The organism is Mesorhizobium sp. LjRoot246 (genome assembly GCF_964254115.1).
Lineage (GTDB): Bacteria > Pseudomonadota > Alphaproteobacteria > Rhizobiales > Rhizobiaceae > Mesorhizobium.
In genome coordinates this window covers 4621531-4730594 of record NZ_CAXUSN020000001.1, presented here as the reverse complement: position 1 = coordinate 4730594, position 109064 = coordinate 4621531, and the positions used below count along the sequence as shown (strand labels likewise).

114 protein-coding genes, 2 pseudogenes and 1 riboswitch (2 of these 117 only partly in view) are annotated in these 109064 nt (G+C 63.3%); of the genes and pseudogenes, 67 read left to right on the top strand and 49 right to left on the bottom strand.

Going from position 1 to position 109064, the window contains the following annotated elements:
- Positions 1-769 carry the 3' portion of a choline ABC transporter substrate-binding protein gene (gene choX / locus ACSQ3L_RS23245; protein WP_436162031.1) on the top strand. The gene continues 170 nt to the left of window position 1, outside the view, so 769 of the gene's 939 nt are visible here — the last part of the coding sequence; its start codon lies beyond the left edge, outside the window; it ends in the stop codon at positions 767-769.
- On the top strand, positions 766-1608 hold the full coding sequence (locus ACSQ3L_RS23240) for an alpha/beta fold hydrolase (RefSeq protein WP_436162030.1): 843 nt from the start codon (positions 766-768) through the stop codon (positions 1606-1608). Before choX ends, ACSQ3L_RS23240 begins: the two co-directional genes overlap by 4 nt.
- On the opposite strand, the gene ACSQ3L_RS23235 is transcribed toward ACSQ3L_RS23240, so the two are convergent.
- Positions 1605-2384, bottom strand: coding sequence for an NIPSNAP family protein (locus ACSQ3L_RS23235; RefSeq protein ID WP_436162029.1), 780 nt, complete (start codon positions 2382-2384; stop codon positions 1605-1607). The genes ACSQ3L_RS23240 and ACSQ3L_RS23235 overlap by 4 nt on opposite strands.
- A 240-nt stretch (positions 2385-2624) precedes the next feature.
- On the opposite strand from ACSQ3L_RS23235, the gene ACSQ3L_RS23230 reads away from it, so the two are divergent.
- A complete protein-coding gene (locus tag ACSQ3L_RS23230) occupies positions 2625-3290 on the top strand; it encodes a TetR/AcrR family transcriptional regulator (RefSeq protein ID WP_436162028.1) in 666 nt (221 codons plus the stop codon).
- A 109-nt stretch (positions 3291-3399) separates the two neighbouring features.
- Here the strand turns inward: ACSQ3L_RS23230 and ACSQ3L_RS23225 are convergent, their stop codons facing one another.
- A complete protein-coding gene (locus ACSQ3L_RS23225) occupies positions 3400-3993 on the bottom strand; it encodes a hypothetical protein (protein WP_436162027.1) in 594 nt (197 codons plus the stop codon).
- A 126-nt stretch (positions 3994-4119) separates the two neighbouring features.
- Between ACSQ3L_RS23225 and ACSQ3L_RS23220 the strand changes: the two genes are divergently transcribed.
- Positions 4120-5253, top strand: coding sequence for a metallophosphoesterase (locus ACSQ3L_RS23220; protein WP_436162026.1), 1134 nt, complete (start codon positions 4120-4122; stop codon positions 5251-5253).
- Between the two features lie 57 nt (positions 5254-5310).
- Here ACSQ3L_RS23220 and ACSQ3L_RS23215 read toward each other — a convergent pair whose 3' ends face one another.
- Positions 5311-5499 carry a CsbD family protein gene (locus ACSQ3L_RS23215; protein WP_436163509.1) on the bottom strand — a complete coding sequence of 63 codons (189 nt, stop codon included), beginning with the start codon at positions 5497-5499 and terminating at the stop codon, positions 5311-5313.
- 173 nt (positions 5500-5672) lie between these two features.
- On the opposite strand from ACSQ3L_RS23215, the pseudogene ACSQ3L_RS23210 reads away from it, so the two are divergent.
- From ACSQ3L_RS23210 to ACSQ3L_RS23180, 7 genes and pseudogenes are all read left to right on the top strand, one after another.
- Positions 5673-6325: pseudogene (locus ACSQ3L_RS23210) on the top strand (glutathione S-transferase family protein).
- Positions 6326-6740: 415 nt separating this feature from the next.
- On the top strand, positions 6741-6950 hold the full coding sequence (locus tag ACSQ3L_RS23205) for a cold-shock protein (protein ID WP_010915421.1): 210 nt from the start codon (positions 6741-6743) through the stop codon (positions 6948-6950).
- Between the two features lie 345 nt (positions 6951-7295).
- Complete coding sequence (locus ACSQ3L_RS23200; protein WP_436162025.1) at positions 7296-7520, top strand: hypothetical protein; 225 nt, start codon at positions 7296-7298, stop codon at positions 7518-7520.
- On the top strand, positions 7520-7927 hold the full coding sequence (locus ACSQ3L_RS23195) for a hypothetical protein (protein WP_436162024.1): 408 nt from the start codon (positions 7520-7522) through the stop codon (positions 7925-7927). Before ACSQ3L_RS23200 ends, ACSQ3L_RS23195 begins: the two co-directional genes overlap by 1 nt.
- Position 7928: 1 nt before the next feature.
- Positions 7929-8090, top strand: a complete 162-nt coding sequence (locus tag ACSQ3L_RS23190; protein ID WP_436162023.1) for a hypothetical protein — start codon at positions 7929-7931, stop codon at positions 8088-8090.
- Between the two features lie 52 nt (positions 8091-8142).
- Entirely contained in the window at positions 8143-8475 is a 333-nt protein-coding gene (locus ACSQ3L_RS23185) for a YkgJ family cysteine cluster protein (RefSeq protein ID WP_436163508.1), read from the top strand.
- Between the two features lie 342 nt (positions 8476-8817).
- Complete coding sequence (locus tag ACSQ3L_RS23180; RefSeq protein ID WP_109663387.1) at positions 8818-9429, top strand: LysE family translocator; 612 nt, start codon at positions 8818-8820, stop codon at positions 9427-9429.
- Between the two features lies 1 nt (position 9430).
- Here the strand turns inward: ACSQ3L_RS23180 and ACSQ3L_RS23175 are convergent, their stop codons facing one another.
- Positions 9431-10450, bottom strand: a complete 1020-nt coding sequence (locus tag ACSQ3L_RS23175) for an AraC family transcriptional regulator (RefSeq protein ID WP_436162022.1) — start codon at positions 10448-10450, stop codon at positions 9431-9433.
- 191 nt (positions 10451-10641) lie between these two features.
- Here ACSQ3L_RS23175 and ACSQ3L_RS23170 point away from each other — a divergent pair, with 191 nt between their 5' ends.
- Positions 10642-11067, top strand: coding sequence for a GFA family protein (locus tag ACSQ3L_RS23170; RefSeq protein ID WP_436162021.1), 426 nt, complete (start codon positions 10642-10644; stop codon positions 11065-11067).
- 55 nt (positions 11068-11122) lie between these two features.
- Positions 11123-11332 (top strand): annotated as a pseudogene (locus ACSQ3L_RS23165) (OsmC family protein); the annotation flags it as partial.
- Between the two features lie 69 nt (positions 11333-11401).
- Here ACSQ3L_RS23165 and ACSQ3L_RS23160 read toward each other — a convergent pair.
- Genes ACSQ3L_RS23160 through ACSQ3L_RS23150 form a run of 3 tightly spaced genes read right to left on the bottom strand, consistent with a single transcriptional unit; the run spans position 11402 to position 13287 of the window.
- On the bottom strand, positions 11402-11788 hold the full coding sequence (locus ACSQ3L_RS23160) for a nuclear transport factor 2 family protein (protein WP_436162020.1): 387 nt from the start codon (positions 11786-11788) through the stop codon (positions 11402-11404).
- A 19-nt stretch (positions 11789-11807) separates the two neighbouring features.
- Positions 11808-12242, bottom strand: coding sequence for an OsmC family protein (locus tag ACSQ3L_RS23155; protein WP_436162019.1), 435 nt, complete (start codon positions 12240-12242; stop codon positions 11808-11810).
- Positions 12243-12276: 34 nt separating this feature from the next.
- Positions 12277-13287: a zinc-dependent alcohol dehydrogenase family protein gene (locus ACSQ3L_RS23150; RefSeq protein ID WP_436162018.1), complete on the bottom strand. Its 1011-nt coding sequence runs from the start codon at positions 13285-13287 to the stop codon at positions 12277-12279.
- Between the two features lie 102 nt (positions 13288-13389).
- On the opposite strand from ACSQ3L_RS23150, the gene ACSQ3L_RS23145 reads away from it, so the two are divergent.
- Entirely contained in the window at positions 13390-14025 is a 636-nt protein-coding gene (locus ACSQ3L_RS23145) for a TetR/AcrR family transcriptional regulator (protein ID WP_436162017.1), read from the top strand.
- A 62-nt stretch (positions 14026-14087) separates the two neighbouring features.
- On the opposite strand, the gene ACSQ3L_RS23140 is transcribed toward ACSQ3L_RS23145, so the two are convergent.
- From ACSQ3L_RS23140 to ACSQ3L_RS23120, 5 genes are all read right to left on the bottom strand, one after another.
- Positions 14088-14489, bottom strand: coding sequence for a type II toxin-antitoxin system HicB family antitoxin (locus ACSQ3L_RS23140; RefSeq protein ID WP_436162016.1), 402 nt, complete (start codon positions 14487-14489; stop codon positions 14088-14090).
- Positions 14490-14494: 5 nt separating this feature from the next.
- A complete protein-coding gene (locus ACSQ3L_RS23135; protein WP_183453634.1) occupies positions 14495-14692 on the bottom strand; it encodes a type II toxin-antitoxin system HicA family toxin in 198 nt (65 codons plus the stop codon).
- Between the two features lie 164 nt (positions 14693-14856).
- The gene (gene groL / locus ACSQ3L_RS23130) at positions 14857-16512 is read right to left on the bottom strand and encodes a chaperonin GroEL (RefSeq protein ID WP_127289069.1); all 1656 of its coding nucleotides are present in this window, start codon (positions 16510-16512) and stop codon (positions 14857-14859) included.
- Positions 16513-16573: 61 nt separating this feature from the next.
- Positions 16574-16870 (bottom strand): co-chaperone GroES, encoded by a 297-nt coding sequence (gene groES, locus ACSQ3L_RS23125; RefSeq protein WP_006203049.1) that lies wholly within the window; start codon positions 16868-16870, stop codon positions 16574-16576.
- A gap of 175 nt (positions 16871-17045) precedes the next feature.
- Positions 17046-17672, bottom strand: a complete 627-nt coding sequence (locus tag ACSQ3L_RS23120; RefSeq protein WP_436162015.1) for a TetR family transcriptional regulator — start codon at positions 17670-17672, stop codon at positions 17046-17048.
- A gap of 125 nt (positions 17673-17797) precedes the next feature.
- Between ACSQ3L_RS23120 and ACSQ3L_RS23115 the strand changes: the two genes are divergently transcribed.
- From ACSQ3L_RS23115 to ACSQ3L_RS23105, 3 genes are read left to right on the top strand one after another with little or no spacing between them, the layout of a single operon-like run.
- Complete coding sequence (locus tag ACSQ3L_RS23115) at positions 17798-18985, top strand: MFS transporter (protein WP_436162014.1); 1188 nt, start codon at positions 17798-17800, stop codon at positions 18983-18985.
- Between the two features lie 8 nt (positions 18986-18993).
- Positions 18994-20295 carry a D-arabinono-1,4-lactone oxidase gene (locus tag ACSQ3L_RS23110; protein ID WP_436162013.1) on the top strand — a complete coding sequence of 434 codons (1302 nt, stop codon included), beginning with the start codon at positions 18994-18996 and terminating at the stop codon, positions 20293-20295.
- A complete protein-coding gene (locus tag ACSQ3L_RS23105; protein WP_436162012.1) occupies positions 20292-21431 on the top strand; it encodes a DSD1 family PLP-dependent enzyme in 1140 nt (379 codons plus the stop codon). The genes ACSQ3L_RS23110 and ACSQ3L_RS23105 overlap by 4 nt, the downstream gene beginning before the upstream one ends.
- Before the next feature lie 4 nt (positions 21432-21435).
- Here the strand turns inward: ACSQ3L_RS23105 and ACSQ3L_RS23100 are convergent, their stop codons facing one another.
- Positions 21436-22269, bottom strand: a complete 834-nt coding sequence (locus tag ACSQ3L_RS23100) for an AraC family transcriptional regulator (protein WP_436162011.1) — start codon at positions 22267-22269, stop codon at positions 21436-21438.
- Between the two features lie 291 nt (positions 22270-22560).
- Positions 22561-22767: riboswitch (cobalamin riboswitch) on the top strand.
- A gap of 167 nt (positions 22768-22934) precedes the next feature.
- Here ACSQ3L_RS23100 and ACSQ3L_RS23095 point away from each other — a divergent pair.
- The 3 genes from ACSQ3L_RS23095 to ACSQ3L_RS23085 are packed head-to-tail and all read left to right on the top strand — an operon-like array spanning position 22935 to position 25738.
- On the top strand, positions 22935-23723 hold the full coding sequence (locus ACSQ3L_RS23095; protein WP_436162010.1) for an ABC transporter ATP-binding protein: 789 nt from the start codon (positions 22935-22937) through the stop codon (positions 23721-23723).
- 51 nt (positions 23724-23774) lie between these two features.
- Positions 23775-24722, top strand: coding sequence for an ABC transporter substrate-binding protein (locus tag ACSQ3L_RS23090; protein WP_436162009.1), 948 nt, complete (start codon positions 23775-23777; stop codon positions 24720-24722).
- Between the two features lie 29 nt (positions 24723-24751).
- Complete coding sequence (locus tag ACSQ3L_RS23085) at positions 24752-25738, top strand: FecCD family ABC transporter permease (RefSeq protein WP_436163507.1); 987 nt, start codon at positions 24752-24754, stop codon at positions 25736-25738.
- A gap of 24 nt (positions 25739-25762) precedes the next feature.
- Here ACSQ3L_RS23085 and ACSQ3L_RS23080 read toward each other — a convergent pair whose 3' ends face one another.
- Genes ACSQ3L_RS23080 through ACSQ3L_RS23055 form a run of 6 tightly spaced genes read right to left on the bottom strand, consistent with a single transcriptional unit; the run spans position 25763 to position 31560 of the window.
- The gene (locus ACSQ3L_RS23080) at positions 25763-26698 is read right to left on the bottom strand and encodes a phosphatidate cytidylyltransferase (protein ID WP_436162008.1); all 936 of its coding nucleotides are present in this window, start codon (positions 26696-26698) and stop codon (positions 25763-25765) included.
- Positions 26698-27360 (bottom strand): lysophospholipid acyltransferase family protein, encoded by a 663-nt coding sequence (locus tag ACSQ3L_RS23075; protein ID WP_436162007.1) that lies wholly within the window; start codon positions 27358-27360, stop codon positions 26698-26700. The genes ACSQ3L_RS23080 and ACSQ3L_RS23075 overlap by 1 nt, the downstream gene beginning before the upstream one ends.
- Entirely contained in the window at positions 27357-27800 is a 444-nt protein-coding gene (locus ACSQ3L_RS23070; RefSeq protein ID WP_436162006.1) for a hypothetical protein, read from the bottom strand. The genes ACSQ3L_RS23075 and ACSQ3L_RS23070 overlap by 4 nt, the downstream gene beginning before the upstream one ends.
- Positions 27797-29122, bottom strand: coding sequence for a phosphatase PAP2/dual specificity phosphatase family protein (locus ACSQ3L_RS23065; RefSeq protein ID WP_436162005.1), 1326 nt, complete (start codon positions 29120-29122; stop codon positions 27797-27799). Before ACSQ3L_RS23065 ends, ACSQ3L_RS23070 begins: the two co-directional genes overlap by 4 nt.
- 5 nt (positions 29123-29127) lie before the next feature.
- Entirely contained in the window at positions 29128-30915 is a 1788-nt protein-coding gene (locus ACSQ3L_RS23060) for a bifunctional alpha/beta hydrolase/class I SAM-dependent methyltransferase (RefSeq protein ID WP_436162004.1), read from the bottom strand.
- Between the two features lie 36 nt (positions 30916-30951).
- Positions 30952-31560 (bottom strand): CDP-alcohol phosphatidyltransferase family protein, encoded by a 609-nt coding sequence (locus ACSQ3L_RS23055; RefSeq protein WP_436162003.1) that lies wholly within the window; start codon positions 31558-31560, stop codon positions 30952-30954.
- 195 nt (positions 31561-31755) lie between these two features.
- Here ACSQ3L_RS23055 and ACSQ3L_RS23050 point away from each other — a divergent pair, with 195 nt between their 5' ends.
- From ACSQ3L_RS23050 to ACSQ3L_RS23040, 3 genes are all read left to right on the top strand, one after another.
- Positions 31756-32235, top strand: a complete 480-nt coding sequence (locus ACSQ3L_RS23050; protein ID WP_436162002.1) for a MarR family winged helix-turn-helix transcriptional regulator — start codon at positions 31756-31758, stop codon at positions 32233-32235.
- Positions 32232-33413, top strand: a complete 1182-nt coding sequence (locus ACSQ3L_RS23045; protein WP_436162001.1) for an HlyD family secretion protein — start codon at positions 32232-32234, stop codon at positions 33411-33413. Before ACSQ3L_RS23050 ends, ACSQ3L_RS23045 begins: the two co-directional genes overlap by 4 nt.
- A gap of 304 nt (positions 33414-33717) precedes the next feature.
- Positions 33718-35250 (top strand): DHA2 family efflux MFS transporter permease subunit, encoded by a 1533-nt coding sequence (locus ACSQ3L_RS23040; RefSeq protein WP_436162000.1) that lies wholly within the window; start codon positions 33718-33720, stop codon positions 35248-35250.
- A 47-nt stretch (positions 35251-35297) separates the two neighbouring features.
- Here ACSQ3L_RS23040 and ACSQ3L_RS23035 read toward each other — a convergent pair whose 3' ends face one another.
- Positions 35298-35813: a CAP domain-containing protein gene (locus tag ACSQ3L_RS23035; protein ID WP_436161999.1), complete on the bottom strand. Its 516-nt coding sequence runs from the start codon at positions 35811-35813 to the stop codon at positions 35298-35300.
- Positions 35814-35886: 73 nt separating this feature from the next.
- The gene (locus ACSQ3L_RS23030; protein WP_436161998.1) at positions 35887-36243 is read right to left on the bottom strand and encodes a winged helix-turn-helix transcriptional regulator; all 357 of its coding nucleotides are present in this window, start codon (positions 36241-36243) and stop codon (positions 35887-35889) included.
- A 106-nt stretch (positions 36244-36349) separates the two neighbouring features.
- On the opposite strand from ACSQ3L_RS23030, the gene ACSQ3L_RS23025 reads away from it, so the two are divergent.
- The gene (locus ACSQ3L_RS23025) at positions 36350-37066 is read left to right on the top strand and encodes a glutathione S-transferase family protein (protein WP_436161997.1); all 717 of its coding nucleotides are present in this window, start codon (positions 36350-36352) and stop codon (positions 37064-37066) included.
- 132 nt (positions 37067-37198) lie between these two features.
- Here the strand turns inward: ACSQ3L_RS23025 and ACSQ3L_RS23020 are convergent, their stop codons facing one another.
- Positions 37199-38422: a TadE/TadG family type IV pilus assembly protein gene (locus ACSQ3L_RS23020; protein ID WP_436161996.1), complete on the bottom strand. Its 1224-nt coding sequence runs from the start codon at positions 38420-38422 to the stop codon at positions 37199-37201.
- Between the two features lie 299 nt (positions 38423-38721).
- Here ACSQ3L_RS23020 and ACSQ3L_RS23015 point away from each other — a divergent pair, with 299 nt between their 5' ends.
- Positions 38722-39546: a DUF2189 domain-containing protein gene (locus tag ACSQ3L_RS23015; RefSeq protein ID WP_436161995.1), complete on the top strand. Its 825-nt coding sequence runs from the start codon at positions 38722-38724 to the stop codon at positions 39544-39546.
- An 8-nt stretch (positions 39547-39554) separates the two neighbouring features.
- Here the strand turns inward: ACSQ3L_RS23015 and ACSQ3L_RS23010 are convergent, their stop codons facing one another.
- Both ACSQ3L_RS23010 and ACSQ3L_RS23005 read right to left on the bottom strand, forming a co-directional pair.
- Positions 39555-40187 carry a LysE family translocator gene (locus ACSQ3L_RS23010; RefSeq protein WP_436161994.1) on the bottom strand — a complete coding sequence of 211 codons (633 nt, stop codon included), beginning with the start codon at positions 40185-40187 and terminating at the stop codon, positions 39555-39557.
- 133 nt (positions 40188-40320) lie between these two features.
- Entirely contained in the window at positions 40321-42306 is a 1986-nt protein-coding gene (locus tag ACSQ3L_RS23005; RefSeq protein WP_436161993.1) for a pilus assembly protein TadG-related protein, read from the bottom strand.
- Positions 42307-42560: 254 nt separating this feature from the next.
- Here ACSQ3L_RS23005 and ACSQ3L_RS23000 point away from each other — a divergent pair, with 254 nt between their 5' ends.
- On the top strand, positions 42561-43421 hold the full coding sequence (locus ACSQ3L_RS23000; protein ID WP_436161992.1) for a TIGR01459 family HAD-type hydrolase: 861 nt from the start codon (positions 42561-42563) through the stop codon (positions 43419-43421).
- Positions 43422-43427: 6 nt separating this feature from the next.
- Complete coding sequence (locus tag ACSQ3L_RS22995) at positions 43428-44408, top strand: bifunctional riboflavin kinase/FAD synthetase (protein WP_436161991.1); 981 nt, start codon at positions 43428-43430, stop codon at positions 44406-44408.
- 153 nt (positions 44409-44561) lie between these two features.
- On the opposite strand, the gene ACSQ3L_RS22990 is transcribed toward ACSQ3L_RS22995, so the two are convergent.
- On the bottom strand, positions 44562-45116 hold the full coding sequence (locus ACSQ3L_RS22990) for an HdeD family acid-resistance protein (protein ID WP_436161990.1): 555 nt from the start codon (positions 45114-45116) through the stop codon (positions 44562-44564).
- Positions 45117-45311: 195 nt separating this feature from the next.
- Here ACSQ3L_RS22990 and ACSQ3L_RS22985 point away from each other — a divergent pair, with 195 nt between their 5' ends.
- On the top strand, positions 45312-46121 hold the full coding sequence (locus ACSQ3L_RS22985; protein WP_436161989.1) for a MipA/OmpV family protein: 810 nt from the start codon (positions 45312-45314) through the stop codon (positions 46119-46121).
- Here ACSQ3L_RS22985 and ACSQ3L_RS22980 read toward each other — a convergent pair.
- Entirely contained in the window at positions 46097-46366 is a 270-nt protein-coding gene (locus ACSQ3L_RS22980) for a hypothetical protein (protein ID WP_436161988.1), read from the bottom strand. The two genes, ACSQ3L_RS22985 and ACSQ3L_RS22980, sit on opposite strands and share 25 nt — an antisense overlap.
- A gap of 43 nt (positions 46367-46409) precedes the next feature.
- Between ACSQ3L_RS22980 and ileS the strand changes: the two genes are divergently transcribed.
- Positions 46410-49367, top strand: a complete 2958-nt coding sequence (ileS, locus tag ACSQ3L_RS22975) for an isoleucine--tRNA ligase (protein WP_436161987.1) — start codon at positions 46410-46412, stop codon at positions 49365-49367.
- Positions 49368-49568: 201 nt separating this feature from the next.
- Complete coding sequence (locus ACSQ3L_RS22970; RefSeq protein ID WP_436161986.1) at positions 49569-50249, top strand: hypothetical protein; 681 nt, start codon at positions 49569-49571, stop codon at positions 50247-50249.
- A 36-nt stretch (positions 50250-50285) separates the two neighbouring features.
- Here ACSQ3L_RS22970 and ACSQ3L_RS22965 read toward each other — a convergent pair whose 3' ends face one another.
- Positions 50286-50735 (bottom strand): nucleoside deaminase, encoded by a 450-nt coding sequence (locus tag ACSQ3L_RS22965; protein ID WP_436161985.1) that lies wholly within the window; start codon positions 50733-50735, stop codon positions 50286-50288.
- A gap of 235 nt (positions 50736-50970) precedes the next feature.
- Between ACSQ3L_RS22965 and ACSQ3L_RS22960 the strand changes: the two genes are divergently transcribed.
- The 5 genes from ACSQ3L_RS22960 to ACSQ3L_RS22940 all read left to right on the top strand — a co-directional run bounded on the left by ACSQ3L_RS22960 (position 50971) and on the right by ACSQ3L_RS22940 (position 57692).
- Positions 50971-53064 (top strand): pseudouridine synthase, encoded by a 2094-nt coding sequence (locus tag ACSQ3L_RS22960; RefSeq protein ID WP_436161984.1) that lies wholly within the window; start codon positions 50971-50973, stop codon positions 53062-53064.
- The gene (gene rsmD / locus ACSQ3L_RS22955; RefSeq protein ID WP_436161983.1) at positions 53061-53615 is read left to right on the top strand and encodes a 16S rRNA (guanine(966)-N(2))-methyltransferase RsmD; all 555 of its coding nucleotides are present in this window, start codon (positions 53061-53063) and stop codon (positions 53613-53615) included. The genes ACSQ3L_RS22960 and rsmD overlap by 4 nt, the downstream gene beginning before the upstream one ends.
- Before the next feature lie 302 nt (positions 53616-53917).
- Entirely contained in the window at positions 53918-55306 is a 1389-nt protein-coding gene (locus tag ACSQ3L_RS22950; RefSeq protein WP_436161982.1) for a M16 family metallopeptidase, read from the top strand.
- Positions 55307-55455: 149 nt separating this feature from the next.
- Positions 55456-56826, top strand: coding sequence for a M16 family metallopeptidase (locus ACSQ3L_RS22945; protein WP_436161981.1), 1371 nt, complete (start codon positions 55456-55458; stop codon positions 56824-56826).
- Positions 56823-57692: a patatin-like phospholipase family protein gene (locus ACSQ3L_RS22940; RefSeq protein WP_436161980.1), complete on the top strand. Its 870-nt coding sequence runs from the start codon at positions 56823-56825 to the stop codon at positions 57690-57692. Before ACSQ3L_RS22945 ends, ACSQ3L_RS22940 begins: the two co-directional genes overlap by 4 nt.
- Positions 57693-57738: 46 nt before the next feature.
- Here the strand turns inward: ACSQ3L_RS22940 and ACSQ3L_RS22935 are convergent, their stop codons facing one another.
- Positions 57739-58281 carry a dihydrofolate reductase family protein gene (locus tag ACSQ3L_RS22935; protein WP_436161979.1) on the bottom strand — a complete coding sequence of 181 codons (543 nt, stop codon included), beginning with the start codon at positions 58279-58281 and terminating at the stop codon, positions 57739-57741.
- Between the two features lie 291 nt (positions 58282-58572).
- Between ACSQ3L_RS22935 and ACSQ3L_RS22930 the strand changes: the two genes are divergently transcribed.
- Positions 58573-59530, top strand: a protein-coding gene (locus tag ACSQ3L_RS22930; RefSeq protein WP_436161484.1) for an IS630 family transposase whose coding sequence is annotated in 2 segments (ribosomal slippage) — positions 58573-58923 and positions 58925-59530 — 957 coding nt in all. Because the reading frame shifts where the segments join, the coding sequence is not laid out codon by codon here.
- Between the two features lie 85 nt (positions 59531-59615).
- Here ACSQ3L_RS22930 and efp read toward each other — a convergent pair.
- Entirely contained in the window at positions 59616-60185 is a 570-nt protein-coding gene (efp, locus tag ACSQ3L_RS22925; RefSeq protein ID WP_027038615.1) for an elongation factor P, read from the bottom strand.
- Between the two features lie 114 nt (positions 60186-60299).
- Between efp and epmA the strand changes: the two genes are divergently transcribed.
- Positions 60300-61346 carry an EF-P lysine aminoacylase EpmA gene (epmA, locus tag ACSQ3L_RS22920; protein WP_436161978.1) on the top strand — a complete coding sequence of 349 codons (1047 nt, stop codon included), beginning with the start codon at positions 60300-60302 and terminating at the stop codon, positions 61344-61346.
- A 36-nt stretch (positions 61347-61382) separates the two neighbouring features.
- Here the strand turns inward: epmA and ACSQ3L_RS22915 are convergent, their stop codons facing one another.
- Positions 61383-61799: a VOC family protein gene (locus ACSQ3L_RS22915; protein ID WP_352442459.1), complete on the bottom strand. Its 417-nt coding sequence runs from the start codon at positions 61797-61799 to the stop codon at positions 61383-61385.
- Between the two features lie 167 nt (positions 61800-61966).
- Between ACSQ3L_RS22915 and ACSQ3L_RS22910 the strand changes: the two genes are divergently transcribed.
- The 6 genes from ACSQ3L_RS22910 (at position 61967) to lpxK (ending at position 67585) form a co-directional block, all read left to right on the top strand.
- Positions 61967-63310 carry a TldD/PmbA family protein gene (locus ACSQ3L_RS22910; RefSeq protein WP_436161977.1) on the top strand — a complete coding sequence of 448 codons (1344 nt, stop codon included), beginning with the start codon at positions 61967-61969 and terminating at the stop codon, positions 63308-63310.
- Positions 63297-64100 carry a 3'(2'),5'-bisphosphate nucleotidase CysQ gene (locus tag ACSQ3L_RS22905; RefSeq protein ID WP_436161976.1) on the top strand — a complete coding sequence of 268 codons (804 nt, stop codon included), beginning with the start codon at positions 63297-63299 and terminating at the stop codon, positions 64098-64100. Before ACSQ3L_RS22910 ends, ACSQ3L_RS22905 begins: the two co-directional genes overlap by 14 nt.
- A 102-nt stretch (positions 64101-64202) precedes the next feature.
- Positions 64203-64448 (top strand): DUF4170 domain-containing protein, encoded by a 246-nt coding sequence (locus ACSQ3L_RS22900; protein WP_436161975.1) that lies wholly within the window; start codon positions 64203-64205, stop codon positions 64446-64448.
- 5 nt (positions 64449-64453) lie between these two features.
- Positions 64454-65245: a lysophospholipid acyltransferase family protein gene (locus tag ACSQ3L_RS22895; protein ID WP_436161974.1), complete on the top strand. Its 792-nt coding sequence runs from the start codon at positions 64454-64456 to the stop codon at positions 65243-65245.
- Positions 65242-66558: a lipid IV(A) 3-deoxy-D-manno-octulosonic acid transferase gene (waaA, locus tag ACSQ3L_RS22890; protein WP_436161973.1), complete on the top strand. Its 1317-nt coding sequence runs from the start codon at positions 65242-65244 to the stop codon at positions 66556-66558. Before ACSQ3L_RS22895 ends, waaA begins: the two co-directional genes overlap by 4 nt.
- A 1-nt stretch (position 66559) precedes the next feature.
- Positions 66560-67585 (top strand): tetraacyldisaccharide 4'-kinase, encoded by a 1026-nt coding sequence (gene lpxK, locus ACSQ3L_RS22885; RefSeq protein WP_436161972.1) that lies wholly within the window; start codon positions 66560-66562, stop codon positions 67583-67585.
- Positions 67586-67659: 74 nt separating this feature from the next.
- On the opposite strand, the gene ACSQ3L_RS22880 is transcribed toward lpxK, so the two are convergent.
- Positions 67660-67899, bottom strand: a complete 240-nt coding sequence (locus tag ACSQ3L_RS22880) for a DUF2093 domain-containing protein (RefSeq protein WP_436161971.1) — start codon at positions 67897-67899, stop codon at positions 67660-67662.
- Between the two features lie 124 nt (positions 67900-68023).
- Here ACSQ3L_RS22880 and ACSQ3L_RS22875 point away from each other — a divergent pair, with 124 nt between their 5' ends.
- Entirely contained in the window at positions 68024-68626 is a 603-nt protein-coding gene (locus ACSQ3L_RS22875; RefSeq protein ID WP_436161970.1) for a hypothetical protein, read from the top strand.
- On the opposite strand, the gene ACSQ3L_RS22870 is transcribed toward ACSQ3L_RS22875, so the two are convergent.
- Positions 68623-69549: a LysR family transcriptional regulator gene (locus ACSQ3L_RS22870; protein WP_436161969.1), complete on the bottom strand. Its 927-nt coding sequence runs from the start codon at positions 69547-69549 to the stop codon at positions 68623-68625. The genes ACSQ3L_RS22875 and ACSQ3L_RS22870 overlap by 4 nt on opposite strands.
- 91 nt (positions 69550-69640) lie before the next feature.
- On the opposite strand from ACSQ3L_RS22870, the gene ACSQ3L_RS22865 reads away from it, so the two are divergent.
- Both ACSQ3L_RS22865 and ACSQ3L_RS22860 read left to right on the top strand, forming a co-directional pair.
- On the top strand, positions 69641-70534 hold the full coding sequence (locus ACSQ3L_RS22865; RefSeq protein WP_436161968.1) for a DMT family transporter: 894 nt from the start codon (positions 69641-69643) through the stop codon (positions 70532-70534).
- A 108-nt stretch (positions 70535-70642) separates the two neighbouring features.
- A complete protein-coding gene (locus ACSQ3L_RS22860; RefSeq protein ID WP_436161967.1) occupies positions 70643-71401 on the top strand; it encodes a hypothetical protein in 759 nt (252 codons plus the stop codon).
- A gap of 39 nt (positions 71402-71440) precedes the next feature.
- Here ACSQ3L_RS22860 and mutL read toward each other — a convergent pair whose 3' ends face one another.
- Together mutL and ACSQ3L_RS22850 are read right to left on the bottom strand one after the other, a co-directional pair.
- Positions 71441-73330: a DNA mismatch repair endonuclease MutL gene (gene mutL, locus ACSQ3L_RS22855; RefSeq protein WP_436161966.1), complete on the bottom strand. Its 1890-nt coding sequence runs from the start codon at positions 73328-73330 to the stop codon at positions 71441-71443.
- Between the two features lie 251 nt (positions 73331-73581).
- Positions 73582-74484, bottom strand: coding sequence for a LysR substrate-binding domain-containing protein (locus ACSQ3L_RS22850; protein ID WP_436161965.1), 903 nt, complete (start codon positions 74482-74484; stop codon positions 73582-73584).
- Positions 74485-74576: 92 nt separating this feature from the next.
- Here ACSQ3L_RS22850 and ACSQ3L_RS22845 point away from each other — a divergent pair, with 92 nt between their 5' ends.
- The 4 genes from ACSQ3L_RS22845 (at position 74577) to ACSQ3L_RS22830 (ending at position 79004) form a co-directional block, all read left to right on the top strand.
- Entirely contained in the window at positions 74577-76127 is a 1551-nt protein-coding gene (locus ACSQ3L_RS22845) for a trimethylamine methyltransferase family protein (protein ID WP_436161964.1), read from the top strand.
- Between the two features lie 38 nt (positions 76128-76165).
- The gene (locus ACSQ3L_RS22840) at positions 76166-77815 is read left to right on the top strand and encodes an ABC transporter substrate-binding protein (protein ID WP_436161963.1); all 1650 of its coding nucleotides are present in this window, start codon (positions 76166-76168) and stop codon (positions 77813-77815) included.
- A 96-nt stretch (positions 77816-77911) separates the two neighbouring features.
- A complete protein-coding gene (locus ACSQ3L_RS22835) occupies positions 77912-78391 on the top strand; it encodes a DUF3828 domain-containing protein (protein ID WP_436161962.1) in 480 nt (159 codons plus the stop codon).
- A gap of 4 nt (positions 78392-78395) precedes the next feature.
- Complete coding sequence (locus tag ACSQ3L_RS22830; protein ID WP_436161961.1) at positions 78396-79004, top strand: hypothetical protein; 609 nt, start codon at positions 78396-78398, stop codon at positions 79002-79004.
- Positions 79005-79012: 8 nt separating this feature from the next.
- On the opposite strand, the gene queF is transcribed toward ACSQ3L_RS22830, so the two are convergent.
- On the bottom strand, positions 79013-79474 hold the full coding sequence (gene queF, locus ACSQ3L_RS22825) for a preQ(1) synthase (protein WP_436161960.1): 462 nt from the start codon (positions 79472-79474) through the stop codon (positions 79013-79015).
- A 104-nt stretch (positions 79475-79578) separates the two neighbouring features.
- Here queF and ACSQ3L_RS22820 point away from each other — a divergent pair, with 104 nt between their 5' ends.
- Positions 79579-81624 carry an FAD-dependent oxidoreductase gene (locus tag ACSQ3L_RS22820; protein ID WP_436161959.1) on the top strand — a complete coding sequence of 682 codons (2046 nt, stop codon included), beginning with the start codon at positions 79579-79581 and terminating at the stop codon, positions 81622-81624.
- A gap of 141 nt (positions 81625-81765) precedes the next feature.
- On the opposite strand, the gene ACSQ3L_RS22815 is transcribed toward ACSQ3L_RS22820, so the two are convergent.
- The gene (locus ACSQ3L_RS22815; RefSeq protein ID WP_127258021.1) at positions 81766-82173 is read right to left on the bottom strand and encodes a hypothetical protein; all 408 of its coding nucleotides are present in this window, start codon (positions 82171-82173) and stop codon (positions 81766-81768) included.
- A 116-nt stretch (positions 82174-82289) separates the two neighbouring features.
- Between ACSQ3L_RS22815 and ACSQ3L_RS22810 the strand changes: the two genes are divergently transcribed.
- Positions 82290-82808: a MarR family winged helix-turn-helix transcriptional regulator gene (locus ACSQ3L_RS22810; protein WP_436161958.1), complete on the top strand. Its 519-nt coding sequence runs from the start codon at positions 82290-82292 to the stop codon at positions 82806-82808.
- Between the two features lie 7 nt (positions 82809-82815).
- Here the strand turns inward: ACSQ3L_RS22810 and ACSQ3L_RS22805 are convergent, their stop codons facing one another.
- Positions 82816-83556 (bottom strand): polysaccharide deacetylase family protein, encoded by a 741-nt coding sequence (locus ACSQ3L_RS22805; RefSeq protein WP_436161957.1) that lies wholly within the window; start codon positions 83554-83556, stop codon positions 82816-82818.
- Between the two features lie 74 nt (positions 83557-83630).
- On the bottom strand, positions 83631-85697 hold the full coding sequence (locus tag ACSQ3L_RS22800; RefSeq protein WP_436161956.1) for a putative bifunctional diguanylate cyclase/phosphodiesterase: 2067 nt from the start codon (positions 85695-85697) through the stop codon (positions 83631-83633).
- A gap of 35 nt (positions 85698-85732) precedes the next feature.
- Between ACSQ3L_RS22800 and ACSQ3L_RS22795 the strand changes: the two genes are divergently transcribed.
- The 3 genes from ACSQ3L_RS22795 to tdh all read left to right on the top strand — a co-directional run bounded on the left by ACSQ3L_RS22795 (position 85733) and on the right by tdh (position 88389).
- The gene (locus ACSQ3L_RS22795) at positions 85733-86008 is read left to right on the top strand and encodes a hypothetical protein (protein WP_436161955.1); all 276 of its coding nucleotides are present in this window, start codon (positions 85733-85735) and stop codon (positions 86006-86008) included.
- Positions 86005-87192, top strand: coding sequence for a glycine C-acetyltransferase (locus ACSQ3L_RS22790; RefSeq protein ID WP_436161954.1), 1188 nt, complete (start codon positions 86005-86007; stop codon positions 87190-87192). The genes ACSQ3L_RS22795 and ACSQ3L_RS22790 overlap by 4 nt, the downstream gene beginning before the upstream one ends.
- A 162-nt stretch (positions 87193-87354) precedes the next feature.
- Positions 87355-88389 carry an L-threonine 3-dehydrogenase gene (gene tdh, locus ACSQ3L_RS22785; RefSeq protein ID WP_436161953.1) on the top strand — a complete coding sequence of 345 codons (1035 nt, stop codon included), beginning with the start codon at positions 87355-87357 and terminating at the stop codon, positions 88387-88389.
- Between the two features lie 9 nt (positions 88390-88398).
- Here the strand turns inward: tdh and ACSQ3L_RS22780 are convergent, their stop codons facing one another.
- Both ACSQ3L_RS22780 and ACSQ3L_RS22775 read right to left on the bottom strand, forming a co-directional pair.
- Complete coding sequence (locus tag ACSQ3L_RS22780; RefSeq protein WP_436161952.1) at positions 88399-88905, bottom strand: DUF2380 domain-containing protein; 507 nt, start codon at positions 88903-88905, stop codon at positions 88399-88401.
- Positions 88906-89007: 102 nt separating this feature from the next.
- Positions 89008-89529, bottom strand: coding sequence for a MarR family winged helix-turn-helix transcriptional regulator (locus tag ACSQ3L_RS22775; RefSeq protein ID WP_436161951.1), 522 nt, complete (start codon positions 89527-89529; stop codon positions 89008-89010).
- Positions 89530-89616: 87 nt separating this feature from the next.
- On the opposite strand from ACSQ3L_RS22775, the gene hmgA reads away from it, so the two are divergent.
- From hmgA to ACSQ3L_RS22755, 4 genes are all read left to right on the top strand, one after another.
- Positions 89617-90930 carry a homogentisate 1,2-dioxygenase gene (gene hmgA / locus ACSQ3L_RS22770; RefSeq protein ID WP_436161950.1) on the top strand — a complete coding sequence of 438 codons (1314 nt, stop codon included), beginning with the start codon at positions 89617-89619 and terminating at the stop codon, positions 90928-90930.
- Positions 90931-90941: 11 nt separating this feature from the next.
- Positions 90942-91796 carry an MBL fold metallo-hydrolase gene (locus ACSQ3L_RS22765; protein WP_436163506.1) on the top strand — a complete coding sequence of 285 codons (855 nt, stop codon included), beginning with the start codon at positions 90942-90944 and terminating at the stop codon, positions 91794-91796.
- A 133-nt stretch (positions 91797-91929) separates the two neighbouring features.
- Positions 91930-92943, top strand: coding sequence for a fumarylacetoacetate hydrolase family protein (locus tag ACSQ3L_RS22760; protein ID WP_436161949.1), 1014 nt, complete (start codon positions 91930-91932; stop codon positions 92941-92943).
- Between the two features lie 4 nt (positions 92944-92947).
- Entirely contained in the window at positions 92948-93235 is a 288-nt protein-coding gene (locus ACSQ3L_RS22755; protein WP_436161948.1) for a hypothetical protein, read from the top strand.
- Between the two features lie 60 nt (positions 93236-93295).
- Here ACSQ3L_RS22755 and ACSQ3L_RS22750 read toward each other — a convergent pair whose 3' ends face one another.
- The 3 genes from ACSQ3L_RS22750 to hppD form a co-directional block, all read right to left on the bottom strand.
- Positions 93296-93673, bottom strand: a complete 378-nt coding sequence (locus ACSQ3L_RS22750; protein WP_436161947.1) for a type II toxin-antitoxin system VapC family toxin — start codon at positions 93671-93673, stop codon at positions 93296-93298.
- On the bottom strand, positions 93670-93894 hold the full coding sequence (locus ACSQ3L_RS22745) for a type II toxin-antitoxin system Phd/YefM family antitoxin (RefSeq protein ID WP_023813589.1): 225 nt from the start codon (positions 93892-93894) through the stop codon (positions 93670-93672). Before ACSQ3L_RS22745 ends, ACSQ3L_RS22750 begins: the two co-directional genes overlap by 4 nt.
- 72 nt (positions 93895-93966) lie before the next feature.
- On the bottom strand, positions 93967-95079 hold the full coding sequence (gene hppD, locus ACSQ3L_RS22740; protein ID WP_436161946.1) for a 4-hydroxyphenylpyruvate dioxygenase: 1113 nt from the start codon (positions 95077-95079) through the stop codon (positions 93967-93969).
- A 137-nt stretch (positions 95080-95216) separates the two neighbouring features.
- Here hppD and ACSQ3L_RS22735 point away from each other — a divergent pair, with 137 nt between their 5' ends.
- Positions 95217-95684, top strand: coding sequence for an Lrp/AsnC family transcriptional regulator (locus tag ACSQ3L_RS22735; protein WP_436161945.1), 468 nt, complete (start codon positions 95217-95219; stop codon positions 95682-95684).
- Between the two features lie 218 nt (positions 95685-95902).
- Here ACSQ3L_RS22735 and ACSQ3L_RS22730 read toward each other — a convergent pair whose 3' ends face one another.
- From ACSQ3L_RS22730 to aztA, 4 genes are all read right to left on the bottom strand, one after another.
- Positions 95903-96241 (bottom strand): TIGR01244 family sulfur transferase, encoded by a 339-nt coding sequence (locus tag ACSQ3L_RS22730; RefSeq protein WP_436161944.1) that lies wholly within the window; start codon positions 96239-96241, stop codon positions 95903-95905.
- Positions 96242-96391: 150 nt separating this feature from the next.
- On the bottom strand, positions 96392-97333 hold the full coding sequence (gene aztC / locus ACSQ3L_RS22725) for a zinc ABC transporter substrate-binding protein AztC (protein WP_436161943.1): 942 nt from the start codon (positions 97331-97333) through the stop codon (positions 96392-96394).
- A gap of 28 nt (positions 97334-97361) precedes the next feature.
- The gene (aztB, locus tag ACSQ3L_RS22720) at positions 97362-98237 is read right to left on the bottom strand and encodes a zinc ABC transporter permease AztB (protein WP_436161942.1); all 876 of its coding nucleotides are present in this window, start codon (positions 98235-98237) and stop codon (positions 97362-97364) included.
- A complete protein-coding gene (aztA, locus tag ACSQ3L_RS22715) occupies positions 98237-99052 on the bottom strand; it encodes a zinc ABC transporter ATP-binding protein AztA (RefSeq protein WP_436161941.1) in 816 nt (271 codons plus the stop codon). The genes aztB and aztA overlap by 1 nt, the downstream gene beginning before the upstream one ends.
- Before the next feature lie 240 nt (positions 99053-99292).
- Here aztA and ACSQ3L_RS22710 point away from each other — a divergent pair, with 240 nt between their 5' ends.
- Entirely contained in the window at positions 99293-99637 is a 345-nt protein-coding gene (locus ACSQ3L_RS22710) for a RidA family protein (RefSeq protein ID WP_292188541.1), read from the top strand.
- Positions 99638-99763: 126 nt separating this feature from the next.
- On the opposite strand, the gene hutC is transcribed toward ACSQ3L_RS22710, so the two are convergent.
- The gene (gene hutC / locus ACSQ3L_RS22705; RefSeq protein ID WP_436161940.1) at positions 99764-100504 is read right to left on the bottom strand and encodes a histidine utilization repressor; all 741 of its coding nucleotides are present in this window, start codon (positions 100502-100504) and stop codon (positions 99764-99766) included.
- Entirely contained in the window at positions 100501-101853 is a 1353-nt protein-coding gene (locus tag ACSQ3L_RS22700; RefSeq protein ID WP_436161939.1) for a formimidoylglutamate deiminase, read from the bottom strand. The genes hutC and ACSQ3L_RS22700 overlap by 4 nt, the downstream gene beginning before the upstream one ends.
- 98 nt (positions 101854-101951) lie before the next feature.
- On the opposite strand from ACSQ3L_RS22700, the gene hutI reads away from it, so the two are divergent.
- From hutI to ACSQ3L_RS22670, 6 genes are all read left to right on the top strand, one after another.
- Positions 101952-103187: an imidazolonepropionase gene (hutI, locus tag ACSQ3L_RS22695; RefSeq protein ID WP_436161938.1), complete on the top strand. Its 1236-nt coding sequence runs from the start codon at positions 101952-101954 to the stop codon at positions 103185-103187.
- Entirely contained in the window at positions 103184-104719 is a 1536-nt protein-coding gene (gene hutH, locus ACSQ3L_RS22690; RefSeq protein ID WP_436161937.1) for a histidine ammonia-lyase, read from the top strand. Before hutI ends, hutH begins: the two co-directional genes overlap by 4 nt.
- A gap of 220 nt (positions 104720-104939) precedes the next feature.
- Positions 104940-105758, top strand: a complete 819-nt coding sequence (gene hutG / locus ACSQ3L_RS22685) for an N-formylglutamate deformylase (protein WP_436161936.1) — start codon at positions 104940-104942, stop codon at positions 105756-105758.
- Between the two features lie 27 nt (positions 105759-105785).
- Positions 105786-107456, top strand: a complete 1671-nt coding sequence (hutU, locus tag ACSQ3L_RS22680) for a urocanate hydratase (RefSeq protein WP_436161935.1) — start codon at positions 105786-105788, stop codon at positions 107454-107456.
- A 6-nt stretch (positions 107457-107462) separates the two neighbouring features.
- Positions 107463-108050: a HutD/Ves family protein gene (locus ACSQ3L_RS22675; RefSeq protein WP_436161934.1), complete on the top strand. Its 588-nt coding sequence runs from the start codon at positions 107463-107465 to the stop codon at positions 108048-108050.
- Between the two features lie 267 nt (positions 108051-108317).
- On the top strand, positions 108318-109064 hold the 5' end (the start) of the coding sequence (locus tag ACSQ3L_RS22670; RefSeq protein WP_436161933.1) for a GH36-type glycosyl hydrolase domain-containing protein. The gene runs 7830 nt beyond the window's last position; the window shows 747 of its 8577 coding nt (coding positions 1-747); its start codon is at positions 108318-108320; its stop codon lies off the right edge, out of view.

The window sequence follows — 109064 nt, the reverse complement described above, 5'->3', positions numbered from 1 at the left end:
CTACCAGCCGCAAAGCCAGGTTCTCGGCATCAACGTCATCTACGAAGGCATGAAGAACAGGGATCTCGACCTGTTCCTGGGCTACTGGGACCCGGCCATGGTCACCTATTACGAGCCCTACAAGAAGGACGGCTCCGTCGAGAATGTGCGCGTCAATCTCGAAGGCGCCAAATACACCTTCGCCGTCCCGACCTACGTCTGGGACGCCGGCGTCAAGGATATTTCCGACCTGCACAAGTTCGCCGACAAGTTCGGCAAGAAAATGTACGGCATCGAGCCCGGCTCCAACCAGTTGATGATGGACGCCATCGCCGATCCGGCCTTTGGCCTGGACGGCTGGCAAGTCGTCGAGTCGAGTGAAGCCGGCATGCTGTCGGAGGTCGGCTACGAGATCAAGGAGAAGCAGTTCATCGTCTTCCAGGGCTGGGCACCGCATCCGATGAACACGATGTACGACTTCAAGTACCTGACCGGCGGCGACAAGTTCTTCGGCCCGAATTTTGGCGCCGCGACGGTGACGACGCAGGTGCGCAAGGGCTATCTCGAGCAATGCCCGAATGTCGCGCAATTCCTCGGGAATCTCGCCTTCGACATCGATTTCGAGAATGTCGGCATGGGCTATCTGATTAATGACGGCATGAAGCCGGAGGGCGGCGCGCTGAAGGCAATCACGGCGAACAAGAACCGCCTCGACACCTGGCTCGCCGGTGTCACCACCTTCGACGGCCAGCCCGGCCTTGCCGCGGTCAAGGAAAAGCTCGGCCTGTGAGACCGGCAGCGCTGGATGCCTTGCCGGAGCAGGATGTGATCGCGGAACAGGACGCCTGGGCCGGCCGCAAGCAATTCATCACTATCGGCGACATCGACATCGCCTATGTCGAGATATCAGGCGCCGAGCCGGCGCTGCTGTTGGTGCACGGCTTCACCGACACCAGCCGCAGCTTTTCGCTCCTGGCGCCGCATCTGGCCGGCCGCCGGCTGATCATGCCGGATTTGCGCGGCCACGGCGCTTCGCAAGCGGGCAAGGGCTGCGGCATCGCCGACTTCGCCGACGATATCGCCGGGCTGATCCTACGCTTGCGGCTCGACCGGCCGGTTGTCGTCGGCCATTCGCTGGGCGCCATGGTGGCCATCGCATTGGCCGGACGACACAGGGAGCTGATTGGCGGCCTGGTGGCCCTGGCCGGCACGTTGAGCCCCGATTTCGCGCCGGATCATCCGCTGGTCGCCGGCGTCCAGGTTCTGCGCGACCCGATATCGCCGGCCGATCCGTTCTATGCCTGGTGGCATGCGTGCCGGCCCGGCGTGCCCGCAGCCTTTTTGGCCGGCCTGGCGAATGACGCCTCGGCCATGCCGTCGTCGCGCTGGCGGACGATCCTGGAGGAAATCCGCGGCGCCGATCTGACCGACGCGGCGCGAACCGTGCAGGCCCGAACGCTGATTATCGCCGGCGCGTGCGACCCGCTGTTCGGCGAGGCGCACCAGCAGGCGTTGCAGTCCGCTCTTGCCGAAGCCGTCTTGGTCCGGGCCGAGGACTGCGGCCACAACCCGCATTGGGAAGATCCGGGCCTCGTCGCAAAGGCCATCATCAAGGCATTTGAAGTCTAACGCCCGACCAGCGATTGCGAAGTGGGCGACAGCCGCAAAGTCTCCGTTGGTTTGGTCATGCCGGGCTGCGCGGCCCGCCAAAAAGCCTGCCATGCCGGCGAGGCGGCGAGGGCGGCCTTGTGGCGGGCATGCGCCTCGGCGCTGGCGAAGCCGGTGACGGAGATGAAGACGTTTTCATCGGCCCGCACCGGCAGGCGCGGAAAGCTGTTTTCGGCATGCTCGGTAACGAACGCGGCGAGCAGGCGTGCGTCGGCTGTCATCAGGCACGCCGTCTCAATCTCGAAGCGATTGGCGAAATCAGCCTCTGTGCCGGGCTGCAAATGCTGAATCTCGATGACAACGATGCCAGCCAACGGCTTGTCTTGAATGGGCTTTTCGTCGATGGCCAGACCTGGCCGCCGCGCGCCCGCGAGGTCGAAGCCGGCGCCCGGCCACGCCGGCTTGAGCAGCAGCACGTCGTCGGAATCGATCATCGTCGCATTGGCCGCAGGGCCGTGCGCGGCCCAGACCGGCCCGCCATAGAATTCGGCGAGAGCATTTTTCCGCGCGACCATGCCATTGAAGCCGCGCATCCAGACGAACATGTCAGGCCGATCGATATCCCGGAATTGGCCGATAATGGTCATTCCGGCGTCCTCCTGGCCCTCGATCAGTCTCCCGTCGAAGATGTCGATGAGCGTGTCGCGCCGGCCGGGTTTCAGCGTGTATTGCCGCAACTCGACGACAGGCGAGGCGAGCGCCGTGGGTTTCGTCGCGACGTTCCGGGGCAGGTTCATCCGACATTCTCCAAAACAGGGTGATCATCCTGTTTGTAAAACAGACCGGTTGTCCTGTTTTGTCAATATGCTATCTTCTTTTACCTTCTCCCCTTGTGGGAGAAGGTGGATTGGCGCGCAGCGCCAAGACGGATGAGGGGTGCTCGACGATGCGCCGTTGGTGCCAAGCTGGAGCACCCCTCATCCGCCTTCACTTCGTTCAGGCACCTTCTCCCACAAGGGGAGAAGGGGGAGATCCGCATGGCACGCCCGGGAAAACGCATCAACGACCCTGAAGGCATGCGCAAAAAGGTGCTCGATGTCGCCGAGGACGCGTTCCAGGCGCGCGGCTATCACGCCTCCAGCATCGGTGACCTGATGGCGGCGGCTGATGTCAGCGGCGGCGCGCTGCATCACCATTTCCCGACCAAGAAGGCGTTGGCGCTGGCGGTGATCGACGAGCGCGTGGCGGCGGCGGTCGAAGAGACATGGATCGCGCCGGTGCTGGCGGCGGCGTCAGCGCGCGAAGGCGTGCGCGCGGTGTTCGAGGCCGTGGCGGCGGAACTGGAGCAACAGGGTTTCGTGCGCGGCTGCCCGCTCAACAATCTGGCGCACGAACTGTCGCTTGCCGATCCGGATTTCCGCATTGCCCTTGCCAGTATTTTTGCCGGGTGGCGGCGGGCGATTTCCGACAAGGTGCGAGCCGACCAGCAGGCGGGCAGGGACGAGGGCACGGATCCCGAACGCTTCGCCGCGCTGGTGGTCGCCGCCTATTCCGGGGCGATGTCGATGGCCAAGGCGGCGCAGGATGCGAGCCTGCTGCGGGATTGTCTGGCGGGACTGGAGCGGAGCGCGTTGTCGCCATCGCAAGGCGGATTGGTTGCCAGGCGACGCAACAGGATACTGCCACGGCCGAGAACTATTTGATGTCGGCAGGCCAGAGGGGGGTGCGAAGGATCGCGACGCAGCCGCTTCTCTCGACCTTGCGGCTTCGCTCTGGCTGACGCGAGGGCGAAGCGAAGAAGCCGGATCCTACCTACTCAGCCAGCGGCTTGATCGTCTCGTAGCCATTGACCGATTCCGAGCTGGTGCCTTCATCGTAGCGCCGCGCGAGCGCGGCTTGCAGGTCGGGCGCATAGAGGGCGGTGAATGTATCCAGCGTCTCGCCGGCGCCGTTCGTGAAGGTCTCCTTGACCGCCAGAACATTGTATTTGCAGTCGCCCAGGCTGAATGTTTCCTTGCCCTTGACGGCCAGGGTCAGCGTCTTGGTGCTCTTCGGCTGCTTTTTCGGCGACAACTCGACGAACTCTATCGTGGCTTTTGCCCCTGCCTTCAACGGAAACAGTTTTCGCAGATCGGAAAACGGGATCATCGCCTGCCGACCGGTGTCGCTGTCGCGAAACACTTCGATCAGGCCGGCGAAAAGATATTGCGTCTGGGGCGATTGCGACTCGTAGGTGTTGGCGACCGACATCATCCCGCCTGCCACGGGCCGAAATTCGCTCTTGATCCCGGGTCTCGCCAGAACGAAACCCTTCTTGGCGGAGTTGGCGTCGATACAACCGGCGGCATGCGCGGGGCTCGCGGACAGCATCGCTGCCAAAATCATACAGATAGGTGCAGCTTTCATTTTTCTTCCTCCTCCGCTCGCGCAAGTTGAAAGAGGAGACATGCCAGGCCGGTGGCATCATGTCGATGGATGGCGGCATCGAGAGGCGCTGGACGGCTGGCCGCTCTCCATGCTGAAATTCAGCGCATGATGAATCGCCGTTCCACCGGATTGTTTTCCCGGCGCAGTCTGCTGAAGCAGATGGCGGGTTTTGCCGCGGCCGGCGCCTTGTCGCGCCCGGCCTTCAGCCAGACCGGCCAACGCGTCCAGTCCATCGACGCCACCTTCCTGTTCATCGCCGATGTCCATGCCTGCCGCATGGCGAACGGCTTGAGCCCCAATTGCCTGCAGGAAGGCAAGACCGACGCGGCGCTGCTGCGTAACGTGGCAGCACTGAACGGTCTCGGCGACAAGGACTGGCCGGCCGAGATCAACGGTGTCGCCACCGGCTTGCGTTCGGCCGGCAGCCACATCGGCGCGCCGCTCGGCCTCGTCGTCGGCGGCGACATGACCGACGACGGCGGCGGCCAGATCACCCAGCCGAGCGAAGGCACCCAACTGCTCCAGTTCAGCCAGCGCTACCAGCAAGGCGTCGGTCCCGATCGCGTGCACATGCCGGTCTATGTCGGGCTCGGCAACCATGATCTCGACCAGAACGGGCCACCGCACCATGTCGACTGGTACCGGCGCGAATTGCGCGACTATGTCGAGGTCAATCATCGCGCCGGCGTCTTCTTCAAGCCGCCGGCGCCGGCGACCGATTATGATCTCGACACCGACTGCTATTCCTGGGACTGGGGTGGCCTGCATCTCGTCCAGACGCATCGTTTCGCCGGCGACACCGGCCACGGTGCCGAGAGCAGCCTGCCATGGCTGAAGCAGGATCTGGCGACCTATGCGGCGGACGGCCGTCCGGTCATCCTGTTCCAGCACTATGGCTGGGACATTTTCTCGATAGAACGATGGGACGCCGCCAAAAAGAGCTACGACGATGACGGCGCCGGCGCACCGCATTGGTGGAGCGAGGCCGACCGGCAGGCGTTGCTGGCGGCGCTGAAGGGCTACAATGTCGTCGGCATCTTCCATGGCCATCAGCACGAAACGCCGCTGATCTACCGCAGGGACGGGCTCGATCTGTTCAAGCCGAAGGCCGCCTATATGGGCGGTTTCGCACTGGCCAGGGTGACCAGCGACGGCATGGACGTGGTGCTGGGCGAGGCGACCGGCGATCATGGCGAGGTCGCCTTCACCAACGCCTTCTCCAAGGGCTGGAGCACATGAAAAAGGCGGCCCTCGCGACCGCCTCTTCCCGATAAAAGAGCGGTTCTCGCTGCCGGATCAGAGCGCCTTCTTGACCTTGTCCTTCACGTCGCCATAAGCCTTCTGCACCTTGCCAGCGATCTTGTCGGCCGTGCCTTCAGCCTGGACCCGCCTGTTGCCGGTTGCCTTGCCGGCGGCTTCCTTGACCGAACCCTTGACCTGTTTGGCAACGCCCGCGACCTGATCCTTGTTCACCATTTTCCGCATCTCCTGAGAATTCATCCGCCGGAATCTAACGAGCCGGCGGTCGGTTAGGTTCCAGGCGTCGCCCGGACGGCAGATCAGGTCGCGCGGCCGCACCCTGAGGCAAGGCTGGCGGATTAGGCTGCGAACACGCGCCGCCTTAAGGATTCTGGGTGATCGTGCGTTGGGGGAGAAAAATGGCTGAATTCACGCTCTTCATCGGCAACAAGTGCTTTTCGTCATGGTCGCTGCGACCGTGGGTGGCGATGAGGCATCTGGAGATTCCGTTCGAGGAGGGTTTTGTGCGGCTGCGCACGCCCGAAACCTTTGCCAACCTGGCGAAAGTGTCGCCGACCGGCCAGGTGCCGGTGCTGAATCACAATGGCAAGATCATCTGGGAAACCCTTGCGATCCTTGAGTATCTTGCAGACCTGTTTCCCGGGAAAAGCTCTGGCCGGCCGACATCGACACCCGTGCGCTGGCGCGCTCGGTGGCGACCGAGATGCATTCAGGCTTTCGCGAGGTCCGCTATGGCTGGCCGATGAATTTGCGTCGGCCGAAGGGCCACAAGCCGCTCGACGCCGAAGGCGAGGCGCAGCGGGCGCGCATCGAGGCGCTGTGGCGCGAGTGTCGCGAAAAATACGGCAAGGGCGGTCCGTTCCTGTTCGGACATTTCACCGCGGCCGACGCCATGTATGCGCCTGTTGTCACCCGTTTCGACACGTATGGCGGCACGCTTGCGCCGGATACGCGCGCCTATGTTGACGCCATGCTGGCAACGCCGGCGATGCGTCACTGGTATGCCGAGGCCGCCAAGGAGACGTGGCCGGAACCCGGCCCGGACGAATAGCTGGATCCAACGAAAACGCCCCTCGCACCTTTTATCGTGCGGGGGGCGTCTTTGCCATCAACCGTTCTTTCGATTGCTCTCATGAACTGCTGATGACAGGGAATAAATGCGCGTTTGCGCAGATGGTTCCCTGACGCAGTGAATTTTTTCGAATTGCCGGCCGCGCGCTGTTTGGCGTCCAGTTTGCCGTCATTCCAGCCGGAGGTTTTGGAGAATTCCGCAGGTGTGGCTTTATGCAAATTTGACAGCGCGCCAAAAGAAGCCTAAAAGAAATTCGTCGATATTTGTTTGACCGACTTTTGTTATCCGCGCACGAATGCGCGCCTTTGACGAACTTCCCCATCAAAAATCGAGACAAAAATCGTTGTGCGTTCGCACGACGATTAACGAATATTTGCCATGGAAAGGGTTCGTTATGAGCACCGGCACAGTTAAATGGTTCAACGCCACCAAAGGTTTTGGTTTTATTCAGCCTGACGACGGCTCGGCCGACGTTTTTGTCCACATCTCGGCCGTAGAGCGCGCCGGCATGCGCGACATCGTCGAAGGCCAGAAGCTCGGCTACGAGATGGTCCGCGACAACAAGTCGGGCAAGATGTCCGCCGACCAGTTGAAGGCGGCCTGAAAAACGAATTCAGCTCTCCCGGTGACCACGGATGTACTGGCACCGGTGAGTGGCGAGTTCGGGCGCATGGCCGCGGAAGCGTGAGTTTCCGCTGGATTTCATGCGCATGAGAGGAGCGTGCCTTGCGCATCCATCTGGATGCGCGGCGCCCCCACGGAAGGTCAGGCGGTGCCTGGCCTTTTTTCATTTTACGCTTGTTGCCGCCAAAAAAGCGCTGCGCATGGGGCCGAACGTGCTAAGGGACGCTCCAGCAACTTGAATGCGCTGCGGATTGCTTTGTGCGTCGTCCTGACCGAACACCCGGTCTCGCTCCATCGGCACCAAGCTCCTGACAGGAGAAAGATCTTGACCGCTCAATCGAAGACAGTCGAACAGGCCGTGTCCCTGTTCAGCAAGACGCAAACCCAGTCGATGTCGCTCAACCGGATCAATTCCGAGCGCGATGCCGTCAGCCAGGCGCGGGAAGCCAAGACGGCGCGCCTGCGCGAACTGCGCCTGGAAAAGGAGGCCGACGAGATGGCCGCCGCCGCCGCGCTAGCCGCTTTGCCGAAGCGGGCCGGAAAACGCTGATGGCTACCAAGCGCGTACCGCCAACGCCGATCGCCGCCGACGCGACCATCGCAGATATGGTCGAAGGGCTCGACAAGCCGGTCGAATTCGTCAGGCGCGTGCTTGAAAAGCTCGAGCGCTGCAAGCGTGCACATGGCGATGCCCAGGTACGCGTCGGTGTGCGTGGCCGCGCCGAATGCCCGAACTACCTGATCGAATATGTCCGCGAAGACGCCAAAACCCATGAGCTTGTGACTTATCAGGATGCCGCCTACAGCGGCAGCACGCATCGCGAACTGGCGCCCCACCACATCGAGGCGGTGAAAAACTGGTCGCCCGAGGAAATGAACATCACGGCGGTTTCGGCGCTGATCGGCCGCCTGCGCAATCCGCGCGCACCATCATCGCGTTTCGCCGACGAGGATTGACATGGCCATAAAATTCTCCGCCAAGGATCAGCCGACAGCCTCGGCTGCCGCAAAACCGGCCAAGCCGCTTGCCGCGCCGAAGGCCGGCGCCGCCGAGGCCGCGACCGATCTGTTCAAGTCACCGGCGGATTCACCGAAGGGCAAGACAGGCAAGAAGAAATAGCGCCTTGCCGCAGGACGCCGATCGCAATCCTGCAGCACCAGGGCTGTTCGCCCTGGCGGCCGCCGCAAGCCTTTTGTCGTCGCAACACGGCACCACCGCTCTGTTCGACTGCCAGAGCTGCGGCGCCTGCTGTTCCTATTCGGCCGATTGGCCGCGCTTTTCCACCGAGGACGACGCCCAGCTCGACCGCATCCCGGAAAAACATGTAGCACCTGATCTGTCGGGGATGCGCTGCGAAGGCGTGCGCTGTTCAGCCCTGTCCGGCGAAGTCGGCAAGTCGACCGGTTGCCGCATCTACGACCTACGCCCGGATGTCTGCCGTGCCTGCATGCCCGGTAACGAGGAGTGCCTGATGGCACGCCGGGCGCACGGATTGCCGGTGTAACTGCCAATCTCACCCACAAGTTGGCAGGGCTATCGCCTATGGAATTTCCAGAGATGTCTGCCCGGCACGGACCCCCACCCCTAACCCCTCCCCACAAGGGGGAGGGAGACTTCCGTTGGCGCTGACCTAGGCGAATCGCCTGTCTTTCAGCGCCAAAGAAGAATTAAAGGCACGCGGCAGCTTCCCTCCCCCTTGTGGGGAGGGTTAGGGTGGGGGTCCCTCTTCGCAAGAATCCATATGCGATAGGCTTGCCCCTCGTGGGAGATCACGCCAATCGCCGCCGCTTGTGCGCAGACCCGCCGCCCGATACCTTCCACGCCGGGCAGGGCAGTGGAGGATTTCATGAGCATCGAATTTCTGTTGACGTCGCTGATCGTCGTGGCTTCGCCCGGCACCGGCGTTCTCTACACGCTGAGCGCCGGCCTTTCGCGCGGTGCGCGGGCCTCGATCATCGCAGCCTTCGGCTGTACGCTCGGCATTATCCCGCATATGGCCGCCGCTATCACCGGCCTGGCGGCGCTGCTGCACACCAGCGCGGTCGCCTTCGAGACGCTGAAATATCTCGGCGTCGCCTACCTGCTCTACATGGCCTGGAACACGCTGAAGGAAAAGGGCGGCTTGAGCGTCGAACAGGATGTGACGCCGCGCTCGGCCGGCAAGGTGATTGCCACCGGCATCCTCGTCAATGTGCTCAATCCGAAACTGTCGATCTTCTTCTTCGCCTTCCTGCCGCAATTCGTCAGCACCACCGAGCCAAATGCGCTGTCGAAGATGCTGGAGCTCAGCTCCGTCTTCATGCTCCTGACCTTTGTGGTTTTCGTCGGCTACGGTATCTTCGCCGCCTCGATCCGCAGCCATGTCGTGTCGCGGCCGATGGTGCTGACCTGGATGCGCCGAACCTTCGCCGGCGCCTTCGTCATGCTCGGTGCGAAGCTGGCGCTGGCGGATCGGTAGCCTAATCCGCCCTTGCGGTTTCGGAAGCCCCCTCGCTTCCGGAACCGGGCGCAGCCCGGATACCCAGCCGCCAGGCGGAGGGCGGGACGCCGATCATCTTCTTGAAGGCGCGGCTGAACGCTGCCTCCGACTCGTAGCCGATCTCCGCCGCGATGTTCGCGACGTTGCTGTTGCCGGCACTGAGCAATTCCGAGGCGATCTGCATCCGCCACTTGGCGAGATAGTGCATTGGCGGCATGCCGACGGTTTTCGTGAAGCGCTCGGCGAGCACCGTGCGCGACAGCGCGGCCTCCTTCGCCAGCGCCTCCACCGTCCAATTGTGCGCCGGCCGGTCGTGGATCAGCGCCAGCGCCTTGCTCAGATGCGGATCGCGCAGGCCCGCCAGCCAGCCGGTTTGCTGCGGTGGCAGCGACTCCACATAGCGGCGCAACACGTCGACGAACATCAATTCGCTGAGCTTGGTGAGCACCGTCTCGCTGCCCGCCCGCTTTTCCGCGACCTCCGACACGGCCAGCTTGATGAACTGGCCGAGCCAGCCGCCATCGCCTCTCACGTCTCCGGCCTTGATGACCGGCGGCAGCGCTTCGAGCAGCGGATTGAAGGGCAGGGCATCGCAAGCGAGATAGCCGCATACCAGCCGGGCCGACATCGATCCGTCCTTGACGTAGTTGATGGGGAATGGCGTCTGGCTGGCGGCCGCGATCTCCAGCACATCCGCGGTCGGCGGATCCGCACGCAGGTCCGGATTGCTCGACATGATATGCGGATCGCTCCTGGTGAAGACCACGACTTCGCCGGCCTCCACGGGCATCGCCTCCTTGCCGATGATGCGGGCGAAGCACCGGCCGGCCGTGAGCACGTGGTAGGAAATCAGGTGATCCGCGCCCGGCAGTATCCTCGGCAGTATCGAAGCCGGGGAGGGCGAGCAGACCGCCCATGGATCCTGGGCCGCGATATCGAAAAACGTCGCGCCGGTGAGGCGCACCGTTTTCAACAGGTCAGACAGAGCGTCCCCGGCCATTCACCCATGTCCCGTAAGTCGCGCGGCAACTCGGCGCGTCATCCCTTTCGAGTTCCGGACGCGCTGTCAAGTAAGGCGGACGCCCCGTCATTCCGTTCGTTGCCGGAAGCTTTAAACCCCGCCAGGCGCTGAGCCTCGCCCCAGATCGGACGCTCGAAGCGCGGTCGAACTCAACGATAAGGACGTAAGTCATGACGGTACATAAGGGCGGGTGCTTTTGCGGCGCCGTGGAAATCGAAGTGCGCGGATCGGCCGAGGCCATGGGCTATTGCCATTGCAGTTCGTGTCGGTCGTGGTCGGCGTCTCCCGTCAACGCCTTCACGCTGTGGAAGCCGGAAAACGTCAAGGTCACCAAGGGCGCGGAGTTCCTGTCCGGCTTCGAGAAGTCGAAGATGAGCGACCGCCAGTTCTGCACCAAATGCGGCGGCCACCTGATGACGGGTCATCCGCCGCTCGGACTGGTCGACGTCTATGCGGCCACGATACCGACGTTGGAATTCAAGCCGGGGGTCCACGTCAACTATTCCGAGACGGTGCTGCCGATGAAGGACGGCTTGCCGAAGCTGAAGGATTTTCCGGCCGAGCTGGGCGGCTCCGGCGTGGGCGTGCCGGAGTAATCCCGCCGATGACGCAAGATTTCCGACAACCATATTTCACGACAGGAGAATACGCATGGACATCGCGACTTTTCGCGCCACGCAGGAGCCGATCAAGGATCTATATCGCAAGGATGCGCGGGCGGCGCTTCTCACGCTGAGGGCCAAGGGCAGCGCCGACGACTCCAGGGTGACCTGCAAGGTCGAAACTGGCCGCGGGCTTGCGCTGGCCGGCATCCATTCGAAAGCCGGCGGCAGCGGGCAGGAGCTTTGCTCCGGCGACATGCAACCTTGACGGGGATTCCGGGGTGGGTCCGAGCGCAGCCTGAACGAATGCAACTCGTCGCGCCAGGCTCTATCCCTTCACGTAGCCCATCGCTTCGACAATTCGGCCGTTCGCGACGCGCATCAGGTTGACACCGCGCAGCGAACTGCCGTCGGACATCCAGAAACGCCAGCGGATCGTTGCGCGGTCGCCGGCGACGAAGGTTTCCTCGATGTCGAAGCGCGTGCCGGGTGCGGTGGCGATCGCCGACCACAGCTCGACGCAGGCGGCCTTGCCCGCGCGGCGGGCGCCGTCCGGCGCCGGCGTCGTATTCTCGATCATGCAGTCATCCGCCACCAACTCGTCCAGAGCGGAGGGGTCATGGCGCTGGAAGACGTTGTTGTAACGCCGCATGATCTCGGCCGTTTCGGCGGAGCGTTTGGCCGTGGCGATGTCGATGATGAGTTCCTGGGTCATTGGGATGCTCCTTCCGTTTTCAGTCATCGATGAGGCTCGCCTTGAGCGTGATCGAGGCGACGCCGGCAAGCGCCCGCGAGACCAGGCAAGTCGCCTTGGCGGATTGCGCCAGCCGCTCGAAATCCTCCGCCGCCAGCCCGGCGACGCCGGCCTCTGTCTCCAACTCGATGCGGGTGATGGTCGGCCCGGCCGCGGTGGCGCCGAGATGCACCTTCGCCACCGTGTGGATGCTGTCTGGAACATGGCCTTCGCGGCCGAGTATGGCACTCAGCGCCATCGAGAAGCAGCCGGCATGCGCTGCTGCGATCAACTCTTCCGGGTTGGTGCCCGGCCCGTTCTCGAAACGCGACGGAAAGGAATAAGCGCCTTCGAACACGCCGCTGCCGAGCCGCAAGCGGCCCGAACCTTCCTTCAGCGTCCCTTGCCACTTGGCCGAGGCTTCACGAATAGTCATTGTCGTTCTCCCTTGGGTTTGAGGACTCGATGGATCAGGCGCCGTCGATGATCACCTTCCCGAAGACGTCGCCCTGCTGGAAATAGCGGTATGCATCGCTGGCCTCGGCGAAGGCGAAGACCTTGTCGATGACGGGCCGCAGGCGGTGCTGCGAGACGGCGCGCAGCATGGCTTCGAGGTTGGTCCGGTTGCCGACGAAGAGGCGGCTGATGGTGGCGAGGCTGCGCTGGTAGAGCGCCGCCGGTATCTCGATCGACCCGCCTTTCGCATCCTGCAGCGTCAGCAGCACGATGTGGCCGTAAAGCGTGCTGGCGATCAGCGACTGCGCGAAGGTTGCCGGGCCGCCGGTCTCGACGACGAGATCGATGCCGCCGGTGTGGTCGCGAACGGTCGCACCCCATTGCGGCATGTCCGGTGTCGAAATCGCCAGGTCGGCGCCCAGCGCCCGCAGCCTGTCGGCTTTCTCGCCGCGCGAGGTGACGGCGACGACGCGGCAGCCGAGCAGCTTGGCGAACTGCAGTGCAAAGAGCGAGACGCCGCCCGAGCCGATGACCAGAACCCATTGGCCGGGCTTCGGAATTCCGGCGCCCGTTACCGCGTTCCAGGCTGTTAAGCCGGCGCAGGTCAACGTTGCCGCCTCATGCCAGTCGAGATGATCGGGCAGCCGCACCGCCCATTGTTCGTCGAGAACGGCGTATTCGGTCAGCATGCCGTCCAGCGTGCAGCCGAGCTGGTCGATCAGCCCTGCATGGATGCGGCCGTCGATCCAGCGGGCAAAATAGCTACCTGTCACGCGATCGCCGACGGCAAAGCGGGTGACGGCGTCGCCGATGGCGACAATGTCACCGGCCCCGTCGCTCAGCGGAACGACGCCTTGGCGCGGCGGCAGCGGATAGGTCCCGTTGAGGATCATTGTGTCGCGCCGGTTGAGCGAGGTGGCGCGAACGCGCACCACGATCTCATGCGGTGTCGGCTCCGGCTGCGCCGCGTCGCGCATCACCAGGGATTCGGTCCCACGGGACCCTTCGAGACGGTAGTTGCGCATGTCGATCCCCTCGAGAAATATATAGACTGATCTACATATTATGTAGACCGATTGTCATATTCTGCGCAAGGCCTATAATGATTCCTGCTGACAGAGGTTGACATGGCCAACGACACCCGCACCCGCATACTCGAGACGACAGGGCTGCTGCTCAGGCAGCGCGGCTATCACGGCACTTCGCTCAACGACATATTGAGCGCCAGCGGCGCGCCGCGCGGCTCGCTCTATTTCCATTTCCCCGGCGGCAAGGACCAACTGGTCATCGAGGTGACGCGCGCCAGCGTTGCCGACGTGACGGAGAGGCTGGGCGAAGCGCTGGCTGCCGAAAAGGATCCGGCGGTGGCCGTCCATCATATCTACCAGTCGGTGGGGCGCATGCTGGAGGACAACCAGTTTTCGCTGGGCTGTCCGATCGCGCCTGTCGTGCTGGACTCGCCGATCGACGTGCCGGAACTGGCGGAATTGTGCCGCTCGGCCTTCGAACAGTGGATAGGCCTGCTGCGGGACGCCTTCGTCAGAGCAGGGGTGCCCGAGCGCCGCGCGCATGCATTGGCGCTGCTGGTCGAATCGTCGCTGGAAGGGCTGATGGTGATCGCCCGCGCCACCCGCGACCGCGCCCCGGTACAGGCCGTGGCCGATGAGGTGGCGGCGCTGATCGAAGCCGCGGTGCTTGCTGGAGGAGGCCGCAATCGCGACACGGCGATTTCCGCGGCCGAGATCCCATCGCCGGGGTATTGATATCGCCAGGCGCCTTGTGCGGTCACGCAGGTCGCAGGAGGCAGCGGGCTTTCTTTGCTTAGCTAATCTACAATGTCTTTGCGAGCGGCTGAGGCGAGGAAGGCCGAGCGTGTCTGTCCGCGTTCACGAGCCGTCGCATCGATAGCTTCGAGCAGGCCCAGATCGAACGATACGTTGATCCGCGTCGTCGATCCGCGATCACGTATCAGCGGAATGACAGTCGTCATGGCGCCGTCGCGATCCTCCGCGAGTTCGGGATCGCTCATGATGGCGTCAAAGTCGCGCGGCGGGGGAACTGGATCGTCGTCCGCTTCCAGCATGCGGACATGACCGGAGAGCGCCTCTACGGCGTTGCGCACGGCTTCGTCGATCGTATCTCCTGCCGAGATGCAGCCAGGCATGTCGGGGAAGCTCACGCCGTAGATACTGTCCGGGTCTTTGTGGATGAAGGCGATGTAACGCAAGCTTCTCACTTTTGGTTCAGGAGGCCCGCCTGCTTCAACAAAGCGCGAACAGTTCCTGTAGGCATGTCCTTGCGTGGATGCGGAATTGTAACCTTGCCCGGCTTCGTGGGGTGTTTGAAATGGTGGTGAGAACCAGTCACGCCGATTCTGAACCAGCCATCAGCCTCCAACAATTTGATCAGGGCGCGGCTATCGCGTTCCACAGCTGCATTCTCCGTGTAAGATAATACACACGCCCACTGAAATCAACATTCACGAGTGCCGTGCCCTGTAGACATCGGCCAACACCCATTCTGACGCATCCTGAAAGAATAAAAAGGGCGGCATCGCTGCCGCCCTTTCCATAAGCTTAGCCAGATTGGCTGGATTAGAAATCCATGCCGCCCATGCCGCCCATGCCGCCGCCCATGCCGCCAGGCATGCCGCCGCCGCCAGCCGACTCCTTCTTCGGAGCCTCCGCGATCATGGCTTCGGTGGTGACCAGCAGGCCGGCGACCGAAGCCGCGTCCTGGAGAGCGGTGCGAACGACCTTGACCGGATCGACGATACCCATGGCGATCATGTCACCATATTCGCCGGTCTGGGCGTTGTAGCCGAAGGTCAAGCCCTTGTTCTCAAGGATCTTGCCGGCAACGATCGATGCTTCCGCACCGGCGTTGGCCGCGATCTGGCGGGCCGGAGCCTGTAGCGCACGACGAACGATGTTGATGCCGGCGGCCTGGTCGGCGTTGACGCCGGTGGCCTTGATGTTGGCCGAAGCGCGCAGCAGGGCGACGCCGCCGCCTGCAACGATGCCTTCTTCCACGGCCGCGCGGGTCGCGTTGAGGGCGTCATCGACGCGGTCCTTCTTTTCCTTGACTTCGACTTCCGTCGCACCGCCGACGCGGATCACCGCAACGCCGCCGGCCAGCTTGGCCAGACGTTCCTGCAGCTTCTCCTTGTCGTAGTCCGAAGTGGTCTCTTCGATCTGCTGCTTGATCTGGGCAACGCGGCCCTGGATCTCGGCCTTCTTGCCGGCGCCGTCGACGATGGTGGTGTTCTCCTTGGAGATCGACACCTTCTTGGCGCGGCCGAGCATGTTGAGGCCGACGTTCTCGAGCTTGATGCCGAGGTCTTCCGAGATGACCTGGCCACCGGTGAGGATGGCGATGTCTTCCAGCATGGCCTTGCGGCGATCACCGAAGCCCGGCGCCTTGACGGCGGCGATCTTCAGGCCGCCACGCAGCTTGTTGACGACCAGCGTGGCCAGAGCCTCGCCTTCGACGTCTTCCGAGATGATGAGCAGCGGCTTCGAGGTCTGCACGACGGCTTCGAGAACCGGCAGCATGGCCTGGAGGTTGGAGAGCTTCTTCTCGTGCAGGAGGATGTAGACGTCCTCGAGCTCGGCAACCATCTTGTCGGCGTTGGTGACGAAGTAGGGCGAGAGGTAGCCGCGGTCGAACTGCATGCCTTCGACGACTTCGAGCTCGGTCTCCGCGGTCTTGGCTTCCTCAACCGTGATGACGCCTTCGTTGCCGACCTTCTGCATCGCTTCCGCGATCATCTTGCCGACCGACTCGTCGCCATTGGCCGAGATCGTGCCGACCTGGGCAACTTCCTCGGAGGTCTTGATCTTCTTGGCGGCCTTGCCGAGCGCCGCGACGACTTCGGTCACGGCCAGATCGATGCCGCGCTTCAGGTCCATCGGGTTCATGCCGGCGGCAACGGCCTTGTGGCCTTCCTGGACGATCGACTGCGCCAGAACGGTCGCGGTCGTGGTGCCGTCGCCGGCGATGTCGTTGGTCTTCGAAGCAACTTCGCGGACCATCTGCGCGCCCATGTTCTCGAACTTGTCTTCAAGCTCGATTTCCTTGGCGACGGTGACGCCGTCCTTGGTGATGCGCGGGGCGCCGAACGACTTGTCGATGACGACGTTGCGGCCCTTGGGGCCGAGCGTGACCTTCACCGCGTCGGCGAGGATGTTGACGCCGCGCAGCATGCGCTCGCGGGCATCACGGGAGAATTTTACGTCTTTGGCAGCCATTTTTAGCTCCTGGCAGGGGCTTTGATTGAGCCCGGGAATTCAGTTGAGAAAAGGCCTGATATCAGCCGATGATGCCCATGATGTCGGATTCCTTCATGATCAGAAGGTCTTCGCCATTGAGCTTGACTTCCGTGCCCGACCACTTGCCGAACAGGATGCGGTCGCCGGCCTTGACGTCCAGCGGGACCAGCTTGCCAGCTTCGTCACGAGCGCCGGAGCCGACGGCGATGATCTCGCCTTCCTGCGGCTTTTCCTTTGCCGTGTCCGGGATGATGATCCCGCCGGCGGTCTTGGATTCGGATTCGACCCGGCGAACGACCACGCGGTCATGAAGCGGGCGGAACTTCGACTTTGCCATTTTTTCTTCCTCGATGAGAACGGTGAGAACAGTTCCTCTATCCGGCGGCGCCGGACACACGGTTGGCACTCACCAAAGGCGAGTGCTAACGTGGCGCTGAAATAGGCTGCTGGCCTGACAGAGTCAAGGCGCGCGGCGCCGTCCGGGAGCGTGAAATTTTTCTACGGATGGAGGCTTACAGAAACAACCGCAACTGCGTGTGAATGATCGAACGATAGTCTTCGATCGTGCGGCGGCTTTCCGCTTCGCCCTGGGCGAGTGCCAGGCGCACCACACCGCCGGCGAGCTGGAAGATCAGCAGAACCATGCGTTCGAACTGCTCGCGCTTTTCCGGCTCGATCAAGGCGACGACATGGTCGCAGAACATTTTGGCCTGGTGCCGGGTTTCGGCGATGTCGAGGTTCTTGAGTGCCTTGTCGGCCTGGATGGCGTTCTGCAGATCCTGGATGGCCGGATCGCCGGCGACACGGCTGCGATAATCGTCAAGCAGCCGGTCGGCGGCCACGATCACGTCCTTCGCCTCGCGGACATCGGCGATGATCGCTGTCAGCCGGGCGCGGCTGACCTCCGAAAACCGCTCATAGAGCATCGCCAGGATCGCCGATTTGTTGGGAAAATAGTGGTAGACGGTGGCGATCGGCCCGCCCGCCAGCATGCCGACCTCCTTCATGGTGACGGCGTCGATGCCCTTTTCGCCGATCAGCCGCATGGTTGTCGACAGGATCGCGTCGATGCGCTCGCGGCTGCGCTCCTGCTTGGGTCTGCGCCTGGGCTCGGTCGCCATTCTCTTCAATTCCGTCATGCACCGATCTTTCGCACGGGTTTTTCAAATTCCGGTTGACAAGAAATATGATCAAGTATCAGCTTCTGAAATGCTGACAGGTTGTCAGCTTTTTTGCCGCACGGCAAGGACGTTGGGAGGCGCCTTTGGCTTCGACAGATACCGGCCACGCAGGCAGTGGCGATTGGCTGGTCGGCAATCCCACCGGCTGGCAGCTTGCCTCGGCCCTGTGGATCGGTTCGGTCGGCCTGCTTATCCTCGGCCTGCAGCCGGTGCTGCTCGGCGCCCTTTACACCGAGGGCCATGTCAGCGGCGATGAACTGGCGCTGGTCGCCACCGCCGAGATGATCGCCATTGCCATCGGTTCGGCTGTCGTGGCGATGTTGCTCTCGGCGCACAATATGCGCTGGAAAAGTGCCGTCCTTCTGCTGTTATTGGCTCTAGCCAATGTGTGGACGGCCTATGCCGCGAGCGCCAGCACGCTGATCGCGACCCGCGCCCTGGCCGGGCTCGCCGAAGGCGGTCTGGTCGCCGTCGCCACCGAACTGATCGCCCGTTCGCGGCGCGCCGAGCGCATCGGCGGCTATTTCGTCACCATGCAGACGCTGGCGCAATGCGCGCTTGCCCTGTTGCTGGCGCTCTATGTCATTCCGGCCGCGGGGTCGGCGGGCGGCTTCATCGTTCTTGCCGTCGTCTGCGTCGCGTCGCTGGCGGTCGCCTTCATCGTCCCCGGGGACTATGCCGACCTGCCCAAGGAGGAGAACCTGGCCAATGTGCTGACGGTTCCCTCGATGACCGCGCTGTTGTCGGTCTTCTGCTACTTCATGTTCTTCGGCGCGGTCTGGGCGTTTCTGGAGCCGCTTGGCGCGCAATATGGCATCGATGGCCGCACCGTCGGCCTGATCGTCTCGGCGAGCCTCGCTGCACAGGTCCTGGGGGCGATGACGGCAACCATGTTGGAAGCGCGCATCGATTATCGCCTTGCCATCGCCGTGATCGGCGCCGTGGCGCTGGTCAGCTCCCTGGTTCTTGCTGGTGGCCCTGGCCTGACGACATTCTGGATCGCCGCTCTGGTCATGGGCTTCATCCTCTTGTTCATCGTGCCCTACCAGATCCGGCTGGCGATCACCGCCGACGAAACGCGCACCGCCGTACTGCTGGTGCCGGCAGCCCAACTTTTCGGCCTGGCAATCGGGCCGATCGCGGCGTCGCTACTCATCGACGGCAAGGATTTCCGGCCAGTGCCGGAATTCGCCGCCGCCAGCGCCGTCGCCAGTGTGGCACTGCTCGGCCTGTTCATCCTCGTGACGCGGCGTCGCCGCGCCGTTGCCTGAGCAGCGCCATGTCGAACAGTTGGAGCAACTGGTCCGGCTTTGTCACTGCCGAGCCGAAGCTGATCGCCAGCCCCGCCGACGCCGGCGAACTCGGTGATCTCATGCGCACAGCGCCCGGCCCGATCCGTGTCGTCGGCGCCGGTCATTCCTTCACGCCGCTGGTGAAATCCGAGGGCACGATTCTGTCGTTGGAGAGGCTGGAAGGGCTGGTCTCGCACGACGCCGAAAAACATCAGGCGCGGGTGCGGGCAGGGACCCGGCTCGGCCCGCTCATGCACATCCTGCAAGGTATTGGCCAGGGCCTGCCAAACATGGGCGACATCGACCGCCAGGCGATCGGCGGCGCGCTGGGCACAGCCACGCACGGCTCGGGACCGACGCTCGGCGCCTATCACACGCAGTTGGAGACGGTGCAGATCGTCGATGGGCTCGGCAGGGTCCGTGACTTCAAGCGGGCAGGGGATCAGGAGATGATCCATGCCATCGGCGTTGCGCTCGGCGCCTTCGGCGTGCTCACCGAAGTGACGCTGAACAACATCGCGACCTACCGGCTGCGCCGCCGCAAATGGATGCTGCCGATCACTGAGATGCTGCGCGATTTCGAGACGATGATGACCGCGCATCGCTCGGCCGAATTCTACTACATTCCGTTTTCCGGCTACGCGCGGTTCATTGCCAGCGATTTCAGCGATGCCGCGCCCACCGCCCGACCGCCGGAGCAAGACGAGGCGGGTTTGAGGACGCTGCGCCGGCTGCGCACCGGGCTTGCCTGGTTGCCGTCGCTGCGCCGCCGGCTGATCCTGGGCGCCGTCGCGAAAGTGCCGGCCGAGGACTATGTGCAGGACTGGCTCAACGTCTATGCCAGCGACCGGCAGACCAAGTTCAACGAGATGGAATATCATCTGCCGTTCGAGGAGGGGCCGAAGGCGCTGGCCGAGATCATCGAGCTGACCGAGAAGCGTTTTCCCGAGGTCTATTTCCCGATGGAGGTTCGCTCGGTCGCGCCGGACCAATTCTGGCTCTCGCCCTTTTACAACAGGCTCACCTGCTCGATCGCCATCCACCATGACGCGGCGAACGATCCGCTGCCGTTCATGCGGGCGGCCGAGCCGATCTTCCGCAGATATGGCGGCAGGCCGCATTGGGGCAAGATGCACAGCCTGAAAGCGGCGGAGCTGAAAAAGCTCTACCCGCGCTGGGATGACGCCATGGCGGTGCGCCGCGACGTCGACCCGCAAAACCGCTTCGTCTCGCCCTACATGGCTGGCCTTTTCGGCATCGAGCCCAGTCCTTTTGGCATTGAACGATGAACGCCTATTTTTCCACCCTGTCGGATGCGCTGAAGCAAGCCGGCATCTTCCAGCCCTGCCTGCTGCTCGATCGCGACCGGCTGGACAGCAACATTGCGCTGGTGAAGGAGAGGCTTGATCCCGCTCTTGCCGCGCGGCTGGTCGACAAATCGCTCGCCTGCCTGCCGCTGCTTGCGCATATCGGCAAGGCGCTTGGCACCAACCAGTTCATGACCTTCCATCCGCCGATCAGCGAGGTGGTGTTGAAGGCCTTTCCGGATGCCGATCTGCTGTATGGCAAGCCGATGCCGATCGGCGCGGCAAGAGCGGCGCTGGCGAAAGCCGACGCCGACTGGTCACGTGTCTGCTGGCTGATCGACAGCGAGGAGAGACTGGCGGAGTATGGCGCACTCGCTGACGAACTCGGCACCGAGTTGCGCATCGCTTTCGAGATCGATGTCGGGCTGCATCGCGGTGGCTTTGCCAGCCCGGAGGCCTTGTCGAAGGCATTGAATGCGCTGCCGGCCCGGCTGCATTGCGATGGCGTCATGGCCTACGAGGCGCATGCGCCGCATATTCCCGGCCTGTTCGGTGGACCGACGAAAGCACTGGCGAGGGCATCGGAGAAGGCCGCGGCATTCGTCGCCTGTCTCGGCGCCGACCAGCGCCGCATCTTGAACATCGGCGGCAGCAAGACCGCGCTGCTGCATCATGGCGGAACGGCCAATGAAGTGTCGATGGGCTCGGCTTTTGTCCTGCCCAGCGATTTCGATACATCAGGTCTCGACGGCTTCCAGCCGGCGGCGTTCATCGCCACCCCGATCCTGAAAGTGGTCGAGCCGATGCTGCCCGGCCCGCCGGCCGTTACCCGCCTGCTGCAGGCGCTCGGCCGGTTTCCGCGCAAGGGCTGTTATCTCTATGGCGGCAAGTGGATGGCTGAGCCGGTGTTCCCCGAAGGCATGAAGACGAACGGCCTGCTCGGCCTGTCGTCCAACCAGCAATTCATGGGCCTGCCGGCCGATGCGACCGCAAGGCCAGGCGACTATGCCTTCCTGCGCCCGACGCAGAGCGAGGCCGTGCTGCAGCAGTTCGGATCGATCGCGGTGTTTTCCGGCGGCAGGATCATCGATCGCTGGCCGGTGCTGCCGATGGCGTGACCGACTACGCCTTCACCGGTATCCAAATCTCCAGCCCGCCATTGCCGCTGCGCGGGTCGAATTCGGGTCCATAGCGCTCGAATTCCGGTCCATCCGATATCTCGTGGCCCGAACCGGGCAGCCATTTGTTCCAGATCGTGTTGACGGTACGGCGGATGGTCGAGATGTGTTCGCGGTGGGCAAAGACCGCATATTTCTGTGCCGGCACCCGCACCCGGCTGAATTCCTTGGGCAGGTCCGAAAAGTCCGACACCTCGACGCCGGCGATGTAGTCGAAATTGCCGGCATCGTCGCCGTTGACGCAGACGCCATAGGCGACGTCGCCGGTCTCGCCTGGAATGTTGCCGATATAGGGGCCGAAGCGCTGCCACTGCATCGGGATGGCGGCGCTGGTTTCGCAGCTGTAGCGTTCGCCGAGGCCAGCGATCAGAAACGGCCGGCTGGTCTCGAAACGCGGCGGTTCGAGGTTGGCAAGAAAGGACTGGTCCATCAGGATCGGCTCCACGAGGTCGAGCTTGTCGAGTGTGCCTTGCGCACGCACCAGCTCCGGCGTGGTGCCGAACTGATCGCGGAAGGCACGGGTGAAAGCCTCATGCGAGGCGTAGCCGGCGTCGAGCGCGACCGAGAGGATGTCGGGCGCCCCGCCAGCCAATTTGCGCGCCGCTTCGCTCAGCCGGCGCGAGCGCATGTAGCCCATCACCGAGCGGCCGGTGGCTGCCCCGAAAGCCCGCGTCACATGAAAGCGCGACACGCCGCTGCTTTGCGCGACGTCGTCGAGCGAGATCGCTTCCGGCAGATGGCTTTCGACGAACCACAGCGCTTTCTCGGTCGGGTTCATTTTTCTCCTCGCATTGGCCGGATCATGATGCCGTTTCCTGACGCGGCCAGTTTGATCGAAATTGCGCATCCTGCGCAATCCGCGCCGATGCCCGCCGCAGTTGCGCACCGAGATGGCCAGCCGGCCAGGCGCTCCTTGCCGCTGACAGGCCAATTCGGCTGGGGGCTTTCGCTTGACAGCGGCCGGCGTCATCTCTTAGACATGTTATGTTATTACATTAAGAGAGCGCGCAATGTCTGTTTCCCTCAAGTGGCCCACCCAGAAATCCGTTGCGAAGCGATTGGTGGAAATCTACGCTGAGGCAATGATGGTCCCCGAGTCGAAAGGCGAGGGGTGAAAAGGGAACACGGTGAGGCCTGATCAGGTCGAGACCGTGGCTGCCCCCGCAACTGTAAGCGGCGAGCAAAATCCGTGAATGCCACTGGCCGGCAAGGCTGGGAAGGCAGGATGGCGCAACGACCCGCAAGCCAGGAGACCTGCCATCAGCATGAGTTGACCGGACGGGGTGTGCCGGGAGGAGACGCGAATCCCGGTCTTGTCGGCCGGCTCGCCAGCTTCCTTCCGTCGCCAGTTTTGGAAAGTGACGGAAAGTTGGACGGCCCTATCGATCACCGCATCATCGTGTGCACGCTTTGCCGTCCCGGCAATCCGGCAGGCAGCAGCCGATGACGGCGCCGCTTCTCGAAGCACATCACCTCTGTGCCATGGCGAATGGGCGGGATCTGGTCCAGGCGGTCAGCCTGTCGGTGGCCGCTGGCGATCGCCTTGCCATCATTGGTCCCAACGGCGCCGGCAAGACCACGCTGCTGCGCATGCTGTCGGGCATGCTGCGGCCAAGCTCGGGCGAGGTGAAGCTCGGTGGGCGGCGGCTCGACAGGATTTCGGCCGCCGAGCGGGCACTGCATATCGCCGTGGTCGGCCAGACGGACCAGCCCGATCCGCGGCTGGCGGTGATCGACTATGTCGAGCTTGGCCGGGTCCCGCATGCCGGGCTGAGGCGCAGGCGCGAGGAACGCGACATCGTCTTCGACGCGCTGCGCCGGACCGGCCTGCTGCCGCTGCTTGGCCGCACCATCGGCTCGCTGTCGGGCGGCGAGCGACAGCGCGCCCAATTGGCCCGCGCCATCGCCCAGCAGCCAAAGATCCTGTTCCTCGACGAGCCGACCAACCATCTCGACCCGCGCGCCCGCGGCGAGCTGCTCGAACTCGTGGCCGGCTTCGAGATGACGGTGATCGCGGTGCTGCACGACCTGGCGCTGGTGGCGCCCTTCGCCACCAGGGTGGCGGTGATGAACCATGCCCGTCTGCAAGCGCTCGCGGCACCGCGCGAAGCGCTGACGCAACAGCTGATCCGTGAGATTTTCGGCATCGATGTGCTGCGCCTGCGCCATCCGACCGAAGACCGCGAACTGACGGTGTTCGAGGTGCCGAACCGTGCCGCGCCGCCGTCCTGATTGAAGCCGTTCCGCATTCGACCCAATCCCATCCACAAAGGAGCAAAATCCGTGAAACGCCTTGCCTTTTCGCTTGCCTTCTCGCTGCTGGCCTCGACAGCCCTGGCCTTCCCGGTCACGGTCGACAGCTGCGGCAAGCCGCTGACCTTCGACGCGCCGCCGAAGCGTGCCGTGGTCCAGGATCTCAACATGGCCGAAATGGCTTTTGCGCTGAAACTGCAGCCGTCGATCGTCGGCCTGACCGGCATCACCGGATGGTACAAGGTCGGTCCCGAATTCAAGGCCGAGCAGGGCTCGATCCCGGAACTGGCGCCCAAATATCCGACGCTCGAAAACCTGGTCGCGGTCGAGCCCGATTTCTTCTTCGCCGGCTGGTATTACGGCATGAAGCCGGGTGGCGAGGTGACGCCCGACACGCTTGCCCCGCACGGCATCAAGACGCTGGTGTTGACGGAAAGCTGCGTCCATCTCGACAAGAACCGCCCCGCCGCCTCGATGGACCTGCTCTATGGCGACGTCGAAAAGCTGGGCACGATCTTCGGCAAGGAGGCCGAGGCTGAAAAGCTCGTTTCGGGCTGGAAGACGCAGCTCGCCGACATCACCGCCAAGGTCGGCGACCGTAAGGGTACGCGGGTGTTCCTCTATGATTCCGGTGAAGACAAGCCGTTCACCGCGGGCAAATTCGCTATTCCGAGCGCCATGATATCAGCCGCCGGCGGCGACAACATCATGGCCGACATGGACACCAGCTGGGGCAACACGGACTGGGAAACGGTGGCGTCGCGCAATCCGCAATTCCTCATCCTGCTCGATTACCAGGACGGCGGCGGCTACAGGAAGCTGCTCGATTTCCTGAAGGCGCATCCGGCGATGAAAGAGACCGACGCGGTCAAGAACGAGCGCTTCGTCGCCTTGCGCTATGCCGAGCTGACGCCTGGACCGGCCAACATCGAAGCGATCGGCAAGATCGCCAAGGCCATGCACCCGGAAGCGTTTTGACCTTGCGCCATCCGGCATTTGCACTGGCCATGCTGGTGGGAGCGGCGGTGATCGCCGCTCTCGCTCTGCTGTCGATCGCCTATGGCTCGACGCTGATCCCGTTGACCGACGTCGTTGCCTCGCTCGGCCGTGCAATCGGTCTGGGCGGGCACGATGTGCCCGGGCCGGTCGGCAAGATCGTCGTCGACCTGCGGCTGCCGCGCACGATCCTCGCCATCTGCGTCGGCGCCGGCCTGGGCGTCGTCGGTGCGCTGTTGCAGACGGTAACTCGCAACGATCTTGCCGACCCGTTCCTGTTCGGCCTGTCCTCGGGCGCCGCCGCCGGCGCTGTTTCCGTCATCACCGTCTTCGGCGACAGTTTTGGCATCTGGACGTTGCCGGTCGCGGCCTTCACCGGCGGCATACTGGCCGCCGGGGTCGTCCTGCTGCTGGTCGCGCGGGTGAGGGGGCAAGGTCCGGAGCGGCTGATCCTCGCCGGCCTTGCCGTCTCGTTCATGTTCACCGCCTTGACCAACTACCTGGTCTTCGCCGGCGACCAGCGCGCCGCCCACTCCGTGCTGTTCTGGACGATGGGTGGGCTCGGCCTGGCGCGCTGGAACAATATCTGGCTCGGCGCGCTGGGTGCCGGCACCATCCTGGCTTACGCGCTGTGGAACCATCGCCGGCTCGACGCTTTCCTGGCCGGCGAAAACGCCGCCGAGAGCCTTGGCGTGCCGGTGGCGCGCATGCGCCGGACGACCTTTCTCGTCGCCGCCTTCTCGACGGCGATCCTTGTTTCGGTCGCCGGCGTCATCGGTTTCGTCGGGCTGATGATCCCGCATCTGTCGCGGCCGCTGGCGGGTCCCTTGCATCTGCGCCTGGTCGCCAGCTGTGCCGTCTTCGGCGCCGTGCTGTTGCTGGCCAGCGATCTTCTGGCCCGAACGCTGCTGCCGCCGCAGGAACTGCCGATCGGCATCATCACCAGCTCGGTCGGCGCGTTCTTCGTCGTCACCATGCTCATCCGCAACCGGCTCTGACCGCGCGGGCAACAGGTCGCCGGATCACACGGTCCAGAAATAGCGCACGATGTGAAAGAACACTGGGGCCGCGAAAACCAGGCTGTCCGTGCGGTCCATCATGCCGCCATGACCTTCGATCAGATGGCCCCAATCCTTGACGCCCTGGTCGCGCTTGATGGCCGAAGCAACCAGCCCACCCAGAAATCCCATCGAGCAGGCGACGAAGGCCACGGCCGCCGCCTGCAGCGGCGAGAAGGGTGTCACGAACGACAACAGCGCGCCCAGCAGGCTCGCCGACACCAGCCCGCCGATCAGGCCTTCCCAGGTTTTCGACGGCGAGACGGTCGGCGAAAACCGGTGTTTTCCGAACAGCTTGCCGAAGATGTATTGCAGCACGTCGCTGCCTTGCACGACGATGATCAGGAAGGCGATCAGCAGCAGGGTGCGGCCTTCGAAGCCCGGCACCTCAAGCGTCAGCAGGGCAGGGACATGGCTGACGCAATAGACCGAGATCATCACCGCCCATTGCTGCGCGGCGATGCGCTCGAGGAAGCGTTCGGTGTCGCCATGCAGCGCCGTGATGGCCGGCATCAACAGGAAGCAGTAGACCGGGATGAAGATGACGAAGAGCCCGTACCAGGCGGTCCACACCAGCCAGTATTGAAACGGTATGATGATGCCGAACATGCCGAGCAGCACCCAATGGTCGCTGCGGCGCGTATGCGTCAGCGTCACGAATTCCCGCAGCGCGGCGAAGGAGATCAGCGCAAACAGGATGGTCATCCCGTAACGGCCGAAGAAGAAGGCGACCGTCATCAGCGCCACCATCACCCACCAGGCATTGATGCGCTGCGTGAGATTGACCAGCGTCGAGCTGAGCGGCTTCGGCGCCCGCGCCGAAAGTATGGCGGCGACGATGCTGGCGGTGGTCAGCACCGCCAGCAGGCCGATGATCAGGATGGAGATCTCGTGGCGCATCAATCGTCTCGCTCGGGACGCGGGTTGAGCGCCAGAAGCGTGGCGTGGGCGCGTGCGAGAAAGGCCCGGCGTTCTTCGCCCGGGCCAATCGCCACCGGCGCGCCGAAGACGACGCGGCACAGCAGCGGCACCGGCAGGAACTGGCCCTTGGGCAGCACGCGCGACATGTTCTCGATCCAGCACGGGATCAGCTCGACCTGTGGCCGCGCCATCGACAGATTGTAGAGCCCGGAACGGAAGGCCAGCAGCGGCTCCTCGGTCATGTTGCGGGTGCCCTCGGGAAACAGGATCAGCGAGTGGCCCTGGTCGAGAACCGACAGCATGATCTCGATCGGGTTTTCCTCGGGCTTCGTCCATTGCCGATTGATGAGCACGGATGACAGCATGTCCTCGGCAATGAAGCGGCGCAGCCGTGACTTTCCCCAATACTCACCGGCGGCAACCGCATGCGTGATCGCGCGCTCCCTTTCGCTGAGGCACGCCGACAAAAGGATGAAATCGCCATGGCTGGTGTGGTTGGCGAAATAGATGCGCTGCCGGTCGGACGGCAGGCTGCCGTTCCAGATCGGACGCACCCCGGTCACCATCCAGGCCAGTGCCGAGAGGCCGACGGAGGTTACCGCCTGCAGCAAGGTGAAGGTCTTGAGCGAAAGCCTGTTCATCGCGGCGCCCAAAACCCCGCCGCCAGAAGCGCCGCGGCATAAAGGATAAGAGCGGCGCGCTGCTTGAACAGCAGGCGACGGGTGCCGGCCATGCGGTCGTCGAGCGAACGTGTCGTGGACTGGAAGGGCTTCAGGCGCATGCGGGCCAGCATGTCATCCACCGCGGCGCCGCCGGCAACCTCGTCGTCATGGCTGGCCATCAGCCGGAACAGCAGGGCGTCGAATGCCAGCAGTGCCGACAGCACCAGCACGGCGACAGCGCTCGCGGCGGTGATCGACAGAGCGATGGCCGCCGGCAAGCTCTCGAAGGCGCCGCGCGCTGAGGCAGCCAGCGGCGCAAGGATGTTTGCGACCACCACGAGTGCGGCCGGCCATGCTGCCTGCCGCATCAGCATGCCGGCGAAGCGTTCGGTGCGGTCCTGGTAGGCATTGCCGGTCATGACGCCGCCCGCTCCGTGGCCTCGGCAAGATGCACCGGCCGGCCGGCGGCCGCGAGCATCTCGCGGGCGAGCGTCGGCGTTTTGGCCCTGCCGGTCGCGACCAGCCATTCGGCGACGACGCCGGCGCTGCGCTGGAAGCCGAGCGCGCAGCACACCAGCACGGTGCCATCGCGGCGCGCGCTTTCCAGCGCGCCGGCTGCCCGTTGCTGTATCACCATTGGCGGCGGCAACAGGTCGATCATCGGAAAGCTGACCCAGCGGCAATTGGCGCCCGCCGGCTCTTCAAGTTCGGCGGCGAGGTCGATGACCGTGCCGAAGCTGTTGGCTTCGCTTGCCCTGGGATAACGCCCGAGAAAGACGCCGTCGGCGACCGCCACCTGGGGAGCAAGTTTGCGCGTCCAGGCCCATATGTTTGCCCTGGCGCCGAGACGGTAAGGCCAGAGCAGAACACGGCTCGCAAGCGTGATGCTGCCATCGGCGGATTTCTGGAACATTTTTGCGCCTGCTCCGGCATAGGCGAAGGCGACGATGGCCAGCGCCAGCGCCGGCCAAAGCAGGGAGAGCGCGACAGCGCAAAACAAGGCGCCGAGCGCTGCGGCCATCAGCGCAAGGACAGCGCCCAGCGCGTAGAACAGCGCCAGCCGCCGCGCCTTCGCATCGCTGGTCAGCCTTGCGCCTGAAAACGGCAGCTCGCCGCTGCGCGGAAACAGCCACAGCGCAAAAATCCCGAGCAGCGCGCCGGTCGGGATGTCGATGAAATGATGCTGCCAGGTCGTCAGCACCGAGGCGCCGATCAAAAAGCACCAGCCATGCCAGAGCGGCAGGAGAAAGCCGGCGAGCCGGTGGCGCCAATGATCCCAGATGATCACCAAAAGGGCGATGTGCAGCGACGGCGCCTGGTTGAACGGCTTGTCGAAACCGCCAAGCACGGCAAACAGGAAGCCCGGCAGCCCGGTCGTTGCGGGCCGCACGAATGTCGCGGTCAGCGGGAACAGGATGAAGCAGGCAACGGCGACGATTTGCGCGGTGAGATAGCGCCCGGCCAGACGGTCGACCCCTTGCCTGTTGTCGTTGAGCAGCAGCGACAGGCCGTAGAACAGGTTGATCGACCAGTAAGGCACGATGGTCCAGGCGACGAACGGGATGCTGTGTTCCCACGAGAACACGATGCTGCCGACATCGTCGCGCCGCGAGGCCAGCCAGTTGGCAAAACCGTAGCTGAGGTAGAAGAACGGCGCCAGGAAGGCCAGCCAGAGGGCTGCCCTGACGACCACCCGGCTATAGGGTTCGGCATGCGCCACGGATGCAGGCGATGGGACCATGCTGTTCAGCGGCGCCGCGCGACCGAGACGGTGAAGATGCCCCATTGGTCGATGCGCTGCTCGAGCTTTTCGAAGCCGGCGGCTTCGACGAGCTGGTCCATCTCGCCCTGCGTGCGCCGGCGCATCACCCAGGCTTCGCCGCCGCGATGCGAGGTCAGGCTGCGGGCGATCATCTCGAGCTGCGGGTGCCAGGGCTGGTTGGTGTAGAGCAAGAGGCTGCCCGGCTGCATGGCATGGGCCAATCCACCGAGCGAGCGGGCGATCATAGCGTTGTCCGAGAACAGCTCGTAGAGGCCGGAAACGATGGCAAGGTCCGGAGCCGGATTGATCGAAGCGAGCATGTCGGCATCGAAGGCGTCGGCGCGCTGGAACGAGACATCAGCCGGCAACTGCCGCTCAGCGATCAGCTTGCGGCCAAGCTGGACGTTGAGGTCGGAATAATCCTGCAGGCGCACGCTCGCCGGTTGGTCGGGACTCTTGACGATGGCATCGAGAACATAGCGGCCGTGACCGGCGGCGATGTCGAGAATATGCGCCGGCCGCCCAGTGGCCTTGAGCGCCGCCAGGCAAGACCCGATGAGTTCTTCGAGATGCAGCTTGCGCTGGCGGATGCCGCGCCAGCCGATGGCTTCCAGGAAGATGCGGTCGACGACGCGGCCTAGGGGCGAAAAACCCCGTGCTTCGTTTTCGTAGACATAGTCCAGCGTCGAGCCGGAATCGAAGCCCGTGGTGACGCCGGCTTTCATACCTTGGGAGACCCAGGCGCCCATGCGGATGGAGGCGCGGCTGAATGCCCAATAAAGGCCCTTGGGCGACAACAGATCGAGCGGCGAGGCAAGCCTGTCGGCCTCGTCGCGGGTGTAGCCAACGATGTCCGCCTGCTTCAGGTCGACAGGCGCGTCCGGTGCTGCGAACTGCTTGGCCAGGAATGGCCGGATCAGGTCGAGGGCCTGCGCCCGGTCGCGTTCGCCCAGTGTATCGTGGAAGAACCCCGGCAACACATGGCGTTCCTTGGTGCGGCTGCCGAGATTGACGAAAAACGCGTGCTGTGGGCCGTGACGCACCACCCAGTCGCTGCCCGAAAGCAGAAGCTGCGTCGGCACGGTGATGGCGCGGGCATCAGTGACGATACGGGCGGCGTGCTGGTAGAGTTCGACCAGGATGTTGGAGGCGATCGGCCGCGTGATTAGCGGATCGCTCTCGAAGGAGGCGATGCGCACGGGATCATGGGTCAGGAATTTCGCCTTGACGTAGGAATTGACGAAGAAGCGCCCCTTGATCTTCTGCCAGAACGCGATGCCTTCCCTAGCGAAGGGCACGTAGAGCTTTACCGAAAAGGCCGGCGAGGCCAGCACCATGGCGCGCAGCTTCGGCGCATAGTCGTGCACCCAGGCGGCGGCAAGCACGGCACCGAAGGACTGCGCGATCAGCGCGATATCCTGCGTGGCGAAGCCATCCCTGGCGGCGATCTCGCGCATGAAGCAGTCGATGTCGCGCACCAAGGCCGAGAAGGAAGGGGCATAGCCGCGCTCGCCGGACGAACGGCCATTGCCGCGCGCATCCCAGGCATAGAAGGCATGGTCCGGCATCTGCAATTCATCGACGAGATGGGCCATGCGGCCGCCATGCTCGTGGCCGCGGTGGAAGAGCACCACCGCGCCCTTGGCATCGGCGGAAGCCGCCGGCCAGAAGCGGTAGAAGATCTCCGTCCCGTCATGACTGCGGAAGACTCGCTCCTGCGCTTGCCGCTCAAGGCTTTCCGTGACCGCGGCGGCGATCGGTTCGTGCAACATGGACTTTCCCTCTGGCGGCATGGCGAGCCTCGATGCTCAGCTGGCGCTGCCAATAAGGCCGGCGCGTATCCGGTTTATGGCGGTCAGCAGCGAAAGCGTTGCCATGGCCGGAAACACAAAGGGTGCGATGGATGCCGGCCAGAGTCCGGCGGCGCACAGCACGGCGACCACGCCCAGCGCCAGCGCCCTGTCGCTCTTGCCGAACGGCCCGGCATAGTTTCGCCCGATCTTGGCGGCGATGCCGAGCACGCCGGCGAACTCGGTCAGCACGGCTGACATCGCGAAGGCGACGACGCCCCATGCGCCAAATTCCGGAAAGACGGCAAAAGGAAGGATCAGCGCGAGATCCGAAACGACGTCGCACAACTCGTTCAAATACATGCCGAGCGTCGAAGCCTGCCCGTGTTCCCGCGCGAGCATGCCGTCCACGGCATTCAGCGCCATGCGCACGAACATCACCGCGGGGATCAGCAGCAGCAGCCAGCGCCATTCGTGCCAGATCGCGATGGCAGTCCCAGCTACTACCGACATCAGCGCTGCCAGTATGGTGATGCTGTTTGCGGTAACGCCGATTGCCGCTAGCCGATTGACCAGCGGCCGCAGCCGTCCCTGGAAAGCCGGCTTGAGAGCATAAAGCGTCGGCATTTTCGTGATCCCCCGATCCTGACAGCGGCTGTACATCAATATGTCAGGCACGACCAGAGCAGAGGCTGCTGCGGTCACAATGCGTTCACCAATCGCTAACCATGATCGGTCCGGCATGGCTGTCATACCCATTTGCCGGCTTCTGGCGCAATGCCGCATCTTGAATAGTAAGCACGCTTATTATATATCGCGCTCATGGTTTCCAATGGCATCGACAGATTGGGCTTCTTGATCCACGACGTGCAGCGCCTGATGCGCAAGCGCTTCGAGGCGAGGGCCAGTGGTTTGGGACTTTCTTCGGCGCAATGGCGGCTTCTGGTCCGCGTCGCCAAGGAAGACGGTGTCGCGCAGGCCCGGTTGGCCGAACTTCTCGAAATCGAGCCGATCAGCGTTTCGCGCCTGGTCGACCGCATGGAGGAGGGAGGCTGGATCGAGCGCCGCCCTGACGCCGCCGATCGCCGCGTCCGCATGATCTTCCTGACGCCCAAGGCCAGTGATGCCTACGCGGTGATCAAGAGCATTGCCGGAGAAGTCTACGAGGAATCGCTGGTCGGCGTGAAGCCGGAAGCCCGTCGCGTCCTCATCGAGGGGCTCGAGGCGATGGTCCGCAACCTGACGGACGACGAGACGCCGTCCACTGAAAAAGTGAAGAATACAGAAGGCACAGCAGCATGAACGCGGTAGCCAAGCTAGACGAGAAAGTGACCGAGCTGGAAATGGAAGCGCCGGAGAAGCCGGCCGTGGCCCCGGTGGCAGTCGCTCCCCAGGTGCAGCCGGCCCCGTTGCCGGTGAAGAAAAAGCGCCGGCTGGGCCGCTTTCTGCTGATGGTCGCGCTGCCCGCGGTGCTGGCTGTCGGTGGCGGCTACGTCTGGGTCACCGGCGGCCGCTATCAGGAAACCGAGAACGCCAATCTGCAGCAGGCCAAGGTGTCGATCGCTTCCGACACGGCCGGCCGCATCGTTAAAGTCGACATCTTCGACAACCAACTGGTCAAACAGGGTGACGAGCTGTTTGCCATCGACCCCGAGCCCTACCGGATCGCGCTGGCCCAGGCCGACGCGGCGGTGGCCGGCGCGCGTCTCAATGTCGAGCAGCTGCGCGCCGCCTATGGCCAGTCGATGGCCCAGCAAAAGTCCGATGCCAGCCAGGTCGCCTTCGCCCAGTCGCAGTTCGACCGCGCGGCCGACCTTGCCCAGAAGGGCATCAACGCCAAGTCGTCGCTGGACGAAGCCAAGAACGATCTCGACAAGGCCAAGCAGCAACTGGCCGTCGCCGAGCAAGGCATCATCAGCGCCAAGGCAGCCCTCGGCGGCAATCCCGATATCGAGACCGACAAGCACCCGACCGTGATGGCCGCGCTCGCCGCGCGCGACAAGGCGGCCTACGACCTGGCGCAAACCACGGTCAAGGCGCCGGCTGACGGCGTCGTCAGCCAGGCCTCGTCATTCAAGGTCGGTCAGTATGTCGGTTCCGGCACGCCGCTGTTTTCGCTGGTCGAGACCGGCGACACCTGGATCGACGCCAATTTCAAGGAAACGCAGCTCACCCACATGAAGCCCGGCCAGAAGGCCGAGATCGTGGTCGATACCTATCCAGGGCGCACCTTCGAGGCGACGGTCAAGGCGATCGGCGCTGGCACGGGAGCCGAGTTCTCGCTGCTGCCCGCCCAGAACGCCACCGGCAATTGGGTCAAGGTCACGCAGCGCATTCCGGTGCGTCTCGAACTGACCGACGCCGACGCCAAGATGGCGTTGCGCACCGGCATGAGCGCTACCGTCACCGTCGACACCGGCGTTGCGCGTGGCCTGCCGTCGATCTTTGGTCACGCCACGGCTGGCGAGGCCGCGCAGTAAAGTCAACCGAATGCCGCGGAGACCAGCGGCTGAGGTGAATAGCAGGATTGGTCTGATGGGAGGAACTGGAGGGATCAGCGTTTGGGCGAAGCCGCATCGCGGCTTGACCGAGATCTGAAATCTCCACGGACCCGTCGGTCCTCATGTTTCCGGGCGGCAGGCATCCGCTCATAAGAGACTTTCGATCGATGTAACCCCCACATCGATAATCGCGTCCCACCGCGATGAGGGTCTCTCAACGGAAGGCGTTGCCGCCCGGAAACCCGTTGTACACGTTTTTGTTACCTGCTGGAAGTTCCACGTCATGAGCACGCCCGAACCCTTCAAAGAAGTGCCGCATCGCGGCCTGATCACGGTCGCGCTCATGCTGGCGACGATCATGCAGGCACTCGACACGACGATCGCCAACGTCGCGCTGCCGACCATGACGGGCGATCTCGGCGCCTCCCCGGACAACATCAACTGGGTGCTGACCTCCTACATCGTGGCCGCCGCCATCATGACGCCGGTCACCGGTTGGCTGGCCGACCGCTTCGGCCGCAAGGAACTGTTCCTGACGGCGGTGGTCGGCTTCACCGTGTTCTCGATGCTGTGCGGCATTGCCTGGAGCCTGGAGACCATCGTGTTCTTCCGGCTGATGCAAGGCGTGTTCGGCGCGGCGATCGTGCCTCTGTCGCAAACCTTCCTGCTCGACATCAATCCCAGGGAACGCCACGGCCAGGCGATGGCCATCTGGGGCGCCGGCATCATGCTGGGGCCGATCCTGGGTCCGACGCTGGGTGGCTGGCTGACCGAGAATTTCAACTGGCGCTGGGTGTTCTTCATCAACCTGCCGGTCGGCATCGTCGCCTTTCTCGGCATGGCCGCCTACCTTCCGGCCGTTGCCCGGCGCGTGCGCGGTTTCGATTTCTTCGGCTTCGCCATGATATCGCTCGGCGTCGGCGCGCTTCAATTGCTGCTCGACCGCGGCGGTGAGGTCGACTGGTTTTCCTCGGTCGAGATCTGGATCGAGCTTGGCCTTTCCCTCACCGGCTTCTGGGTGTTCATCATTCACACGATGACGGCGGAACACCCCTTCATCGATCCCAAGATATTCCTCGACCGCAATTTCGTGACCGGGCTGGCGTTCATCTTCGTCATGGGTGTGCTCATCCTGGCGAGCATGTCGCTGCTGCCGCCAATGCTGTCGACCATCTTCGGCTATCCGACCATCACCATCGGCGTCGTCATAGGGCCACGCGGTGTCGGCACAATGATTTCGATGCTCGTCGTCGGGCGGCTCATGAGCAAGATCGACGCCCGGATCCTCGTCGTCATCGGCTTCCTGCTGACCGCGCAGTCGCTCTACACCATGTCCAGCTTCACGCCGCAGATGGACAATTGGCTGATCATCAGTTCCGGAATCATACAGGGCCTGGGCATGGGAATGGTGTTCGTGCCGCTGTCGACCGTCGCCTTCGCCACGCTCGACGTGCGATTCCGCACCGATGCCACGGCTCTGTTCAGCCTGGTGCGCAATCTTGGCTCTTCCATCGGCGTGTCGGTCGTGACGGTTCTGATGGTGCGCAACACGCAGGTCAACCACACCGAGCTTTCGGCCTTCATCAACCCGTTCAACCCGAACCTGTGGGCGGTCTCACCGGCCGCCGCGAGCGGCGACCCGATGGCGCTTTCGCAGGTCGATCGCATGGTCAATCTCCAGGCGATGATGATCTCTTACGTCAACGACTTCAAAATACTTATGGTGATGACGCTGATTGCCGTCCCGTTTGTGTTCCTGCTGCGCAAGCCCAAGCAGGCGCCGGCCGGTGGCGCGCCAGCCGCCCACATGGACTAGCTCCCATCAGGTCGTGTTCGTGGTGGCGCACGGAACCGGCACGCCTGCTATTTCCCGAGCACCAGGCTCCAGTAACGGAGATTGCCGTCGCTGCCGTCGCGCACATAGGCGAGGCCGAAACGGGTGAAGCGCGGGTCGAGCATGTTGCGGCGATGGCCTGATGAATGCACCCAGATGTCGAACAGCTTCTCAAGGTCGAAACGGCCCTCGGCGATGTTCTCGGCGGCGGCACCCGCAATGCCATTGCCTTTGACTCGCGAGGCGAAATCCTTGCCCCAACCGGTGGTGTGGCTCATGCGCCGGCGCTGCGCCATGTAGCCGGCCTGCTGCAGGGCGGCCTGTTCGAGCTGCCGGTCGGCGACCAGCGGCGCGAGCCCGGCCGAGGCGCGGATGCTGGCCAGCGTGCTGGTGGCGGAAGAGGAGACCCCGGCGCCTTCGCCGGTCGGCAGCGAAACCGTGCTGCAGGCGGCGAGACCGGCCAGGGCTGCAAGGCCGACGCCTTTCAGCAGCATGCGCCTGTTCAGATTCGGGATCGGGTGGATTTCGGTTTTGGCAATGGTCATGGCCACCTGAGATAGTGGCGATCATGGCTTTTGCCGGGCACGGCGGCGAAAATCCCGGCGGAAATCAACGATCCTAGGCGGCTGTATCGAGATCTGCGTCCGAGGAGCCGCCCATCCGGTCGCCTGCCGTACGCACCCACCAGGCGCCGAGCGCATCGATCAACGGCACAAGCTTGCGACCGGGCGGGGTGAGGTCATAGTCGACGCGCAACGGATAACCCGGATGCACCGTCCGCCGCACTATACCGGCGTCCTCCAGCTTGCGCAGTTCCAGCGCCAGGATACGGTGCGACACGGTTGGATTGTCGCGCCTCAGGTCGCTGAACCGCTTGGTCCCATCCTTCAGATAATAGAGCAGCAATGTGGGCCAGCGGCCGCTGAGCACGCGCATGGTCTCTTCGATCGGGCAGCGTGAGACGACGTCTTTCATGGGCGGGTCCTGGTTACAGAATTGTGCGTAATTTACATGGGGCGACCAGCGTTTAGGGTCAAGTTTCGCTGCGCGGCGTGATCCCTTGAACCATGGAAGAAAACAAATGGAACCTATCCTCCTTTACGGCTTCCCGGCGGGAAGCTCGATGGGGCTCGTCGCTGCCTTTGAACGGGTCGGACAACCCTATCGCCTGTGCCGCGTCGACATGCTCACCGAGATGAAGAACGACGCCTATGCCAGCATCAACGGCCGTCAGGAAACGCCGGTTTTGATCACCGACGAAGGCATGGTGCTCACCGAGACCATGGCTATCGCCGCGTGGCTGGAAGCCCGCGACGCGCAACGCCGCATCAGCTTCGAACCGCGCACGCCGCAAGCCGACCGCATGCACCAGCTGATGGCCTTCGTGAACACCGGTTTCACAGCGGCCTTCAGCCCTCTATGGGCGGCATTTGAGATGGCGGCGGATGACCCGGCGCTGAAGGCGGTCTTGCGCGACTTCGGCCGCCAGGCCGTTACCAATCGCCACAATCAGCTCGAAGAGATGATCGCCGACACCGAGTTCCTGGTCGGCGACCGGCTGACGCTGGCCGATACCACGCTGATTGGCGTGGCGCGCTGGGCGGAGTTCCACCAGGCGGTCGACGGCGCTGCCTATCCCAAGCTGGCCGGGCTGCGCCGCCGCATCGAAGCCGATCCGGTGGTGCGATATGCCTTGGCTGTCGAGGATGGCGAACAACCCGCTGGTTCGGGCGCCTGCCTTGGCCACGTCCCGCTGGCCGAAGTGATCGATCGCTTCGCTGCACCGGCGCAACCGTAGCGATGCTCCTTTTCAACTAGATGTGCCTTGTGAAAGGCACTTATCTGCCGGAGTGCGGTTGCCGCACTCCGGCGTTGTTGAACGCTACCGCCGGCGCCTCCGGACGTCAGGTCAAACGTCGGGAGCCGTCTCTCATTTCACGAGAGTGATCATCCGATCAGCATACATTGCGCGATTCCCAAGCGCAGCCGCGCAGTCCGACGTGACGGACGAATTTCCGGTCATCTGTACCGTATTTCCGACAAGCCTGAGACAGTCGCCCTGGGCGCTCATATCAGAGTTGCCGGCGTAGGAAATGGGCGCGTCTGGCGCGTAGATGAAACCGCTGAGCTCGGAATTTGCGCCGCCATTCAACGTCAGGGCAGACGTATTGCCGTGATCCTGGAAAATGGTGATACCTGCATAAGGGCCGCTGGTGGGCGGGGAAAGGTTCACCTTCTCATTGGCATTTATGTAGATCTGAGCGCTTTCCATGAGGAATATGGTCACGCCTTGGCCAGTCAGGCTGCCGTTTCCCCCTGGCTTTATGGTGGTGCCGCGCATGATGTAGACACCCGGATTAAGCGTGATGTTCCCCGACAATGTCTTGTCGCAATAAGTGCCGGGCGACAGCGTGTAGGTTTTGCCGTTCGGGACCGGCAAACACAATGTGTAAGGGGGAGGAATGACGTCGGCCAGTGGATCAAAAGACGCGTACCGATGTTCGTGCGGCGTTCCGCAGGCGAGATTGGCGCTGGGTGGCAACAGCCCGCTGGTGCCGCCGACGGTTGAGACACAGCCCGCCGAAACCAGTGCGGAGCCGCCTCTATTGACAGAATCGGACGCGTCCGAGTTCGCCGCGATCACGCAATTGTCCATCGAGACGTTGGTCGAGCCCTGCAGGTTCACGGCGGCGGACGCATGCGGATTGAGCGCCAGCACGCAGGCCTGCGCGCCAGGCTTTATCTTGACCGAGGCCGAGCGGTAGGCCTGCCAAGAGGCCGAGTCGCCGATGAAGCTTGGGTGGCTTATGCTGGACGACAGCGAGACAAAGTAGGCGCTTGGGCTGCCGCTGGCCGTTGCCGTGAAAGCGGAGACGCTGCCCGAATATTCCTGCGGGTCGGCCGCGCTCATATTTGCGGCGAAGAATTGCAGCCCAAGCTGCTGAACATCGCCAGCCGCCATCTCGGGAGAGAATTTCGTGCCGATGGCGAGCCCCGCCGCGTCCAGCGAGTTCTGTAGTTGCGAGGCGTCATGGCTCGTGCCGACCAGATCAACGGCGCCAGCCAAACCAATCATTATCGGCAGCATCGCCACGGCGGTCACTATGGCAAAGTTGCCACGCTCCGAAGACCAGAAGCCTTTCAACGCGAACATCGCCCCTCGCCAAAACTTGTAAGGCTCAGGTGATACGCCAGGGGTCTCTATGAGCCATTTAAGGAAATGCTAAAATGCGTAAATGCTAAAATGCAGCACAATGGTTGGCCAAAACGAAGCCCGCCAAGGCACGGCCATATGAGAGGCGATGCGGAGAGATGAGCACAAGAGGAGTTGCTCCCCAGACCATTGACGCGGCGACAATCGCCGCCAACTCTGCTATCGTGCCTCTCGTTCTTGAAGTGGCAGCTCTGGCGGCCATCCTGGCGGTGACCGCCCCGACACACGGGAGGAAGGTTATGGCCGGCTTTCATGTCATGGCGGACGCACGTGGAATGCATGTGCAGCCCACGGTGCGTCGCATCACCATTTCGGACCTTTGGGATGCGCTCCGCCTCGGTGTCGAGGATTTCTGGGCAAAGCCCTCGCACTACGTGTTTCTGTGTCTGATCTATCCTATCGTTGGCCTGATCCTGACGCGGTGGACGTCTGGCGCCAATGCCATCCAGCTCATCTATCCCCTGATGTCGGGTTTCGCGCTGGTCGGGCCGTTTGCCGCGCTCGGCCTTTACGAGATCAGCCGCCGGCGCGAACTCGGTATGAACACCTCCTGGTGGCATGCACTCGATGTACGCCGCTCGCCGGCGATTCCGTCGATCGCGGTGATAGGAATCATGCTGGTGGCGCTGTTCCTGTTGTGGCTCTACACCGCACAGTCGATCTACACCGGCCTGTTCGGCGATCAGCCTCCGGCCTCTATAGGCAGCTTCATCCGCGAGGTGCTGACGACCGGCAAGGGCTGGACTCTGATCCTTGCCGGCAATGCAGCAGGCTTTGTTTTCGCCGCGGTCGTGCTGGCCACCACCGTGATTGCCTTCCCGCTGCTGCTCGACCGGGACGTCGGCGCCGTTTCCGCCATTGAGACCTCGGCCCGGGCGGTAATGACCAACCCGCTGCAGATGGCGCTGTGGGGGTTGCTGGTCGCCGTGCTTCTGGTCATCGGTTCGATCCCGCTGTTTGCCGGTCTCGCCGTCGTCATACCGGTGCTCGGCCATGCCACCTGGCATCTCTACCGCAAGGTGGTCGAGCCGGAGCGGGCGGAGCAGACAAGGCGGCCGATGTAGGCAGTGCTCTAACGCTGTGCGTCGGTCGCCATCTTCAAGGCAAGTGCCGCCAGCACGGTGCCCATCATCCAGCGCTGGATGACCAGCCACAGGGGCCGTCCGGCGAGGAAGGCGGCGATCGAGCCGGCCGTCACCGCGATGACGGCATTGACGCTGAGGCTGATCGAGATCTGTGTCGCGCCGAGCACCAGAAGCTGCGACAGGACGTGGCCTTTGCCGGGGCTGATGAACTGCGGCAGCAGCGACAGATAGAGCACGGCCACCTTCGGATTGAGCAGATTGGTCATCAGGCCCATGGCGAACAACTTTCGCGGCCTGTCCCTCGGCAACTCGCGCACTTCGAAGGGTGAGCGTCCGCCGGGCTTCACTGCCTGCCAGGCAAGCCACAGAAGATAGAGCACGCCGGCGAAGCGCAGCGCGTCATACGCATAGGGCACGGCGAGCAGCAGCGCGGTGATGCCGAATGCCGCCGCCAGCACATAGAAGACAAAGCCGAGTGCCACGCCACCGAGCGAGATCAGCCCGGCCTTAGGCCCTTGCGACAGGGAACGCGAGATCAGATAGATCATGTTGGGGCCAGGCGTCAGCACCATGCCGAGGCAGACCAGCGCGAAGGCGAGATGGTTGGCGGTTTCGGGCATCTGTTCGTTCCCCTGTGCGCCGCGAATGAACTGACGATCCCGCGAGCGGTCAACATGTGCCTGCCCGGGGAGGCGCGCGCAAGAGCATGGCGGCGCCAGCCGTTGCGCCAGCTAGATGTCAATGCCTTTCGGATCAGCCGACGACACGCAGGTTCGACAATTCGTTGCCGATTTCCTTGAAGTCGTTCGACAAGGTGGCGCCGGTAGCGTTCCAGAACAGTTTTGCCGGCTTGCTCGCGTCCGTCGGATCCTTGCGGAAGCGCGAGTTCGACGAGCAGGATTTCAGCGCGTCGATCGCCAGTTTGTCGGCCGTCTTGGTCGTGGACAGATCGAGCGCCACCGTCATCACCATGATGTTGGCTGCCTTGGCGTTGTTGCAAAGCGTCGCCATCTGCTCGTTGAGCGCGTTGGTATAATTGCCGTTCGAATAGTCGAATTGGCCAATGGCGCTCGACGTGCCCATGAACAGGCGACCCACCGAAGTGCCGTTATAGCCTGGGTTGAGATAGCCGAAGGACGCATAGGTCGATTTCGAGTCGGCGGGGTCGGAATGACCGAGCGACGAAGGCGTGTAGTAGGTATTGGCCCCATCGGTCAGCACGATCACGACCTTGTCGTTGCCTCTCTCGGTTTCCGGGCGGCCTTGCGTGAACGGCTCGCCGCTCGAAACCACCCGCCAGCCCCAGGCCATGCCTTCGGGAACATTGGTGCCGCCATCCGGCTTCATCAGGTCGATCGCGGCCTTGATCGCGGTGAGCCCAGTGGTAACGCTGACATCGGTCAGTGGCGTGATCGGGTTGGTGGAGCAGCTGTAGTTCGGCCCGTTGCCGGCCGCCAGCGCCGGCGCATTGATCGGTCGCGGCTGGAAATATTTGGCCATGTTGCGCAGCCGGGTTTGGCCGGTGCTGCTCGAAGGATCGTCGTTCCACCAGCTGTTGATGGCGCCATAGGTCGTCGGCGTGGCCTCGTCGGGATCCTGGGTGAGCCTCCAATGGTTGCCGGGTTCGTCCGGGGCGAACATCGGCACGAACATCGTTGCCGGATCGCCAACCCCTATGCCGGTGTTCGCCGAGCCGCCGGACGGCGCGGCGTCGTTGACATTGTAGGGATAGGGCCTGGCCTCGACGCAGCCCTGCCAACTGGCGAATGGGCCATAGGTGTCGATATAGTCATATTCATCGTGGCTGTCGCTGCAGGTGTTGTTCAAGTTGTACTCGTCGCAAACCACACGCTTGCTGTTGATGACACGCTCATGGTTGGTGACGACCTTCATATCGCGGTACAGCGAAAACCGGGTCAGCATCTGGCCTTCGTCGGTGCCCCATCCGGAGCCGCGCTTGTACCAGATGCCGTTGGCTTTCTGGGCTGACTTGTCGACCGCGTTCAGCGTCGACCAGTCGAAATTCTCGTTCGATACCGGCGACAGGCCTTCGGTGTCCATCCAGGACGCGTTGCCGTTGCCAGGACCGACATTGACCGAGGCGGCAAACGGCACGAGGCCGAATTGCACCGGCCTGTCGACCTGCTTGATCATGATCGCTTGCTGGGCCAGCGTGTCGACCAGCTGTTTGGCCGCGGTCTTGAGAAGATCGATGCGCTTTTGCCCCGAGCCCGTTCCGGTGGTGGTCATCGATCCAGAATTGTCGAGCACCAGGGCGACTTCCAGAGTGTTCTTCAGCCGCACTTCCGAAGTGACGTTGAAGCTGATCTTCTGGTTTGCGTCGGTTTCGGATTTGCCGAGGAGCTGGCCGAAGACGGGATAGAAATAAGGCTTGTAGTCAAGCCGGGCGCTCATTTTGAGCAAGCCACCGCCGGTGGTGTTGCTTGGCAAGGTGACGCTGAGCGTCGTGTTGGCGCGATCGACCTTGTTGAGGTTGGCATTGAAGAAGTCGAGCGCATAGGCTCTCAACTGGTCGTCGGTCGCGCCTTCCGTCAGCCGGCGCGCGGTGGCGAAGTTGGCGGCATCGAGCGCATTCAACACCGTCTGTTTTTCGCGGCTCATCTCGGTGAAATCGACCGCCATCGCCAGGCCGCCCATCAGCGGAACCATCGCAACGACCGTCATAAGAGCATAGTTGCCGCGCCTGTCGCGGCAGAACTGACGCCAAAGTTCATGCATGTCTTGCAGCGGCCCCCGCCGGCGGATTCTCGGTCGACGCCAGCTTTCCACAAAACGCTGAAGGCCGCGTTTGGGAAATCGCTCGATTGCCGGGTCGGCACTTCACCAACCGCTAACCAGTGAGCACCCTTGCTGACGCTGCGCAGATGCCCGGCGAAAGCTGGTGACAGGCGGGGGCGGTTCGGCTAATCCGAACCGGCTGCGGCGAACCGTCTGTCGCGGCGGTCGCAACGATCATGACTGAAGGAAATAGCATGGCGGATTCGCCTGAAATCATCGGCTCGCTCGAAGATGTTTCGAAGGCCTATTCGGCAATCCTGTGCGATGTCTGGGGCGTGGTCCACAATGGCGAGAGGCATTTCCCCGTGGCGGCCTCGGCACTGGCAAGGGCTCGAGAGGCGGAAATCCCCGTCGTCCTGATCACCAATTCGCCGCGCCGAAGTGCCGATGTCGTGGCGCAGATGAACGCGATCGGTGTTCCGCCATCAGCCTACGACCGGGTGGTCACCTCAGGCGACGTGACCCGGGATCTGATCGCCGAAGGTCCGCGCAGGATTTTCCATATCGGCGCCGACCGTGACTTCACGCTCTATGAAGGTCTCGACGTCGAGCTTGTCGAGGAGTTCGAGGCGTCCGGCGTCGTCTGCACCGGCCTGTTCGATGACGAGGTCGAGAAGCCCGAGGATTACACCGAGCTTCTGCGGCGGCTGCGTGCCAGGAACCTGCCCTTCATCTGCGCAAATCCCGACATCGTGGTCGAGCGCGGCGAACGCATCATCTGGTGTGCCGGCGCGCTGGCACGCGACTATGCCCAGCTCGGTGGCCGTACATTGATCGCCGGAAAACCTTACACGCCGATCTACGACCTCGCGATGAAGGAGGTTGCCGAGCTTCTTGGCCGGCCGGTCGAGCGCGCCCAGGTGCTGGCCATCGGCGACGGCATGATGACGGATGTGAAGGGTGCGGCCGATAATGGCTTCGATGTTCTCTATGTCTCCGGCGGCATCCATGCCCGCGACTATGGCGATGTCTTGCAACCGGATCCGGCAATGTTGGCGGTCTTCCTGGAAAAGCATGGCTATCGTCCGGTGGCCATCATTCCCAGACTGCGGTAGGTGACGATGGCGACCTTCCAGCACATCCTGGCAACCGCTCCGCTGCCCGCCGATCTGCGCGGCGGCGTGGTGGCGATCGGCAATTTCGATGGTGTCCATCGCGGCCATCAGGCGGTGCTCGAGCGGGCACTGGCCGAGGCCGGACGGCGCGGAGTACCGGCCCTGGTGCTGACATTCGAACCGCATCCGCGCAAGATATTCAGGCCCGATATCCCGTTGTTCGTGCTGACGCCGCCGCCGATGAAGGCGCGGCTCCTGTCGCTGCTGGGCTTTGCCGCGCTGGTAGAACAGCCGTTCACGCGCGACTTCGCCTCGCTGTCGGCGGAAGCGTTCGTGACCGATGTGCTGGAAACGAACCTTGGCATCACCCATGCCGTGACCGGGTTCGATTTCCACTTCGGCAAGGATCGCCAAGGCGGCCCGGCCTACCTGATGGCTGCTGGCGAGCGTCACGGCTTCGGCGTCACGCTTGTCGACGCTTTCCGTGACGAGGGCGCCGAGGTGGTGTCGTCCAGCCGCATCCGCGAATTGCTGGGCGAGGGCGAGGTGGCCGAGGCCGCCGGGCTGCTCGGCTATCGCTTCACCGTCGAAAGCGAGGTGGTCGGCGGACAGCAGCTCGGCCGCACGCTTGGCTTTCCAACCGCGAATATGAGGCTTTCAGCCGAAGCTGCGTTGAAAGAGGGCATCTATGCCGTCCGCTTTCGTCGCGCCGACGGCACGCTTCACGACGGTGTCGCCAGCTTCGGCCGTCGCCCGACGGTCGACGACAATGGTGCGCCGCTTCTGGAGACTTTCGTCTTTGATTTCTCCGGCGACCTCTATGGCGAGGTCTGCCAGGTTTCCTTCTTCGGTTTCCTGCGCCCGGAGGTGAAGTTCGAAGGGCTCGATGCACTGGTCGCGCAGATGAAGCGCGATGAAGCCGAGGCACGCGCGCTGCTTGCCGGCGTCAAGCCGCTCTCCGAGCTCGACGCGGCCATGGCGTTCTAAGGTCTGTCGATATTCAGGTGATGCCGGCCTGCAAACGGTAGCTTCCTGCGCTTCCGGTGCTCACGTACCCAAACGTACGCTCCGCTCCGGTTCTCGGAATCCACCCTTTTCGGCTCGGCCTGACCTGAATCTCAACAGACCTTAGGCATGATCCTACTTTTTCAGCGCCAGGCCGACGGCGATGAAGGTCCAACCCTGGAAGATCAGGTCGATCGCCAGGAACAGACCTAGCACCCATAGGCTGTTGACCGGCCAGCCCATGGCGATGATCAGACCTGCAAGCGTGCTGATGACACCGGCCGCGACGATCCAGCCCCAGCCGCGTTCCGGCCGATGGCTGTAGCCGACCCAGGCCCTGAGCACCCCTGACGCGACCAACGCGATTGCCAGCAGGAACGTCAGCACCGCTGAAGCGAGCAGCGGATTGTCGAAAGCGAAGAAGCCGGCGACGGCGTAGAGGAGCCCACTCAGCAGCCAGTAAAAGAAGCGGCTCCAGGTCTTGACGCCGAACGCATGCACGATCTCGATGATACCGGCCATCAGCATCAGCCATCCCACGACATAGACCGAAGCCACCGTGGCGATGAACAGATTGGCGAAGGCAATGCCGCCGAAGATGAGCAGCAGCACGCCGAGCGCGACAAACCACCCCCATTTTGTCCGTGTCTGTTCGAGCGCGATTTTCAAAGCGTCGCCATGCAGGGTCATTGTCGCCGTCTCCATCAAGGGCCGCGGGATACTGCCGGATGGAAGTTAGTCCCGGCGCCGACCAACGTCCAGCCGATGACCGAAAGCCGGAACGCAGCAAAGCGCGAGCGGATGTCTCGGGGTTAAATCAAATTTTACCAAACGGCCGTCAAAGCTGTCGTCGGTAACCGTGTGCGTTGTGTTAGTGGAGTGGCCATGAGTCGTCCGGTCGGAAGAATCTCTCTGGTGTTGGCTGCTGCGGTGCTGGGTGGGGCGGGCGCTGCCAATGCGGGCGAGGGCAGCTGGCTTTCCGGCGACTGGTATCTCACCGTTGGCGCCACCGGGATGGTCGCGCCTGACTTCGAGGGCGGCAAGAAGTACCTGCTCAGCGCCTCGCCGATCATCTCGCTGGGCAAGGCCGGGCCGGCGGCCCGCTTCACCTCACGCAACGACAACATCTCGCTGGCGCTGATCGACGATGGCGGCGTCCGCGCCGGCGTGACTGGCAAGTTCCTGTTTTCCCGTGACGATGACAATGCCGACGAGCTGAAGGGCCTCGACCCGGTGCGCTGGGGCGGCGAAGTTGGCGGCTTCTTCGAATTCTATCCGACGGATTGGCTGCGCGCCCGCGCCGAACTGCGCCACGGCATTCGTGCTCACAACGGCTTTGTCGCCGACATCGCCGCCGACGCCTTCTACGACGTGACGCCCACCGTGCGGATTTCGGGTGGACCGCGTGTCTCGTTCGCCTCGGGCAACTATTTCGACGCCTATTATGGCGTCGACGCGCAGGAAGCGGTGGCCTCGGGCCTGAGCGAATATCATCCCGGCGGCGGGCTGAAATCGACCGGCCTCGGCGGCGCCATAACCTGGAAGGTGACCGAGCCGATGACCGCCAGCCTGTTCGGCGAGTATTCGCGCCTGATGGGACCGGCTGCCGATTCCAGCCTGGTCAAGGAACGCGGCGACCGCAATCAGTTCATGATCGGCGTGTCGACCAGCTATCGCTTCGATTTCACGATGTAGGTGAATCGAACGAGACGCTTTATTCCTGCGGCTTTCTCCGCTAAAAGCCCTGCCATGACGAGCTTTTCGCGCCATTGCGCGCTGACTATACGAATTACGAGCCCGGTGTTCCGGGCGGCCTGAGCGCCGCTGGAGCCGCCGGGAATCTTGCGCGCGGCCTCTCGCGCTTTTTCCAAATCACAGGCATGTCGCCCAAAAGTGGCCCCGGTTTTGGGAAAACGACATGCGCAAAAAGTATAGTTCAACGCCCGAGCTCCTTTGCCGCCGGGCAATGCACATGGCAGACCAATGACCGAAACCGCTGAAACGATCGATTATTCCAAGACGCTTTACCTGCCGCAGACGGATTTCCCGATGCGCGCCGGCTTGCCCGAGAAGGAGCCGCTGCTGGTCAAGCGCTGGCAGGACATGGACCTCTACCGCAAGCTGCGCGAGAGCGCGGCCGGCCGCACGAAATACGTGCTGCATGACGGTCCGCCCTACGCCAACGGCAACATCCATATCGGCCATGCGCTGAACAAGATCCTCAAGGACGTCATCACCCGCTCGTTCCAGATGCGCGGCTATGACTCGAACTATGTGCCGGGCTGGGACTGCCATGGCCTGCCGATCGAATGGAAGATCGAGGAGCAGTACCGCGCCAAGGGCAAGAACAAGGACGAGGTGCCGGTCAACGAATTCCGCAAGGAATGCCGTGAGTTCGCCGCGGGTTGGATCACGGTGCAGGGCTCGGAGTTCCAGCGGCTCGGCGTCATCGGCGACTTCAAGAACCCCTATATGACGATGGCTTTCCATGCCGAGGCGCGGATCGCCGGCGAGCTGTTGAAGTTCGCCATGTCGGGCCAGCTCTATCGCGGCTCCAAGCCGGTGATGTGGAGCGTGGTCGAGCGTACGGCGCTGGCCGAGGCCGAGGTCGAGTACCAGGATTACGAGTCCGACACGATCTGGGCGAAGTTCCCGGTCGTCAGCCTGGTTCGCCCTGTCGATGACGGTGAGACCAAACTGACGGAAGGAGCGCTCGATCTGCTGCAGGCCCATGTCGTCATCTGGACGACGACGCCATGGACCATCCCCGGCAACCGCGCGGTCAACTATTCGCCGCGCATCAACTACGGCCTCTACGAGGTCACGGCGGCTGAGAACGCATTCGGCCCGCAGCCGGGCGAAAAGCTGATCTTCGCCGACGCCCTGGCCGAAGACGCCTCGGCCAAGGCCAAGGTCACCTTGAATCGACTTCGCAGCGTTTCGGCGCAAGAGCTTGGAAGCCTTACGCTTTCGCATCCGCTCAAGGGCTTTGGCGGCGGCTACGAATTTGCCGTTCCGATGCTCGCCGGCGACCATGTCACCGACGATGCCGGCACCGGCTTCGTCCACACCGCGCCCGGCCATGGCCGAGAGGACTTTGACGCCTGGATGGATGCGGCGGTGGATCTGCGCGGCATTGATCCCGCCATCCCGTTCACCGTCGACGATGGCGGCTTCTTCACCAAGGACGCGCCGGGTTTTGGCCCGGACCGCGAGGGTGGGCCGGCACGCGTCATCGACGATAACGGTAAGAAGGGCAACGCTAACCAGGCCGTCATCGACGAGCTGATCAAGCGCAACGCGCTGTTCGCGCGGGGCCGGCTGAAGCATAGCTATCCGCATTCCTGGCGGTCGAAGAAGCCGATCATCTTCCGCAACACGCCGCAATGGTTCGTCTATATGGACAAGGACCTCGGCGACGGTTCGACGCTGCGCAGCCGGGCGCTGAAGGCGATCGACGACACCCGTTTCGTGCCGGCAGCCGGCCAGAACCGCATCCGTGCCATGATCGAGGAGCGCCCGGACTGGGTGCTGTCGCGCCAGCGCGCCTGGGGCGTGCCGATTGCCGTCTTCGCCGATGCCGACGGCAATGTTCTGAAGGACGAGGCGGTCAACCAGCGCATCATGGACGCCTTCGAGCAGGAGGGCGCCGACGCCTGGTTCGCGGCCGGCGCCAAGGAGCGGTTCCTCGGCAATCACGATGCGTCCAAATGGAAGCAAGTGATGGACATCCTCGACGTCTGGTTCGATTCGGGCTCGACGCACGCCTTCACGCTGGAGGATCGTCCTGACTTGAAATGGCCGGCCGACGTCTATCTCGAAGGCTCCGACCAGCATCGCGGCTGGTTCCACTCCTCGCTGCTGGAAAGCTGCGGCACCAGGGGCAGGGCGCCTTACGATACCGTCGTCACTCATGGCTTCACCATGGACGAGGATGGCCGCAAGATGTCGAAGTCGCTCGGCAACACCGTTGTGCCGCAGGACGTCATCAAGCAGTCGGGCGCCGACATCCTGCGGCTTTGGGTGGTGACGACCGACTATTGGGAGGATCAGCGGCTCGGCAACAACGTGCTGCAGACCAACATCGACGCCTACCGCAAGCTGCGCAACACCATCCGCTGGATGCTGGGCACGCTCGCCCATGACGATGGCGAGGAGGTGCCGCTGGAGAAGATGCCGGAGCTGGAGCGGCTGATGCTGCACCGGCTTGCCGAGCTCGATGAAGTCGTGCGCTCTGGCTACGACGCCTTCGAGTTCAAGCGCATCACCCGCATGCTGCTCGATTTCATGGTGGTCGAGCTGTCGGCCTTCTATTTCGACATCCGCAAGGACGCGCTCTACTGCGACGCCCCGTCGAGCGTGAAACGCAAGGCTTCGGTGCAGGTGGTGCGCCATCTCTTCGACTGCCTGGTGAAATGGCTGGCGCCGATGCTGCCCTTCACCATGGAAGAGGCCTGGCTCGACCGTCATCCGGACGCCGTCTCGCTACATCTCGACCAGTTCCCGCAAATCCCGGCGGACTGGAAAAACGAGGCGCTGGCGGAAAAGTGGCGCAAGGTGCGGCAGGTGCGACGCGTCGTCACCGGCGCCCTGGAGATCGCGCGTGCCCAGAAGGTGATCGGTTCGTCGCTGGAAGCGGTGCCGGTCGTCACCATCAACGATGCGACGCTCGAAGCGGCGATATCGGATGTCGACATGGCCGAGATGGCGATCACCAGCGATCTGGTCATCGCCCATGGCGAAGCACCGGCCGGTGCCTTCACGCTTGACGATGTCAGGGGTGTCGCCGTGGTGGTCGAGAAGGCCGAGGATCGCGGCCTGGTGAAATGCGCACGCTCCTGGCGCTACGCTGCCGATGTCGGCCAGGATCCGGAATTCCCGGATGTTTCGGCTAGGGATGCGGCGGTGCTGCACGAATTGAAGGCGCTTGGCCGGCTTTGACAGGCCGGCTATCGGTGCACAAATGCCACGCCGGGCGGTCGAAAACCGCCCGCGCGTTGCCCTTAACGAGTGGTTGAGGTAAACACGCGAAACTCCGGAAGACAAATTGTCGCCGGATTTCCGTCGCAAGTGCTTGGACGATGGGGACCGGCCATAAGGCCGGCGGCAATCGAGAGGCTGTCTACAGTGGGACTTTTTGGCATGACCGAGAGAGTTAATGCGCGCCTGGCGCTGCTGGCGCCGCTTGTCGCATCGGGCCTCGCTTTGTCCGGCTGCATGGGCTCTCCGACCTACGGCACCGACAAGACCGCCAGCGAACAGCTGGCCGGCGATATTTCGGGCGCCTTTTCATTCGCGCCGAAGCGCAAGGAACAGATCGACTACAAGCCGCGCCCGACTTTGGTGAAGCCGGCGCCAGGCCAGAAGGAAGCGCTGCCGGCGCCGCAGGACAGCATCGAGACGGCGAGCGCCGAATGGCCCGAATCGCCCGAGCAGCGCCGCGCCCGCCTGCGCGCCGACGCCACCGCCCATCAGAACGACCCGGCCTACCAGTCGGAGATCGTCGACGACGTGCAGACCGACCCGGCCTCGGTGAAGAAGGCAATGGCGGATTCAGGCTCGAGCCACCCGCCGGCGTGGACGCCCGCGGATTCCGACAAGGGCCGCGCCGCCGAGATCCAGCGCCGGCTTGTCGACAGCAAGCAGGGTGACCCGAACACCCGCAAATATCTGAGCGAACCGCCGGTGCAGTATCGTGTCGCGGCCGGCACGGCGCCGCAGAATGAACTTGGCGAGGACGAGTACAAGAAGGAACGCCGCCTCAAGAAAGAGGCGGAAGGCAAGAAGGGCAGCGGCTGGTTCGACTGGATGCCGTCTCTGTAAGAATGCCAAATTGCCCTTGCGGGCGTTGCACCTGGCTCAGCCGCGCCGTTCCCGAAAAAAATCCTTGAGCAGCAGGGCCGCTTCGGTCTCGCCCATGCCCGGATAGATGTCGGGCGTGTGGTGGCAGGTTGGCGAGGCGAAGAAGCGCACGCCATTGACCACCGCGCCGCCCTTGTCGTCGGCGGCGCCGAAATAGAGCCGGCGCAGCCGGGCGAAGGAAATGGCGCCGGCGCACATGGCGCAAGGTTCCAGCGTCACATAGAGATCATGCCCGGTCAGCCGCTCGGCGGACAGTTTGCGGCAGGCTTCGCGGATAACCAGCATCTCAGCATGCGCCGTCGGGTCGGCAAGTTCGCGTGTGCGGTTGCCGGCGCTGGCGACAACGCCATCGCCGTTGGCGATGACGGCGCCGACCGGCACTTCGCCGCGCAAAGCTGCCGCTTCGGCCTCTTTCAGTGCCATCGCCATGAAATCCGGTCGCTTCACGCGGTTTCCATTCCGATTATCTCCTCGCCGGCTTTTGGTTTTCGTTTGTCTTCGCGGAAAAACCGGTCTCCACTTTTCCCTGACAAACTCGGGCGATCCTGTTATTGAGCGCATCAACCCGAAAATCGGACTCGGTTTTCGGAAATGATCATGCGCCAAATCAAAGTGCTACAGCGTTCGTTGCGCGCCCGAAAGGATGCGCCACGCTGTAGCAGCGCAAACGGACAAAGGCCACATGGACGACAAAGACAAGAAATTCCGACCCAAGAAGGGGCCGGCCAGGAGTGGCCCGAAAGCCGCGGGACCGCGCAGCCGTGATGGCGCCGCCGGCAAGGGAGGCAAGCCGTCCTTCGGCGCCAAGAAGCCTTACGCACCGCGTGGCGACCGCCCGATGGCGGCTGAGGGCGAGCGACCGAAGCGCGACTTCAAGGGCGGCGACAAGCCATTCAGCAAAGGCCCGCGCCCCGAAGGCAAGCCCTTTGAGAAGCGCGAGGGGCCGCGCAAGCCTTATGCGCCGCGCGGCGACCGTCCAATGGCCGCCGAGGGCGAACGCAAGCCCTATGAAAAGCGTGAGGGGCCGCGCAAGCCTTATGCGCCGCGCGGCGACCGTCCAATGGCCGCCGAGGGCGAACGCAAGCCCTATGAAAAGCGTGAGGGGCCGCGCAAGCCCTACGCACCGCGCGGCGACCGTCCAATGGCCGCCGAAGGCGAACGCAAGCCCTATGAAAAGCGCGAAGGGCCACGCAAGCCTTACGCCCCGCGCGGCGACCGCCCGGCTGCTGCGGCAGAGGGTGGCGAAAGGCGCTTCGACCGTCCCAAGCGTGATTTTAGCGACCGCGCGCCGCGCGACGCTGATCGCCCGAAGCGTGACTTCGCTGATCGCCCCAAGCGTGATTTCGGCGATCGCCCCAAGCGTGATTTCAATGATCGACCGCAAGGCGCATCGGGCGGCAGGTTCAAGCCACGCCCGCGTCCCGCCGAGGGCGCGGAAGAGGCTGGCGAACGCATCGCCAAGCGGCTTGCCCGCGCCGGCCTGGCTTCGCGCCGCGATGCCGAGGAGCTGATCGCCGCCGGCCGCGTCAAGGTCAATGGCCGCGCCCTGACCTCGCCTGCCTTCAACGTCATGCCTGATGACATCATCCATCTCGACGGCATGGAAATCCCGCCGATCGAGCGCACCCGGCTGTTCCTGTTCCACAAGCCGGCCGGCGTCGTCACCACCAACCGCGATCCCGAGGGCCGCAAGACCGTCTTCGACGTGCTGCCGGCCGAATTGCCGCGGCTGATGACCATCGGGCGGCTCGACATCAACACCGAAGGCCTGCTGCTGCTTACCAATGATGGCGGCCTGTCGCGCGTGCTCGAACTGCCGGCCACCGGCTGGCTGCGCCGCTACCGCGTGCGTGTCCACGGCAAGGTCGAGGAGAGCGCGCTTGCCGGCCTGCGCGAAGGCATTGCCGTCGACGGCGTGTTTTACGGCGCCATCGAAGCGACGCTCGACCGCGAGCAAGGCACCAATGCCTGGCTGACGATCGGCCTGCGCGAGGGCAAGAACCGCGAAGTCAGGAACATCCTCGGTTCGCTCGGCCTCGACGTGACGCGGCTGATCCGCATCTCCTACGGCCCGTTCCAGCTCGACGACCTTGCCGAGGGCCATGTGCTGGAGATCAAGGGCAGGGTGTTGCGCGACCAATTGGGCGAGCGCCTGGTCGAGGAATCCGGCGCCAATTTCGACGCCGAGGTCACCAAACCGTTTTCCAACAAGCCGGTGCGGCGTACTGAAGTTCGCGAGCCGGAGCCGGAACGGCCGAAATTCACCCGTGACGGCGAACGCCGTCCGATCGGCGAGGGCGGGTTGATCAAGAACCGCAAGCGCCGCGAAGGCAGCCGCGACGAAGCGCTGGGCAAACTGTCGACAAGCCCCGACAGAAGCGCAGAGAAGAGCTTTGGCGAACGCGGCCCGCGTCCCGAACGCAGCTTTGGCGACAAACCCCGTGGCAATTTTGGCGACAAACCTCGCGGCGGCTTTGGCGACAAGCCTCGGGGTGGCGGCAAGAAATCCGAGCGTGAGCAGCGGCCGATCGAGCCGCCCGGCCAGCGCAAGGCCAATGTCTGGATGGCGCCGGGCGCGCGGCCGATCGGCAAGGGTAGGGCAGAGGCCGACGCCGCCAAGGCAGCGGAAGCCAAGGCACGCAAGGCGTCGTTCAAGCCGTCATACGGCAAACCCGCCGGTGCAAAACCCTTCGGCAAGCCGCGTGGCGAGCGCCCAGGCGGTGCTGGTGGCGGTGACCGACCGCGCAGTGGCCCCCGAGGCCCCAAAGCGAGATGAGAATCGTCGGCGGTGAGTTTCGCGGGCGTCCCTTGGCGACGCCGCGCAGTAGCGCCATCCGTCCGACGACCGATCGCACCCGCGAGGCCGTCTTCAACGTGCTGGCGCATCGCTTTGCCGAGCAATTGGACGGCGCGCGTGTGCTCGACCTGTTCGCCGGCACCGGCGCGCTAGGGCTCGAAGCCCTGTCGCGCGGTGCGTCCTACGGCGTCTTCATCGAGGAATCGGCCGAAGGCCGTGGGCTCATCCGCGACAATGTCGAGGCCTTCGGCCTGACGGGGCGCACCAAGATCTTTCGCCGCGATGCCACCGGCCTTGGCGATGCCGGCACGCTGGCGCCGTTCGGCCTCGTCTTCGCCGACCCGCCCTATGGCAAGGGCCTCGGCGAGCGCGCTTTGCAGTCGGCGAAAGCCGGCGGCTGGCTTCGCCACGGCGCACTGTGCGTGGTCGAGGAGGCCGCGGTGGCTTCCTTCGAGCCAGGCCCCGGCTTTTCCGTGCTGGACGAGCGCAACTACGGCGAGACCGTCATCCGCTTCATCGAGGCCGCCTGATACGCCTGCGCGATTGGCGGTTCCTCGCCCCCAATCCTTCATTGGGGGAGAGGTGGCCGCGAAGCGGCCGGAGAGGGGGACGGTTGTGCGAAACTGTAGCCTTCGACGGCTTTCGAAACGGTCAGGCCAGCTTTTCCTCGGCTCGTCGGCGCAGGCCCCTCTCCGTCTCGGCTTCGCCGAGCCACCTCTCCCCCGCTTCACGGGGGCGAGGAAACCGAGCGCCGCCTCTAAAATGACCAACAATTCACTTTGCTTGTCGCCAGCACCTTGCCTATCGTCTACCGACAGAACCGGAGCCGTTGATGACATCCAGGATTGAATGGCTGCGGGGAACGCTGTTGGCGACCTCTTTGGCTTTTGCGACAACCGGTCCGGTGCTGGCCGACAGCCCGGTCTTGCCCAACTCGGTTCCGGCCGAGTTCAAGGTGACGGACTTCCTGCTCGACAACGGCATGGAGGTGGTCGTCATTCCCGACCATCGCGCGCCGATCGTCACCCACATGGTGTGGTACAAGATCGGCAGCGCCGACGAGCCGCCCGGCAAATCCGGCATCGCGCATTTCTTCGAGCATCTGATGTTCAAGGCGACGGCCCACCATGCGGCGGGCGAGTTCGACCGCGCCATTGCCGACATTGGCGGCTCCAACAACGCCTTCACCTCCTACGATTACACCGCCTTCCACGAGACGGTGGCGCCGTCCGCGCTCGAACTGATGATGAGCTTCGAGGCCGACCGCATGCGCAACCTCATCCTCACCGACGACGTCATCAAGACCGAGCGCGACGTCATCCTCGAGGAGCGCCGCTCGCGCATCGACAACAATCCAGAGGCGGTTCTGGACGAGGAGGTGGATGCGACGCTTTGGCAGAACCAGCCCTATCGCATTCCGGTCATCGGCTGGATGCAAGAGATGCAGCAACTGAACCGGACCGACGCGACCGCCTTCTATGACAAATATTATCGGCCCAACAACGCGGTGCTGATCGTCGCCGGCGACGTCGAGCCGGACACGGTGCGGGCGCTGGCCGAAAAGACCTATGGCAAGGTGGCGCGTGGCCCCGATCTGCCGCCTCGCATCCGTCCGGTCGAGCCGGAACAGAACACCAAGCGCACGGTCACGCTCTCCGACGCCCGCGTCAGCGTGCCGAGCTTTTCCACCCAATGGGTGGTGCCGTCCTATCATACGGGCAAGCCGGGAGAGGCGGAAGCGCTCGATCTCTTGGCGGAGATCCTCGGCGGCGGCAATCGCAGCCGGCTTTATCAGGCACTCGTCGTCCAGCAAGGCATTGCCTCCAATGCCGGCGCCTATTTCCAAGGCACCATGCTCGACGACACCAATTTCACCGTCTACGGCGCGCCGCGCGGCGATGCCAAGATTTCCGACGTCGAGGCGGCTGTCGATGCGGAAGTGGCGCGCATCGTCCGGGATGGTGTTACGCCATCGGAGCTGGAAAAGGCCAAGGACCGCTATGTCAGGTCGATGACCTTTGCCCGCGACAAGCAGGATTCCATGGCCAACATCTACGGCTCGACGCTGGCCACCGGTGGCAATGTGCAGGATGTCCAGCAATGGACGGACCGCATCCGTAAGGTCACATCAGGCGAGGTCAAGGCCATCGCCGCGCGCTATCTGGTGCTCGCCCGGTCGACCACCGGCTATCTCTTGCCGCAGCAACAGGCGGGGAATTGATGATGAATTCGATCCCCATGAGCGAGGCCGCCCCCTCATCCGGCCGCTTCGCGGCCACCTTCTCCCCGCTGGGGAGAAGAGGCTGGCGCCAGCGCCAGCAAGCTCCTCTCCCCGTCGGGGAGAGGTCAGCCGAGCGAAGCGGAGGCTGGGTGAGGGGGAGCGCCGGCTTCCGCGATTGGCCGCTGCCGACGATTGCCGCATGGCGTGCACTCATCACCCTCTTCCTCTCCATCCTCTTCCTGATCCTGCCGGCACTCACGGCGCGCGCCATGGACATCCAGTCCGTCACCTCGCCAAAAGGCATCACCGCTTGGCTGGTCGAGGACTATTCCGTGCCTGTCGTCGCCATCCGCTTCGTCTTCGGCGGCGGCTCGACGCAGGATCCGGTCGGCAAGGAAGGGTTGGCCAATTTGATGACCGGCCTGTTCGACGAAGGCGCCGGCCCGCTCGACAGTGAAGACTTCCAGATAAAGCTCGACGATGCCGGCGCCGAAATGAGTTTCGACGAAAGCCGCGACGGCATTTACGGCTCGATGCGCATGCTGGCCGAGCAGCGTGACCAGGCGTTCGACCTGTTGCGGCTGGCGGTCAACGAACCGCGCTTCGACCAACTGCCGATCGACCGCATCCGCGCCCAGATCCTGTCCGGCATCATCTCCGGCGAGAACGATCCGGACACGGTCGCGCAGAACAAATGGGCGCGCGCCCTCTATGGCGATCATCCCTATTCCCGCTCCGACCAGGGCACCAGGCGGAGCATTGCCACCATCACGCCGGACGATCTAAAAACCTTGCACAGGGCGGTTTTCGCGCGCGGCGGCCTGCATGTCGCCGTCGTCGGTGCCATCGACGCGGAGACGCTGAAGAAGAAGCTCGATATGGTGTTCGGCGACCTGCCGCAAAACCAGGCGCTCGCCCCAGTGGCCGATATCGACCCGAAACTGGCGCAGCATATCGAGGTCGACTACGACCTTCCGCAGACCTCGCTGCAGCTCGCCTATCCCGGCGTGAAGCGCAAGGCGGCGGATTTCTTTCCCGCCGTGCTGATGAACGAGATTCTCGGCGGCGGCACCTTCACCTCGCGCCTGTTCCAGGAGGTGCGCGAAAAGCGCGGGCTGGCCTACAGCGTCAACTCTTCGCTGATCAACCAGGACCACGCCAATGCGCTGATCGTCAGCACCGGCACCCGGTCCGACCGTGCGGCCGAGACGCTGGGCATCGTTCGCGACGTGATCAAGCAGTTGGCCGAGCAAGGCCCGACCGAAGCCGAGCTGGCGGCAACCAAGAAATACATGATCGGCGCCTATGCCATCAACAATCTGGATTCCTCAAGCGCCATCGCCTCGACACTGGTCGAACTGCAGCTCGACGATCTCGGCATCGACTACATGCAGCGCCGCGCCGGCTACATCAACGCGGTGACGCTCGACCAGGTCAAGGCGGCGGCGAAGAAGCTGCTGACCACCGAGCCGACCATCATGGTCATCGGCCCGAAACTGGCCGGAGCCGGCAAGGGATGAGCCCGACCTTCGGCATCGCCTTTGGCGGCGGCGGTGCGCGCGGGCTGGCGCATATCCATGTCATCGAGGCGCTGGACGAGCTGGGAATAAAGCCGGTGGCGATTGCCGGCTCGTCGATCGGCGCCATCATGGGCGCCGGCATGGCATCAGGCATGACCGGCAAGGACATCCACGACTATGCCCGCTCGATCCTCGGCCGCCGCGCCGAAGTGGCAAGCCGCATGTGGCGGGCGCGGCCGGGCACGATCGCCGAGGCCATGCAGGGCGGCATCCGCGTCAGCCAGTTCAACGTCGAGCGCATCCTGAAGGCTTTTTTGCCCGAGGCCATTCCAGAGACCTTTACCGAGCTGAAAATCCCGCTGAAGGTGACCGCGACCGACTATTTCGGCCACAAGCTCGCAGTCTTCGTCGACGGCGACCTGCATTCCGCGCTGGCGGCCTCGGCGGCGATACCGGCCGTGTTCCGCCCGGTGACGCGCGACGGCAGGCTGCTGATTGACGGCGGCATCTACAACCCCGTGCCGTTCGACCTGATCGAGAACGACGCCGACATCATCATCGGCGTCGACGTCGTCGGCGCGCCGGAAGAGGCCGACCGCAAACAGCCGACCTCCGTCGACCTGATGTTCGGCGCCACCCAATTGATGATGCAGTCGATCATCGCCAACAAGCTGAAGCAATGCCGCCCCGACATCCTGGTCCGCCCGGCGGTCTCAAGATACCGCGTCCTCGATTTCCTGAAGATCGACGCTTTGATGAACGAGACGGCTGACATCAAGGACGAGCTGAAGCGGCAGGTGGAGAAGGTGTTGGAGGCGAAGAATAGCGCCGCCATCAAGGGGAGGCGGGGCAAGCAGGTCGGCTGAGGTGAATCCTTCCCGATCCGTCTAGAAGGAACGAGGTCCTAACGGTTCACGATTTCGCCGTCACCGGTGCATATTCCAGGGCGACGACGCCATTGCTGAAAGGCCTGGCGGAAATCAGGTCGAGCGACACCGGCTCGCCGACTGGGAACAGCGGCTTGCCCTGGCCGACGGCGCCGGGATAGCTGAGCAGCCTGACGCGATCGACTAGGCCGTGGCGCAGCAATTCCTGTGCGATGCTGAGGCTGCCATGCACATAGATATTGCCGCCACCGCCTTGCTTCAGGGTCTTGACCGTTTCCGGCAGCGGCCCCTTCAGCAATTCGGCCGGCTTCCAGTCGAGCGCCTTCAGACTGGTCGAGGCGACATATTTCGGCAGCGCGTTGAACCGGTCGGCAAAATCTCCGGTTTCCGTGGGCCAGGAGCCGGCAAAGATTTCATAAGTCTTGCGCCCCAACAGCATGGCGCCGCTGTCGGCAAGCTCGTCTTCCTTGAACCTGTTCATCTCATCGTTCCAGGTCACACTGGGCAGCTTCTCGACCTCGGCAATGCCATCGACGCTGATGAATTCGGTGACGATAAGTTTTCGCATGGCGCTCTCCTTCTTCCGCCAAAGGACGGATTGGGCAGGGCGTTTGCGACACGCTTCGTGAAAAATATCGCGGCGCGTTGGAGAAAGAGAGGCGCGCTATCAAACAGGGTGGGGGAACAAGGTAAAATGACCGAGCAATCGACATCGCCCTCAGCACCCGGTGCCGAGGGAAGAATCACGAATGGGAATGTGAAGAGAATGCGGTCCGGCTAGAGCGTCGGGCGAATTGGGTGAATCGATGTGATTCCCTTTTTGGTGGAACTGTGATTCCCTTGGGCACGGAGGTGCTTCATGGGAAAAATAACTTCGGCTGATTTGCGACTTCGGATGGTGCGGGGCATTGCAGCTGGTAAGTCGCGGCGAGCGGTGGCGGCTCAATTTGAGGTGGCTCCGTCAACGGCGGTGCGGGTGCAAGCGCGGTATGCTGCGACCGGTTCACTGGCGCCGGCGCGGCAGGGCCGCCCGGCCGGCTCTGGCAAGCTGGGGCCGTTGCGGCAGGTCATTTTGGATAAGGTGCATGCCAAACCGGACATCACGATGCCGGACCTTGGCGCCTGGCTCGAGGCTGAGCACGGGGTGAAGGTGGACCCTTCGAACCTGTCGAAGTTTCTGTGCCGGGAAGGGCTTACCTATAAAAAAAGCGCTGCTGGCGTCGGAGCAAGAACGCCCCGACGTGAAGCAAGCCAGGCGTGACTGGCGCGAGCGCCGCCAGCCGCTGATGCGATGTCAACCGGCGCGGCTGGTCTTCATCGACGAAACCAGCGTCAAGACCAACATGACGCCGTTGCGTGGCCGCGCCCCTCGCGGCGAAAGGCTGCGGGCCGACGCGCCTTTCGGCAAATGGCAAACCCAGACCTTCATCGCCGGATTGCGCTGCCATGAACTCGTGTCGCCCTGGATCATCGAAGGAGCCATGGACGGCGCGGCTTTCGATGCCTATGTCGAGACCCAGCTTGCACCAAGCCTGAGCCGTGGCGACATCGTCATCCTCGACAATCTCAACGTTCACAAAAGTCCGCGCGCCGCACAGGCCCTGGCCGAGCGCGGCGCGTGGTTCCTGTTCCTGCCCAGATACTCCCCAGACCTCAATCCCATCGAGATGGCCTTCGCCAAGCTCAAGACACTGCTGCGCAAAGCCAAAGCGCGAAACTATGACGATCTCTGGCGCGCCATCGGCAATATCTGTGATCAGTTCAGCCCAACCGAATGTTGGAACTTTCTCAAAGAGGCCAGCTATGTTGCATGTTAATCGCCCGACGCTCTAGGGCGAGAGAATCGCGAGCCGGGTGAAAATGCGGAGATGGCCGGGAAGCTCGTGATCCCGGCGTTCCCCCTCAGTCCTTAGCCCGCTCCACATACGCCCCATCGGCCGTCATCACCACCACGCGGGTGCCCGGCGCGATGTGCGGGGGGACCAGCGTACGCACGCCGTTGGATAGCACAGCGGGCTTGTAGGACGACGAGGCGGTCTGGCCCTTGGTCGTCGGCTCGGTTTCCACCACTTCGAAGGTGGCGCGCTGCGGCAGCACCAGGGAAATGGCGATACCGTTGAACTGCGACACCTGCACGGCCATGCCTTCCAGCAGGTAAGGCGCCATGTCGCCGACCACGGCTTCCGACACCGCGACCTGGTCGTAGCTTTCCGGGTTCATGAAATGAAAGCCTTCGCCGTCGCGATAGAGGAAGGTGTGCTCGCGCTCCTCCACATAGGCGCGCTCCACCTGCTCGGTGGTGCGGTAGCGCTCCGAAACCTTCACCCCGTCGCCGATGCGGCGCATGTCGAGCTGCGTCACCGGCGTGCCCTTGCCGGGGTGGATGTTTTCGGCAAAGAGGATCACATAAAGCTTGCCGTCCTTGTCGACGACATTGCCTTTGCGGAGCGAACTGGCGATGACTTTCACCACGGTTTTAAATCCTGCAAGAGTTGACTGGCGTTTGCCGGCTTGTGCGGCGCTGGAAGGGGGCCTACCGCATCTTGGCCGCCGCCGCCAGCCCCCTTCCACCATGATCTGAGCCCCATGACCGTAGCTTCGCCCTGGTGGACGCCTGACGTTCACGCCGACCGCCGCCCGCGGCTGATGCTGCGCAACGGCATCGCCGCCAGCCTGCGCGACTGGTTCGCTGTCCATGATTTCGTCGAGGTGGAAACGGCCGCCCTGCAGGTCTCGCCCGGCAACGAGGCGCATCTGGCGGCTTTCGCCACGGAAGCGATCGGGCCGGACGGCGCAAGGGCGTCGCTCTATCTCCACACCTCGCCGGAATTCGCCTGCAAGAAGCTGCTCGCAGCAGGCGAAGTCAAGATTTTCAGCTTCGGTCCGGTCTACCGCAATCGCGAGCGCGGCCCCTTGCACCATCCCGAATTCACCATGCTCGAATGGTACCGGGTCGGCGAAGCCTATGAGAGCCTGATGCTGGATTGCGCGGCCTTGCTGGCACTGGCCGCGACAAGGGCAGGGGCGACTCTTTTCTCTTTTCGTGGCCGCGACTGCGATCCGTTTGCCGAGCCGGAACGGTTGAGCGTGGCGGATGCCTTCACCCACTATTCCGGCATCGATCTGCTGGCCACGGTCGCCGCCGACGGCAGCACCAACCGCGACGCGCTTTACGCCGTCTTGACCAAGGCCGGCCTGCGTACCGCGCCCGACGACAGCTGGGCGGATCTGTTCAGCCGGGTGATGGTGGAAAAAATCGAGCCCTTCCTCGGGCAGGGACGAGCAACCATCCTGTGCGAATATCCGGTGGCCGAGGCGGCACTGGCGCGGCCGAGCCCACGCGACCCGCGCGTCGCGGAGCGCTTCGAACTCTATTGCTGCGGCGTCGAGCTCGCCAACGGTTTTGGCGAACTGACCGACGCCGGGGAGCAGCGCCGGCGCTTTATGACCGAGATGGACGAGAAAGAGCGCATCTATGGCGAGCGCTATCCGCTGGACGAGGATTTCCTCGCTGCCCTCGCCATCATGCCACCGGCCAGCGGCATCGCGCTCGGCTTCGACCGGCTGGCGATGCTGGCGACAGGCGCGCAAAAGATCGAGGATGTGATCTGGACGCCTGTTGCTGCGTCCTGACCTGGAGTTCGAGGCTTGCCGCCGGTCCCGGCCTGCTCAATGCGCGAAAACCTGCTCCAGCGAGCGAAAACCCTTGAATTCCAAGGCATTGCCCGAAGGGTCGCGGATGAACAGCGTTGCCTGTTCGCCGGGCTCGCCCTTGAAGCGGACCATCGGCCGTTCCAGCCAGTCGATGTCGTCGCGCGCCTCCAGCCGCGTCGCCAGGCGTTGCCAGTCGTCCATCAGGAGCACCGCGCCGAAATGCGGGATCGGTACCGTGATGCCGTCGACCTTGCCGTCACTGGGAGCCTGTGCGGCCTGCGGCCGCAGATGCGCCGACATCTGGTGGCCGTACAGATCGAAGTCCACCCAGGTCGCCGACGAACGGCCAATGGCGCAGCCCAGCACCTCGCCATAGAAAACGCGGGTTTCATCGAGATCACGGACCGGGAAGGCGAGATGGAAGGGTGTCATCGAGATGCTCCGTGCAGGCTGCGGACTGATTTTGCGTCACAGGGTTGGCGGTTTTGAACCGTCAACCCTGCATTTTGATTGAAGCCTATGCCATTGCACAAGCCGGACCGGAACAATAGATGGGTGGGCAGCGGCCAGACGCCGGCCGCACCAGCAGGATTTCAGGCATGACCGATATATCAGACGCAGCAAAATTGACCGACCGCGTCGCGGCTCTGGTCGAGGCTGCCAAAAAGGCCGGCGCCGATGCCGCCGACGCGGTGGCCGTGCGCGGCCGCTCTACCGGCGTGTCGGTGCGGCTTGGCAAGGTCGAGGGCACCGAATCGTCCGAGAGCGAGGATGTCGCGCTGCGCGTCTTCGTCGGCGGTCGGGTGGCAAGTGTCTCGGCGACGGCTGCCTCGGATCCGAAGGTGCTGGCCGAGCGCGCCGTTGCGATGGCGAAAGTGTCGCCGCAGGATCCCTATCAAGGCCTTGCCGATCCGGCATTGCTCGCCAAACAGACGCGCGATCTCGATCTGTTCGACGCCACCGAAGTCTCGGCCGATCAGTTGAAGGAAGCAGCCCTTGCGGCGGAAGCAGCCGCCCTTGCCGTCAAGGGCGTGACCAATTCGGCCGGCGCCAGTGCCGGTGCCGGCCTGGGCGGCCTGGTGTTGGCCACCTCGCACGGCTTCCTCGGCCACTATGTCGGCTCGCGTTTCTCGCGCTCGGCCAGCGTCATCGCCGGCGAGGGTACCGGCATGGAGCGCGACTATGAATTCTCCTCGCGCCAGCATTTTGCCGATCTCGATGCGCCAGAAGACATCGGCCGCAAGGCCGGCGAACGCGCGGTGCGCCGCATTGGCGCGCGCAAGGCGGCGACCGGACCGGTCGATGTGGTGTTCGACCCACGCGTCGCGCGCGGCATCGCCGGCCATCTTGCCGGCGCCATCAACGGCGCCTCGGTCGCACGCAAAACCTCGTTCCTGCGCGACATGATGGGCAAGCAGGTGGCCGCGTCCGCCATCACCGTCACCGATGAGCCGCTCAGGCGGCGTGGCCAGGCCTCGCGTCCGTTCGACGGCGAAGGCGTCGAGGGTGAAAAGCTGTTGATGGTCGAGAAGGGCGTGCTCAACCACTGGTTCCTGTCGACCTCGGCCGCGCGCGAGCTTGGCCTCGTCACCAATGGTCGCGGCGCGCGCAGCGGCTCCTCGGTTTCGCCATCCTCGACCAATCTAGCCATCGAGCCGGGCGAGCGATCGCCGGAAGAGCTGATCAAATCGCTCAAGATCGGCTTCTACGTCACCGAGGTATTCGGCCAGGGCGTCGACATGGTCACCGGCGAATACAGCCGTGGCGCCTCCGGCTTCTGGATCGAGAATGGCGAGCTTGCCTATCCGGTGGCGGAGGTCACCATTGCTTCGAACCTGAAGACCATGTTCCTTAACATGGTGCCGGCCAGCGATCTCGACCGCAATTTCGGCACCGCGGCCCCGACGCTCCTGATCGAAGGCATGACCCTTGCCGGAGCATGACCTGACCATAGCCGGGGCCACCGAAGATTTGCCGCTGCTGCGCGATGCCGCCCGCGAGGCGGGGGTCATCGCCATGCGCTACTTCGGCAACAGCCCACAAGTCTGGATGAAGGGCGGAACCTCGCCGGTGAGCGAGGCCGACCATGCCGCCGACGCCTATCTGCGCGAAACGCTGCTGGCGGCGCGGCCGGATTATGGCTGGCTGTCGGAAGAAACCGTCGACGATCCGGCGCGGCTTTCTGCCCGCCGCACCTTCGTCGTCGACCCGATCGACGGGACGCGCGGTTTCCTGGAAGGCCAGCGCACCTGGTGCGTCAGCGTTGCGGTCGTCGAGCGCGGGCGCACGCTGGCCGGCGTGCTGGAATGCCCTGCGATGGACGAGACCTATTGGGCGCTGCCCGGGCAAGGCGCTTTCCGCAACGGCAGGCGCATTGCGGTGCGCAAGCTGGCGGACACGGCCGAGATTTCCGGATTGAAGCAGTTGACCGACCTGATCCCGGCCGAATGGCAGGCGCGGCTGAAGCGTGCGCCCTACAGCCCATCGCTCGCCTATCGGTTGGCCATGATCGCCAATGGCGCGCTGGATGGCACTTTCGTCAAGCCGAACGCACATGACTGGGACATTGCCGCGGCCGATCTCATCCTGCGCGAGGCCGGGGGCCAGCTGCTCGACAGGCATGGCCGCGCCCCGCTCTATGCCGGCGAGGTGACCCGCCACGGCGCACTTGCCGCCGGTAGTGGTGAATTGCTGGCTGTGCTCACCGGAGTCATTGCCGGGCTGGACGCGTGAAAGCGTTTTCCAGCGCGAGATGAATTCATCTCGCTCGAAGGTTCCAAAGTCGGCGGCTTTGGTCTAGACCTGTCACAAACTCACGATATGTGAAGGACCGACATGGTCGCGGAAGACGGAAAGAAACAGCTTTTGCATCTGGTGTTCGGCGGTGAACTGAAGAAGCTTGGCGGCAGCGAATTCCGCGATCTCGATGGGCTCGACATCGTCGGCATCTATCCGGACTATCAATCCGCGCACACGGCGTGGAAAGCCAAGGCGCAAGCCAGCGTGGACAATGCCCACATGCGTTATTTCGTCGTTCATCTGCACCGGCTGCTGGACCCCGACAACAAGGCTGCCGGTTGACTTCGATGGAGCATGACCTGGCGAAAGGGCCAGCAAGCGATGCCGCGCCTGCCGGCAGGCGACGCAGCCGCACGACCAAGGCTTTCTGGCGCAAGATTCGCCAGCCGCTGGCGCAGTCGCGATTCGTCAAGAACGCGATCGCCAGCCTGTTCGCCCAGTTCGTCCGTTTCGTGCGCCTTACCAATCGCGTCGTCGAGGGATCGGCGCGGTTTTCGGGCGGGGCCTATACCGAGTTCGAACCCGGCATCATCGTCCTGTGGCATGGCCAGCATCTGCTGACGCCAGCCTACTACCCCAAGCGCAAGCCGCTGGTCGCCATGGTCTCACGCAGCGCCGATGCCGAGCTCAACGCCTTGATGCTGGAAAAATTCGGCATCGAGGCAGTGCGTGGTTCGGGCGGGCGGGAAAATGCCAGGCATCTCGACAAGGGTGGGGCAAAAGCGCTTATCGCCCTGAAAAAGTCGCTCGCGGTCGGCAAGAACGTCGCCATGATCGCAGATATTCCGCATGGTACGCCGCGAGACGCAGGACTTGGCATCGTTCTCCTGGCGCGCCTCTCGGGCCGGCCGCTCGTGCCCGTCGCCATCACCACCAGTCGCCGCAAGGTGTTGGAGAAGAGCTGGGACAAGACAACCATCAACCTGCCGTTCGGCCGCTCGTCGATCGTCATCGGCCCGCCGATCTTCGTGGCCGCTGGCGCCGACGATGCCGAAATGGAGCGCAAGCGCCAGGAAGTGACAGTCGCGCTCAATGCAGCGACCGATGAGGCCTACCGTCTCGTGGATGCTCCGCGATGAGCGGCCGCTGGGCGCGAGCGATGCTGTCGGCATATCGTTTCGCGGGTGCGGTCGCCTATCCGCTGGTCGGACCCTATGTGGCCTGGCGCACCTCGCGCGGCAAGGAAGACCGCTACCGCCGCCGCGAGCGCTATGGCGTCGCTGGCCGCCCGCGCCCCGACGGGCCAATGATCTGGATCCATGCGGCGAGCGTCGGAGAGACCATAGCCGTGGTGCCGCTGGTCGAAAGCATCCTCGACTATGGTGTCAACATCGTGCTGACGACCGGCACGGTCACCTCGGCGCAGGTCGCCGACGAGCGGCTCGGTGATCGGATCATCCACCAGTATGTACCGCTCGACCTCAAGCCGGCGGTCAGCCGGTTCCTCGATCACTGGCAGCCGGATCTGGCGATCATCGCCGAATCCGAGATCTGGCCGATGACCATCCTCGAGCTTGGCGCGCGCCGCGTGCCGCAGGTGCTGGTCAATGGCAGGCTGTCCGACCGCTCGTTCAGATCGTGGAAGAAACGGGCCAACATCGCCGAGGCGTTGTTCGAGAATCTGGCTCATGTCGTGGCGCAATCGGATGTCGATGGCGAGCGGTTTCTCGCGCTCGGCGCGCGGCCGGTCACCGTGTCGGGCAACCTCAAGGTCGACACCTTGCCGCCGCCCGTCGACGAACGGGCGCTGGCGACGCTGCGGCGGCAGATCGGCGCGCGTCCCACCTGGGCTGCGATCTCGACCCATGATGGCGAGGAAGTCGTCGCCGCGGAAGTTCACGCGACGTTGCACAGGCGTCACCACGGCCTGCTGACGATCGTCGTTCCGCGCCATCCCGATCGTGCAGAGGCACTTGCGGCGCAGATTTCCGGCATGGGCCTGAATGTCGCGCGGCGCAGCAAGGGCGACAGGATCACGGCCGACACCGACATCTTGCTTGGTGATACGATCGGCGAGATGGGGCTCTATCTCAGGCTGACCGAAATCGCCTTCGTCGGCCGCTCGCTGACCTCCGAGGGTGGCCAGAACCCGCTGGAGCCGGCCATGCTCGACACGGCGGTTCTCGCCGGGCGCAATGTGCAGAATTTTCGCGAGGCCTACCAGCGTCTGCTCGACAGCGGCGGCGCCAAGCTGGTGCGCGATCGCGACATGCTGGCCGGCGCCGTCAATTTCCTCCTGACCAACGAAGTGGCGCGCCACGAGATGATGGCGGCCGGCGTCGCGACCGTCGACGAGATGCGCGGTGCGCTGGCGCGCACGCTGAAATCGCTTGAGCCCTACATCCAGCCGCTGGTCGTCAAGTCGCGCCTGAAGGGCGCGAACGGGCGCTAACGTGGCCTCCGAAGCACCACCATTCTGGTGGGAAGAGCCGGATTGGCGGGTCCTGGCACTGTCACCCCTTTCGGCCATCTATGCGCTCGCCGCCGGCCGCGGTATGCGGCGGGCCAAGCGTGAGAAGATCGAGGCGCCGGTTCTGTGCATCGGCAATTTCACGGTCGGCGGCACCGGCAAGACACCGGTGGCGATCGCGCTCGCCGAACAGGCCAAGCGTATGCATCTCAAGCCAGGCTTCCTGTCGCGCGGCCATGGCGGCTCTTTCGCCGAGCCGCATGTCGTTGATATCGATCACGACAGCGCCCGGCATGTCGGCGACGAGCCACTGCTGCTCGCCGAACACGCGCCGGTGGCGGTGACGCCGCACCGCGCCGCCGGTGCCCGGCTGCTGCTGGAACGGCATGGCTGCGATTTCCTGATCATGGACGATGGGTTTCAGAGCGCCCGCATTCACATCGACTATGCGCTGGTCGTCGTCGATGCGCGCTATGGGATCGGCAATGGCCGGGTCATTCCGGGAGGCCCGCTCAGGGCCAAGATCGTTGATCAACTGGTCTTCACCAGCGGGCTGTTGAAGATGGGTGAGGGAACCGCCGCCGACGCCGTGGTTCGCCAGGCGGCACGCGCCGGCCGGCCGATCTTCGAGGCCCACACCGAGCCAAACGGTAAGGCAGGGCTTGCCGGCAAGCGGTTCCTCGCCTTCGCCGGTATCGGCCATCCCGAAAAATTCTTCGACACGGTGCGCGAGGCCGGCGGCGAGCTGGCGTTGACGCGGCCGTTTCCGGACCATCATTTCTATGCCGAGGACGAACTCGCCGAACTGGCGACGACCGCGCGCGCCGAAGGGCTCGTCCTCATCACCACCGCCAAGGACGCCGCCCGCCTGCGCCATGGCGCATCACAGGACTTTCTCGACCGGCTTGAGGTGCTGGAGATCGACACGGTCTTTGAACTCGACAATGTTCCCGGGCGCATCATCGACGAGACGCTCGATGCCTGGCGCCAGCGCAAGCTGAAGGGCTAAAGCAATTCCAGGAAAAGTGTGAAACGGTTTTCCCGGGAAAGCGCATAGCGCTTTCTCTTGGGAATTGCGTTAAATCAAGAGGTGGAGCGCTTACGCAATTCCGGATGCATCTCGATTTCGCGGCGCAGCGAGGCGGTGGCGCTGACGTAAGGCTCTTGCCTGGCGACGCTCCAGTATTTCAACTCGTCGAGCGGAATGCTTTCCCCTGTCACCGCGCAGCGCACGAATGCGCCGGGGCTGGTAACCTGGAAGTCGCCATCGAGATAGCGGATGCGGGCTTCCTTGCCGCCAGGGCCTTCGAAACGGTTCATCATGCGGGGACGCCGAGGTTCATGGGGATTTCATCGCCATAAATTCCCGGCGAGGTCAAGCTTGCGACAAGCCTGAGACAATGCTGAACCCCTATTGTTGGGGAGAAAACGCTGTTGTCGGGGCACTATGGACATTTCCTCCGCTCGCCTTGCCGCCTTGCTCAGGGAAGCGATGACGCCGCAGGCCGTACCATCGGCAAAGGCTGATCCAGTAAAAACGGCACTGGTGAAGGCGCTGGTAGCGCCGCCGGCGCAGTCCGGCGTCCCCGTTCGCCCGGCAGCGACACCGGCACTGCCTATGCTAATATCGCCGGCAACGACCGCGGGAGTCCCGCATACGGCCTCGGTGGAAATGTTGCAGGCCTATCTGGCGCTTGCGGAACCGGACGGCGAAACAGCCGGCGAAGCCGCGCCGGCTGCGATTGCGGCAAGGAGACCGGCGGACGGAGACACTGCGCAACGTGGCCTGCCGCCAGCCCAGGCAAGGGTCGATGAGGGAGCCGCCGCGGGATCCGCGGCACTGCCATGGCTTGCATTTCTCTCACCTGAGGCTCCGGCCCTGCGCAGCGCGACCGTCGGCGATGCGGTTGCAGGACGAGGGCAGGCGGCTTCCCCGTCAAATGGCGTGGCCCGGCACGAAAACAGGCAGATGAGCGTCGGGCTGATGTCGCTCGCGGCCGGGTTTCTGGCTGCGGCGATCATCGGTTTTGTGTTGCTAGTGCTGCGCTAACTCTCGGCCTCGATGAAGGCTTCCATCTTTTCCGGCGCCAGCCCTGCCTGCACAGCGATACGGCGCGCCAGGTCCGCCGCGGCGGTACGCGGCCGTCCCATCGGCCGGTCGAGCCAGTAGGAAACCGGATTGAGCGCGGTGCGTTCATCGACGGGGGTGATGCGGCCCGACTTCAATTGATGCCCGGTCAGGGGCGGTCGTGCCAGAGCGATGCCGAGCCCATAGGCGGCGGCGTCGAGCACCAGATTGTAGTCCTCGAAGCGGCGGTCCTGCGGGCGCGGGCGGTAATCCATGCCTTGCGCGGCAAACCAGGCGCGCCAGGCCGACGCGTCGGAATCGTTGATCAGCGGAAATCTGAGCAGCCGGGCAGGGTCGCCATGCCCGATCTCGCGAGCAAGTTCCGGCGAGGCGACGGGGAAGACATGTTCCTCGAAAAGCTGCACCGAGATACGGCCCGGAATGCCGCCGCGGCCGCAGCGGATCGAGAGATCGATGCCCTCATCGGCAAGGTCGGCCTGGCGGATATCGACGTCGAGCACGATGCGTAGCTTGGTGGGATTGTTCTCCAGCGCCGCCATGCGCGGCATCAGCCACAGCCCGCTGACCGAGGGGATCGAGGTCAGCCGCACCACGGCGGTGCCGCGCGGTTCGACCCAGCGGTCGGAATGGGTGGAAATCAGCGCAAAAGCTTCCGCCGTGCGCAGATGCAGCCGGTTGCCTTCGATCGTCAGCGAGACGCCACGCGCACCGCGATCGAAAACTTTCAACCCCAGCCAGTCTTCGAGCTTGGCAATCTGCCGGCTGACGGCACCGTGGGTGATGTTGAGCTTTTCGGCGGCCGCCGAAAAGCTGCCTGTTCGCGCCGCCGCATCGAAGGCACGCAAGGTTTCAAGCGGCACCATTGTGTCCGAGCTGTGATCCATAGTCACAGGTGATCCTCGATTTGGTCGTTTGTCAACCGGCCTGAAATGGCGTTTTCTGCCTTTCAGGACCAAGGAATATGAGGGCAGTTAGATGGGCGCGACGACTGGTACGTTGAATTCGACACAGCGGATGGACACCACGGCAGCCATCGCGGTGGCGCTGACGGTCGTTGGCTGGGCTTCTGCCTTTCCGGCCATCCGAGCCGGTCTCGCCGCATTCGGGCCGTTGGAACTGGGTGCGTTGCGCTTCGCCATCGCTGCGGTACCGGCGGCGATCTTCCTCGCCGTCAAGCGTCCGGCGCTGCCCAGGCTGGACGAAGTGTGGCGCCTGGTTTTTGGCGGCGCCATCTTCGTCGCGCTCTACACAATCATGCTCAATTTCGGCGAACTGACCGTCTCGGCCGGTGCCGCCGGCTTCATCATCAATGTCAGCCCGATCTTCACCGCCATCATGGCGATGGCGCTGCTTGGCGAACGTTTTTCGGGCATGGCCTGGATCGGCACGGTGATTTCCTTCGCCGGCATTGGCGTCATCGCCGTGGCCGACGGGCATGGCCTGTCATTTAACACCGGCGCCCTGCTGGTGCTTGGCTCGGCCCTGTGCTCGGCCGTCAACACCATCGTCCAGAAGCCGCTGTTTGCCCGCCATCATCCGTTGACCATTTCGGCTTCGAACATGGTGCTCGGTGCGCTCTGCCTGTCGCCCTTCCTGCCGTCAGCCTTTTCGCAAGCGGCGGTTGCCGACACCGCAGGCCTCGGCGCTGTGATCTTTCTCGGCATCGTGCCCAGCCTGATCGCCTATGCCGCCTGGGCAACCGCGCTGTCGCGTCTGCCGGCCGCACGTGCCTCGAACTTCCTCTATTTGGTTTCGCCCATGTCCGCCCTGATCGGTTTCTTCTGGCTGGGCGAAGTGCCGACATTGCTCGGCATAATCGGCGGCGCTCTGGCGCTTGGCGGTGTCATCGTGGTCAATTTGAAGCGTTAAAACAAAAGATTGGAGCTGTTTGCGGACTTAAACCGGAACCGTATCCGCCAGTATGCAGACACCCGGAGGAAGGACAGCTATGGTGAGCCGCCTTCACTGGGGGACGGAATGGCAAGACTGTTCATATCGGCAATTTTTTGTGCGCTGCTGCTGATCGGGAAAGCCGCCGCGGGCTGGTATCATGTGGAGAATTACGAAGGGTCCATCGGCTCCCAGCCCGTTCATGTCTCGCTTCAGACATATGACGGCTTCGGCAGCGGCATAGCCATCGAGGGAAGCTACTTCTACGACGCGAAACAAAGCCCGATAGCGGTGTTCGGCAAGCTCGACGGCACCAGGCTCGCGCTCTGCGAGATCTCGAACGACAAGGAATTCGACCGGATATTGGTGCTTGGATCAAAGATCCCCGTCGACACCACCCAATGCCCGTTTTCCCTCGACATGGCTGAAAGCAGCGCGACAGGCACCTGGAGCAAGGGGGCGGACAATTATCCCGTCACGCTCAAGAAAGTCGCGAGCCTGGACGATACTGGCGACCCCAAGATCGACGGGAGCGTCGAGATTCCCTTCTGGGCCGAAACAGCCGCCCACAGGTTTGCCGGTGTTTATACCAACACCGACTCAGGTACTTGCATGACGAAAATGCAGGTCATCAAGAAGCGCAGCGGGAAGGTCGTTCAGGTAATCGCCTTCGATGATGATGGCTGCAACGCCGGCATGCTGATGACGTCCATCTATCAGAACGTTCAGAAGTGGGTCGAACGACGCAAGGACATCATTTCCGTGAATTTTCGTGGTGGCGGCGCCGGCTACACGATGGACTACGTCTTCAATCGTGCCACCGGGAAATATCGACTAACGAAATGACGTGCGTCCGGCCCTGCCGTTGGCCGTCGGATAGTCGGCTTACCGCCGCCCGAAAAGCCGTTCGATGTCCGCCAGCTTGAGTTCGATATAGGTCGGGCGGCCGTGGTTGCAGGTGCCGGAGCCGGGCGTCGCCTCCATCTGCCTCAGCAAGGCATTCATCTCCTCGGCCTTGAGCAGGCGGCCGGAGCGGACCGAGCCGTGGCAGGCCATTGTCGCTGCGATCTTGTCCAGCCGCTCCTTCAGTGTGTCGACCGTGTCGTTGTCGGCGATCTCGTCGGCGAGGTCGCGCACCAATTGCTGGACATTGGTCTCGCCGAGCATCGACGGCGTCTCACGCACCGCGACAGCGCCGGGGCCGAAACGCTCGATGCCGAGGCCGAAACGGGCGAGCGTCTCGGAATGCAGGGCAAGGCGTTCGGCATCCTCTTCCGGCAGATCGATGATCTCAGGCAGAAGCAGCATTTGCGAGGGCACGGGGCGCGAATGCAGCGCATTCTTCAGCGCTTCGTAGACCAGACGCTCATGCGCCGCATGCTGGTCGACGATGACAAGCGAATCCCTGGTTTGCGCGACGATGTAGTTCTCATGCACCTGCGCACGTGCCGCACCCAGCACCGCGCCGAGCAGTGTCTCGGCCGCCTCATCCTGCCCGGCGCGCGTATCGGCGCTGGCAAGCGGGCCGGCGTCGAACGCGGCCTGCTCGTGCTCACGAAAACCGCGCTGTTCGAAGCCCGCACCCTCGAAACCCCCGCCCTCGAAATGCATGTCGAGCGGCCGCTGCGGCGAGCGCGCCGGATCAAAGCCGGTCGGGCCTGATGCGTGGTAGGCCGCGTCGTAGCTGCGGTGGCCGTTTGCCGGTCCGCCGTGGCCGTAGGATGCGGCTCCTGGCCGGAACGCCGCCATCATGCCGGCGGCACCCGTGGTGGCAGCGCGGATGCCGGAATCGGCAAGCGCTTGGCGGATGGAACCGACGATCAGTCCGCGCACCAGTCCGGGATCGCGGAAGCGCACATCGGCCTTGGCCGGGTGGACATTGACGTCGACGATGGCCGGATCGAGCGTCAGGAACAGCACCGTCACCGCATGGCGGTCGCGCGGCAAGACGTCGGCGAAGGCACCGCGAATTGCGCCCGCGATCAGCTTGTCGCGCACCGGCCTTCCGTTGACATAGGCATATTGCTGCAGCGCATTGGCGCGGGTGAAGGAGGGGATCGAGACGTGGCCGGTCAGATGCACGCCTTCGCGCATCGCCTCGATGGCAATGGAATTGTCGGGAAATTCGGCGCCCATCACCTGGGCGATGCGACGCAGGCTGCCCGCCGCGCTGTCGTCGGTCGCCGGCAGTTCCAGTGTCGAGCGGTCCGAGCCGGCCAGCGTGAAGCGCACGGCCGGGAAGGCGATGGCGATGCGCTTGACCACATCGCTGGTCGCGGAGCTTTCGGCGCGCTCGCCTTTCATGAATTTCAGCCGGGCTGGCGTGGCGAAGAACAGGTCGCGCACCTCGACCGTGGTGCCGCGATTGGCCGCCGCCGGCCTGACGGGCAAGACGCGGCCGCCCTCGATGCCGATTTCGGCGGCGTTGTCGCCGGCGGCCGTGCGTGAACGGATCGACAGCCGCGACACCGAGCCGATCGACGGCAGTGCTTCGCCGCGGAAGCCGAGCGAGCGGATGTCGTTGATATCCTCGGCGAGCTTGGAGGTGCAGTGACGCGCGATCGCCAGCACCAGCTCCGGTTCGGGGATGCCGGCGCCGTCATCGGTGACGCGGATCAGATTCAGCCCGCTACCGGCGGTGACGATCTCGACGCGCGAAGCACCGGCATCGAGCGCATTCTCGACCAGTTCCTTGACCACGCTCGCCGGACGCTCGATGACTTCGCCGGCGGCGATCTGGTTGATCATCGTTTCTGAAAGCTGGCGGATGGGCATGGCGCCACTATAGGCGGATTCGTAGGTCGTGCGGAAGCTTTCGATGCCAGCGGGCCAGCACCCCCCTCTGTCCTGCCGGCCATCTCCCCCGCAAGGAGGGAGATCGGATGTCGCCACGGCTTTCGCCAATCTTTAGCGCTGCGGGAAGAGCGACTGCCAATCTCCCCCCTTGCGGGGGAGATGTCCGGCAGGACAGAGGGGGGGTGTGAAGGATCGCTGCGATCGTCATTCTGCGGCACACCATCAAGTACTCACGCCTGAGCGGCCAACCAATCCCTTACCTTGCGGGCATTCTCGCTCAACTCGCGGTTCTTCGGCCAAACCACATAGAAGGCTTTGCCCGTCCTCAGCACATGATCCGTTACCGGCACCAGCAGACCTGATGCCAGCAGCCGCTCGGCAAGGTGCCGCCAGCCAAGCGCGATGCCTTGCCCTTCCATGACGCCCTGGATCACCAGGCCATAGTCGTTGATGCGCAGGCCGCGCGCGGTATCGCTGAGACTGGCGCCGGCCGACTGGAACCATTCGTCCCAGCTAGCCGCCTCACGATACGGTTCTTCCAGATGGATGAGGCGGTGCGTGGCCAGTTCGGCAGCGGATTTGGGCAGGCCGAACTTTGCCGCATAGCTGGTGCCGGCGACGGGAAATATCTCCTCGTCCGCCAGCGGCAACGAGTGATAGTCCGGCCAGTCCCGCGGCTCGCCGCCGCGCACGCCGAGCGGAATGCCTTCCGCAATAATGTCGAGGTCGCGGTCGGCGGTCTGGATGCGTAGGTCGATCCCCGGCAGTTCATCGCGGAATTGCTGCAGGCGCGGCATCATCCAGAACGAGCCGAAAGCCGTCGACGCGGCAAGCGTCACATGGCCGCCGGTCGCCTGCAGGCGCAGATCTTCCGCCGATTTGCGGATGTGCGAAAGGCCGAGCGAAACGTCGGCGTGGAAGCGCTCGCCGGCCTCGGTCAGGATGACCTGGCGATGGCGGCGCTGGAACAGCTTGGCGCCAAGCTGTTCTTCCAGTCCTCGCACGGCATAGGAGACGGCGGCCTGCGTCATACCGAGCTCGCGTCCGGCCGCGGTGAAGCTCGACAGCCGCCCGGCGGCCTCGAAGACGATCAGGCTGCCGGCGGAGGGCAAGAGATGGCGCAGGCTTCGCATAAGCTGAGCTTATACAAGAGATCAGGATTTTCCAGCGTCACATCACCATTTTGTCGCGTTAGGCTGCTGCCGATAAGTGGAATGGAGTTGCCATGAACGCACCGGCCCCTGAAGTCACCGAACACGCCAATCGCCGCAGCGGCGGCCGCCTCGGGCGCAAGGCGCTGCGCGGAGCGCCCGTAACATCGTTTCCGACCCTGGTCCGCCAGATCCCCGTCTATCAGATGGTTCCGGATGAGGCGGTCGAACTGATCCACCAGGAGTCGCTCTTGATCCTCGAAGAGGTGGGGTGCGAGTTCCGCGACGACGAGGCCATTGCACTGTGGAAGGCGGCTGGCGCCGATGTCTCGGAGACACGCGTCCGCATCGACCGGGCGTTGCTGATGGAGCTCGTGTCGAAGGTGCCGTCGGAGTTCACGCTCAATGCGCGCAATCCGCAGCGTTCGGTGCGCGTCGGCGGCAACAATTCCATCTTCGTGCCGATGTACGGCGCACCCTATGTGCGCGACCTCGACAACAACAGGCGTTATGGCACGCTCGCCGACCTCAACAATTTCCACAAGCTCGCCTACATGGCGCCGGCGTTGCACTCGTCGAGTTCCATCATCTGCGAGCCCATGGAAATCGCAGTGCCGAAGCGCCACCTTCACATCATCCATTCGGCGCTGAAGCATTCCGATAAGCCGTTCATGGGCATCGTCACCTCCAAGGATCGGGCGGAAGACACGATGGCGATGGCCGGCATCGTGTTCGGCGAGGACTATGTCCGCGACAATCCTGTCCTGGTGTCGATCACCAACTGCAATTCGCCGCTTGTTTGGGACGCCACCATGCTGGACGCGATGAAGGTCTATGCGCGCAGCAACCAGCCGCTGATCCTTGCGCCCTTCGCGCTGTGCGGCGCCTCGACCTCGGCCTCGGCCGTGGGGGCGGTGGCGCAGGTCAATGCCGAAGCGCTAGCGGGCATCGCATTCACGCAGCTGCTGCGTCCGGGGTCGCCGCAGATCTATGGGCAGTTCATGGTCACGGTGGACATGAAGACCGGCGCTCCGATGGGCGGCACGCCGGAGGCGGCCCAGATGATGTATCTGATGGGAGCCCTGGCGCGCAAATACCGGCTGCCATGGCGCACGTCCGGCTTCCATGTCGGGTCGAAGCTGAACGACGCCCAAGCGGGCTACGAGGCCAACATGCTGATGCATGCCGCCATCCTCGCCGGCGCCAACTACATTTGGCACTCCGCCGGATGGCTCGAGGCCGGCCTGACCTGCGGCTATTCGAAATTCGCGACCGACTGCGAACAGCTTGTCGGCTGGTACAAATATGCCGGCGGACTGCCGTTCGACGATTTCAAGGAAGCCATGGCGGCAATCCGCGAGGTGGGGCCGCAGGGTCATTTCCTCGGCACCCAGCACACGCTGGAACATTTCGAGTCCGCCTTCTTCATGCCCTCGATCATGGATTTCAATTCGTTCGAACAGTGGAAGGCCGAAGGGGCGAAGGACCACGACACGCGCGGTCGCGAGAAGGCGCGCAACATGCTGGCGGATTACGAGGAGCCGAAGCTCGACGAAGGCATCGCCGATGGCCTGGCGGACTTCATCGCGCGGCGCGAGGAGAGGCTGCCGGACAGCGTCAGTTGAGGCGGCGAATCAAAAGAAAACCGGACGGGAGGAAAGAAATGACATTCTTCAGAAGCAATGGCGATCGGGTGCCGAGCATCATCGAGGCGATGGCCGACGCTGCTCGCGAAAATCGTGCCGACCGGCGCGAATTCCTGGCGTTGGCAAGCGCCTTCGGCGCCTCGACGGCGCTTGCCTATGGCATGATCGGCCTTGCCGTGCCGGATCGGGCCTTGGCCGAAGAGCCGAAGAAAGGTGGAACGCTGCGCGTCTCGATGTCGGTGAAGGGACAGAAGGATCCGCGCACCTACGACTGGGTGGAACTGGCCAACATTTCGCGCTGCTGGCTGGAGCCGCTTGTCCGCTACACCAGGCAATTCACATTCGAACCCGTGCTGCTCGAAAGCTGGGACGTCAATGACGACGCCACCGAATATGTGCTGCATGTGCGCAAGGGCATCACATGGAACAACGGCGATGCTTTCGGTGCCGATGACGTCGTTCAAAATCTGACGCGCTGGTGCGAGAAGAATGTCGCCGGCAACTCCATGGCCGCCCGCGTCGGCGCACTGATCGACGCAAAGACCGGTAAAGCCAGGGATGGCGCGATCACCAAGGTCGACGACAACACGGTCAAGCTGAAGCTGAACGAACCCGACATCTCGTTGATCCCGAACTTCACCGACTATCCGGCCCTCGTGGTTCATCGCAACTTCGATGCCGACGGTGCCGATCCGATCAAGAAGCCGATCGGCACCGGACCGTTCGAACTGGTCTCCTACGATGTCGGCCAAAAGGCGGTCCTCAAGCGCCGTGAAAACGGCAAATGGTGGGGTGGTGAAGCGCCGCTCGACGGTGTCGAATTCATCGACTACGGCACCGACTTCAACGCTTCGGTAAACGCATTCGACTCCGGCGAGATCGACCTCAATTTCGAGACCCCCGCCGACTTCATCGACATTCTCGACAAGATGGATCTTGTCAAATCGGAGGTTGCGACGGCAACGACGCTGGTTGCGCGAACCAACATCACCCACAAGCCCTATGACGACCAGCGGGTGCGCAACGCTCTGCAAATGGCCGTCGACAACAATGCGGTTCTCGAACTCGGCTACGCCGGGCGAGGCACCCCTGGTGAAAACCACCACGTCGCCCCGATCCACCCGGAATATTACGCGCTGCCCAAGAAGACACGCGACGCCGCTGGCGCCAAGAAGCTGATGGCGGAAGCCGGCCAGGCCGACTTCGAGCATGAGCTGATTACCATCGAGGACGATTGGCAGAAGAACACCGGCGACGCGATCGCCGGCCAGCTGCGCGATGCCGGGATCAAGGTGAAGCGCACGGTGCTGCCGGGCTCGACCTTTTGGAACGACTGGACGAAATATCCCTACTCGATGACGATCTGGTACATGCGCCCGCTCGGCGTCCAGGTTCTGGCGCTGGGATATCGCACCGGCGAGGCCTGGAATGAATCGGCATATTCGAATCCCGATTTCGACGCCAAGCTCAAGCAGGCGCTTTCGCTCATAGACGTCGAGAAGCGGCGCGAGGTCATGAAGGATGTCGAGCAGATCCTGCAGGATTCGGGCGTCATCATTCAGCCCTACTGGCAGAAGCTCTTCAGCCATATGAACAAGAAGGTGAAGAACTACGGCGTCCACCAGACCTTCGAGATGGATCTCCAGAACGTCTGGCTGGACGGCTGAAACAAGGCGCTGCAAGACTTCATGAGCCGAAAAAAAGCCGATATGCAGGATACGTGGTATTGATAGGCTCAAGCCATCAAAAGCCGGAGATTCTGCATGCGACTGACAGCGCTCGTTGCCGCCCTTTCGATAGCCTTGCCGGCTGCCGCCGTCGCAGGACCGGCGTCCGACGCGGTGAAGTTCTTCTATGTGCCGGCGGTCAAGTTCGAGGCCGACGAACAATATCGGGATCGGTTCACCGAGCCGGTGACGAAATTGTTCGACCTGAACGACCAGGCAACGAAAAAGAACCCGGACCAGGTCGCCTGCATCGATTTCGATCCTGGTCTCGACGCCCAGGATTTCGATCAGAAAACTGTCTCGAAAACGCTGAAACTGTCTGAGAAGCTGGATGGCGACAACGCAGAGATTACAGCATCCTTCAGCTTGTTTTCGGAAGGCGATGATTCAAAACGTGAAATGCTCTGGTCGCTCAAGAAGATCGACGGCAAGTGGAAGATATCGGACATCGCGTCCAAAACCAGCGACTGGACGCTCAGCGCGCTGGAATGCCTGGCCGGCCAGACACCGGAGTGATACGATGGCCCGTCGCCCGTTCCTGGCGCTGTCGACTGTGTGCCTGCTGGCGGTGAGCGGCGCCGCCGCGCAAGGTTTGTTGGGTGCGCCGCCGGCAAATGCCCCGGCCGACGCCGCGCCGGGCGACAGCGGGGCACCGCCCGCAAATGCGCCCGGAACCGGGGTGGAGCCGGCAACGCCGCCGGTTGGATGGTCGCCAGCCGAGGCGGCGCCGGCAGCACCTGTCCAGCCGGGCTCGCCGACCGCGGTGGTGCGGCCGTTTTACGATCAGGTCGGGCTGGAGATCGATCAGTCGGAGCGCAGCCATTTCATCGATCCGGCGAAAACCGTGCTCGACAAGAGCGACGCCTTGCGCAAATCCGGGCAGGGCGAGTGCCTCGACCCCAACATGGCGCTGGACAATGCCGACTATGACAAGACCGAGATCGACAAGAGCCTGAAGACGCTTGAAGCGATCAACGGCGACCAGGCCAAGGTCATCGTCGCCTTCGTCGTCGCCGGCAACCCGCACCGGCTGGAATGGAAATTCAAGAAGGTCGACGGCGACTGGAAGATCACGGACCTGTTGTCGGTGACCGGCGAATGGGCGCTCAGCCAGTACCAGTGCGAATGACGGGCGGGCTAGCCCCGCCCGCGATAGGGCGCGACCCCGGTATCGGGCAGCCAGGCGCCTTCGGGCGGAGCGCCGGTTTGCCAGAACACGTCGATCGGAATGCCGCCGCGCGGATACCAATAGCCGCCTATGCGCAACCACAGCGGCTTGGTCGCCGCCACAATGCGGCGGCCGATCATGACGGTGCAGTCTTCATGGAAGGCGCCATGGTTGCGGAACGAGGTCATGAACAGCTTGAGCGACTTCGATTCCACCAGCAGCGCATCGGGTGCGTAGTCGATGACGATATGGGCGAAGTCCGGTTGGCCGGTGACCGGACACAGCGAGGTGAATTCCGGGCAGGTGAAGCGCACGATCGCCGGCGGTCCGTCGCCGCGGGAAAACGGTACGGTTTCCAGGATCGCTGCTTTGGGGCTTTGTGGCGTCTCGACGTGCGCGCCGAGTTGGGTGAGGGTTTTGGTGTCGATCATGGTCGGGATCCTTATCGCATGTCGCCCGCAAGTGCGTGTGGGGACGACATGCTTGAAAACGAATTTTGCCGCTCATTAGCACAATTTGAAACCGCAGGAAGACGATGACCAGCAGCGACCCGCTTCTCCAGCCTTACCAGCTCAAACATCTGACGCTGAAGAACCGGGTCATGTCGACCAGCCATGAACCGGCCTATTCCGAGGACGGCATGCCGAAAGAGCGCTACCGGCTCTACCATGCCGAGAAGGCCAAAGGCGGCATGGCGCTGACAATGACCGCCGGCTCGGCGATCGTCTCGCGCGACAGTCCGGCCGCCTTCGGCAATCTGCATGTCTATGACGACAGGATCGTGCCGTGGCTGGCTGAGCTTGCCGATGCCTGCCACGAACACGACTGCAAGGTGATGATCCAGATCACCCATCTCGGCCGCCGCACCGGCTGGAACAAGGCTGATTGGCTGCCTGTGCTCTCGGCCTCGCCGGTGCGCGAGCCGGCGCACCGGGCTTTCCCGAAAACCATCGAAGACTGGGACATCGAGCGCATCGTCGCCGACTACGCTTCGGCCGCGCAGCGTTGCCAGGCCGCCGGCCTCGACGGCATCGAGTTCGAATCCTACGGCCATCTGATGGACGGCTTCTGGTCGCCGGCCACCAATCACCGCGACGACGAATTCGGCGGCTCGTTGGACAACCGCCTACGCTTCACCAACATGGTGCTTGATGCCGTGCGGGCAGCCGTCGGCGACAAATTCGTCGTCGGCATCCGCATGGTCGCCGATGAAGACTTCGACAAGGGACTGTCGAAACAGGAGGGGATCGAGATCGCCAGGCGGCTCGCCGGCTCCGGCAAGGTCGATTTCCTCAACATCATCCGCGGCTCGATCGAGAGCGATGCCGCGCTGACCAAGGTCATCCCGGTGGCCGGCATGCGCTCGTCGCCGCATCTCGATTTCGCCGGCGAGGTGAGGGCGGCGACGAAATTCCCGACCTTCCATGCGGCGCGAATATCCGATGTCGCCACTGCACGGCACGCCATCGCCACAGGCAAGCTCGACATGGTCGGCATGACCCGTGCCCACATCGCCGATCCGCACATCATCAAAAAGGTGATGGAGGGCAGGGAGCACGAGATACGTCCGTGTGTCGGCGCCACCTATTGTCTCGATCGCATCTACGAAGGCGGCGAAGCGCTGTGCGTCCACAATGCGGCGACGGGCCGCGAGGCGGATATCCCGCACATCATCGTCAAGACCGAGGGAGCGAAGCAAAGGGTTATCGTCGTCGGTGCCGGCGCCGGCGGGCTCGAGATTGCGCGGGTCGCGGCCGAGCGCGGCCACAAGGTGACGGTGCTTGAAGCGTCGAGCCAGGCTGGGGGACAGGTGCGATTGGCGACACAGAATCCGCGCCGCAAGGAATTGATCGGCATCATCGACTGGCGGCTGGCCGAACTCGACCGGCTCGGCGTCGAGATCCGCTACGACACCTGGGCGGAAAAGGACGATGTTTTGGCGCTGTCGCCCGACGTGGTGGTGATCGCCACCGGCGGTCTGCCGCAGAACCCGCCGCTGACGGCTGGCGACAACCTTGTCACCTCAAGCTGGGACATCATGGCCGGCAGCGTCAAGCCCGCGGAAAATGTGCTGCTCTATGACGACAATGGCGGCCATCAGGGCATGGGCGCGGCCGAATTGATCGCCAATGCCGGCGCGAAACTCGAGTTGGTTTCGCCGGAACGCTTCTTTGCTCCGGAAATGGGCGGCATGAACCATGTGCCATACATGCGCGCCTTCCAGGAAAAGGGCGTCACCATCACCATCAACACGCGGCTGCGTTCGGTTCGGCGCGAGGGCAACCAGCTGGTCGCCGAGCTAGCCTCGGATTTCGCCGATGGCTGGCGCGGCGAGCGACGGGTCGACCAGGTGGTGGTCGAGCACGGCACGCTGCCGCTCGATGATCTCTACATCTCGCTGAAGCCGCTGTCGAAGAATGGCGGTGCGGTCGACTACGAACGGCTGGTGAGCGGTGGCGACATCTTTCCCAAGCGCAATCCAGAAGGCGGCTTTGTGCTGTTCCGCATCGGCGACGCCGTCGCCTCGCGCAACATCCATGCCGCCATCTACGATGGCATCAGGTTCGGCTTGCGGATCTGACGCGCGTCATCGGGAAGTTGGTGGCACGCGGCCGGACCTGCATACGAGAGCCCGTGTACGACGGTCTGGCCGCGTGCCCGCACGTCATTGGCTCGTCGCCAGACAACGTACGATTCTGTGAAGTGTGCTGCGTGGCGGCGCTCAAAACATTCTGGCGGTGGCCATGCACAGCACGGTCAGCACCAGCAGCCCCCCAGCGATGCGCTCGCCTCTTGTCATCTTCGCGCGCAACTGGCTTTCCGTTGCCGCATCAGCACCGGCAAGCTGCCTGCTGGCTGAGCCCACCAGCGCGCCTTGCACGCCGGCGGCGATCAGGGCCGTCACGATGCCCAGCGCCAGCACCTTCTCCATCGAGCCGAAAACGCCCTCATGAAAGAAATACCAGAGCAGTATTCCGGTCAGGAAAACCAGGCCAGCAGCGCCCATTTGCGGCCGGAAGAATCGTTCCGCCCGGATGTCCGGGTCACGGCCGACCGCGATGGTCGTGCCCGCCCAGAATACGCCTGCCATGACATGAAGACCGATAACGACGATGTAGACATATTGCATGATCTGCTCTCCTCTCTCGTCCGTCGCTGCTATATAGTTAGATATCTAACGGTTAGGTGTCAATGTATAAATCACAGCCAGTTCCATCGGCCTTTCCCTTGCTCTAGTGTCTGACGATGACGCCCTTCGAACGCCCGCCAGTCGGCATGAATCTCGGACGAACCGCCAAGCTGGTTGCCCAGGCCTTCGACGCAGCCCTGGTCGAGGCCGGCGGTACGCTGCCGGTCTGGCTTACCTTGCTGTCGGTCAAGTCGAGCAAGCTTGCCAACCAGCGCGAGCTTGCCGGCATGATCGGTATCCAGGGCGCGACGCTGACCCATCATCTCAATGCCATGGAGGCGCAGGGGTTGCTGATGCGCCGCCGCGACCCCGTCAACCGCCGGGTTCATCTGGTCGAATTGACCGAGGCCGGAGAAGCGATGTTCGAGACATTGCGCAAGGCGGCACTTGTCTTCGACAAGCGACTTCGTACAGGATTGTCCGACGAGCGGCTGGCGGAGTTCGCGCAGGTCCTGGCCGTATTGCGGGCCAATGTCGAGGCGCCGAGCTTCGGACGATTGTTGACGGCTTTTCCCGGTGACAAGAACGATATCCCGCCTCGTTCCCGCAAACCGGCTCGCAAAGTCAAATCATAACGGCCGCTCAGTCATCGTAATCCTTGATCGCCCCAAAGGTGTAGCGGCGCAGCTTCAGCGCGGTGATCAAATCGGTCAGCTTCGACTTGCCGTCAAAACCGTCCTGAAACATCTCGTCATGCATCAGCAGGATCAGCTTGCCGGGCTTGACGAAGCGGCCATAGCCGAACAGGTGATCGATCTCGCTGACCAGGTGATCGACGCTCTGCACCGGCTCGCCGCTGTCCTTGTGCACCCATTCGTGGTCCCAGCCGTAGAGATAGAAGCCCGAGGCCGCGACAAACTCGTAGTCGGGCTCTTCATGCCCCTCTTGGGCGAGGCCAAGCGAGGTGTCGTTCTTCGACATCGAGGGCAGCCTGAACACGTCGCGCCCTGGCAGCCGCGCATGCACAACCGGCTTCAGCCCGAGCACCGCATTTGCCCGCATCATGTCGGCGACGACACCTTCGGTGTCACCGTAGAAATGCCGGTAGTGATTGTAGGCATGGCTGTAGCTGTGGTTGCCGAGCGTCACCAGAGGAAGCTGCTTGGCGCGTTGGACGAGCGCCCTGTTGGCGGCGCTCGCCTGCGCATGCATGCCAACCATGAATAGGGTTGCAGGAACCTGCTCGGCTTCCAGCACATCGAGGATGTTGCTTGTGCCGTTCAGCGGGCCGTCGTCGAAGGTAAGATAGATGGTGCGATCGGCCCCATGGGCAGGGACCGAAAAAATCAACAGCGCCGCCAGGACAAACCGAAACAGTGTCATCACCCGCGTTATCCCCCCGCGATCACGACAGGCCGCCATGTCGGTGGCTGCTTGTCAAGGCGATCAGGGGGTGTTCACACCAAGCTTCCCTGCAGCACCGTCAGCCTCGCCTTTTTCGGCATGCGGGCGGTCAGCCATTCCAGCGCCTTGTCGTGCGGCATCGGGAAGGCGATGGAATAGCCCTGCACCTGGTCGCATCCGATCGCCATCAGCGACTCCAGCTCGGCCTCGGTTTCTGCACCCTCGGCAACGATCGAGATGCCGAGGCCTCGGGCAAGCTCGGTGATGGCGCGGACGATCTTCGAGTTGTCGCCATTCTCATGGATGTTCTGGACGAAGCGGCGATCGATCTTCAGCCGGTCGATCTCGTTCGGGTTGACATGGCTGAGCGAGGCATAGCCGGTGCCGAAATCGTCGAGTTCGAGATGGACGCCGGCTGCCCTGATGTGGCGCAGCTTGGCGGCGATGCCCGTCTTCTCGTCGTCGAGAATGACGGATTCGACGATTTCCAGCGACAATTTTTGTGACGGCAGCCCGGCCTTTTCCAGCGTCTCGAATAAGAATGCATCGAAATCGTGTTCGCGCAACTCGGTGCCGGAAACATTGACGGCAAGCCGACCGAAGGCAATGCCGGCGCGATTCCATTCGGCCGCCTCGTTGATCGCCTTGCTGATGACGATGCGGCCGATCTCGGGCATGAAGCCGCATTTCTCGGCCACCGGAATGAATTCGCCGGGCGGGATCATGCCGCGCTCGGCATGGTTCCAGCGCACCAGCGCCTCGATGCCGCTGATCGTGCCGTTGGTCAGCGAAACCTGCGGCTGGAAATAGACCTGAAACGCCCGCTCGGCGATGGCGACCTTGATGTCGTGCTCGAGCTGCTTGCGATAGTCGAGCTCGCGGCGCAACTCTTCGGAGAAGAACGAGAAGTTGCCGCCGCCCAGCTTCTTGGCGGAGTACAGCGCCAGATCGGCGTGGACCAGCAGATCCTGCGCGTTGTCGGCGTCGATCGGATAGACGGCGATGCCGGCGCTGGCGCCTGGGAGGATGGTCGTGCCCTGAAAGACGATCGGCTCGTTGATGTGAGCCAGGATGCGCCGCGCCAGCATGTTGATGTCTTCGGTGCCGCCGGCACCGCCGAGGATCATGACGAACTCGTCGCCGCCCAGGCGCACGCACAGATCCGACGCCCGGCAGGAATCGCGCATGCGCTGCGCGGTGACGACCAGCACATAGTCGCCGGCGGCGTGGCCGAGCGTGTCGTTGATCTGCTTGAACCGGTCGAGGTCGAGCTGGACGACGGCAAGGCGCTCGCGACGCCGGTGCGTGCCCTTGATCAGCGTGTCGAAATGATCGGTCAGGAAGGTGCGGTTGTGCAGGCCGGTGAGGCCGTCATGCACCGCGATGAAGGCCATGGAGTTGCGCGCGTCGATCAGTTCATGCGTCTTGCGCAGGATGGCGTTCGACATCGGCCTGAAGATGAAGAGCGCCACCAGTATGATGACGCCAAGGGTGGCATAGAACAGCGTGCGGTGTAGTGCGAGCAGCTTTTCGGAGCGCTCGTCGGCATCGGCGCTGATGCGCTGGCCAAGCGCGGCGTAGCCCGACAAGTTCGCATTGGCGACAGAGGCATCGAGATTGACGCGTTCGTCGCCGCCCTTGTAGCCGCCATTGCCTGTGAATTGCGATTCATAAGCCGAGATCAGGCGGTCGCCATTGGCGATCAGCCCGACCGAGAAATAGTCGAGGTGGAAGGGCTTGGCGAAAAGCACGCTCTCGATCGACTTTGGGTCGAGCTTGGCCGGCGATTGCGGATCGGCTCCCGTCTGCTCGAGCAGCAGGTCGTAGTTCGTCTCGAATTCCGCCGTTGCCTGCTTGAGCGCGCTGACCAGCGCCGGCTGCTTGTCGCGTGAGGCAGCACCCGTTGCACTGGCAAGGAAAACTATGCGCTGCGACAGCGTCTTTTGCGTGCTGACAATGTCGAGCAAGGTGTGGTTGTGCTGTTGGGTGGCCATCATCTGCTGCAGCAGGATGAAGGAGGCTATCACCATGGCCGCAATGATCACCAGGGCAAGCCAATAGCCGGCCTTGATCAGCAGTATGAGCTTGCCTGAAACGGTTTGCACCGGCTGCTGCGACATTTTCGGGGGCGGCCCTCTCGCCAACGGATTTCTGTATGAGCACCATTGAACTGCAAATGTTAACAGGACTGGAAATCGACAGCCGGCCGGCAAGGGGGAGCCGTGGAAAGATCGCGAAATGGTTATCGGCTCGTTTAGTGCTGTACCGACATTTGAGCGGTCACCGGCCAGCGCCATTTGTGGTGGCGTTGCTTCCGCGGCCGCATGACGATCTACTTCCGGCGCTTGCCACCGATCCGGTCGTTTTTGCGATGGATTTTTCGCGCGGGTGGGACGACAGTCGGCCCACATCAAACGAGGCCCGATCATGACCGCAGCATTCCTCTCCCACATCGACAGCGAGCTTGAAGGCCTGAAATCGGCCGGGCTCTACAAGTCCGAGCGGGTGATCACTTCGACGCAGTCGGCAGAGATCGAGGTCGGCGGCGACAAGGTACTGAATTTCTGCGCCAACAACTATCTTGGCCTCGCCGACAGCGCCGATTTGCGCAATGCTGCCAAGCAGGCGCTCGACCGCTATGGCTACGGCATGGCGTCGGTACGCTTCATCTGCGGCACGCAGGAAGAACACAAGCAGCTCGAATCCACGATTTCCTCTTTCCTCGGCATGGAAGACACCATCCTCTACGGCTCGTGCTTCGACGCCAATGGCGGTCTGTTCGAGACGCTGCTGGGTGAGGACGATGCGATCATTTCCGACGCGCTGAACCACGCCTCGATCATCGATGGTGTGCGGCTGTCGAAGGCCAAACGCTTCCGCTACGCCAACAACGACATGGCCGACCTCGAGGCGCGATTGAAGGAAGCCAGGGATTGCCGCTTCCGGCTGATCGCCACCGATGGCGTGTTCTCGATGGATGGCATTATCGCTAATCTCCGGGGTGTCTGCGACCTTGCCGAGAAATACGACGCCATGGTGATGGTCGACGACAGCCATGCGGTCGGCTTCGTCGGCCAGAACGGCCGCGGCTCGGCCGAGCATTGCGGCGTCGAGGGCAGGGTAGATATCATCACCGGGACGCTGGGCAAGGCGCTCGGCGGCGCATCAGGTGGTTATACCTCGGGCAAGAGCCAGGTGGTCGACTGGCTGCGCCAGCGCTCACGGCCCTATCTCTTCTCCAACACGCTGATGCCGGCGATCGCTGGCGCTTCGATCAAGGTGTTCGAACTGGTCCGCAATGGCGATGCCTTGCGCGAGCGCCTCTATGCCAACGCGGCGCGGTTCCGGTCGCGGATGGGCAAACTCGGCTTCACCTTGGCCGGTGCCGATCATCCGATCATTCCGGTCATGCTGGGCGATGCGAGCCTGGCGCAGGAGATGGCTGCACGCATGCTGAAACGCGGCATCTATGTCATCGGTTTTTCCTTCCCGGTGGTGGCGAAAGGCCAGGCGCGCATCCGCACGCAGATGTCGGCGGCACATTCCACCGACGATATCGATCGCGCGGTGGAAGCGTTTGCCGCCGTCGGGCGCGAACTCGGGGTCATTGGATGAGGCTTTACCCTCCCCCTTGTGGTGAGGGTCGACGAGCGACCGCTTGCAAGGCAAGTGGTCGGGAGACGGGGTGGGGGTGCGCACAGATCTCCACCGACAAACTTTTGGACCCCCTGGCCTTCGGGCCACCCTCCCCACAAGGGGGAGGGTAAGGAGCTAGATATGTCGAACATGATGAAGGCGCTTGTGAAGGCCAAAGCCGAGCCGGGCATCTGGATGGAAGAGGTGCCGGTGCCGGAGATCGGCCCCAACGACGTGCTGATCAAGATCAAGAAGACGGCGATCTGCGGCACCGACGTCCATATCTACAATTGGGACCAGTGGGCACAGAAGACGGTGCCGGTGCCGATGGTTACCGGCCATGAGTTCGTCGGTACTATCGCCGATTTCGGCGCGGCGGTCACCGAATACAAGGTCGGTCAGCGCGTGTCGGGCGAGGGCCACATCGTTTGCGGTCATTGTCGCAACTGCCGCGCCGGGCGAGGGCATCTCTGCCGCAACACGCTTGGCGTCGGCGTCAACCGGCCGGGCGCCTTCGGTGAGTATCTGGCGATCCCGCAGCACAATGTCGTGCCGATCCCCGATGATGTGCCGGACGAGATCGCCGCGATCTTCGATCCACTGGGCAATGCCGTCCACACCGCATTGTCCTTCGACCTTGTCGGCGAGGACGTGCTGGTCACCGGCGCCGGGCCGATTGGCATCATGGGCGCGCTCGTTGCCCAATGCGTTGGCGCGCGAAAAGTGGTCATCACCGACATCAACCCGGTGCGGCTGGCGCTGGCGAAAAAACTCGGCGTGCAGCATGTCGTCGATGCCTCGAAGGAAAAGCTGCGCGACGTCATGCCGGTGCTCGGCATGACCGAGGGCTTTGACGTCGGCCTCGAAATGTCTGGCGCCGCGCCCGCCTTCCGCGACATGATCGACACCATGAACAATGGCGGCAAGATCGCCATTCTGGGCATTGCGCCGACCGGTTTCGAGATCGACTGGAACAAGGTCATCTTCAAGATGCTGCATCTCAAGGGCATCTACGGCCGCGAGATGTTCGAGACCTGGTACAAGATGATCGCGCTGGTGCAAGGGCCGCTGGATGTTTCCGGGCTTATCACGCACCGCATCGGCATCGACGACTACATTTCCGGTTTCGAGGCGATGAAGAGCGGCAATTCCGGCAAGGTGGTGATGGACTGGTAGATGCCGGCCCTACCGCAGAATTCTGTTTGTCATCAGCCATTTCACGGAGCGGGGCCACGCGTAGTTCGCACCCATGCGAAGGTCGGTAAAACCCTCCGAAACATGTTTCCCCGTTTCAGCGTCAAGGATGCGAATGAACATGGTATGCTCTGTTCGGTTGACGCGCGTTACCACGCCTAGCAAGGCAAGAGACGCGCCGTCCTCCTTGGCAATCTGGCCTTCACAGCCCCCGCAGTTGCGCAATCCGTGCGGCGCAGCGTCCAGCTTATCCCTCGCCGGCACATCAATTATTGTAAAACGCCCAGACTGGGAGAGCATGTCCTTCGCAACTTGTGCCGACTCGGACAGATAGCGCCTATCGCGTTCATCGGGGGGAATTATCCCCGCCCCGGCGCTCTTGTCCTCCAATTCGAAAGGAAACACCTCGATTGACATAGGCTTTGTCTGCTGAGCGTGCGCAAATGTGCAGGTGCCTACAAGCAGCGTCACCAGGACACTCAATGTGCGAATGCGCATGGTAGTCCTCCCGTCAATGTGGCAGCCATTATATACGGCTTGACAACACAAATCTCGTTCAAAGCATAGGAAACGCTACGCTTTGATCATGGTGGGCAGTTTTCACGCAGTCTCGCTCGAGCTCGGTCGTCCAGAGTGATTTGTTTGACCGTAACCCTTGCTCGAGGTCAGGCTGGTCTCCAGCGCCGCCAGCCCCTCGGCGATCGCGGCGCGCTCGCCGGTGCTCAGCCTTGCCAGCAATTCCTGCTCGAAGGCTTTTGCCAGCGGCACCATCTCGCGATAGGCGGCAAGCCCCGCTCCGGTCAGCGTCAGACGTTCGATACGGCGGTCTTTTTCGTCTGGTTTTCGTGAGAGCCAGCGACGCCGTTCGAGCTCGGCGACGGCGCGCGAAACCTTTGTCTTGTGCATCGCCGATTGTTCGCCCAGCGCCGTCGCCGTCATCGTGCCGTGCTGTCCGAGCCCGGCCAGCGTGCGCCATTCAGGACGCGTGAGGCCGTGACGGTCCTTGTATATCCCCGAAAATTCGCGGCTGACGGCGTCGGCAAGCCGGTAGAGCCGGTAGGGCAGGAAATTTTCCAGATTGAGAATTTCAGGCGCGTCGGACGCTTCGCTCTTGATCGCCATTTTTCAAAGCCGCCATTGATGGTTACATTTTCAATGGTTACAAATGAAACCAGTTTGGTCAATTGAGATCCATTTCGGGAGGAAGCAATGGCCTTTTCCTATATGCCGGGCTTCGGCAACGATTTTGAGACCGAGACGCTGCCCGGCTCGCTGCCGCAGGGACGGAATTCGCCGCAGCGGCCGGCCTACGGCCTCTATGCCGAACAGCTTTCCGGCTCGCCCTTCACCGCGCCGCGCGGCACCAATGAGCGGTCCTGGCTCTACCGGATCCGGCCAAGCGTCAAGCACACCGGCCGCTTCAAGGCTGTGAGCTATCCCTTGTGGAAGAGCGCGCCGAATGTCGGCGACCATGAACTGGCGCTTGGCCAGTATCGCTGGAATCCGGTGCCGATGCCGAAGGAGCCGACTGATTTCATTCAGGGCATGCGCAGCATCACCACCGCCGGCGACGTGCTCGGGCAGACCGGCATGGCAGCCCACGTCTATGTCGCCAACACGTCGATGGCCGACGATCATTTCTTCAACGCCGACGGCGAGTTGCTTGTTGTGCCGCAGGTCGGCGCCTTGCGTTTCGTCACCGAGATGGGCGTCATTGAACTGCGGCCTGGCGAGATCGCCGTGCTGCCGCGCGGTTTGGTCTTCAAGGTCGAACTCGTCGACGCCGAAGTGCGCGGCTATGTCTGCGAGAACTACGGCGCCAAGCTGACTCTTCCCGATCGCGGTCCGATCGGTGCCAATTGCCTGGCCAATCCGCGCGATTTCAAGACGCCTTGCGCCTGGTTCGAGGAGAAGGAGACACCGTGTCGGCTGACGGTAAAATGGTGCGGCAATTTCCACGTCACCGAGATCGGCCATTCGCCGCTGGATGTCGTTGCCTGGCATGGCAATTATGCGCCCTACAAATATGATCTGGCGACGTTTTCGCCTGTCGGAGCACTGCTGTTCGACCATCCCGACCCGTCGATTTTCACGGTGTTGACCGCTCCGAGTGGCGAGGAGGGCACCGCCAACATCGACTTCGTCATCTTTCCGCCGCGCTGGCTGGTGGCCGAAGATACGTTCCGGCCGCCCTGGTATCATCGCAACATCATGAGCGAGTTCATGGGCCTGATCCACGGCCAGTACGACGCCAAGGAGGAGGGGTTCGTGCCGGGCGGCATCAGCCTGCACAATCTGATGCTGGCCCATGGGCCGGATGCGCCTGGCTTCGAAAAGGCCTCGCGCGCGGAGCTGAAACCGGTCAAGCTCGACAACACCATGGCCTTCATGTTCGAGACCCGATTTCCGCAGTTGCTGACCCGCTACGGCGCCGAACTGGAAACCCGGCAGGACAATTATATCGACTGCTGGGCCGACCTGAAGAAGCGTTTCAACGGCACGCCCGAGGGCGACTGGTCTTGAGCGGCGAGCCAATGCCGGATCGGCTGGTGCTGCTGGGCTCGAAGGGTGGGCCGGCATTGCGGCCGGGCGGGCCATGGCCGAGTTCCTCGCTGCTGCAGATCGGCGGCCGCAGCATCGTCGTCGATTGCGGACTTGGCGTGACGCGCGGCCTGGTCGATGCTGGCGTTAGCCTGAAGGCGCTCGACCTGATCTTCATCACGCATCTGCATTCCGACCATGTGCTGGAACTGGGGCCGTTGATCCACACCGCCTGGACGGCGGGCCTGGCGACGCCCGTCGGCGTGTTCGGCCCGCCAGGCACCGGCCACTATTGGCAGCGTTTTTGTCAGGCGATGGAGTTCGACATCGAAATCCGCATCGTCGATGAGGGCCGGCCGGATATTCGCGAACTGGTTTCGATTGTCGAATTCGGCGAGGGCCAGGTGGTCGAGCAGGGCGGCCTGATGGTTTCGGCGCTGCGCGTCGACCATCCGCCGGTGACCGACTGTTTTGCCCTGCGTTTCGAGCATGGCGGGAAAAGCGTGGTGTTCTCCGCCGATACGGCCTTCTTTCCACCGCTCGCCGATTTTGCCAAAGCCGCCGATATCCTCGTCCACGAAGCCATGCTGGAAGACGGCATAGAGCGGCTTGTGGCCAAGACCGGCAATGGCGCGCGATTGAAAGACCATCTGCTCGCCAGTCACAGCTTTGCCGAAGAAGGTGGGCGCATCGCCAGCGATGCCGGGGTGAAGAGACTGGTGCTCAATCACCTCATTCCGGCTGACGATCCCGAGATCGGCGAGGCCGGCTGGACTGCCGCCGTCAGGAAAACATGGGCCGGCGACTTGACGATCGCCCGCGACGGCCTTGTTGTGGGGTTAGCATGATCCCGAACCGAAGGACCGCGTCAGCGAAAAGTGGGAACCGGTTTTCTCGGACAAACGGTTCCGTTTGTCCAGAGATCATGCGTAAGACAAAAAACCAAAGCAGCGGAAAAGCTGCGCAAGGAGAGGAAACCGCATGAAGCTTGCCACCTTGAAGGACGGGACGCGCGATGGAAAACTCGTCGTCGTCTCGCGCGACCTGACGCGCTTCACCGATGCCTCGTTCCTGGCACGCACGCTGCAGGCAGCACTCGACGATTGGCGGCGCATCGCTCCGCACCTTACGACGATAGCGGAATCGCTGGAGAACAACGCGGTGCCGTCGGAGCGCTTCCACGAACACGACGCCCATTCGCCGCTGCCGCGCGCCTATCAATGGGCCGATGGCTCGGCCTATGTGAACCATGTCGAACTGGTGCGCAAAGCCCGCGGCGCCGAGATGCCGGCGAGCTTCTGGACCGATCCGCTGATCTACCAGGGCGGCTCGGATTCTTTCATTTCGCCACGCGATCCGATCCGCATGGCTGACGAGGCCTTCGGCATCGACATGGAAGGCGAAGTCGCCGTCATCGTCGACGATGTGTCGATGGATGCAAGCCTCGATGAGGCGCGTGCCGCGATCCGGCTGGTCATGCTGGTCAACGACGTGACGCTGCGCGCGCTCACTGGGCTGGAGCTTGCCAAGGGATTTGGCTTCTTCCAGTCGAAGCCGTCCTCGGCGTTTTCGCCTGTCGCCGTCACGCCGGACGAACTGGGTGACGCCTGGGACGGCGGCAAGGTCAGTCTGCCGCTGCTCGCCGATCTCAACGGCAAGCCATTCGGCCGCGCCAATGCCGGCACCGACATGACGTTCGATTTTCCGGCGCTGATCGTCCACGCCGCCAGGACAAGGCCGCTGGTATCAGGCACGATCATTGGCTCGGGCACCGTCTCCAACAAGCTCGACGGCGGGCCGGGCAAGCCTGTCTCGGCCGGTGGCGCCGGCTATTCCTGCATCGCCGAACTGCGCATGATCGAGACCATTGTGTCAGGCGAAGCCAAAACGCCATTCCTGCGCTTCGGCGACACGGTGCGCATCGAGATGAAGGACAAAGCTGGTCATTCGATCTTTGGCGCCATCGAGCAGAAGGTCGAGAAATACGAGAGGTAAGGGCATGACGGGGGTCTATCTGCTGGCGGGTGTCTGGGCACTTGCCATACTGGCGGTCTTCATCCATGCGATCCGGCTGAGCTATCGCATCGAGGCGCGTTCGCCCGCCCTGACCAACCGCAGCGGCTTTCCGCGCAAGGCGATGATGTTCCACACCATCACCAACATGAACGTCGCGCGAGACGCGGAAACGCAGGGCATGCGTCGGCGCATGAACCGGCTTCTGCTGATCGTGCTTGCTGGATTTGTCGTTATGTGGGCGGGTTTGTATCTGGTGCGGTCGACCGGATGACGTGATGAGCCTGCTGGATCATCTGCGCCGCATAGTTTGTGAGGCAGGTGCTTTCGCCGATCATATCAGAGCGACACCGTAACGGGAGAAATGCGGGTCGGATGTCAATATGGTCAGGTTCTCTACTTGCGCCTGTGCAATCAGCAGTCTGTCGAACGGATCACCATGGTGGTGGGGTAGGCCCGCTACGGCGTTCGCATGTTGTAAGGTTACGGCGAGAGGCTGAAATTGCATCCTTGGAAGCAGCGTCGGCAGATCGTCCGGCGCGTTGAGTTTCCCGATCGAACGTTTGATGGCAATTTCCCAAACGCTTGCCGCGCTCGCGAACACCACCGCTTCCGAGGCCAGAATAGCACGGTGGTGCTCGCTGAGACGTCGATCGTCCGAAATCGACCAGAGGATGATGTGGGTGTCGGCGAGAAACGGGCCGACAGTCATTTCACGTACTCGTCCCACTCAGGACCGAGTTCATCAAAATCGTCCGCAATCCAGATCTTGCCTTTCAAGGCGCCGATACGCGGCAGGGGTTCGGCCGCTGCCGGCGGTACGATGCGCGCGGCCACCTTGCCGTGGCGTGTCAGAACGATCTCCTCGCCGGCTTCCGCTCGGCTGACGAGTTCCGACAATTTGGCCTTGGCCTCGGCGATGGAAACATTCATGGACTCGATCCTTTGTGACCATAATTTAGGTCATAATTGATCGTGACGCAAGAAGTTCGGTTCGGGGTCGGCTTACTCCGCCGCCTGAACCTTGATCACCCCGCGCTTGATCTGGTCCTGCTCGATCGATTCGAACAGCGCGCGGAAATTGCCTTCGCCAAAACCTTCGTCGCCCTTCCTCTGGATGAACTCGAAGAAGATCGGCCCGATCACGGTCTTCGAAAAGATCTGCAGCAGGATCTTGGTCGTGCCGCCGTCGACGACGCCTTCGCCGTCGATCAGGATGCCGTGCTTCTTCATCCGCTCGATCGGCTCGTCATGGCCATTCACGCGGTGATAGGACATATCGTAATAGGTTTCCGGCGGGCCGGGCATGAACTTTAGCCCGTTGGCGGCGAGCTTGTCGGTGGCCTCGTAGATTTCGTCGGTGCCGACAGCGATGTGCTGGATGCCCTCGCCATTGTACTTCTTCAGGTACTCGGCGATCTGGCTGGTCTCGTCCTTGGACTCGTTCAGCGGAATGCGGATCTTGCCGCAGGGCGAGGTGATGGCGCGGCTGACCAGGCCGGTGATCTTGCCGTCGATGTCGAAGAAATGGATCTGCTTGAAGCCGAACAGATTGCGGTAGAAATCCCACCATTTGTCCATCTGGCCGCGATAGACATTGTGGGTCAGGTGATCGAGATAGTAGAAGCCGACGCCTTCCGGCCGCGGGTCGCGTGCACCCAGCCACTCGAACTCGGCATCATAGGCCGAGCCCTTCTTGCCGTAGGTCTCGATGAAATAGAGCAGCGAGCCGCCGATGCCGACGATCGCCGGCACGTCGAGCGCCTTGTCGGCGCCTTCGTAAGGCGTGGCGCCCTTGGCAACCGCGTGGTCGAAAGCATGCTTGGCGTCAACCACCCGCCAGGCCATCGAGGCGGCACAAGGGCCGTGCTTGTCGACGAACTTCATCGCATGCGAGCCGGGTTCTGCATTGACGACATAGTTGATGTCGCCCTGGCGCCAGACGGTGATGTCTTTCGTGCGGTGCCTGGCCACCTCGACATAGCCCATGCGGGTGAACAATTCGGCCAGCTTTTGCGGCTCCGGATGCGCGAATTCGACGAACTCGAACCCATCGGTGCCGGCGGGGTTGTTCTTGCTGATCTTGGCGGGCGGGGCGTCGTGCGGAAAGGGACCCATGGCATTCCTCCGAAAGCTGATTTGGCCTGAAAAGCCACCTGGCGTCATCATAGCGCGGAGCCGCTGCACGGTGCTTGCATTCAAACGCTTTAAATGATCATCTCATGCGAGAAATATGCATGCTATTTGGAAAAACCATGGATGAGACGCGCATTGATCAGTTTGACCGCAAGATAATGGCGCTGTTGCAAGGCGACGCGCGGCTGACCAACAACGACCTTTCGGAGCGCGTGAACCTATCAGCGTCGCAATGCTCGCGCCGCCGCCAGCGGTTGGAGGAGGACGGCTTTATCAAGGGCTATCGCGCCGTTCTCGACCGCGACAAGCTTGGTTTTTCCTTGGTCAACGTCATCTCGGTGACGCTAGCCACCCACAACCGCGACAATGCCAGGCGCTTCGGCGAGCTGGTGGCGCGGCTGCCCGAGGTGCAGGAGGCCCACGCGCTGACCGGTGAGATGGACTACATCCTGAAAGTCGTAACGCCCGACCTGAAGTCGCTGTCGGAATTCGTCAATAACGTGCTCCTTCCGCACGAATCCGTGCAGCACGTGAAGACGGCAATCGTGCTTGAGACGCTGAAGGAGACCAGCGCGCTGCCGATTTAAGCGGATTTCGCCCGATATGCTGGAGGGACAGCGCCCCCCTCTGTCCTGCCGGACATCTCCCCCTCAAGTGGGGAGATTGGCTGTCACGTTCTTCTTCGCCAATCACCGAAGTTGAAAAGGAGGTGGCGGCGCTGCCGCCGCTGATCTCCCCCCTTGAGGGGGAGATGGCCGGCAGGCCAGAGGGGGGCGCTAAGGAACGCCACCGTGCGGGATGTGTCTCACCCCTTCGATTGCTGGATCAGCCCGTAAAGGTTGGTGCAGCGCGCGCCGGAGCGGCAATAGGCGAAGACCGGCCCGTCGAGCTCGTCCAATGCCTCGGCCTGATCCTCGACATTCTCGGCGGTGATCTGGCCGCTGATCACCGGAATGTAGCGGAAGGCGAGGCCCGCGGCTTCGACCGCCGCCTTGACGGTGTCGGCCGAAGGCTGGCCGGGCTGTTCGTCATCGGGCCGGTTGCAGATCACGCTCTTGAAGCCGGCTTCCTTGATGGCGGTGACGTCTTCCGGCTGGATCTGGCCCGAGACCGAATAGTCCTCGCTGATTTCGCGGTATTCCATGGCAGTGTCCTCGCAAACTTGTCAGGCGGCAGTCTTGCCACTCCCCGAGATGGCCGGCAATCCGCACCGAAGGAATTCTCTGCCAAATAGACATCGCGCGCCAGAAAATCCAACCGGGCCGATACGGACCGGCTGGATGTCCCTTCAAACTCAGCTGCCGAGAATGGCGCCTTTGATCTGACGGATGTTGTTGTGCATCATGTCGATATAGGTCGCGGCCGGGCCGTCGGGCTGCGAGAGCGCGTCCGAATAGAGCGTGCCGCCGACCTTGATGCCGGTTTCGCTGGCGATCTGCTCAATCAGGCGTGGGTTGGTGATGTTCTCGACGAAGATCGCCGCTGCCTTGTCCTGCTTCACCTGCTCGACCAGCTTTGCGACATCGGCGGCGGATGGCTCGGAATCGGTGGAGATGCCCTGCGGAGCGAGGAAGGTCAGGCCGTATGCGTGTTCGAAATAGCCGAAGGCGTCATGCGAGGTGATGACGACGCGCTTCGCTTCAGGGATAGAGGCGATCGCCGTTTTCACTTCACCCTCGACCGCGTCGAGCTTCTTTGTGTAGGCGGCGGCATTGGTCTGGTAGCTGACGCAGCCGTCCGCATCCGCCGCGCAAAAAGCATCGGCGATGTTCTTCACATAAATCCTGGCATTGGCGATAGACTGGAAGGCGTGCGGATCGGTGACCGTCTTGCCGCCGCCGGTGCCGGCACCTTCGGCTGCATCGGCATCGGCGAATTCAGGCTTGAAATCGATCGGCGTCACGCCCTTGGTCAAGGTGATGATGGACGCCTTGGTGGCACTGGCATCGACCAGCCGCTGCAGAAACCCTTCGAAATGCAGGCCGTTGACGAGCACGATATCGGCCTTGGCCATGGCCACCGCGTCGGCCGGGCTCGGCTCGTAGACATGGGCGTCGCCGTCAGGTCCGACAATGGTGGTGATGTCGATACGATCGCCGCCGACGTTTTTGGCGAAATCGGCAATGACGGTGAAGCTGGCGACCACTTTCAGCGGTGCCGCGAAGGCCGACGATGCGCCAAATGCAGTTAATGTTATAACGCTCATAACCAGGGCGGAGCGGATCGATTTCAGCATAGGCGGGTCTCCTTCTAGGGGCGGGGGATCAGGCCGTTCTGTGACGGTGATGGATGATGCGCGCGCGCAGGATGCCGCGCGTGCCAAACAGGATCGAGGCGAAATAGACAACGCCGGCCGACAGGATGATGGCCGGGCCGGACGGCAGCGACGCGTGATAGGACAACAGCAGCCCGGCGACGCAGGAGGCAAAGCCGATCAGCACCGCCAAAACGCACATCGGCTCGACGCGCACCGTCCAGAAGCGGGCAGCGGCGGCCGGCAGCATCATCAGCCCGACCGACAGAAGCGTGCCGAGTGCCTGGAAGCCGCCGACGAGGTTGAGCACGACGAGGCCGAGGAAGATGAAGTGCACTGGGCTGCCAAGCCGGCTGACCGAGCGCAGGAACAGCGGGTCGAGGCATTCGGCCACCAGCGCCCGCCAGAAGATGGCAAGGCTGACCAGCGTCACCGCGACGATGCCGCCGATCAGCGTCAGCGCTTCATCGTTGAGCGCCAGCACGGTGCCGAACAGCACGTGCATGAGATCGACGCTGGAACCGCGGATCGACACCATCAGCACGCCGATAGCGAGCGAAATCAGATAGAACGCCGCCATTGAGGCGTCCTCGCGCTGGATGGTGAAGCGCGAGACGGCACCGGCGCCGAGCGCGACGATGACGCCGGCGATCAGGCCGCCGATGGTCATCGGCAGGATCTCCAGCCCATAGAACAGGAAGCCGGCGGCGGCACCGGGCAGGATGGCATGCGCCATGGCGTCGCCCGACAGGCTCATGCGCCGTAGCATCAGGAAGACGCCGATCGGGCAGGCGCCGAGCGACAGCATCAGCGAACCGATCAACGCCCGCTGCATGAAGCCGAAATCGGCGAAGGGCGCGATCAAAAGACCGTAAAGCGCGTCCATCAGGCAGCCCTCGGTCCGATGCCATGTTGATGGTCATGGTGGTCGTGATCAAGGCCATGGTGATCATGGCCATGGGCGTGCTCGTCTGGTTCACACCAGGGCGCATTTTCTTCCCAGGCCTCGTGGAAGCGGCGGGCGCGCAGCAGATTTTCCGGTTTCAGCGTTTCCCTGGTTTCGCCCCAGGCGATCGGTTGGCGAGCCAGAAGCAGCGTTTCGGGGAAATTCTGCCGCACAAGGTCCAGATCGTGGACGACAACCATGATGGTGCGTTCCTCGCCATGCCAGTGCTTGATCAGCGCGATCAGGTCGCCGACCGTCTTGGCGTCGACGGCGTTGAACGGCTCGTCGAGCAGGATGAGGTCGGCGTCCTGCAGCAGGACGCGAGCAAACAGCGTGCGCTGCAACTGGCCGCCCGACAGCGTGTCGATCGGGCGCTTCTCGAAGCCGCCGAGGCCAACCGCCATCAGCGCCTTGCCGACGTCATCGCGATCTTCCCTGGTGTAGCGGCCAAGCAGGCCGCGTCGTGGCCACAGGCCGAGCGAAACCAGATCGACCACGCGTGCCGGAAAGGAGCGGTCGAGTTCCGATTGCTGCGGCAGATAGGCGGCGCGCACGCCAGGCGCACGGATAACCTCGCCGGCCATCGGCTTCAGGACGCCGACAATACCTTTCATCAGCGTCGATTTGCCGGAGCCATTGGCGCCGACGACAGCCGTCAGCGAGCCCTTGCGGATGGTGCCGTCGAGATGATGGATCGCCGGATGGCTGCCGTAGCCAAGCGTCAGGTCGCGGAATGTCAGGCAGGTATTTGTCATTCTGCGATCCGTGGGGGCGGCGAAATCCGGCTGCTGGCGGCGGCCGATTGGATATGTGATGTTATTACATTAGTCAACAAGCCAATCTGGCGGAATTGCGGCTGCCGGGTCAACTTGCTGTGTGTGGATGTCATACGTCGTTGGCCCAAGGGGATTCGCCAAGGGATTTGATTGGGCGACCTTGCCCGAAGCCGGCTGCGACTCTAAAGAAGCGCAACCGCCACAGGAAGGAACCATCCAATGAGCATTCGTCGCATCGATGTTGGCCCACGCATGAGCCAGGTCGTCATCCATGGCAACACGGTTTACCTGGCTGGTCAGGTCGGTCAACCCGGCGGCAACGTCGCTTCGCAGACCAGGGATATCCTGGCGGCTGTCGACGAACTGCTGGCCAAGGCCGGCTCCGACAAGACAAAGATCCTGCAGGCGATCATCTGGCTGGCCGATATGAGCACCTTTGCCGAGATGAACGCGGAGTGGGACAAGTGGGTGTCGCAAGGCAACACGCCAGCCCGCGCCACCGGCGAAGCAAAGCTCGCCGGACCGGAATATCTGGTCGAGATTATTATTACGGCGGCGATCTGAGCTCTTACCCTCCCCCTTGTGGGGAGGGTCGCCGCGAAGCAGCGGGTGGGCGCAGCGCGTCTCGCCACCATTGCTTCGCAATGCCGGCTCGCCGACCCTCCCCACAAGGGGGAGGGTGAAGAAAGACTACCCCTGTGACGGCCTGAACCTTGCCACCAGCGTGTGGCTCTCGGCCGCGTAGGTAAAGCGCACATGGGTGACCGGGTGATCGGCGCTCCATGTCCGCCGCTCGACCACCAGGCACGGCGCGCCGGCTGCGATCTCCAAAGCCGTCGCGATATGCCGGTCGGCGGCGACAGCGCGAATGCGGTGCTCGGCTTCGCTCCACGGCACGCGGCCGATCAGCCACGGCCCTGGTGCGATGGCCAGGAATTCCTCTTCGGCTGCATCAGGCACGGCGGCCAGGTTGATCAGCCGCTGTTCATGCGCGAACGGCCGCTCGCCGGCAAAATGACCGCACTCCAGCGCCAGCACCGGACCGGGGCTGGCGAGTTCCAGCGAGGCCCGGTCCCCGGCGCTGCTGCGCCTTTTGTGCCGTGCCACGCGCTCGTAGCGATAGGGTAGGCCGAGCGCCTCGACTTCAATGCGGATGTCGTGGATCTCCAGCACCGCCGCTTGCGACTGCGGCCGGCGCACAAAGCTGCCCGAACGCCGACGGCGTTCGATCAGCCCGGCCTTGGCCAGTTGCGACAGCGCCTTGTTCACCGTCATGCGCGAGCAATTGTATTGCACGCTCAGTTCGTGCTCGAACGGGATGCGGTGGCCGGGCGCCCAGGCGCCGGACAGGATCTTTTCGCTTATGTCGGAGAGGATGCGCTGGTGCAGCGAGCCGCCAGCTTCCGCATCCGCGGTCTCGACAATGCTCATGCTGAAAGCGCCGTCATGACGCTGCGAAACCGTCCAGCGATGGCCTCGCGCTTGACATGCCTGCCGCCGCTGACCTGTTTGAGGCCATGCACCCAGACGCAGTCGACCTTGCTGCCATTGGCAAAGATCCAGGCGTCGAGGATCGCGTCGCCGCTCTTGCCGGCCAGCGAAGAATTTTTGGCGTCGAGCGAGACGAGATCGGCGGATGCGCCGATGGCGATCCGCGAGGCGCCGGCGCCAAGCGCGACTCTGCCGCCGTCAAGCGCGGCGTCGAACAGCGCGCGGCCGGTCGAGCCGCCGGCCACCGCCAGCACATTGCGGGCGCGGTGGGCGAGGCGCTGCGAATATTCGAGCTGGCGCAATTCGTCGGGCAAGCCGATCAGCACGTTGGAATCGGAGCCGATCCCAAAGCGGCCGCCATGTTCCCTGAACAGCGGCGCGGCAAATGTGCCGTCACCAAGATTGGCCTCGGTGATCGGGCAAAGGCCGGCGATGGCGCCGCTCTTGGCCATGGCAACGGTTTCCGCATCGGTCATATGCGTGGCGTGGATCAGGCACCAGCGCTTGTCGACCTTGGCATGGCCAAGCAGAAACTCCACCGGCCGCGCGCCTGACCAGGCGAGGCAATCCTCGACTTCCTTCACCTGCTCGGCGATGTGGATATGGATTGGTCCATCCGGCACCATCTCGGCCACTTCAGCCAGTTCTTCCGGTGTCGCGGCGCGCAAACTGTGCGGAGCGACGCCGACAACCGCTTGATTCAAAGTGCGAACGCTTTCCCGGCATTTCTCAACAAGCCGCGAGAACCGATTCACATCGTTGATGAATCGCCGCTGGCCTTCGTTTGGCGCGGCACCGCCGAAAGACGAGTGCGCATAAAACACCGGCAGCAGTGTCAGGCCTATACCCGTTTCGCCGGCCGCGGCCGCGATGCGCTCGGCCATTTCGGCGAGGTTGGCGTAGGGTTTCCCATCGCGGTCGTGATGCAGATAGTGAAATTCGCCGACGCGTGAAAAACCGGCCTCCAGCATCTCGACATAGAGTTGCGCTGCAACCGCCTCGACCTGATCTGGCGTCATCGACAGGGCGAAACGGTACATGACTTCGCGCCAGCTCCAGAAACTGTCGGCGGAGGGGCCGCGAAGCTCGGCAAGGCCGGCCATGCCGCGCTGGAAGGCGTGGCTATGCAGGTTGGGCATGCCGGGCAGCAGGATCGCGTGACATTCGTCGCCGGCCACAGCCGTGGCTCCAGACTCGACGCCCGTGATGCGCCCTTTGCCAAAAGTGATCCGCACATTGTTGTGCCAGCCAGTGGGAAGGAGCGCCTGTTCCGCGAAGATCGCTGCCACTTTTCTCTCCGGTTCTCTGTCTCACATGCGATGATGGCACTTGCAGTGCGTTTCAATATGTATATACATAATCGCCGTCGAATGAAACGGAAAAGATGATGGCCGCAGAGAGCAAAAGTCGGGCAGGGGGCCTTCGTCTGTGGCGCAATGCGCGTCTCGCGACCATGGCCGAAAGTTCTGCCGGACTAGGCGTCGTCGAACACGGCGCGATCGCTGCGCGTGACGGCCGCATTGTCTATGCCGGTCCCGAATCTGAGATGCCCGCCGCATTTGCCAAGGGGGCCGAGACGGTCGATTGCGAGGGCCGATGGATCACGCCCGGCCTGATCGACTGCCACACGCATCTGGTGCATGCCGGCAACCGCGCCAACGAGTTCGAGATGCGGCTGGCCGGCGCCACCTATGAAGAGGTCGCCAGGGCCGGTGGCGGTATTGTCTCCTCGGTCAAATCCTTGCGGGCCGCCAGCGAGAGCGATCTGGTCGCCCAATCGCTGCCGCGTCTCGATGCGCTGATCGCCGAAGGCGTGACGACCGTCGAGATCAAGTCCGGTTATGGCCTCGACCTCGAAAACGAGAAAAAGTCGCTGCGTGCGGCACGGCAGTTGGGCAACCAGCGGCCGGTGACGATCCGCACCACCTTCCTCGGCGCCCACGCGCTGCCGCCGGAAGCCAAGGGCGACAAGGACGCCTTCATCGATCTGGTGGCGAAAGAGATTCTTCCATCGGTTGCCGTCGAGGGGCTGGCCGATGCGGTCGACGGTTTTTGCGAGGGCATCGCCTTTTCGCCGGAGCAGATGGTGCGCGTCTTCGATGCTGCAAAAGCGGCCGGCCTGCCGGTCAAGCTTCATGCCGATCAACTGTCCAACCTGCATGGCGCCGAACTTGCCGCCCGTTATGGGGCGCTGTCGGCGGATCATCTCGAATACACCGATGAGGCGGGTGCGGTGGCAATGGCCAAGGCCGGAACCGTGGCGACGATCCTGCCCGGCGCCTACTATTTCATTCGCGAAACCAAGAAACCGCCGATCGGCCTGTTTCGCCGGCACGGCGTCAAGATGGCCGTCGCCACCGACAATAATCCCGGCACCTCGCCGCTGACCTCGCTGCTTTTGACCATGAACATGGCCGCGACCTTGTTTGGCCTGACCGTCGACGAATGCCTTGCCGGCGTCACCCGCGAGGCCGCCCGCGCGCTTGGCCTGCTGGGTGAAACCGGTACGCTTGTATCAGGCAAATCCGCCGACCTGGCGATCTGGAACATCGAGCGCCCCGCCGAACTCGTCTACCGCATGGGCTTCAACCCGCTGCATGCCCGCATCTGGAGAGGACAATGACCGAACTGACCCTGAAGCCCGGCAATGCGACGCTGGCCGACTGGCGCGCCATCTACCGTGGCGCCGTGCCCAAGCTCGACGATGCCTGCCGGCCGAAAATCAAGGCGAGCGCCGAGGCTGTCGCCAGGATCGTTGCCAAGGGCGAGCCGGTCTATGGCATCAACACCGGCTTCGGCAAATTGGCCAGTGTCCGCATCCCGGCCGGGGATCTCGAGACCTTGCAGCGCAACATCGTGCTGTCGCACGCCGCCGGCGTCGGCGAGCCGATGCCATCAGCCGTTTGCCGGCTGATGATGGCGCTGAAACTCGCCAGCCTGGCGCAGGGTGCCTCCGGTGTGCGGCCGCAAACCATCGAACTGCTCGAAGCGATGCTGGCCAACGACGTTATCCCGGTGGTGCCGGCACAAGGCTCGGTCGGCGCCTCCGGTGACCTTGCCCCGCTGTCGCACATGACGGCGGTGATGATCGGCGTTGGCGAATGTTTTACGCCGCATGGCCGTTTCCCGGCCAAGGTCGCCTTTGTCTCGCACGGCCTGGAGCCGGTGACATTGGGCGCCAAGGAGGGCCTGGCGCTGCTCAACGGCACGCAGTTTTCGACGGCCTATGCGCTGGCTGCTTTGTTCGAGGCCGAAGTGCTCTACCAGTCGGCGCTGGTCGCGGGCGCCTTGTCGACCGACGCGGCAAAAGGCTCGGACGCCCCCTTCGATCCGCGCATCCATGCGCTGAGAAAGCATCGCGGCCAGATCGAGACGGCGGACGCGCTGCGCAATTTGATGGCCGGCAGCGCCATCCGTGAATCGCACCGGGTCGGCGACGAGCGCGTGCAGGATCCCTATTGCCTGCGCTGCCAGCCGCAGGTCATGGGTGCGGCACTCACCGTGCTGCGCCAGGCAGCGGATACACTGGGCGCCGAGGCCAATGGCGTCACCGACAATCCGCTGATCTTCGCCGAGGATGACACCGCACTTTCCGGCGGCAATTTCCACGCCGAGCCGGTGGCCTTCGCCGCCGACATGATCGCGCTTGCCGTCTGCGAGATCGGATCGCTGTCGGAACGCCGCATTGCCATGCTGGTCGATCCCGCGCTGTCGGGCATGCCGGCCTTCCTGACGCCAAAGCCCGGCCTGAACTCCGGCTTCATGATCCCGCAGGTGACGGCGGCGGCGCTTGTCTCAGAGAACAAACAGAAGGCCTATCCGGCCAGTGTCGATTCGATCCCGACATCGGCGAACCAGGAAGACCATGTTTCGATGGCAGCCCACGGTGCGCGGCGGCTGATCGGCATGGTCGAGAACGCGACCGCGGTGATCGGCATCGAACTGCTGGCTGCGGCCCAAGGCTGCGATTTCCATGCGCCGCTGGCGTCGAGCGCGGCACTCGAGGCCGTGCGCAAGCTGGTCCGGGCCGAAGTGCCGCATCTCGATAATGACCGGCATTTCCACCCCGATATGGAAAAGGCCATCGCCATGGTGCGCAGTGGAGCGGCGGTGAAGGCGACGGGCACGGTGGTGCTGCCGGGAATCGCGTCATGACATTGAATGCAGCCATAGGCCGCGTTCTGTCGCGCCGCCCTCTGTCCTGCCGGACATTTCCCCCTCAAGGGGGGAGATTGGCAGCTTTGGCGCCCTGTTCAATCCTGCAACATGGGCGATTGGCGAAAGCCGGCGTGACATCCGATCTCCCCCCAAGAGGGGGAGATGTCCGGCAGGACAGAGGGGGGCGCCGTAGAACGCCAGCGCGGGGAGATTTTTCATGACTTCACCCTCCTGGCTCACCATCACCCAAGGCACTGCGCCCCTGCTAGTGTCGATTCCGCATACCGGAATCGATCTCGCCGGCCTGGAGAACCGGCTGGTGTCACCTTGGCTCGGTCGCCGCGATTGCGACTGGTGGATCGAAAAGCTCTATGATTTCGCCGACAGTCTCGGTGCGACTGTCGTGCACACCGCGATCTCGCGCACCGTCATCGACGTCAACCGTGATCCGTCAGGGGCTTCTCTCTACCCCGGACAGGCGACGACGGGCCTTTGCCCGACCGAGACCTTCGATGGCGATCCGCTGTATCGGGAGGGGGAAGAGCCGGGGCCATCGGAGATCGACGAGCGCCGCGAAAAATTCTTCGTGCCCTACCATGCCGCCTTGCAGGCCGAGATCGGCCGCTTGCGCGGGTTGCACGAAAAGATCGTCCTCTATGATTGCCACTCGATCCGTTCGGTGCTGCCGCGCCTGTTTGAAGGCACGCTGCCGGTGTTCAATCTCGGCACCAATGACGGCAAAAGCGCCGATCCGACGTTGCAGGCGGTGGTCGGCCAGATCATGGCCGAAACCGGCGAGACTTTCGTCGTCAACGGTCGCTTCAAGGGCGGCTGGATCACGCGTCATTTCGGCCAGCCGCAACAGGGTGTTCATGCACTGCAGATGGAACTCTCCAACCGCGGCTACATGCGCGAGCCCGATGGCAAGGGCGCGCCCGACAATTGGCCGGTTCCCTACGACGCCGAGTTTGCAGCAGCGATCCGCGCCACGCTGCGGAAAATCCTCGAGGCCACGATCACCTGGGCGCAGAGCTGACATCAGATCCTTTTATGGAGTGACGACATGAACAATCCTCGCCACAACATCCGCGAAGTCCGCAGCCCGCGCGGCACCGAGATCAGCGCCCGCTCCTGGCTGACGGAAGCGCCGCTGCGCATGCTGATGAACAATCTCGACCCGGACGTTGCCGAAAACCCAAACGAATTGGTCGTCTATGGCGGCATCGGCCGGGCGGCGCGTACCTGGAACGACTTTGACCGCATCGTCGCCTCGTTGAGGACGCTGGCCGATGACGAGACTTTGCTGGTGCAGTCGGGCAAACCGGTCGGCGTGTTCCGCACCCATCCCGACGCGCCACGCGTGCTGATCGCCAACTCCAACCTGGTGCCGCACTGGGCGAATTGGGAAAAATTCAACGAGCTCGATAAGAAGGGCCTGATGATGTACGGCCAGATGACGGCCGGCTCATGGATTTACATCGGCACGCAAGGCATCGTGCAGGGCACCTACGAGACCTTCGTCGAGGCCGGCCGGCAGCATTATGGTGGCAATCTCCAGGGAAAATGGATCCTGACCGGCGGGCTCGGCGGCATGGGCGGCGCCCAGCCGCTGGCCGCCGTCATGGCCGGCGCCTGCTGCCTGGCGATCGAATGCAACCCGGATTCGATCGATTTCCGCCTGCGCACCCGTTATGTCGACGAGAAGGCCGAGACGCTCGATGAGGCGATGGCGATGATCGAGCGCTGGACCAAGGCCGGCGAGGCGAAGTCGGTCGGCCTGCTTGGCAATACGGCCGACATCGTCCCGGAAATGTTCAGGCGTGGCATTCGCCCCGACATGGTGACGGACCAGACCTCGGCGCATGATCCCATCAACGGCTATTTGCCGAAGGGCTGGACGATGGCTGAGTGGCGCGAGAAGCGCGTCAGCGACCCCAAGGCGGTCGAGAAGGCGGCACGCGCTTCCATGCGCGAACATGTCGAGGCGATGGTGGCGTTCTGGAACGCCGGCGTGCCGACACTCGATTACGGCAACAACATTCGCCAGGTGGCCAAGGAGGAGGGGTTCGAGAACGCCTTCGCCTTTCCCGGATTCGTGCCTGCCTATATCCGTCCGTTGTTCTGCCGCGGCATTGGCCCCTTCCGCTGGGCAGCCCTGTCGGGCGATCCCGAGGATATCTACAAGACCGACGCCAAGGTGCGCGAACTGACGCCCGGCAACGCCCACCTGCACAACTGGCTCGACATGGCGCGCGAGCGCATCGCCTTTCAAGGGTTGCCGGCGCGTATCTGCTGGGTCGGCCTCGGCGATCGCCACAGGCTTGGCCTCGCTTTCAACGAGATGGTGGCCAAGGGTGAGCTGAAGGCGCCTGTCGTCATCGGCCGCGATCACCTCGATTCCGGCTCGGTCGCCTCGCCGAACCGCGAAACGGAATCCATGAAGGACGGCTCGGACGCGGTGTCCGACTGGCCGCTGCTCAACGCGCTGCTCAACACGGCGTCGGGCGCCACCTGGGTGTCGCTGCACCATGGCGGCGGCGTCGGCATGGGTTTTTCGCAGCATGCCGGCATGGTCATCGTCGCTGACGGTACGCGGGACGCAGCAAGGCGCCTGGAGCGGGTGTTGTGGAACGACCCGGCGACCGGTGTCATGCGCCACGCCGATGCAGGCTACGACGTCGCCATCGAGTGCGCCAAGGAGCACCAGCTCAACCTGCCCGGTATTCTCGGATAACGGATCATGCGCGTCTTGCGGGCGGCCGATTACAAATCCATGCCGTGGAAGAACGGCGGCGGGGTAACGACGGAAATCGCCGTCTCGCCCGCTGGTGCCGGGCTCGACGACTTCGACTGGCGCGTCTCGATGGCGCGCGTCGAATTGAGCGGCCCGTTTTCGCAATTCGCCGGCATCGATCGCACGCTTGCGGTGCTCGGGGGCGAGGGCATCGTCCTCGATATTGCCGGCTACCCACCGGCATCCATAAACAGGGTGACCGACCTGTTTTCCTTCCCGGCCGACGTGCCGACCACGGCCACGCTGATTGGTGGACCGATCACCGATCTCAATGTCATGACCCGCCGTGGCCGGACTGCGCACTCCGTTGAACGCCTGTCGATTTCGACCCCTGTGGAAATCCGGACTGAAGCCGGCACAACCCTCATCCTGTGCATGAACGGCGAAGTCACTGTGCGCGCCGCCGAGCCGGTTCGCCTCGGACCGCTCGACACGCTGCTGTCCGGTCCGGAGAGAACCAGCTTGCTTGTCCAGCCCGCCCCTGAGGCGACGCTATTCGTGATCCGGATCGATGGCATCTCCGGCAACGATTAACGCTTGTTTCCAAACATGATCGCGGTGCTTGCGAAATATAGCGTAAGCTGCTGGCGGCATCACGAAAAAGCCTGAATCCTCCCCGTCGATCGAGCCTGGCGGGAAGAGGGGCGTTTGTCTTTGAGTTTTGCTGAGAGATGACGCCCTGTCGTGGTGCGGAAACAAACTTTCGGCAAGTGGGGTTTATGCAACCAATTGCATTTGAATCGGTTTTAGGGCCATTGCCGTGGCGGTGACGCCGCTCAGTGCCCGCTTACGGAATTTTCAATGAATATTCAGACGAACCCTGCCCAAATCGAGAAGACAAGCGCAAGCTTCCCGGCCATCACCGAAGAGCCGATCCGATCCAATTACCTGCCCGAAGAGCGGCTTCGGCTGCTTGGCGAAAGCCTGGCAAATGGTGATCTCACCGATCTGTTCGGCCTGAGGCCCTTCGATTTTCAGGCTCGTGTCCGCGACAGCGCCAAGAAGATCTTGGAAGTCTACCGTTCGACCAATGCCGCGCAAGCGAGGGGCGAGACGATCACTCCGGCGGCACAATGGCTGCTCGACAACAATTATCTGGTCGAAGAGACCATTTTCCAGGTCAAGCGCGATCTGCCGCGCCGCTTCTATCGCCAGTTGCCGACCCTGAAACTGCCTGACAACGGCACGGTGCCGCGCGCGCTGGCGCTGGCCTGGACCTATGTGGCGCATTCGGACAGTTCCGTTTCGGCGACGATGTTCAAATCCATCGTCCAGGGCTTTCAATCGGTCGAGCCGCTGAAGATCGGCGAACTCTGGGCGCTGCCTTCGCTGTTGCGCTTCGTCCTGATCGAAAATCTCCGCCGGTTGGCGGTCAGGGTCAATCGCACCCGCCAGATGCGCCAGATCGCCAATGATGTGGCCGACAATGTCCTGGCGACCGACGACAGCGGCGACCGGCAGGCTATCCTGTCCAACTTCGGCGCCCACGCGCAGGACACCACCTTTGCCACTCAACTGCTCTACCGCCTGCGCGATGGTTCGCAAAAT

What these genes read in the sequence shown, in the direction of transcription:
- ACSQ3L_RS22775 (WP_436161951.1), bottom strand. Translation starts at nt 89,529, where the DNA reads ATGGCGATCAAGAGCGAAGCGTCCGACGCGCCTGAAATTCTCAATCTG.
- ACSQ3L_RS23020 (WP_436161996.1), bottom strand. Translation starts at nt 38,422, where the DNA reads ATGTTCGCGTTGAAAGGCTTCTGGTCTTCGGAGCGTGGCAACTTTGCC.
- aztB (WP_436161942.1), bottom strand. Translation starts at nt 98,237, where the DNA reads ATGGACGCGCTTTACGGTCTTTTGATCGCGCCCTTCGCCGATTTCGGC.
- ACSQ3L_RS23035 (WP_436161999.1), bottom strand. Translation starts at nt 35,813, where the DNA reads ATGACCATTGCCAAAACCGAAATCCACCCGATCCCGAATCTGAACAGG.
- ACSQ3L_RS22830 (WP_436161961.1), top strand. Translation starts at nt 78,396, where the DNA reads ATGGCCCGTCGCCCGTTCCTGGCGCTGTCGACTGTGTGCCTGCTGGCG.
- hmgA (WP_436161950.1), top strand. Translation starts at nt 89,617, where the DNA reads ATGGCCTTTTCCTATATGCCGGGCTTCGGCAACGATTTTGAGACCGAG.
- ACSQ3L_RS22815 (WP_127258021.1), bottom strand. Translation starts at nt 82,173, where the DNA reads ATGCAATATGTCTACATCGTCGTTATCGGTCTTCATGTCATGGCAGGC.
- ACSQ3L_RS23190 (WP_436162023.1), top strand. Translation starts at nt 7,929, where the DNA reads ATGGCCATAAAATTCTCCGCCAAGGATCAGCCGACAGCCTCGGCTGCC.
- ACSQ3L_RS22780 (WP_436161952.1), bottom strand. Translation starts at nt 88,905, where the DNA reads ATGCGCATTCGCACATTGAGTGTCCTGGTGACGCTGCTTGTAGGCACC.
- ileS (WP_436161987.1), top strand. Translation starts at nt 46,410, where the DNA reads ATGACCGAAACCGCTGAAACGATCGATTATTCCAAGACGCTTTACCTG.
- ACSQ3L_RS22850 (WP_436161965.1), bottom strand. Translation starts at nt 74,484, where the DNA reads ATGCGAAGCCTGCGCCATCTCTTGCCCTCCGCCGGCAGCCTGATCGTC.
- ACSQ3L_RS22795 (WP_436161955.1), top strand. Translation starts at nt 85,733, where the DNA reads ATGAGCACCATTGAACTGCAAATGTTAACAGGACTGGAAATCGACAGC.
- ACSQ3L_RS22895 (WP_436161974.1), top strand. Translation starts at nt 64,454, where the DNA reads ATGGAGCATGACCTGGCGAAAGGGCCAGCAAGCGATGCCGCGCCTGCC.
- ACSQ3L_RS22915 (WP_352442459.1), bottom strand. Translation starts at nt 61,799, where the DNA reads ATGACACCCTTCCATCTCGCCTTCCCGGTCCGTGATCTCGATGAAACC.
- aztA (WP_436161941.1), bottom strand. Translation starts at nt 99,052, where the DNA reads ATGACAAATACCTGCCTGACATTCCGCGACCTGACGCTTGGCTACGGC.
- ACSQ3L_RS22970 (WP_436161986.1), top strand. Translation starts at nt 49,569, where the DNA reads ATGACCGAGAGAGTTAATGCGCGCCTGGCGCTGCTGGCGCCGCTTGTC.
- ACSQ3L_RS23120 (WP_436162015.1), bottom strand. Translation starts at nt 17,672, where the DNA reads ATGACGGAATTGAAGAGAATGGCGACCGAGCCCAGGCGCAGACCCAAG.
- ACSQ3L_RS22745 (WP_023813589.1), bottom strand. Translation starts at nt 93,894, where the DNA reads ATGAATGTTTCCATCGCCGAGGCCAAGGCCAAATTGTCGGAACTCGTC.
- ACSQ3L_RS22900 (WP_436161975.1), top strand. Translation starts at nt 64,203, where the DNA reads ATGGTCGCGGAAGACGGAAAGAAACAGCTTTTGCATCTGGTGTTCGGC.
- ACSQ3L_RS22960 (WP_436161984.1), top strand. Translation starts at nt 50,971, where the DNA reads ATGGACGACAAAGACAAGAAATTCCGACCCAAGAAGGGGCCGGCCAGG.
- ACSQ3L_RS23095 (WP_436162010.1), top strand. Translation starts at nt 22,935, where the DNA reads ATGACGGCGCCGCTTCTCGAAGCACATCACCTCTGTGCCATGGCGAAT.
- ACSQ3L_RS22730 (WP_436161944.1), bottom strand. Translation starts at nt 96,241, where the DNA reads ATGGAATACCGCGAAATCAGCGAGGACTATTCGGTCTCGGGCCAGATC.
- ACSQ3L_RS23075 (WP_436162007.1), bottom strand. Translation starts at nt 27,360, where the DNA reads ATGAACAGGCTTTCGCTCAAGACCTTCACCTTGCTGCAGGCGGTAACC.
- ACSQ3L_RS22840 (WP_436161963.1), top strand. Translation starts at nt 76,166, where the DNA reads ATGACATTCTTCAGAAGCAATGGCGATCGGGTGCCGAGCATCATCGAG.
- ACSQ3L_RS23025 (WP_436161997.1), top strand. Translation starts at nt 36,350, where the DNA reads ATGGAACCTATCCTCCTTTACGGCTTCCCGGCGGGAAGCTCGATGGGG.
- ACSQ3L_RS22985 (WP_436161989.1), top strand. Translation starts at nt 45,312, where the DNA reads ATGAGTCGTCCGGTCGGAAGAATCTCTCTGGTGTTGGCTGCTGCGGTG.
- ACSQ3L_RS23160 (WP_436162020.1), bottom strand. Translation starts at nt 11,788, where the DNA reads ATGACCCAGGAACTCATCATCGACATCGCCACGGCCAAACGCTCCGCC.
- queF (WP_436161960.1), bottom strand. Translation starts at nt 79,474, where the DNA reads ATGATCGACACCAAAACCCTCACCCAACTCGGCGCGCACGTCGAGACG.
- waaA (WP_436161973.1), top strand. Translation starts at nt 65,242, where the DNA reads ATGAGCGGCCGCTGGGCGCGAGCGATGCTGTCGGCATATCGTTTCGCG.
- ACSQ3L_RS23040 (WP_436162000.1), top strand. Translation starts at nt 33,718, where the DNA reads ATGAGCACGCCCGAACCCTTCAAAGAAGTGCCGCATCGCGGCCTGATC.
- ACSQ3L_RS23050 (WP_436162002.1), top strand. Translation starts at nt 31,756, where the DNA reads ATGGTTTCCAATGGCATCGACAGATTGGGCTTCTTGATCCACGACGTG.
- aztC (WP_436161943.1), bottom strand. Translation starts at nt 97,333, where the DNA reads ATGCTGAAATCGATCCGCTCCGCCCTGGTTATGAGCGTTATAACATTA.
- mutL (WP_436161966.1), bottom strand. Translation starts at nt 73,330, where the DNA reads ATGCCCATCCGCCAGCTTTCAGAAACGATGATCAACCAGATCGCCGCC.
- ACSQ3L_RS23060 (WP_436162004.1), bottom strand. Translation starts at nt 30,915, where the DNA reads ATGTTGCACGAACCGATCGCCGCCGCGGTCACGGAAAGCCTTGAGCGG.
- ACSQ3L_RS22875 (WP_436161970.1), top strand. Translation starts at nt 68,024, where the DNA reads ATGGACATTTCCTCCGCTCGCCTTGCCGCCTTGCTCAGGGAAGCGATG.
- ACSQ3L_RS22820 (WP_436161959.1), top strand. Translation starts at nt 79,579, where the DNA reads ATGACCAGCAGCGACCCGCTTCTCCAGCCTTACCAGCTCAAACATCTG.
- ACSQ3L_RS22760 (WP_436161949.1), top strand. Translation starts at nt 91,930, where the DNA reads ATGAAGCTTGCCACCTTGAAGGACGGGACGCGCGATGGAAAACTCGTC.
- hutU (WP_436161935.1), top strand. Translation starts at nt 105,786, where the DNA reads ATGAACAATCCTCGCCACAACATCCGCGAAGTCCGCAGCCCGCGCGGC.
- ACSQ3L_RS23225 (WP_436162027.1), bottom strand. Translation starts at nt 3,993, where the DNA reads ATGAAAGCTGCACCTATCTGTATGATTTTGGCAGCGATGCTGTCCGCG.
- ACSQ3L_RS22835 (WP_436161962.1), top strand. Translation starts at nt 77,912, where the DNA reads ATGCGACTGACAGCGCTCGTTGCCGCCCTTTCGATAGCCTTGCCGGCT.
- groL (WP_127289069.1), bottom strand. Translation starts at nt 16,512, where the DNA reads ATGGCTGCCAAAGACGTAAAATTCTCCCGTGATGCCCGCGAGCGCATG.
- ACSQ3L_RS23065 (WP_436162005.1), bottom strand. Translation starts at nt 29,122, where the DNA reads ATGGTCCCATCGCCTGCATCCGTGGCGCATGCCGAACCCTATAGCCGG.
- epmA (WP_436161978.1), top strand. Translation starts at nt 60,300, where the DNA reads ATGACCGTAGCTTCGCCCTGGTGGACGCCTGACGTTCACGCCGACCGC.
- hutG (WP_436161936.1), top strand. Translation starts at nt 104,940, where the DNA reads ATGACTTCACCCTCCTGGCTCACCATCACCCAAGGCACTGCGCCCCTG.
- hutH (WP_436161937.1), top strand. Translation starts at nt 103,184, where the DNA reads ATGACCGAACTGACCCTGAAGCCCGGCAATGCGACGCTGGCCGACTGG.
- ACSQ3L_RS23180 (WP_109663387.1), top strand. Translation starts at nt 8,818, where the DNA reads ATGAGCATCGAATTTCTGTTGACGTCGCTGATCGTCGTGGCTTCGCCC.
- ACSQ3L_RS23000 (WP_436161992.1), top strand. Translation starts at nt 42,561, where the DNA reads ATGGCGGATTCGCCTGAAATCATCGGCTCGCTCGAAGATGTTTCGAAG.
- hppD (WP_436161946.1), bottom strand. Translation starts at nt 95,079, where the DNA reads ATGGGTCCCTTTCCGCACGACGCCCCGCCCGCCAAGATCAGCAAGAAC.
- ACSQ3L_RS23080 (WP_436162008.1), bottom strand. Translation starts at nt 26,698, where the DNA reads ATGCGCCACGAGATCTCCATCCTGATCATCGGCCTGCTGGCGGTGCTG.
- ACSQ3L_RS23150 (WP_436162018.1), bottom strand. Translation starts at nt 13,287, where the DNA reads ATGCGCAACTACCGTCTCGAAGGGTCCCGTGGGACCGAATCCCTGGTG.
- ACSQ3L_RS22940 (WP_436161980.1), top strand. Translation starts at nt 56,823, where the DNA reads ATGAGCCCGACCTTCGGCATCGCCTTTGGCGGCGGCGGTGCGCGCGGG.
- ACSQ3L_RS23045 (WP_436162001.1), top strand. Translation starts at nt 32,232, where the DNA reads ATGAACGCGGTAGCCAAGCTAGACGAGAAAGTGACCGAGCTGGAAATG.
- ACSQ3L_RS22845 (WP_436161964.1), top strand. Translation starts at nt 74,577, where the DNA reads ATGAACGCACCGGCCCCTGAAGTCACCGAACACGCCAATCGCCGCAGC.
- ACSQ3L_RS22800 (WP_436161956.1), bottom strand. Translation starts at nt 85,697, where the DNA reads ATGTCGCAGCAGCCGGTGCAAACCGTTTCAGGCAAGCTCATACTGCTG.
- ACSQ3L_RS22805 (WP_436161957.1), bottom strand. Translation starts at nt 83,556, where the DNA reads ATGACACTGTTTCGGTTTGTCCTGGCGGCGCTGTTGATTTTTTCGGTC.
- ACSQ3L_RS23230 (WP_436162028.1), top strand. Translation starts at nt 2,625, where the DNA reads ATGGCACGCCCGGGAAAACGCATCAACGACCCTGAAGGCATGCGCAAA.
- ACSQ3L_RS22950 (WP_436161982.1), top strand. Translation starts at nt 53,918, where the DNA reads ATGACATCCAGGATTGAATGGCTGCGGGGAACGCTGTTGGCGACCTCT.
- ACSQ3L_RS23155 (WP_436162019.1), bottom strand. Translation starts at nt 12,242, where the DNA reads ATGACTATTCGTGAAGCCTCGGCCAAGTGGCAAGGGACGCTGAAGGAA.
- ACSQ3L_RS23170 (WP_436162021.1), top strand. Translation starts at nt 10,642, where the DNA reads ATGACGGTACATAAGGGCGGGTGCTTTTGCGGCGCCGTGGAAATCGAA.
- ACSQ3L_RS22880 (WP_436161971.1), bottom strand. Translation starts at nt 67,899, where the DNA reads ATGATGAACCGTTTCGAAGGCCCTGGCGGCAAGGAAGCCCGCATCCGC.
- ACSQ3L_RS23030 (WP_436161998.1), bottom strand. Translation starts at nt 36,243, where the DNA reads ATGAAAGACGTCGTCTCACGCTGCCCGATCGAAGAGACCATGCGCGTG.
- ACSQ3L_RS23015 (WP_436161995.1), top strand. Translation starts at nt 38,722, where the DNA reads ATGGCCGGCTTTCATGTCATGGCGGACGCACGTGGAATGCATGTGCAG.
- tdh (WP_436161953.1), top strand. Translation starts at nt 87,355, where the DNA reads ATGTCGAACATGATGAAGGCGCTTGTGAAGGCCAAAGCCGAGCCGGGC.
- ACSQ3L_RS23220 (WP_436162026.1), top strand. Translation starts at nt 4,120, where the DNA reads ATGATGAATCGCCGTTCCACCGGATTGTTTTCCCGGCGCAGTCTGCTG.
- ACSQ3L_RS22675 (WP_436161934.1), top strand. Translation starts at nt 107,463, where the DNA reads ATGCGCGTCTTGCGGGCGGCCGATTACAAATCCATGCCGTGGAAGAAC.
- ACSQ3L_RS23205 (WP_010915421.1), top strand. Translation starts at nt 6,741, where the DNA reads ATGAGCACCGGCACAGTTAAATGGTTCAACGCCACCAAAGGTTTTGGT.
- ACSQ3L_RS22910 (WP_436161977.1), top strand. Translation starts at nt 61,967, where the DNA reads ATGACCGATATATCAGACGCAGCAAAATTGACCGACCGCGTCGCGGCT.
- ACSQ3L_RS23110 (WP_436162013.1), top strand. Translation starts at nt 18,994, where the DNA reads ATGTCGAACAGTTGGAGCAACTGGTCCGGCTTTGTCACTGCCGAGCCG.
- ACSQ3L_RS22755 (WP_436161948.1), top strand. Translation starts at nt 92,948, where the DNA reads ATGACGGGGGTCTATCTGCTGGCGGGTGTCTGGGCACTTGCCATACTG.
- ACSQ3L_RS23105 (WP_436162012.1), top strand. Translation starts at nt 20,292, where the DNA reads ATGAACGCCTATTTTTCCACCCTGTCGGATGCGCTGAAGCAAGCCGGC.
- ACSQ3L_RS23100 (WP_436162011.1), bottom strand. Translation starts at nt 22,269, where the DNA reads ATGAACCCGACCGAGAAAGCGCTGTGGTTCGTCGAAAGCCATCTGCCG.
- hutC (WP_436161940.1), bottom strand. Translation starts at nt 100,504, where the DNA reads ATGAGCATTGTCGAGACCGCGGATGCGGAAGCTGGCGGCTCGCTGCAC.
- ACSQ3L_RS23195 (WP_436162024.1), top strand. Translation starts at nt 7,520, where the DNA reads ATGGCTACCAAGCGCGTACCGCCAACGCCGATCGCCGCCGACGCGACC.
- ACSQ3L_RS22935 (WP_436161979.1), bottom strand. Translation starts at nt 58,281, where the DNA reads ATGCGAAAACTTATCGTCACCGAATTCATCAGCGTCGATGGCATTGCC.
- ACSQ3L_RS22765 (WP_436163506.1), top strand. Translation starts at nt 90,942, where the DNA reads ATGCCGGATCGGCTGGTGCTGCTGGGCTCGAAGGGTGGGCCGGCATTG.
- hutI (WP_436161938.1), top strand. Translation starts at nt 101,952, where the DNA reads ATGGCCGCAGAGAGCAAAAGTCGGGCAGGGGGCCTTCGTCTGTGGCGC.
- ACSQ3L_RS22990 (WP_436161990.1), bottom strand. Translation starts at nt 45,116, where the DNA reads ATGACCCTGCATGGCGACGCTTTGAAAATCGCGCTCGAACAGACACGG.
- ACSQ3L_RS23010 (WP_436161994.1), bottom strand. Translation starts at nt 40,187, where the DNA reads ATGCCCGAAACCGCCAACCATCTCGCCTTCGCGCTGGTCTGCCTCGGC.
- ACSQ3L_RS22750 (WP_436161947.1), bottom strand. Translation starts at nt 93,673, where the DNA reads ATGACTGTCGGCCCGTTTCTCGCCGACACCCACATCATCCTCTGGTCG.
- ACSQ3L_RS22995 (WP_436161991.1), top strand. Translation starts at nt 43,428, where the DNA reads ATGGCGACCTTCCAGCACATCCTGGCAACCGCTCCGCTGCCCGCCGAT.
- ACSQ3L_RS22710 (WP_292188541.1), top strand. Translation starts at nt 99,293, where the DNA reads ATGAGCATTCGTCGCATCGATGTTGGCCCACGCATGAGCCAGGTCGTC.
- ACSQ3L_RS22810 (WP_436161958.1), top strand. Translation starts at nt 82,290, where the DNA reads ATGACGCCCTTCGAACGCCCGCCAGTCGGCATGAATCTCGGACGAACC.
- ACSQ3L_RS23235 (WP_436162029.1), bottom strand. Translation starts at nt 2,384, where the DNA reads ATGAACCTGCCCCGGAACGTCGCGACGAAACCCACGGCGCTCGCCTCG.
- ACSQ3L_RS22860 (WP_436161967.1), top strand. Translation starts at nt 70,643, where the DNA reads ATGGCAAGACTGTTCATATCGGCAATTTTTTGTGCGCTGCTGCTGATC.
- ACSQ3L_RS23055 (WP_436162003.1), bottom strand. Translation starts at nt 31,560, where the DNA reads ATGCCGACGCTTTATGCTCTCAAGCCGGCTTTCCAGGGACGGCTGCGG.
- ACSQ3L_RS22790 (WP_436161954.1), top strand. Translation starts at nt 86,005, where the DNA reads ATGACCGCAGCATTCCTCTCCCACATCGACAGCGAGCTTGAAGGCCTG.
- ACSQ3L_RS23175 (WP_436162022.1), bottom strand. Translation starts at nt 10,450, where the DNA reads ATGGCCGGGGACGCTCTGTCTGACCTGTTGAAAACGGTGCGCCTCACC.
- ACSQ3L_RS23005 (WP_436161993.1), bottom strand. Translation starts at nt 42,306, where the DNA reads ATGCATGAACTTTGGCGTCAGTTCTGCCGCGACAGGCGCGGCAACTAT.
- rsmD (WP_436161983.1), top strand. Translation starts at nt 53,061, where the DNA reads ATGAGAATCGTCGGCGGTGAGTTTCGCGGGCGTCCCTTGGCGACGCCG.
- ACSQ3L_RS23070 (WP_436162006.1), bottom strand. Translation starts at nt 27,800, where the DNA reads ATGACCGGCAATGCCTACCAGGACCGCACCGAACGCTTCGCCGGCATG.
- ACSQ3L_RS23145 (WP_436162017.1), top strand. Translation starts at nt 13,390, where the DNA reads ATGGCCAACGACACCCGCACCCGCATACTCGAGACGACAGGGCTGCTG.
- groES (WP_006203049.1), bottom strand. Translation starts at nt 16,870, where the DNA reads ATGGCAAAGTCGAAGTTCCGCCCGCTTCATGACCGCGTGGTCGTTCGC.
- ACSQ3L_RS23215 (WP_436163509.1), bottom strand. Translation starts at nt 5,499, where the DNA reads ATGCGGAAAATGGTGAACAAGGATCAGGTCGCGGGCGTTGCCAAACAG.
- ACSQ3L_RS23085 (WP_436163507.1), top strand. Translation starts at nt 24,752, where the DNA reads ATGCTGGTGGGAGCGGCGGTGATCGCCGCTCTCGCTCTGCTGTCGATC.
- ACSQ3L_RS22865 (WP_436161968.1), top strand. Translation starts at nt 69,641, where the DNA reads ATGGGCGCGACGACTGGTACGTTGAATTCGACACAGCGGATGGACACC.
- ACSQ3L_RS22870 (WP_436161969.1), bottom strand. Translation starts at nt 69,549, where the DNA reads ATGGATCACAGCTCGGACACAATGGTGCCGCTTGAAACCTTGCGTGCC.
- ACSQ3L_RS22735 (WP_436161945.1), top strand. Translation starts at nt 95,217, where the DNA reads ATGGATGAGACGCGCATTGATCAGTTTGACCGCAAGATAATGGCGCTG.